Here is a 115,343-nt window from a genome sequence, read left to right on the forward strand (position 1 = left end):
CAACCTCTCTTTCGATAAACGGTTACCTCCTTAAGCGTAGTGGAAATTCTCTTCTCAAACAAGAGTATAAGAGGGAAGAAATGTGTAGACATTTCGAACAGGATTACGAAAAAAATTGAATTTAACTAAATTTTTGAATAATCAAGAATCTTAACAAGGGTTTTACATTGCTTATGTAGAATTAAAAGAGACACGGAACCGTAAAATCCTGGAGGTGTGAAAATGAATCAATCAACAGTCCAGCTTACTCAAAAAGAGTTAGAGGCTTTCCATACTGGACAGATGAAAGACGCATATCGTTATTTTGGTGCGCATACAATAGGAGATCAAACAAGTTTCACTTTATGGGTTCCACAAGTGACAAAAGTATCGGTAGCTTGTATAGAACCGGGCAGTTTAAGCGAAGAGATATTCCAAATGGAGCAGCATCCTCTTGATGAGACAATTTGGCAGGTGCAAGTTCCGCGAAAGCTTACTGGATACGCCTATGAGTACATCCTCGAAACACCAAACAGTGACATTTTACGGAAATCGGATCCTTATGCTCGATCGAGTGAGAAAAGACCAAAAACTAAATCGATTGTAGCAGGAGCTTCCAAACATACGTGGTCAAAAGCTGTGTTAAACCAAAAGAAAATCCAAAACAAAAATCATTTTGAAAAACCAATGGCTATTTATGAATTGCATATCGGAACATGGAAGCGCAATGCCCAAGGAGATTTTTTGAGTTATCGTGAATTGGCAACTAAACTGATTCCTTACGTTCTGGAGATGGGTTTTACTCATATCGAAATTTTGCCGATAACAGAACACCCACTAGATGAATCCTGGGGTTATCAAACCACAGGGTATTTTGCTCCAACTAGTCGCTATGGGACCAGCGATGATTTGAAATACTTTATCGCACAATGTGCGGAAAATAAAATCGGTTTAATATTAGATTGGATTCCAGGGCATTTTTGTGTCGATGAACATGCTTTAGCACGATTTAATGGGAATTATTTATACGAAAGCGAGTTAGAGGAACGACGTATGAATCCCGATTGGGGCACTTTAAATTTTGACGTGACAAAAGGAGAAGTCGTTAGCTTTCTGTTATCGAGTAGTCATTATTGGCTAGAAGAATTTAAATTTGATGGCTTCCGGATGGATGCGCTGATTTGTTTATTATTCGTTCCGAACATAGAAGAAAGACAACCCAATCAGCAAGGAACTGATTTTCTGCAAAAATTAACGAATAACTTAAAGGAATTTCATCCCCATGTGTTATTAATTGCTGAAGATGCCTGGAACTATCCGAAAGTGACACACGATGTTGCAGATGGAGGAATCGGGTTTCATTATAAGTGGAATTTTGGATGGATGCGGGACACGCTGGACTATATGGAAGTACAGCCTTCAAAGCGCTCTGAAGTACACGGTAAAATGAACTTTTCTCTCATGTATCAATATGAAGAACGATACCTTCTAGCACTTTCACATGACGAAGTAGTGAATGGTGAAGCTTCTTTATTAAATAAGCTTCCTGGCACACTCGACGACCGATTTTCACAACTGAGGTTACTGCTAGGTTTCTGGATCGCTCATCCAGGTAAAAAACTGCTGTTTATGGGGCAGGAATTTGGTCATTTCGAAGAATGGGAATTTAAACCTGAGTTGGATTGGGCATCATTAGAAACCGAGAATCATAAAAAAATGGCGAATTTCACAAAAGAGTTATTGGGTTTTTATAAAACAGAAAAGGCCTTTTTTGAATTAGACGATCATCCGGACGGCTTTTCATGGATCGATGCAGATAATCATCAGCAAAGCGTGGCTGCATTTATCCGAAGAGGGCATATGGAAGAGGACGAATGCATCGTCGTTTGCAATTTTTCAGAGCGTAATTATGAAAATTTTAAGTTAGGGGTTCCAAAACTTACAGATTATGAAAAGATCTTCACCACAAGTAATGAAAATAGAAAAGTTGTCGTTAAGGCGTTAGCCGATTCAAGCGACGATTTACCTTATTCTATTCAAATGGATTTGCCTGCATTTACGATGAATATATGGAAAAAAAGAATGGGAGTGAAGAAAAATGAATAATAAAGTAGTTGCTATGCTTTTAGCGGGCGGACAAGGAAGTCGATTAAAATCATTAACACATACAATAGCTAAACCGGCACTTCCATTTGGTGGGAAATATCGAATTATTGATTTTCCTTTATCCAATTGCACCAATTCAGGAATTAATACGGTTGGCGTTCTGACACAATATCAGCCACATGTTCTGCATGCCTATATTGGACTTGGTACACCGTGGGATTTGGATCGTCGTAATGGAGGAGTAACCATGTTGCCGCCTTATGCCGAAATTGATGGCAACAAATGGTATGCAGGTACCGCAAGCGCAATTTATCAAAACATCACTTTTCTTCAGTCGTGCGATCCAGAATACGTATTAATTTTATCGGGAGATCATATTTACAAAATGGATTATGAAGTATTAGTGGATTATCACAAAGAACATGAGGCAGATGTAACTATTTCTGTGCTAGAAGTGCCATGGGAAGAAGCAAGTCGATTCGGAGTCATTAATGTTGATGACAAGATGACAGTGCTGGAATTCGACGAGAAACCAGAAAATCCAAAAAGCAACTTGGCTTCCATGGGAGTTTACGTGTTTACCTGGAAAAAACTAAAAGAATATTTGGAAGCTGATAATGTGAATGAAGAATCATCTCATGACTTTGGTAAAGACATTCTTCCGTCCATGATGGAAAAAGGTGAAAAAATGATTGCCTATCCATTTAAAGGATATTGGAAAGATGTGGGAACTGTTGATAGCTTTTGGGAAGCGAATATGGATTTGCTTGACTTAAATTCCGGCTTAAATTTACATGATTCCGGCTGGCGTATTTATTCTTCGAATCCTCAACTTCCGCCGCAAGTTATCAATAAAACAGGAAACGTTCAGTCTTCTATGGTAAACGAAGGTTGTGTGATCTCAGGAGAAGTCACAAAATCAATTATATTCCAAAAAGTTGTAATAGGTGAAGGAGCTTCCATCTCGGAAAGTGTCATCATGAGCGGAGTAATTATAAACAAAGGTGCCAAACTTCATAAAGTAATTGTGCCACCCGAATTTGAAGTGCCAGAAGGATTTGAGATCTTCGATCAGCAGGACGAAGTGGTTCTCTTAACAGATGAAGAAATAGAAAAATGGAAGGAGCGTGGCAAACGATGAATTTACTTGCAGTAGTAGATGCTTCTATAAAAAAAGAAGGGTTGCAAGATATAACAATGCAACGAACTGTTTCGTCTGTTCCTTTTGCTGGACGTTATCGGTTAATCGATTTTGTATTATCAAATTTAGTTAATTCAGATGTTAATACGGTTGGTGTCTTCCCATCCTACCCGCTTGCTTCTTTATTAGATCATATTGGTGTAGGTAAGAGCTGGGATTTAGACAGAAGAAAGAATGGATTATATTTTCTTCCGGTTACACAGCGAGATGGAGGAATATCGAGTGTAGGAGCATTTGCTGGATTAGAAGAACATCTACAATTTTTTACAAAAAGCAATCAACCCTACGTGGTAGTCACGAATAGCTTTGTTGTTACCCAATTAGACTTTAAAGACATGCTGGAAAAGCATATCGAGTCCGGAGCAGACTTCACAGAAGCTGTTAGCAAAGGTGTGCAATTAAAAACTTATATTTTGGCTAAAGATTTGTTGGTCGAATTACTTCAAACCTATTTAGAGAAACAAGTGGTAAGCGTTGAAGACGTTGTTAACTTAAAGAAAAGCCCATATACATTTAATGAGTATGAATACGAAGGTTACTATGCGGTTATCGATTCTATTCAAGGCTACTTAGAGGCTTCATTGGATTTATTAAATGAAGAAAAAAGAGAGCAATTGTTTCTCGAAGGTCGACCAATTTTCACGAAAGTGAAAGATGAGCCGCCAACACGCTATGTCAGTGGTTCACATGTCGAGCGTGCATTAATTGCGAACGGTAGCACAATTGTGGGGACAGTAAAGGATAGTCTCATTAGTCGAGGAGTTTATATAAAAAAAGGTGCACGTTTAGAAAGTTGTATCATCATGCAAAAAAGTACGATTGAAGAAAATTGCGATTTATCCTATGTTATTGCTGACAAAGATGTATACATTGGCGAAGGGGTAGTATTACATGGAACTTCTGAGCGACCGATTGTTTTACGCAAAGGGGCGAGTGTTACGAAGGAGGATTTATGATGAAGATTGTAATGGCAGCAGCAGAATGTGCACCTTTTGCAAAAGCTGGAGGGTTAGCTGATGTATTAGGAGCATTACCGAAAGAACTCAGCAGATTAGGCCATGAAATTACGGTTATTATACCTAAATATAGTTTGATAGCTGATCAATATACGTCAGAATTTGTTCAAAAAGAGTCTATTGAGATGCCTTTTAAAGGACAACAAAAAACATTTCGAGTTTTTGAATATGCACAAACTGGTGTCAACTATCTCTTTATGGAATATGATGATTATTTTAAACGAGATCAAATTTATGGCCAGTCGGATGATGCGGAACGGTATGCCTTTTTTAACAGAGCGGTACTTGAAATCGTTCAGCAGCGAAAACTACAACCAGATGTAATACATGTTCATGATTGGCATGCGGCGGCTACCTTATTTTTATTGAAAGAAGATTCACGATATGAATCTATTAAAGCAACTAAAACTGTTTTAACCATTCATAATCTGCAATTCCAAGGAAAGTATTCGAAAAAAACATTTCTCGAAAACTTTGAAATGGATGAACGTTATTACGACGAAGGTCTTGTGGAGTGGAAGGGCAATTTTAATTCATTAAAGACAGGTATTTTTTATGCGGATAAAGTTACGACTGTGAGCCCTACGTACCGAGATGAAATCTTAACCGATTTTTATGGTGAGAAATTGAATAGCTTTTTACAAGAAAAAGAACAAGATCTGATTGGGATTTTAAATGGAATCGATTTAGAAGTTTATAATCCTGCTTCAGATTTATCCATTGCACGGGAATTTGACGTGATGAGCATGGAAGGAAAGCAAGTGAACAAACGTGAAATTCAGTTGAAAGCGGGGCTGCCAGAGCGAGGGGATGTCCCGTTATTGACGATGATTTCAAGATTGTCAGGACAAAAAGGTATTGATATTTTACAGGAAATGCTTCCAGACTTACTATCAAATGAAGACGTTCAATTCGTTTTATTAGGATCTGGAGAAGAACAGTATGAAATGTTTTTCAAAGAACTAGACATTGATTTTCCAGGGCAAGTTTCAATTAATATAGGCTTTGATGAAGGATTTGCACATTTATTGTACGCGGGAGCGGATATCTTTCTAATGCCTTCTCATTTTGAACCGTGTGGGCTCAGTCAACTAATTTCGATGCGATATGGAACGGTTCCTGTAGCCAATAAAACAGGGGGATTAAAAGATACAGTCATAGAATACGATGAAAATCAGAAGTCTGGAAATGGATTTTTAAGTGATTTTTCCAAAGACAAGTCATTTGATAGTGCTTTACAGCGATGCCTGACTTTTTACCAACAGTCTGATCACTGGGAAGCAATCAAGAAAAACGGCATGACAGGTGATTATTCGTGGTCACGTTCTGCGGCAGAATACGCTGAACTTTATGAACGGCTAATTTAAAGGGGCGTGCCAAATATGTTTTCTTCCAAAGAAGAGTTCAAGAAAAGTTTTACGAATCGCATAGAATCTAAAGGACCAGAAAAAAGTCTGGAACTTGCTCATGAAACTTTATGGGAAATGACAAGCGAGTGGGTTCAAGAAAGTTGGAAACGTACCAACCAATTATATGAAGAAAATCAAGACAAACAACTGTATTATATTTCGATTGAATTTTTAATTGGGCGAGTGCTGGGGCAAAACCTTATGAACTTGAACTTTTACAATTTGGTCAAAGAAGGACTTGATGAACTAGGACTCGAGCTTTCTGAAATAGAAGAATTTGAAATCGAACCAGGTTTGGGAAATGGTGGATTGGGAAGATTAGCGGCCTGTTTTATGGATTCTCTTGCCTCCTTGGAATTACCTGGGCATGGCTATGGTTTACGTTATAGAGGCGGTTTATTTACCCAACATTTTGTAGAAGGTAATCAGACAGAACAACCTACAAAATGGATTAAGGATAAGAATAATATCGATACGCGTAGAGAGGATCTGGCAGTGAACATTCCTTATTATGGAGAAGTTCAAATAGTCATGGGTCTTGATGGAATGCGCACAAAAGTAGAAAATCCTGAATGGGTCAAAGCTGTACCGTATGATATACCAATTGTCGGAGCAAATGGTGGTACGGTAAATACACTTCGGTTATGGCAAGCAGAAGTTTCAGATCGTCCACTCCCTACTCATAGAGATTATGCAGTTTATGAACGTGAGACGGCCAATATTACCGATCGGCTTTATCCTGACGATTCTCTAGAGACGGGGAAAATCCTGCGTTTAAAACAGCAGTATTTACTTTGTAGTGCTTCTCTTCAAAATATTATAAGCAATCATAAAAACTCTTTAGATCAATTGCCGGCCAATATTGCGATTCAAATAAATGATACGCATCCAGCTTTAGCTGTTCCAGAATTAATGCGTATCTTAATTGATGATTTTGCTTTAGATTGGGAAAAAGCATGGGACATTACAACGCGCACTATTTCTTATACAAATCATACAATTTTGGAAGAGGCGATGGAAAAATGGGACGGTCATTTAATTCAATCGTTATTGCCAAGAATTTATTTAATCATTGAAGAAATTGATCGCCGTTTTAACGAAAGCTTAGAGAATCAAGGGAAAGACGATGAAACTCTTCGGAAATTGTCTATCATCGAAAATGGAGTTATTAAGATGGCGGTATTGGCGGTAGTGGGAAGTTATAAAGTAAACGGTGTAGCCAAATTGCATACAGAAATTTTGAAAAAACGTGAAATGAAGGAATTGAACGAGCAGTTTCCAAACAAATTTCACAACAAAACGAACGGAATTACGCACCGAAGATGGTTGATTAAAGCTAATCAAGAGTTGTCCGGGTTGATCACAGAGACAATTGGTTCGAAGTGGGTTAAAGAGCCTGAGCGCTTGAGTGAACTGCATTATTACTCTCAAAATCAAACGTTTCTTCAAGATTTCCAAGCTATTAAAAACTTGAAAAAAGAGCAGTTAATTCATCATCTTCAGCGAGATCAAAATATTATTGTCGATCCATCTTCAATTTTTGATATTCACATTAAACGATTCCACGGCTATAAACGACAATTGATGAACATTTTGCATATTCAAATGCTATACGACCGAATTAAACAAGATTCTACTTATCGACCATATCCACGAACTTTCTTTTTTGGAGGTAAAGCCGCGCCAAGTTATCACTTTGCAAAACAAGTGATTAAAATGATCAATACAGTAGCGAAAAAAGTGAATAATGATCCTTTAGTGAGACAGCATCTGCACATTGTATTTGTTGAAAATTACAATGTCACACAAGCGGAATATTTAATACCTGCGGCTGACGTGAGTGAACAAATTTCAACTGCTTCCAAAGAGGCTTCAGGTACTGGAAATATGAAATTTATGATGAATGGTGCACTGACAATTGGTACATTTGATGGAGCAAATGTTGAGATATTTGAACAAGTTGGCCAAGAAAATGCATTTGTCTTCGGAATGCGTGCAGAACAGGTGATGGAATATGAGAAAAATCAATCTTATAATCCAAAAGAAATCATTGAATCGGATTTGGAAATTGGAAAGTTAATGGAAGAACTGATTAAAGGAGATTGGACAGAAGGAAAAGCGAATGCTGACTTTATTGTGGGACAGTTGGTACATGATCGAGATCCTTATTTTGTGTTAAAAGATCTTCCGAGTTATACACGAGCACATGAGCAAATTTTAGATGCTTACGCAAATCCGGTTAAGTGGGCAGAAATGGGCGTTAAAAACATTGCTGCTTCCGGTATTTTCTCTAGTGACCGGACCATCCAGCAATATTCAGACGATGTTTGGCATTTAACGAAAGTTCCTAGTTTGTATTAGAAGCTGAAAGGGTGGCAATATGGCAGATTACGAATTTGATAATACCGATTTAACAAACTATAAAGCGGGTGGCGTGTTAGTCGGCAAAGTGGCAATTGTCACTGGTGCTAGTAGTGGTATCGGTCAAGCTGTAGCAATTGCGTATGCTAAGGAAGGTGCGAGAGTGATTATTGGGTATCTTGGAGATGACGAAGGTGCCCAAAAAACCATTGATTTGATCGAGGGTTATGGTGGCGAGGCAAAAGCGTTAAGTGGTGATTTAGGTAAATCAGAGAATTGTGACGCACTCGTTCAATTCACGTTAGCTGAATTCGGCCAAGTAGATATCGTCGTTAATAACGCCGGGTACCAATATCCGCAAACCTCACCACTCGATATTACAGACGAGCAGCTTTTAAAAACATTTGAGATCAAGGCATTCGCCATGTTTTATTTAACGCGAGCGGCACTTCCTCATTTGAAAAAAGGATCTCGAATTATTAATACGGCATCCATTAATGCTTATCGTGGGCATTCAGATTTGATTGATTACTCCGGAGCGAATGGTGCGATGGTAGCGATGACTCGCTCGTTGGCACGTCGATTAGTACGAGAGGAAATTGCGGTGAACGGCATTGCGCCGGGCCCAATTTGGACACCACTCATTACTAAAACTTTTGGAGATTTAAATCCAAATGTAGGAGATGACTTTGGTGAAGATGTACCAGCAGGGCGTCCTGGTCAACCATACGAACTCGTAAAAGCATATGTATTTTTAGCAGATCCGCAAAATTCATATATGACGGGACAATTTCTGCATATGAACGGTGGAGACTATATGTCTACTTGATAAAAGCAGTCCAAGAAAACATCTTGGTCTGCTTTTTCATATATTCTTCTATATGGTAAAATTCACTGAAGAACGGGAGTGAGTTTTTGAAAAAGAGTGTATGGATCTTACTACTACTAATTTTTAGTTTTGGATTACTTACAGCTTGTACAAAAGTGATTGATCAATCAAAAGAAGATGGCAAAGATAATCCAACAAACCAAGAAAAGAAAGAGCAGCCGATTGCTGCAGAAGATGATAAACAGCTAATGCGTGTGCATTATATCGATGTGGGTCAAGGCGATGCTACCTTATTGGAAGTCGAGGAGTTTTCACTATTAATTGATGCAGGAAATTGGAAATCAACCGAAGTTGTCGATTATTTAAAGCAACAAGAGATAAAGAAGATCGATATTGTTGTCGGGACTCACCCAGACGCCGATCATATTGGACAACTGGCTCAGGTAATTGGAGAGTTTGATGTTGGCGAGGTATGGATGTCTGGTAATCTGAGCAGTTCTGCTACTTTTACAAATGCATTGCAGGCAATCGATGCGAGTGGGACAGAATATATAGAACCTAGAACAGGGGAAGTTTTTGATGTTGGTTCTCTTCAAATTGAAGTGCTCCATCCAAGTGAAATCACCGGGTCACCTAATGAAGAATCAATATCTTTGAAAATGACATATGGGGATATCGGGTTTATTTTTACGGGAGATGCAGGGGTGAAAGAAGAGCAAGAAATGATCGACACAGGTATCGATCTCAATGCGGAAATATTGCATTTAGGCCATCACGGCTCTAATACATCCACAAGCTTGGCATTTTTAAAGGCTGTGACGCCTGAAGTTGCGATTTATAGTGCGGGAGCTGATAATTCATACGGGCATCCGCATGCTGAAGTGATTGCAGTTGTAGAAAATGAAGGAGCAGAAGTGTTCGGAACAGACGTAAATGGAACGATTATAGTAGAGACTGACGGGAAAACCTACAAGGTTGAGACGCAACAAGAAGGTGTACCTACTGAAGGACAGAATCGGTGCATTGATATAAACATTGCATCTTCAGCAGAATTACAGGAGATTTCAGGGATAGGCGAAACGTATGCAAAGGCGATTATAAACAAGCGTCCATTTGAAAATATTGAACAATTAATCGGTATTAAAGGAATTGGCCAAGGAACGCTGGATGCTATTCAAGAACAAGGCCTAGCTTGTATAGGAGGGTAATGGGATGAAAGGGATTTTGGACCGAATTGAAGATGACCTATACGCAGTCATTTTAGTAGAAGAAGAAGGACTTGAATTAATCTTACCCGCTAATCGACTGCCAGCCGGAAGCACAATCAATTCCTGGTTTAATATAGATGCAGAAGATGGACAGTTAGCCGTCACCTTAGATTATGAAACATCCTTTATAAAAACAAAGCAGGCTGAAGAAATAATGGCAAGACTGAGGAAACAGAAAAAAGGCAGTCGCTTTAAACGGGAGTAGAAAAAGTCGAGATTCTCTTAGGAGGATCTCGACTTTTTGCTTTTTAGTTTAAATCTAGTCTTTTTCAACTAACTCTAAATGGTAATCAGCTACTTGATTAGGTTTGTACAAATCTGTAATCGATGTTGAATAATCAGAAATAGATGCGTTAAATTTTGCCTCTAAAGTCGGTATACGGATACAGAAATTCATTTTATACAAGAGTGTGGCGATATGGTGATACTCTTCACTCGTTACTTTAAAGTCGAAGGAGACTTTCCGTTTTTGTTGATGAGGGCAGCTTTGGTCATTTGTCTCTTCTTTAAAATTAGAAGCGTGTATTTCGGTATCGTCAATCCATAATGTTGTTTTCGTCACTTATTTTACCTCTACTTTTCTTTTCACCGTATCATAAAAAAAACGTCAAAGCAGTAGAACAGGCTTTGACGGCTAGAGAATTTTTTAATTAGTTAGTTAAGGTTCTTTTTATGTGGTTTTCGTATGTCCGCAACGATTAAAGCTCCGACAAGAAATAGTCCGAGATAACCAATGGTCGGATAAAACAAACTGACGAGGTTTTTAAATCCAACAAAACTTAATACATAGGCAACAAGCACAACAGCAGTAATGAAAACTCGAGATTTGGTTGTGCCCATGACCACAAAGCGTGCCGAGAATGAAAAGAGCATGCTAACTGCAGTATTGTAAATCATTCCAAAAAGAATAAAGGACATAAAGATACCAAGAATAGGTGAGAGGTTATCGGCAATTAGAAGTAATGGCATTGCTGAGCTACCGACGCTGTCCACTTGTGAGAAAATCGCCAAATGACTCAAAATAATGAGGCCGCCTAGAATGAGACCACCAATGAGCCCGCCGCGTGCAGCGACTTTTTCATCTTTTTCAGTTCCACCCATAACAATCGCCATCGAAGCCCCAACGGCAATATTAAACGACACATAATTGATAGCCGATAGGAACCAATTTGACAAAGCTGAATCTTGTTCGTTAGCGGTTGAAGCTAGTGAAGCGAATGTAGCATCCATCGTGAAAAGACTGTAAGCAGCTAAACCGATCACTGCGATGATTAAAAATGGTGTGATGCTTCCAATAATGGCGATTACTTTTTTTACGTTTAACATAATCGTCAAAGCAACTAAAACCGCCATGACTGTACTGCCAAGCGGAGCGGGTAAATTGAATTGCTGAGAGAAGATTGATCCTGCTCCGGCAATCATCACAACACCTACGCCAAATAAAGTTAAAATAATAATGTAGTCGACGATCGAGCCAATTATTTTTCCACTAATTCCAAAAACAGCTTCTTTATGTGAAGTGGTTTTCATTCGACTACCAAGCCGAGTTAAACTCATTCCTAGATATGCAAATAAAGCGGTTGCAAGAATAGCGGCAATAGTTCCCATGTAGCCGAAGCTTGTAAAGTATTGGAGAATTTCTTGACCAGAAGCAAATCCTGCTCCAACAATGATACCAACAAAGGCACTTCCCATTTTCAAACTTTTCATGATGTTCCTCCTAGGTGATGGGTGGGGCATAGATGAGTTTTTTTAGTATAAAATTCTTATTTAAATATAGCAAAAAAAGGAAAGTAGTACAATTGATAAGGGAGTGAGGTTGCAAGTGTTTTAAGAAATTTATGTATTAAAGTAGATTAAATAAAGATATAAAAATAATAAAATATAGAAGAGAATACAAAAAAACATCGCCAGTAAGACTGGCGATGTTTTAGCAAATAATTAGTTTAACTCTTTATTTGCGATAATAACTAATTTACCTTTATCGAGCTCTTCTTCATAATCTGCTGCTTCTTGTGTAGTTAAACCAGCTGCGGCCATTTTAGCACGCAATTCGTCACCACGTGAAATGGTCATGTTTTTCATGCTGTCTAGGAAGCCTTGTTCTTTCATGCCAACTTCTTCTGTGTCCAATGCTTTTGTGATGTCTTTGCCACGTTTTTTATCGTGTGCAAAAATGTAAATATCATCGTGCGTGTAGCCTTGTGTTTCTAATTTCTCGATTTCTGATTTTGCTTGAAGTACGTTTTCGACTGTCATTTTTAAAGTCAATTTTATCCCTCCAAATTAATTTCTTATTACTATACATACCACAGTGGTTTAAAGCTTAAACAAAGAAACGACCAATAATCAGTTATACTAAAGAAAAGTAGAATGGGGAGTGGTTTTTTTGAAGATTATTCCGATTGGTGTTTGGGGAGGTTACCCCAATAAAAATGAGGCAACTTCATCGTTTTTAATCGAACAAGATGGCTTTCGTTGTTTAGTAGATTGTGGCAGTGGTGTATTAGGTGCTGTTCAAAATTACACGGAATTACGTGAGTTGGATGCAGTAATCATCAGTCATTATCATCCGGATCATGTTGCAGATATCGGTGTATTGCAACATGCAGCCATGGTTGGAATGCAGTTAAAAGAGTGGGATACCCCACTATACATCTATGCTCATGACAAAGATTTAGAAGAGTTTAATAAACTTTCTTATAAAGGTGTTACAAAAGGTCGTGTCATAAAAGCATCGGACACACTTGAACTTGGCCCGTGGCAAGTTACGTTTTGTGAAACAATTCACCCTGTCTATTGTTTAGCTATGAGGTTTACTGCGAACGATCGGACAGTTGTATTTACTGCAGATACCGCTTGGAAAGAGGAGTTGGTCGACTTTTCACGAGGAGCAGATCTTTTGGTCGCAGAATCGAACCTTTACGAAAAATATATTGGTATTATTGGGGGACACATGAGTGGTAGCCAAGCGGGTAAACTTGCTGAACAAGCTGGTGCCAAGCAATTATTGCTTACTCATCTTCCTCAATACGGTGAACTAAATGATATTTTAGAGGCTGCGAAATCTAGTTACAGCGGCAATGTCGAGTTTGCGAAAATTGGCAAAACCTATTCTATTTGATGGGGAAAGTTAAGCAGATAGTTTGTATATCACATGGGTTCCTTCTATTCTTTAAGTACACGTAAAGAAATTAAAATGTTGTTACTATCTAATTATTTTAAAAGCTAATTCTTTTATGATCGGTCTGGAGAAAAAAGACTGGAGGAGAATAAGATGAAAATAGGGATAATTGGGGCAACAGGCAAAGCAGGAAATTTGATCTTAAAAGAAGCGCTAAGAAGGCGTCATGAAATAACGGCAATCATTAGAGATTCACAAAAAGCAGAAAACTTAAATGTACCGATTGTAGAAAAAGATGTTTTTAGTATAACGGCCGAAGACTTAGCTCCATTTGATGTTGTCGTTAATGCATTTGGGGTACCACCTGAAAAAGCGAAACAGCACGTTGAGGCGGGAAGAATTCTGATCGATGCACTTAAAAACACCCCAAATACTCGCTTGATCGTAGTCGGTGGTGCCGGAAGTTTGTTTGTAGATGAAGCAAGAACGACTCGTTTAGCAGAAACACCTGAATTTCCTGAAGCATTCAAATCAATTGCAAATAGCCAATCACAAAACTTAGCGGATTTGGAAAAAGCAGAAGGAATCCGGTGGACATTTTTAAGCCCAGCGGCATTTTTCGATCCGAAAGGTCATCGTACAGGACATTATCAAAAAGGTGACGATGGCTTTATCGTCAATAGTAAAGGGAAGAGTTATATTAGCTATGCCGATTATGCTATTGCAGTTGTCGACGAAATTGAAAGTGGGGAACATCAAAACAGACGGTTCACCGTTGTGTCCGAAAATCATCTATAATTTCGAAGAGCCGATTTCTAAGGGAATTGGCTTTTCTATTCATGAGCTTATCTACGTTGGACAGCATTTGCCATAAAATGTTCACGTTCCTTAAGTAAACAGCGATTTGTATCATGTATAATAAGATGAAACTTGAGGTTTAAAGGTGGGAATTAACACAATGGATTTTTTATATTTTCCTGAAGACAAATCGGAGTACATCCCTGGGATTATTTCTGTCGTAATTATATTCATATTATCCGTGCTGATCGTACGGTTATTAGTTAAAGCTTCGCGTAAGCAAGTCAAAAGTTTGGAAGATCAAGGTTATCCTGTTGTTTATAAAGATGGTTTTGATGATGGAAAGTCAGAAGAAGAAATTTTTGAGCCTCAAAAAGCAGCAGATAACGCAAACGAAAAGAAAATACGTGAGAAAAAAGAGACCTGACAGCCGTCAGGTCTTTTTTTGGTTCTTTCACTAGGTGTATACTAGAATCACTTAAAGAAAACTGAGAGATGGAGGCACTGGTTATGAAAAATATTTTCGGAGGAGTACAATGGGCGGTTTTTCTAATTGCTTCTTCCATCGCAGCACCCATCGCAATAGCCAGTATTTTCGGCATGGATACGACAGATACGGCTCTTTTCTTACAGCGCACGATGTTTGTTTTAGGAATTGCTTGTTTAGTGCAAGCCTTTATCGGACACCGTATGCCGATTAATGAAGGACCCGCGGGTTTATGGTGGGGAATATTTATTGTTTATGCGGGGTTAGTCGGCATTATGTATGCCACTATGGAAGAATCTCTTCAAGCCTTGCAGAGTGGGTTATTGTACAGTGGAGTTTTATTTATCATTTTTGCCTATACAGGTCTCGTCGATAAGCTGAAAGTTTTATTTACCCCAACCATTACATTTGTTTATCTCTTATTATTAGTACTTCAAATCAGTGAGTCGATTATTGCGGGTTTATTGGGCGTTGTTTCAGAAGGCGACCCAGTGGATGGAACGGTTTTACTCGGTAGCATTATCGTTATCATATTAACATTCTTTTTCATGAATCATAAAATGCCATGGATTAGTCGTTATTCGGTGTTGTTTGCGATTGCTACGGGGTGGTTCATTTTCTGGATTCTTGGTAAATTACCAGAAACTGCAGAGAGCACTGGTAAGTTAATATCCTTGCCAGAGATGCTCGTTTTTGGACCGTTAGTTTGGGATAGTGGCATGTTTGTAACGGCTTTATTTTTAACAATTTTATTGCTTGCGAACATGATGGCGTCGATTCGCGTGATGGAGAGTATGCTAAAGAATTCCTTTTCGATTCATGTGCCTGATCGAGTAAAGCAAGCATCGGCAGCTTCTGGTATTAATCATATTGTTGCTGGGTTATTTTCATCTATTGGACCTGTACCAATCTCAGGGGCGGCAGGATTTGTTAGTGCGACTAGAACACCTTCAATTAGACCGTTCATTTTGGGAGGCTTCATTGTAGTACTAATTAGTTTTTTCCCAACACTCATGGCAATACTTGCTTCTCTTCCAGCTCCAGTAGCTTATGCAGTTATCTTTGCGATATTTACGAAAATGGTTGAGATGGCTTTTGTTGAATTGGAAAATGAAAAAAATAGGCTACATTCTTATAAAGTGGCAGCTTTCGGATTGATGAGTGGAGTGGGTATTATGTTTGTATCTCCAGAGAGCATGGCGAATTTACCTTCAGTTATCGCAGCTACTTTATCAAATGGATTGATTACCGGAACTCTTATTGCCATTTTTATAGAACAGTTATTGTTATGGAAAAAAACAGCATAAAAGAGGCTGGACGCGAGTAGTAATTGCGTCCAGCCTTTATATTTTTTAGCGCGAGCGACTGTCGGGACTACACAGCCGCTTGTGCTTTTCTAATTGTCTAGCTTCAGCGCCCAGCTCTTTGGGTCATAAGCCATCTTGGCTGTGCGACAAAGAACGTCGCTTCGCCAATCTGTCTTATGCCCGGCAGAGCTACACGGGCGCTTACGCTTTTCTATTCCGCTTCGATTTCTTCTGTTAGTTTGACCAATTCGTCGATTAGTTCGCCGATATAGGCGATGGTGTCGCGGAGTGGTTGTTCGGTCGTGACGTCCACGCCGGCCATTTTTGCAAGTTCGACCGGGTCTTTAGTGCCTCCTGCTTTCAGAACTTCAAGCCATTCATCCACAGCAGGTTGACCTTCTTTTAAAATGCGTTTAGATACTTGAGTAGAGATGGTTAAACCAGCACTATAAGTGTACGGATATAAGCCCATGTAATAATGCGGTTGGCGCATCCAAGTCAGCTCGGCACCATCATTTATTTCTACAGTATCTCCCCAGAAGTCTTCTAAAACGCCGCGTTTGATCGAATTCAATATTCCTGCATTGACGCTTTGTCCGGCATCAATGCGCTCATAGACTTTACGCTGATATGCTGCTTCAAGCAAGTGAGTGACAAAGTTATGGTAATAAGTTCTGGCAACAATTGATGAGATTACCCAACGTTTAAATTTCGGATCCTCCGAGTTTTTTAATAAGTGGTTGGCCACTAGCATTTCATTCATTGTCGAGGGTGCTTCGATAAAGTATAGTGACGGTCTTCCATTAAAGATGTTTTGTTCTTGATGCGCATGATAAAAATGTCCGGCGTGGCCAAGTTCGTGAGCTAGAACAAAAACCTCATTCATACGACCTGTCCAAGAAATTAAAATATATGGGTGATTACCGTAAGGACTTGAACAAAAAGCGCCTGTTGATTTTCCTTTGTTTTGTGCAAAATCAATCCACCGTTCAGCATAAGAACGATCGATCATTTTGAGATAATCGGGTCCCATAATCGAAAGAGCCTCATCAATATACTGTTTGGATTCAGCAACGGTAATTTCGGGTTCATAGCTTGGATCTAAGGAAATTTTCAAATCAGCAAAGGTCATGCGGTCTAAACCGTGAGCCTTCTGTAATAATTTTGCGTATTTTCTCATATGCGGAGCTAGTTCAGTTGTAATCAAATCAATCTGACGATCGTAAAGAGAACGGTCGACTTCTTGATTAAATAAAAGATAGTCAAAAATACTGTCATAACCCCGCAAGTCAGCAGTCGTTTTTTCCGTCTGCAGTTGCATATCATAAGTTTTGGCAGTAGTTTGTTGATACTCTTTTAATTTCTTAGAAAAAGTATCAAAGGCTGCACGTCTGAGTTCTGTATTTGTTTCTGCTTCCCAGTCACCTTCAAAAGAGCCATAGCTTAAAGGATACTTTTGACCGTTTACTTCAAAGTCTTCAAAATCGATATCACCCATTTTTGTTGTATTGTAAAGTCCATAAGGTGCGCTAAAAGTAGAAGAATAAGCGGCTAAGCTTTTCTCAGCTTCTGGATGCAATTGATAAGGTTTTTTACGCAATAGTTTTTTTAAGAACACACGAAATTCGGGTGTTTCTTCCATAGCTTGCTCGAGTATTTCGGTTGGCAAGGCGAGAAGTTCACTCGTGATAAAAGACAATTGACTGCCGACTTTGGCAGCAGTAGATCCGAATTTACTCGCTTGTAATTGGGCTTCATCATTAGTTTGATCTGTACTAGCTGTTAAATTTGCGTGAGTACTCAATAAAACCATTTTTTCCATAAAAGTCATATACGCTGTTAAAACTAAAATGATTGTTTCTGTATCAACAATTGTGCCTTGGAAGTTTTTGTTTAAAGCTTCTGCTTGTTGTTCTAAGTCTTGTAATTGTTGATCGAAATTAGGTGAACTGCTAATTAAACTAGATAAATCCCATGTTTCTTCTATAGGAACAGCTGAGCGTGCAGGTAAACTTTTAACCAACTAAATCTCTCCTCTATGTATTACGGATTTCGAACTAATTATTAGTATAATAGGCAATTGAAGAAATGTAAAAATAATAGTTGTGAATATAAAAAAAATTTAAAAAATAGGTTTAACTTTATTATTAGATTGGGTACTATATAAATACAAGGCGGAATTACCGTTGAAAGACACGACTGGATTCGATTCAGAATCGCCTTTTAACGAGAAACTGCACAGCCTTGGCGGGAAATTTGCTTTACTGACGATATTCACTCTTGTCAGGAACCATAGTTAATCAGGTTTCTATCCGGAAAGTGTTTCAAACAGTAAGTTGTAAGTTTTTTGTGGAAGTGCAATTGAAAGCCTGACTGCAGAACCAAAAAATTCACTGAGAAGTATATGTGAACCTAATTGCCTTATTGGCAAATGACAGTCAGTGTAACTAAACTGCAATGACGAGAGTTTCGTATTCGTCAGAGATTTTCAGTTTGTAGAAAGAATTTAATAAGATTTTCCGCGTGCAAAAGATCTCTCAGGATTTTCGAGAGATGGAAAAAGGAAGAGGCATGATCTGATGAAAAGGATCATGCTTTTTCCTTTGGATTTTGAACTATCAGATTTTTTAGTGTAATCTGTTGTATATAGTAATTTTTAGTATGTTAAAAAGGGGAATCAGTTATGGGAGAACATTCAGTAGTCGCGATACAAGACGAGTATGCAGAAGATTTTGCGTGGTGTTATGGTTGCGGTCGACTCAATAAAGAAGGACATCAATTTCGGACAGTCTGGAATGGTGAAGAAACGGTAACTTTGTATGAGCCGAAAAAAGAACACACCGCTATTCCAGGATTTGTTTATGGTGGCTTGATTGCCTCTTTAGTAGATTGTCATGGAACAGGCTCAGCTTCTTTGGCACTTCACCGAAAAAACGGCTTTGAGCCAGGTAATGGCGTAGCGCCGCCGCGGTTTGTTACCGCTTCTTTGCATGTTGATTATTTAAAACCAACTCCTCAAGGCATTACGTTAAAGGCAGTTGGGAAAATAGAAGAAATTCATCCTAAGAAATTTAAAGTAAAAACAGAAGTTTACGCGGGAGATACACTTTGTGCAACAGGAGAAGTAACGGCTGTCGTTATGCCAGCTTCCTTTGCTAAATAACTTGGAAAAGCCATAGAAGGAGTGCTTGATGATGGTAGAGAATAAAAATGAAGAAGAACAAATTGGACACACAGAAGCAACAGAAGTAGTTGAACCTGAAATTGAACCGGTTGAAGAAGAGTCAAATGTCGATGAGATGTACAGCAATATAGCATCTAATCGATATGAAAACTTACGTACAAGCCACATTGAACAAAGAGCAAAAGAGTTGAGAAAACGAACAAAATAAAAGATCAAGTGTGTTTACACTAGACCTTTACATTTTTTCAATTTCTTCTGACACCACAAAAGCCAAATCGTCATTACCGAAAAGCTGCAGAACATCCAATAAGGTGTGGTGGTCAATATCTAATTCCTCAGCATCTGCTTGCTCAATTGCATCAGTCAAAGTGGGATTTTGAAATTGGCCAGGGTATGCACGCTGATAAAGTTCGGCTGGATCTAGGTTGTAATTTATACACCATTGAACGAAAAGTTGTACCATAATTTGTTCATCTTGCTGGTATTTTTTGATAATATATTCATCTCGATTATCGTTGTTCATGTAGAGCACCTCCACTGTAAAAGTTTGATGATAAATAGCATACCAAACAATTCGAGTGCCTGCATGGACTTCTATCGACTTTTCCTCTAGAATAAAACCATGGCAATGATAGTATCGGAGGGTTAATGATGAAATTACTTCAAGTAAGAAAAGGACAATTTGTTTATTACCAAAACGAGTTACACAAGGTGTACTCTGTAAAACCACTGGCTAAAAAGTCAGTATTAATGTTCCGTGTTAAAGATATGGAGCAAGTAGACTGTAAAGCTGAAGAAATTACACTTTACAAACCGAAACACATGGATTCCTTCTTATTTTTCGGATCTAAGTATACGCTACTTGAGAACGAACCAGCTGAAGAAGGCGGTTATATCCTAATCACGAAACCAGACCCGGATTATATGGATCATTATTCGTTGAACGAATTTGAAAAAGTAGAATCGGTTGAAGGTAAAAATGTAATCACAACGCGTCAAAATACAGTGAAATCAAAAGAATTTCTTGTTATGTCTCCTAATGAAGTAGCAGGAAGCAATGATATTATTTATCTTGATAAATCTAAAGTTTCGACTGAACAGTTAGAAAAAGATGCTCAACTAGAAGAAGTATTGCGTGAAAAGAGTGCAATTCGTCCTTCTATCGGAGATGTTTACTTGAACTTGGACAACACAGGAACTGCGATGGTAGTAGCAATTGTTGAAGAAGAAGTAGTTCTAGGGACTGGAGATCGACTTACTTTCCATCAATTGTACAAAGCAGATAACTGGAGTTATTTATATAACATCAACGATGGTGAATTTAGACAATAATTAGCAAAAGGCGGCCTTTAGGGGACGCCTTTTTTTAGATTAAATTTTAAAATAGAGATGTTTAATTTCGAGAATGGGGTATGGAAGAGCATAAGAGGTGAAGAAAATGGATGAATTAGCAAAAAAGACGATTAATCAAATTGAAAAGGTATTTGACGTACCAGCTGGTTTTCGGCGAGCTCATGCTAGAGGGAAAAGTTATCTAGCTCACTTTACTGCGACAGGATTTGCTGACCATTTTACCAAAGCTGCTCACTTTCAAGGTGGCGAAACGAAAGCGTATGTACGTTTTTCACATTTTTCACCAGATCCGAAATGGACCGATGCAATGTCTCCTGTAAAAGGAATGGCTGTTCAATTTCTATTGCCAAGCGGAGAAGTGACGAATATTGTAGGAGTAACCTCACCGATTTTCTTTGCCAAAACACCTGAAATTTTTAGTGAAATGCTGGGTGTTGTGAAATCTTTTAAAAAAGGTAAGCCTAGCTTAAAAGAATTGGGTGGTTTATTAGCAGATTATCCAGAAAGTGGAGCGATGATTAATAACATCCGAAAAATGCAGGCTCCTTCTAGTTTTGCTACGGGTCAATACCATGCAATTCATGCTTTTTATTTTATTAATGAGAAAGGTCAGCGGCAGCCTATTAAATACCTCTGGGAACCAGAGGAAGAAGTAGAGACCTTATCACCGCTTGATGTGGTTTCCTTGTCTACAGGTTCCTTTGAAAAGGAAATAGAAGAACGTGTCGCAAAAGGACCTGTGAAATTCCGTTTGGATGTTCTATTAGGACAACCAGAAGATCCCACCGATGATCCGACAAAAGAATGGCCCCAAGATCGAGAGAAAATAACTTTAGGAACTTTAACAATCACGGAAGCTACAGAAGAAGCAGAAGATATAGTCTTTGATCCAACTCTTGTAACAGATGGAATTGAATGTTCAGAAGATCGGATTTTGAATTTCCGTCATCATGCGTATCAAATTTCTCATCAACGTAGAATTTCAGAAAGATAAAAAGCACAGCCTATTGAAACAGGCTGTGCTTTTTTCATTTTTTGTTTTTCATTAATTCTAACTCGGCGTTAAGTGCCTTAAAGAGGGCAATTACTATCAATATAATGACGAAAGAGAATGGTAGAGCCGCAATGATGATCGTGTTTTGAACCGCTGATAATCCACCTACCGACAAAAGAATAGCTGCAATTGTCGACTGTGCAATTCCCCAAAGAATCTTGATTTGATTGCTTGGCAACAACGAACCGCGCGTCGATTGCATGCCTAATACGAAAGTAGCGGAATCCGCCGATGTAATAAAGAATGTAGTCACGAGTAGAATTGCGACCAGTGACAAGAAGAATCCGAAAGGCAACTCATTGAACATCGCAAACAAAGTTTGTTCTGTTGGGAAAGCCGTCAAATCAACTCCAGTTTTCTGCAGGTTGATCGCAGTGGTTCCGAAAGTCGCAAACCAAATAGAGCCGAAAAGCGTTGGGGCAATTACGACGCCTGCAAGGAATTCGCGAATCGTGCGTCCTTTAGAGACGCGTGCAATAAACATACTGACAAACGGAGCCCAAGAAATCCACCATGCCCAATAAAAGATTGTCCAACCGTCTAACCAGCTACGGTATTCCGTATCCAATGGTGCAGATTTGAAACTTGTGCTAATTAAGTTCTGGATATACTCTCCAAAAGTTTCGGTAAACATGTTCAAGATGAGAAGCGTGGGACCTAGTATTAATACCAATATTAAGAGCGTAACCGCTACAATCATGTTGACATTGGATAAGTATTTAATGCCTTTGTTGAGTCCAGACCATGCAGAAATAATGAACAAAACTGTTACAGCGCCAATGATGATCATCTGAACCCAGTTTTCCTGAGGTGCACCGAACAAATAGGCAATGCCGCCGTTAATTTGAGCTGCGCCAAAACCAAGTGATGTAGCTACGCCAAATACTGTCGCAAATACAGCGAGCACATCGATGAAAGTCCCTAAAGGTCCATTCATTTTATCACCAAAAATCGGTTTTAAAGTTGATGATATTAATGCGGGTTGACCTTTTCTAAATTGGAAAAAGGCTAACGACAAAGCAACCATTCCGTACATGGTCCAAATGTGAATACCCCAGTGATAATAGGTGCGTTGCAAAGACTCTTTAAATGCTTCATCTGTCCCTGGGTCAGCTGTTGGGGGGCTAACAAAATGTGACAGTGGTTCGGAAGCGCCGTAAAAGACGAGTCCTATACCCATCCCCGCAGAGAAAAGCATCGATATCCAACTAAATGTAGAAAACTCCGGGCGATCCGAGTCTTTTCCGAGTCGGATTTTTCCGTATGGGCTAACCATGATGATACCAACAAAAATCATTAAGAAAGCCATGATCAGTAAATAATACCAGCCAAACGATGTATTAATATAGTTGCGAATCGTTCCTGTAGTAGTTTCAAAGAGTTCAGGTGCAATGACACCGAAACTAACTGTTAAAATAATCAGTGCAAATGTGATGTAAAAGACTTTCGAAGCTTTTTTCATAAATCCTCCTGTAATAATGTTTTTAACATAGTTATTAAGGTTACCTAAAAGCCCTCCTGTAGTCAACTAGAGGAAAGGCTACATATCCCATTCGTTCATTTGTTCTTCTTCTGTTACCACACGCAAGTCGTCTCCTGTAATGGTTAAGACTTGGTATTCATTTTTTTCTGCATAACGCTCGGCTTCTTTTTTAATAAATTTTGGCGAACCATCAGTTTCTTCATCATAAAGAATTAAGATGCCGTCAGAGTTACGTAAAAAGAATTTATTTTTCTCGATAAATTGCCAAGGTGCTTCGTAAGGTTTGCTCGTTAAGCTTCGATGAAAATCGGCATTTTCGATGATCATCCGATAATTTTCCTGCTTTGTTTCATTCCACCTTTTTTCCTGTTCAAGAAAAGGCGTCAGCACCGCATATTTCAATTGAGGAAATTCTACTTTCATATCAAGAACCACTTCTGCAGCCCAAGTTTCAACACCTAACTGCCCGCTTAAAATAACCCACTCCAAGCCTTCATCGAGCAAAGTGCGAAATCGGTTTTTTAACGCTTTTTTAATAAAGCGAATACCTGGATTTTTTTCATCGAATATACCGAGTTCATGCTGTTTATAACCGGTAACTACCAGTCGTTTCAACAATTGATCAACCCCTTTCAACTCGCACAGTATTAGTTTACAGGAATGAGGAGAGCTTTTACACTCGTTAAAGTTAACGGAATAATTAATTTTATCTAATCAAACGTGATAAGATATGGGGAATCAAACGAACGATTGAAATTTAAGGGAGTAGATAAAGTGGTTGGTTTAAACGATGTAAAAAAAGCGCATGAAAAAATTAAGAGCAGTATTCACGTGACACCCATAATGACTTCTTCACAATTAAATAAGCAATGTGAAATGGAAGTGTTTTTAAAAGCAGAGCATCTACAGAAAACAGGATCATTTAAAATAAGGGGAGCAACAAATGCTGTAATGCAGGCAGTTGCAGAAGGTGCGCGCTTTATCACAGCTGCTTCGTCTGGAAATCATGGACAGGCTGTTGCTTATATTGCGAGTCAATTAGGTGTGCCGGCAGTAATTGTAGTACCAGAGGATGCGAACCGTGCCAAACTAGACGCCATTAAGGATTATGGGGCAGAAGTTGAATATTGTGGACTGACATCTGCCGAACGGATTCCAAGAGCTAAGCTACGCGCCAAAGAAAGAAACGGCGTCTATATTCCACCATATGATCATCAAGCTGTAATCGCTGGACAAGGGACGATTGCGTTAGAAATTTTAGAGCAGCTACCAACTATTGATGTTATCGTTGCACCGGTCGGTGGGGGTGGATTGATAAGTGGAATTTTGTGCGCGGTAAAAAATTTAAAACCGGAAGTTCGCGTTATAGGTGTAGAGCCAGAAAGTGCAAATGATACTTATTTATCGCTTCAAAATGGTGAAATCACAGCAATTTCAGCAACATCGACCCTTGCAGATGGACTGCGCACCACACAACCAGGAAATTTGACGTTCCCCATTATAAAAGAGCATTTAGATGAATTGGTCTTAGTTACGGAAGACGAAATAAAAGAAGCGTTTAAGTTTCTGTTAGAACGCACAAAACAGTTAGTAGAACCATCAGGTGCGACAGCACTAGCAGCTGTAATGAGTGGTAAAGCTGGTAAGAAAAACGAGCGAGTTGCTGTTGTTTTATCTGGTGGAAATGTTGATCTCGATCAAATTTCGAAACTTTTGAAAACCTAGGTACGAAACGTTTCATAAAAACAAAGGATATTAAGGGAGTTGAGAAGCAAGTAGTTCTATTACTTTAATAATAGAGCTACTTGTTTTTTGTTTGCTTGTTGCAATAAAAATTTGAAAGGGCTAACATTGAGTTTAATTATTCTGAATATATCGACTAGTTTGCGTGAAAAGTTTTATCTATAAGGAGGGCGAAAAATGACCGTTATGAATTTATTTAACTTAGATGGAAAGACAGCAATTATTACAGGGGGAGGTAGAGGACTTGGCGCAATGATGGCTGAGGCTTTTGCAGAGGCAGGAGCCAATATTGTTGTTTGTTCACGTAAAGTCGAAGCTTGCCAAGAAACGGCAAATAAAATTGAGAAAATGGGCGTAAAAGCACTAGCGTTAGCTTGTGATGTGACAAGTGAAAGCGATGTAGAAAGTGTGATTCAAAAAACGCTCGAAAAGTTTGGGTCGATTGATATTTTAGTAAATAATTCTGGTGCAACTTGGGGTGCGCCTGTTATTGATATGCCGTTAGATGCATGGAAAAAAGTAATGGATGTCAATGTCACAGGCACGTTCTTAATGAGTCGCGCAGTTGGAAAAACCATGATTGAACAAAACAGCGGGAAAATCATTAACATTGCATCGGTTGCCGGATTGGGTGGGATCGACCCAACGTTAATGGACACCATCGGCTACAATACCAGCAAAGGTGCAGTTATCACTTTTACAAAAGACTTAGCTGCAAAATGGGGACAGTACAATATTAATGTAAATGCGATTGCTCCAGGATTTTTTCCGACAAAAATGTCTAAAGCAATAATGGATAGAGGAAAGGAAAGTTTGCTAGCTAAAACGCCTTTAAATCGATTTGGGACAGAAGAAGATTTAAAAGGAACTGCTTTATTCTTAGCCTCAAAGGCATCAGATTACATAACAGGAGATGTTGTTATTGTGGATGGTGGCATGCATGTTCTATAGTTCCCTAAGAAAATAAATGGGGACGAACATGCGATAAAAGTAAAAAAGAACCGTGAATTATTCCGGAAAAATTTGGAGGAAATGATAAGAGAAGGAATCGCTCAAAAGGAGTTTCAAGATGGACTTAAAACTGAAATAGTTGCTTTTACTATTTTAGGTGTAATGAATTGGAGTTATCAGTGGTTCAACCCTTCAGGTTAATCATGAAGAGTAACGAAAAACTAGAAAAGTATTTCTTAGGAGGAGTATTGATGAAGGTTATAAAATTCGAGGAGTTTGGTGGACCAGATGTTTTACAGCTTGTGGAAGTTGAAAAGCCTGATTTTGGGGACACAGAAGTTATTGTTGAAGTAAAAGCGATTGGCATTAATTATGCAGATACAGCGAGGCGTGAAGGGAAATATGTTGTACAAACCGAACTGCCTTATATTCCGGGGTCCGAAGTGGCAGGAGTAATTGTCGCGAGTGGGAAAAATGTAGAGAACTTCAAAGCAGGGGACCGTGTTGTTGCTTTAATCGGTTCTGCAGGATATGCAGAATTTGCTGCGGTCGATGAAAGTGTTTTGACCAAAATTCCAGAAGGTGTTGACTTTGATCAAGCTGTTGCACTGCCACTCCAAGGTTTGAGTGCGTATCATATATTAAAAACGATGGGGCGTATTCAAAAAGGAGAGACAGTGCTGATTCATGCAGCTGCAGGGGGAGTTGGCGCGATTGCCGTACAGTTGGCTAGGATTTTTGGGGCCGAAACAATTATTGCAACTGCTAGTACGGAAGAGAAGTTGTTTCATGCACAGAAAATGGGTGCAACTCATTTAGTTAACTACACAGAAGAAGGCTGGACCGACAAAGTTAAAAATATTACTGGTGGTAGAGGGGTAGATTTGGCACTGGAAATGGTTGGTGGGGAAGTATTCAATAAAACATTAAAATGTTTGGCACCTTTTGGTAGGGTTGTTGTTTTTGGTGCTGCTAGCGGGGAACAGTCTTCTTTTAGTCCAGGGCAGTTAATGCGAAAAAATCAGTCTGTGATTGGATTTTTCCTGCCACAAATTATGCGTTATCCCGAATTGATTCAACAAAGCTTTGATGAGTTACTTGCCTATATGAAGAGTGGCGAATTGGTGTTAACGATTGGTGGAGTTTATCCATTAGCAGAAGCTGCAAAAGCACATTATTCATTGCAGGGAAGAAAAACCATTGGGAAATTGGTATTGAGACCATGACTTAGAATTTATCAGGTGAAAATGAGGTCATAATGAAAGATTTATAAAAGGAGTGAAACAATGAAAATTTTAGTTGTGGGTGCAGGAGCAATTGGTGGATATTTCGGAGGGAGATTACTCGAAAAAGGAGAAGACGTTACTTTTTTAGTAAGAGAAAAAAGAAAAGAAAAACTACAGCAAACTGGTTTGAAAATTAGGAGTAAAAATGGTGATCTTCAATTGACACCCAAGTTATTAACTAAAGACGATGAAAGCAAGCCGTTTGATGTCGTATTGATCTCAACGAAATCGTATCAACTTGAAAATGCGATACAAGATATCCAACCGTTTGTTAACGCAAAAACAATGATTTTGCCTTTACTGAATGGCATTTCTCATTTAGAACCGTTAGTCGAAGCATTTGGAGAAGAACGAGTGATTGGTGGATTGTGCTTTGTAGAAACGACATTGGCAGAAGATGGTGTAATCGTTCAGACTAGTCCAGTCCATCAACTGGTTTACGGTGAGCGGACGGGAGAGAAAACACAGCGCATTGAAACCTTAGAAAAATGCTTTAGTGGAACAAAAGCAGAGTTTGTTAAGAGCGATAACATCAATCAAGACATGTGGCATAAATATTTGTTTATTACCGTAATGTCGGGTATTACTTCGATGATGGAGACGCCTATAGGGCCGATTAGAGATCTTGAATCAGGTCAGCGTACCATTCAAGCATTTCTAGACGAGCTAGTCGCTGTCATGGAGAAAATAGATGCCCCCATCCAACAAGGAATTGCTGAAGTTCAATTAAAACGAATTAATAGCATGTCCACAGAGATGAAGTCATCTATGCAACGAGATATTGAAAAAAGACAGCCTACTGAGTTTGAGCATTTACAAGGGTATTTACTTGCTCAAGCTAAAAAAATGTCTGTTCCAGTTCCGATTTTAGAAACGATTTATACGAAATTAAAATTGTATGAACAGAAACAAGTGATGGATTAATAGTTGGAAACTAGGTAGTAGAGAATAAATTCTCAAGCCAGTAAAAACATTCAATTGATTTAATTCTTAGGAAGTAAAAAGAAATATTTGTCAGAACATTTACATTCTTTTGACAGTCATCTATGATGGACATACAAATGCTTTTTGGGTGTTTGCTAAAGATGAGAAAAAGGGGTTGGAAGAATGAATGCGATTGCATTAGCTGCTATTGGTATTTTTATTTTTATACTAGGTTACCGCTTTTATTCCAAATTTATAGCAGAAAAGATTTTTAAGCTTGATCCAAACTACGTTACTCCTGCGCACCGCTTTAAAGATGGTGTTGATTTTGTGCCTACCAATAAGTTTGTCTTATGGGGGCATCATTTTACGTCAGTTGCAGGGGCAGCCCCTATTTTAGGTCCAGCCATTGCGGTTTATTGGGGCTGGTTGCCAGCAGTACTATGGGTTGTACTCGGAACTGTGTTTGCTGCAGGAGTCCACGATTTCGGAACATTGGTTTTATCTGTTCGAAACAAAGGACAATCAGTTGGAACGCTTGCTCATCGATTAATCGGTCAACGAGGAAAAGTTTTGTTCTTGTTTATCATTTTGATCTTAGTGCTAATGGTCAATGCAGTATTTGCTTGGGTTATTGCTAAACTGTTTATCTCTTACCCAGCCAGTGTTGTTCCAGTATTTATTCAGATTCCTTTAGCTGTTTGGATTGGTCATGCTGTTTATAAGAAGAATAAGAAAATGCTTATTCCTTCTATATTTGCTTTAGCAATTATGTACATAACCGCTATTGTCGCCAGCCAAGTGAGTTTTCTTCAAATTGACCTTGTTCAATACATGGGTGGAGAAAATGGCACTGGAATATTCGGTCTCGATCCGATTTCCACAGCGTTCTTTATTTGGATTATCATTTTGATGATCTATGTTTATATCGCTTCTACGTTACCGGTTTGGAAATTACTTCAGCCACGCGACTTTATCAACTCGCATCAGTTAATTGTAGGACTTGGTATTCTTTATCTTGGGTTATTGTTTACTAATCCTAAAATCACAGCACCTATGACGAATCCAGATGCCGATATTTCTTGGTTCCCATTACTGTTCATTACAATTGCTTGTGGTGCGATTTCTGGATTCCACGGACTTGTTTCATCTGGAACCACTTCAAAGCAACTAGATAAAGAAACTGACGCTCGTTTTGTCGGATACTTAGGGGCAGTTGGAGAAGGGGTTTTGGCATTAATTTCGATTATTGCCGTTATTACGTTATTCCCTGACCGTGAGTCGTTCTTTGCAACTTACAGCAGCTTCCAAGCTTCTAATGGAGCGGGGTTAGGTGCCTTTATCGAAGGTGCTACAGGTTTAGCGCAAGGTTTATCGATTCCTGCAGAGGTGGCTTCAACAATTGTTTCGATTATTGTTGTGTCATTTGCAGCGACAACTTTAGATACTTCAGTTCGATTAATGCGCTATATCATTTCGGAACTTGGTGTCGAATACAAAATTCCGTCTCTCGAGAAAAAACATGTAGCTACAACACTTGCGGTTGGAGCAAGTGCTGCACTTGTATTACTTCCTGAAGGACCGAACGGTTTTGGTTCAGGTGGATACTTGTTATGGCCATTGTTCGGAACAGCCAATCAGTTGCTGGCCGGTATCAGTTTATTGCTGATTTCCATATGGTTGAAGAAACTTGGTCGAAATTACATGATCACCATTATTCCAATGATTTTCCTCATGTTTATGACGCTTTGGGCAATGTTCCAGCAAGTGTTCTTGCAGTGGGCATGGTATGCAAAACAGCCAAGCATGTTGTTGTTCATATTTGGCGCTATTATCTTTGTCTTTACACTATGGATTATCTTAACTGCAGTTCAAGCATTGTTGAAGAAAACAGATCCTGGATTTTCGGAAGATGAATAAAATATAAAGTGGGTAAGGGGTCATGATTTTATATGACCCCTTCCATTTAGTTTAGAAAGAGGTGTTGATATGTTGGTATTCGATAAATTAAAACAATTGATTGCTTTTTATGAGGCTGTCCTAGAATTGCCACATCGCACTGAAATTGCACGTGAATTACGAGATGAAGACGATCTATTTTTACTCATGCTTTATTCGGAAATGTTGGGGATTCCAAATCCTGTGTATTACTACACATTGGAATTGTATCCGTATATGATTGAAGAATTTCACGATTGGCATTTGCGTATGGGCATGGATAAATCACCTTTAACCGGTATACGTTGCTGTTAGTTTTGTTAGGAATGAGGAGAAAATATGGATGTATTAACTAAAAGTATTATTTTTGTAGGAGGAAAAGGGGGTGTTGGGAAATCGACATCAGCTGCAGCAATTGCTTGGAAATCTGCTAAAGAAGGATATAAAACTTTGTTGATTTCTACAGACCCTGCCCATAATGTGGGAGATATTTTTAACGAACACATTGGTGGCAAAACAAAAGAGATTGCGAATAATTTATATGCACTTGAAATTGATCCGGAAATTGAAACGGATAATTATATTAAAACGGTAAAATCCAATATTAAAGGAACTGTTCATTCAAGCATGATGGAAGAAGTAAATCGACAACTGGATACGGCAAAAGCTTCTCCTGGTGCAGACGAAGCGGCGTTATTCGATAAGCTAATTCACATTATTTTAGAAGAGCGTCAGAACTTTGATAAGTTAGTGTTCGACACTGCTCCGACAGGCCATACAATTCGTTTGTTAACATTGCCTGAACTCATGGGTGTTTGGATTGAGGGATTGCTTGAGAAACGGCGCAAAACCAATGAAAATTACTCGCAACTATTAAATGATGGTGAACCAAGAGAAGATCCCATTTACGATGTGTTGAGAGAGCGGCAAGAGCGTTTTTCAAAAGCGCGAGATCTTTTACTAAATGAAAAAGAAACTGGATTTATCTTTGTGCTAAATCCAGAACGTTTGCCTATTTTAGAAACAAAAAAAGCATTGGATTTATTGAACAAATATCAACTACACGTAAAAACGCTCATTATTAATAAGGTGTTACCAGAAGAAGCAGACGGCGAATTTTTAATGGAACGAAAAAAGCATGAAAAGAAATATGTGCATCAAATAGAAGAAACATTCTCGGAACAAAAGCTGGTATACGTACCGCTTTTTTCACAGGATATTATTAGTAAAGAACAACTGGAGTTATTCAGTGAGTACTTCAAGGAAGGATGAGTTAAATGAAAGCATTTGTAATAGAATCCGGCGAGTGGAAACTAACAGATATTGAAGAACCAAAGCCAAAGTCAGGAGAAGTGGTAGTGTCTTTAAAAACGGCGGGCATAAACCGCAGAGACTTAGGTTTAATCAACCGTTATGGAGATAATCCAGAAGCCCTTATTATTGGGTCAGACGGAGCGGGTGTAGTAGAGGAAGTTGGAGAAGGTGTAGTCGACTTTGCTTATGGAGACGAAGTGATTATTAATCCTGCGTTGCGCTGGTATAAAAACAGTGAGGCACCGCCTGCAGAATTTGATATTTTGGGGTTGCCTGATCATGGGACTTTTGCAGAAAAAATTGCGATCTCAGCTGAACAATTAGAGAAAAAACCTGTCCATTTGAGCTGGGAAGAAGCGGGGAGTTTAGCTTTGCCTGCATTAACGGGATATCGAGCTTTGTTTACTAAAGGACAATTGAAAAAAGGAGAAACTTTGTTTATCCCAGGTGCAGGAAGCGGTGTGGCAACATTCTTAATTCAATTTGCTAAAAACTGTGGAGCTCGTGTAATTGTCACTTCACGTAGTGAAGAAAAGCGTCAATATGCTTTGAGAATAGGGGCTGATGTGGCCATCCCAACAGACAGTGAATGGGTAGAAGAACTAGAAGGCGAAACGATTGATCTTGTGATCGATAGTGTAGGAGAAGCTACTTTTAATCGCTCGCTGGATGTTTTGAAAAAAGGTGGGCGGATTGTTGTTTTTGGAGCAACTACAGACGACATTGTTGATTTTAATCTTCGGAAATTTTTCTACGGACAATATCAATTGTTTGGTTCTACCATGGGAAGTCGAGAAGAGTTACGTGCGATGTTGAAATATATGGAGTCTCATAATATGCGTCCTGTCGTTGACAAGGCTTTTTCATTAGATGAAGCAAAAGACGCATTCAACCATTTAGCATCAGGCAATCAATTTGGTAAAGTTGTTTTGCGCATCAGTGAATAAAAATGAAACTTCTCAGACAGTCATCCGTATATATAGGACAAGAAAGAATTGACTGGAGGTTTATAGGATGGAAAACACAGGTTTGAAAGTACTTGTACATGCCAGTGCGTTTTTTGCACCATTTCTTGTCCCTGTTATTGTGTTTCTAATTTCAGAAGACAAAGAACTTAAAAAGCTGTCAATTCAAGCATTATTGTTCCAATTAGTAATAGGAGCATTAATCTTCGTTTCCAGCTGGCTCGTCTTTCTCCTAATTGGGATTCCGATGTTAATCGTCTTTGGATTGATGGGCGTCATCGTACCAATCATGGGAATTATTAAAGCTCTCAACAATGAGTATTTTGACTATCCAATAGTCGGAAGCTGGTACCAATAAAAAAAGCCCCTCGGGGCTTTTTTTATTGTTCAAGAATATAAGACAAGGCTTTGATGGCTTGGTCGCAAGTTTCTACAGTTGCACTGGCTTTTCGAGATAACTCTTTTAATGGATGATGTAATTTTTCAGGGCGGATGAGTATAACCGGCTTGCCTGAAGCAATTGCTGTACTAGCATCCATTGCCGTATTCCATTGCTTGTACTGCTCACCAAATAGCGCGATCACCAAATCGGCCTTGTGCATCAAAACGCCAGTACGCAAATTATTAAAACTAGAAGCTGCATGATCTTTAGCGACCGCATCGGGTTGTTCACCCAAAATGTCTTCTCCAATATTATCCGAACGTTCGTGAATTTCCATCGGACCCACAAAATCGATTGGCAAATCTAAAGCAACCGACTTTTTCTTAATTTCCTCGCGCCACGCACTATGAATTTCTCCAGCAAGATAAACAGTTAATCTCATCATGTCACCCTCCAAAAGATATTTCTTCAAGTGTATCATAATGATAAGGTGATGCTTATATGATCTGGCGCTCTCTATGAATAACGGGCATCACAGAAAGCACATTATCCATTTTAAACGTGCGTTTCTTATGACGAAGAAAGCAATAGGCTTGAAATGAGTCTCCAGTCATCGATAAAATTTTAACACGACGTTTGCTGATGCTGCCATCTTTAGCGATGTACATCATATCGATTAGCTGTTGGTAACTAAAAGCCTTTTGAATTTGTGCTTTCATGATTAACCCTCCCTATAATAAGAACATTTGTTCTTATTATAAAACAAAAGACCGATTAAAACAAGCAGTCTATCTCGTGTATAATAGAACGAACATATATTCTTTTGCAACAAAGGAAAGGGGTAATTAAATGAAGTTTTTTCATACAGCCGACTGGCATTTAGGGAAATTAGTGCAAGGCATATACATGACAGAAGATCAGCAATATGTACTAGAACAATTTATTAATGCAATTAAAGAGGAAAAACCAGACGCCATCATTATTGCTGGTGATCTCTATGACCGTGCAGTTCCTCCAACAGAGGCAGTCAACTTACTCGATGAAGTATTGGCAGAAATCGTTTTAGAATTGAATACGCCCGTCGTGGCAGTAGTAGGAAATCACGATAGTCCTGGGAGGTTGAATTTTGGTAGTCGTCTAATGAAAGGCAATGGGATCTATATCGCAGGACATGTTCATAAAGACCATCAAGCGGTTGTCTTAAATGATCAGTTTGGTGAAGTTCATTTTCATTTAATTCCTTATGCAGATCCTTCAATGATTCGTTATGAATTTGAAGATGATACGATTCGTACACATAACGACGCGATGAAAGCTATTACAGAAAATATTAAGTCCGCATATAACCCTCAAGCGCGGCACGTGTTTGTGGGTCATGCATTTGTGACGCCTCATGGTGAGCAAGAAGAAAATACCAGCGACTCAGAACGACCATTATCAATTGGTGGAGCGGAGCATGTAGATGCTCATCATTTCAACGGCTTTCATTACACAGCGCTTGGTCATTTACATAAAGCTCACTATGTATTGAATGAAACTATTCGCTATTCGGGATCTCCTTTAAAATATTCAATATCAGAAGAACATCATAAAAAAGGCTTTCATATTGTTGAACTAGACGCAGAAGGCGAAGTTACTGTGGAAAAGCGTTTATTGTCACCCATGCGTGATATGCGAACAATCGAAGGAACGATAGAGGAAATATTACGCCATGAAATTAGCGAGGATTATGTCTTCGTTACTTTACTAGACGAGGCACCGGTGCTATTTCCTATGGAAAAAGTGCGTTCCGTTTATCCGAACGCCATGCATGTTGGACGTAAAAACTTCTCAGGGAGCATGTTGCAACAAGAGACGGGATCTCGCAGGAAAATGGATTCCTTATCTTTGTTCCATGCTTTTTATGAAGAAGTAAAAGGGGAAAAGGCGACAGAAGAAACGGTCGACATTTTTAAAGATGTGCTTGAAGAATTTCTCCGTGAGGAACCAACTGTAAAAGTAGAGGTGAAGTCATGAGACCATTAAAACTAAAAATGACTGCATTCGGTCCATATAAAAATACTGAAGAAATTGATTTTACTAATTTGCAAGGAAATCAGCTATTTGTTATTTCGGGGAGTACAGGTTCAGGTAAAACGACAATTTTTGACGGGATTTGTTTTGCTTTGTATGGTTCTGCAAGTGGTTCTGACCGAAGTGAGGCACGCATATTGAGAAGTGATTTTGCAGATGACGCAACGCATACAGCTGTAGAAATGGAATTTGAAATTCACGGAAAAAAATACCGCGTATTGCGCCAAATGAGTCATGTTAAAAAAGGCAATAAAAGCCCGACTGGAGAGCGCTTTGAATTTTTCGAGTTAACAGAAGAAGGTGAAAAGCCGGCAGTCGAACGCCAAATTGTTTCGGAAATTAATCGGCGCATCGAGGAAATTGTGGGATTAACTCAAAATCAGTTTAGTCAAATTGTCATGTTGCCACAAGGTGAGTTCCGGAAACTTTTAACGTCGGAAACAGACAATAAAGAAGAGATTCTTCGGAAAATATTCAAAACAGAACCGTATAAATTGATCAGTGAGCGCTTAAAGCAAAAGAAAGATGAGGCAGAAAAAATAGTTGACCGCGAGCATAACAAATTGACTATTCATCTTCAGCAGATTAGCTCTGCATTGCCAGAACGCCAATCGGAACTTTTTGAAGTGTTGAGCCGCGAACATAAAAATATCAATCAAGTGCTAGAGGGCTTACAAAAAGAAACAGCTTATTACAGAGAAAAAATCAGTCTAGATGAGCAAAAATACGTAAAGGCTTATCAACTTCATGCTGATAAGACGACAGCTTATCATGAAGCGAAAAAATGGAACGACCGTTTTGAAGAACTCTATGCGAAAAACGCTCAATTACAACAGCTTGTGCAACGTCAGTCGGAATATGAAGAAAAAGAAGCCGTTTTACAATCGGCGGAGAAAGCCAGTTATATTGCTGGAATGGAAAGCTTATTTTATGAACTGCAAAAAGATGAAATCAGCAAAAAGAAGTTGCTTGAAGATGCACAAAATCAGCAAGAACAAGCAGAACAAAAGAAACGTTCAACAGAACAGACATTTTATACTCAACAAGAGTTACAAAGTGAGCGTGATAAATTAGGCGAGCAGCTTGTATATTTGCAAAAATTATTGCCAGCTATAGAAGAGTTAACGATAAAAAAACAACAACTTGTACAGCTCGAAGAAACCGCAAAACAGTCGGAGAACAGCTTAAAGCAAGCAGAAAAAGAATTTAACGAACAAAAAAGTGAGAAACAACAATTAGATGAAAAAGTCATGGAAATAGAAAAAATTCTAGATTCATCTGATAATATACAACAAGAGTTAACAGTCGTAACTGAAAAATCGCGTGTAATAAATGACTATATTTTATTGAAAGAGCGAAACAGCCAACTGCAAATCGTGCAACAAGGCAAAAAGGAGAAATTTGAAGAAACCGCAGCTTCTTATCGCCAACTAGAAGCGCAGTGGTTTGCAAACCAAGCGCATGTTCTTGCCGGTCAATTGCATGACGGAGAAGCATGTCCTGTTTGTGGAAGTATCGAACATCCTGGAGTGAATTTAAAGGATGCAGAGAAAGTCGTAACGAAAGAGCAAGTAGACGTGGCAAAATCTAGCTTTGATCAAGTAGATGGAGAATACCGCAATGCGTCAGCGAAGCTAATTGCTATAGAAGAGCAGTTGGAAAACAAAGCGGGTGAATTAACTGGACTAAAATTAGACATTAACCAAATAGAAGAAATTTCAAACGCTATAGTAGAATCCAAACATCTATTAACTGAAAAAGTAAAACAACAGCAGGCTCATAAAATCGAGTTACGAAAATGGAAAGAACAATTGACTAGTTGTTCTCAGAAGATTGAACAACTAGAACAAAAGAAACAGAGCTTGGCTAAAGAAGTGCAAGGTCATAGTTCATCTTTTCAAGCAGCTACAGCCGTTTTTGAAAATGAATTGGCCGCAGTTCCAGAAGAACTTCGTGAGCTGTCTGTCTTGAAGCAACAATTACAACAAACAACATTACAAAAACAACAGTATGAGCAACAGTGGAAAGTGGCTCAAGAACAATTCCAAAACTCGAAAGAACAGTTGGCTAGTGCGGAAGTATCTGTCGGTCATGCTACAAATACAGTAATAGAAGTAGTGCAAAAGAGAGAAAAAGCTCAGCAACAATTTGTACAGGCTCTGGAAAAATCGGCATTTAGATCTGAACAAGCTTATCAGCAAGCAAAAATGACAGAAGCAGCAGTTACAGCGTTGAAAAAAGATATTGAAGAGTTTAATCAACGCCGCCATACGTTAAAGCAGCAAGTAAGTGAATTGAAAGAATTGCTAGCGGATCAAGAGTTAAAGGATTTAAGTCAAGTAGAAATCGAGTTGTCTGAACTGAAAACAGATTACGAAAATGCTTTCGCAGAACAGAATCGTTCACGAAATTTCGAGAAGATAGGTAATGAATTAATCGACAGCATTCAAAGTGTCATTGAAAAAGCACTTGAAGCAGAGAAAAATCTCAATCGAATTGCAGATTTGCATAATATGATTCGTGGACAAAATGGGTTAAAAATTTCGTTTGAACGCTATTTACAAATCGAGTATTTGGAACAAATCATCTTATCTGCCAATGAACGGTTGAAAAACTTATCGAATGGTCAATTTTATTTGATTCGCAGCGACCGACAAGAAGCACGCGGTAAACAAAGCGGTCTTGGATTAGATGTCTATGATGCGTATACCGGACAAACTCGAGATGTTAAAACAATGTCAGGGGGAGAAAAATTTAATGCTTCGCTTTGCTTAGCGCTTGGTATGGCTGATGTTATTCAAAGCTTTCAAGGAAATGTCTCGATTGATACGATGTTTATTGACGAAGGGTTCGGATCGCTCGATGAAGAATCACTTAATAAGTCGATTGAAACCTTGATCGATTTGCAAAAATCCGGACGTATGATCGGGGTTATTTCACATGTGAAAGAACTAAAAGCAGCGATTCCTGCCATATTGCAAGTTGAAAAATCAAAAGAAGGTTATAGTCGGACTAAGTTTCTTATTAAGTAAAACAAGACAGCAAGAGCTTGTGTGTTTGAATTGCTTAGAAAAAGTGAATAATAAGAGTAAGAGATAAGTTACTAAAGACGCCGATTGCAGAGTGCATTACGGGGAAAATAACGAAAACCAAAGGGGTTTAAAAGATGAAAGATTTTAGTTTTAAATCGCGAATTATCTACTTTGGCGCAATTGCTATCATCAGCCTGGCTTTCTTAGCATTACAGCTTACTTCTGTAATACAAGGATCTAACGGGGCGGGCTCTATTACTCTTGTAATTCTATGGTCGATAATGGCATTGTTTGGTATAGCAGGTATTGGGTACGCATATAAAGTTCGCAACCGTCAGAAAAACTGACGGTTTTTTTATTTGCGGTTAAGACGAAATAGTTTAAAAGTTTAGGAAATGAAAGACCCGATAGAATATATGATAAAGTTAGAATAGAGTGAAAAAACAGGGGGGTTATAAGATGGGGAAACAATTAACGCCACAAGAAGTAGTCAAGTTAATCGATAAAAATGCGGATCTGATTATCCCGATTGCCAACGGAGAACCAATCCGATTACTAGATATATTAGAAGAAAATGCTGAGCAACTGGATGGAGTAAAAATACATCAAATGTTGGCATTACGGTCACGATCATACATTCAAGGTGAATTCGAGCAACTAAAACATGTATCGTATTTTCTTAGTGGTGCTACGCGCAAAGTATATCAGCAAGCAAAAATGGACTTGATTCCAAACAACTTCCATGAAGTACCTCGTATGCTTCAAAAAACAACGAAAATGTCGATGATTTTGACAGTCGCATCACCAATGGATGAACATGGTTATTTCACTTTAGGAACTCAAGCTGATTATATTGCTGAATTTATAGGGGAAGTGCCGTTTATTTTAGAAGTAAACAAAAATATGCCGCGCACATTTGGTCGCAATCAAATTCATGTTAGCCAAATTGCAGGCTATGTAGAGCATCATGTAGCTCTTTCAGAAGAGATAATTCCGGAAGTTAGCGATAAGGATTTATTAATCGCCTCTAACATTATTCAAGACATTCAAGACGGAGATACGTTGCAAATTGGTATCGGTTCTGTACCTAACGCTGTTATCAGTATGTTGAAAGATCATCGTCATTTAGGAATTCACACAGAAATGTTGCCAGATGGCGTTGCAGGTTTAGTGGCTGCAGGTGCAGTAGATGGCACACGCAAGTTTACGAACCCAGGAAAAATTGTTGCTACTTTCGCTTTTGGATCTAAAAATTTGTATAATTTTATAGATAACAATCCTGCTGTTGAGTTCTTGCCAGTTAGTGTTGTAAACGATCCGCGAGAAATTGCGAAAGAAAAAAATATTGTTTCGATTAATTCAACAACAGAAGTTGATTTGTTTGGACAATGTGCTTCAGAAACTGTTGGTGGAAAGTATTATTCCTCAAGTGGTGGACAAGTAGACTTTGCGCGCGGTGTTCGATTTGCTGAAAATGGTAAAGGTTATATTTGCATGCCGTCAACTGCTAAAGACGATACATTGTCACGAATAAAGCTCCATCTTACTCCAGGATCGATCGTGACCACTGGTAAAAATGATGTGGACAATATTGTCACAGAGTACGGCGTGGCCCGCTTACATGGCGTATCGATTTCAGAACGTGCTAAACGTCTAGCGGCAATAGCACATCCAAAATTCCGTGAAGAATTATTGTTTGATGCTAAAAAACAGGGATTGTTAACTTAATATAAAAAAAAGCCGTTTTCTTTTGAAAACGGCTTTTTTTTATTCGGCATCCGAAACAAACTTCTTTACAAGTCCATTAAATGGGAATATACTTACTTAAGTAAATAATATTTAAGGATGAGGCTAATGAAAAAATTATTGTTTCATGAAATTCACCAAAAATCGCGCTTATCAATCAAAGAAGTTAATGACGCCTTAAAAGAATTCGAATTATATAGTTCACAATGGGCTATTCTTTTTTGTTTAAAACAATTTGGTTCAATGACACAGAAAGAAATTTGGCAGTATTTGAATGTTGAAGCACCAACTGTTACGAGGACAGTTGCTCGTCTGGAGGAAAAGGGATGGTTATTCCGGGAAGAAGGACATGACAAACGAGAAAGAATTGTTCACTTATCCCCATTTGCTGATGAAAACTTACCGGAGATTGAAAGGCGGATTCAGCAGGTAGAGGAAGAGTTGCTATCAAACCTTTCGGATGAAGAGCAAAGCCAGTTAGTTTCGTTGCTGAAGAAAATTGGACAATAATTTTAAGGAAGAAGATGTAGTGAATGACTGAAAAAAGACCAATCTGGACAAAGAGCTTTGTTAATATTTCAATCAGTACATTTTTTGTTTTTGTTGTTTTTTATGCATTATTAACATATATGCCTCTTTATGTTTTGAATGAATTAAACGGTACAGCTACAGAAGCAGGGTTGGTAATATCCGTATTCTTGCTGTCTGCGATTATTATGCGTTTCTTATCAGGGATGATTTTAGAGAAATTCGGGAAAAAAAAGATGTTGCTAATTTCAGTTTTTCTATTTGCTATTAGTACCATATTTTATCTATTTATCGGAAGTTTCACAGCACTCTTATGGTTGCGGTTTTTCCATGGGATTTGGTTTAGCTTGCTAACAACTGTAGCAGGAGCGATTGCTGCAGATATTATTCCACCAGAGCGTCGGGGTGAAGGTTTAGGTTATTACGGAATTGCGATGAATTTAGCAGTAGTTGTAGGTCCTTTTATCGTCTTAACCTTGCAACAATACGTGTCAGCACATATTATCTTTATTGTACTTGCGGTTATTATCATTATCGGATTTTTATGTGCATTGGCTGTTAAGGTGAATGAAGAATCCTATGTTAAGCAACCAAAACATAAATTATCGATCAACGACTTTTTAGAGAAAAAAACGATGCCAATTGCAACGGTTGGTTTCTTAATCGCATTTGCGTATGCGAGTGTCATTGCCTTTATTTCTGTTTATGCGGAATCGCTAGGGCTCATACAAACCGCTAGTTTCTTCTTTCTTGTGTATGCGGTAGCGATGCTGGTTGTTCGACCAATTACCGGGAGGCTTTTTGATACTGTGGGACCTAAAGTCGTCATTATTCCTTCGATTATTATTTTTGGTGTGGGATTGATTACATTAAGCTTTACCGAAGTTCCGTGGATGTTATTATTGTCAGGGGCGTTAATCGGTCTTGGTTACGGGACCTTATTGCCTAGCTTTCAAAGTCTCGCTATACAGGCAGCTGACAAGCATCGTAGCGGTTATGCTACAGGAACGTTCTTTGCCTTTTACGATAGTGGGATTGCCATTGGATCTGTCTTACTTGGATTGATCGCAGGAATCGCTGGCTACTCAAACCTCTATTTAATGCTAGGTGTTTTCGTGATTCTTGTTGTGTTTTACTATATGTGGATTGCATCAAAACAAGAGCCACAAGCTCATTAAAAAAAGTAGTGCACAATAAATTTGTGCACTACTTTTTTAATGGACGGTCAAAATAACCGAGCCAAGTTCGCTATAACTTGCTTCATAAATACCTTTTTCTAATGGTTTTGGCAAAATAAATGTGCCAGAAGAAATGGCCATTCCTTTTTTAATTGATAATTCATGGGTGGCTAGTTCTTCAACCAACCATTTGACTGCGTTAATTGGATGATCTAATACTTCGGAGGAATCATTAGAAGCGATTTCTATCCCGTTTAATGTTAAAGTGCCGGGTAATTTATCTAACTGATCATAAGTAATATGATCTTTTGGTGTTCCAATCACAATTTTCCCCGCTACTGCACTGTCAGCAATAACTTGTCCTAAACTAATTTTAGGGAACCAGTCCTCAAATCGAGAATCGGGTATTTCAATACCGGGTGCTACCAATGTCTTCTCTAAAAGTTGCTGGACATCGTCAGTGATAGATAGCTCTTCTTTCGCGATGAAAATCAATTCTATTTCAATTAAAGGTGATGACATCGAGTCTAACTGGATTTCTCCGTCTGATATAGAACTCGTTGTGAGAGCTCCGTATAAAGGAGTTTCTGATTCGAATAGATTTTGTGTTTCTTTACTCGTCAAACTTATTTTATAGCCTTCTAATTGTTCTTGACCATCTTGTTTTTTGTTTGTAGTGACTCCATGTTGAATCATGTACGCTTGGGATTTTTTTAATGTAGCGGGAATTGCTTCTTTTGCTATAGGTTGTCGCTTTTTATAAGCCTCGTACAAAGTCATTGTCATTTCTTTTAGTTGAGAGTTAAAGTGTGTCATAGGTTAGCCTCCTTCATAAGCTATAACCTATAACATAACATTTTATCAGTTTATTTTGAATGTTTTGGGTGTTTTTCAATTTTATAGTACATAAAAGTAAACAGATAAGAAGTGACATAGACTACCGAAGAGAATGAAGAGATGGAAAATTTCGTGAAACCCTAAGTATTTAGAAGATAGGAAGTTTGGTTTGATTCCATAAATAATACCGCCAACTGTATAAGAAACACCACCAGCAACAAGTAAAAGCAAACCTGTTAAAGAAAGACTGTCTGCTAAAGGAACAACTGCAAAAATGATAATCCAGCCCATCGCGATATAAATCGCAGTAGACAGCCATCTTGGTGAATGAAACCAAACCATTTTAAAGAAAATGCCGCTGAGACCTAGAATAGTGACAAGTGTAAACAAGGTCCAACCGAGTGTTCCCCCGAGCGCAATAAGACAAAAAGGGGCATAAGATCCTGCGATTAAAGCGAAAATCATGGAGTGATCGAGTTTTCGTAAAAAGGCAATAATATAAGGTTGAGAAAGGGCGGAATGGTAAATGGTTGAAGCGCTATATAAAAAGATTAAGCTAATACCAAAAATAGAAACAGCTGCTACGTGTAAGGCAGGTTGTCCGGCATAGGCCGTCTTGATGACCATTGCTAATAAGGCGGCTAAAGACAATAAGGCACCTACTAAATGTGACAAAGCGTTAAATGGTTCTCGGATGTATGTGTTCATATAAAAAGCTCCTCACTTCATGTAGTTATCGAAACTACTTATAAAGATACTCGCATTATGTTTTGGAGTCAAGTTTGGAGAAAAAATGATAATGATGTAAAATAGCGAGTATGAAATACCTCAGGGAGTGTGCGGATATATGGAGAATGCAAATAAACTTATCGATGAAATGGCTTTTCACAATCAAGTTTTACCAGAAGACATTCCGAAAATTGATTTGTATATTGATCAAGTGATTCAGTTGTTTGAATCTAGTTTCGCTGAAACAAAGCGACAGCCAGATGAAAAAATTCTTACGAAAACAATGATTAATAATTACGCAAAAGGCAAGTTGTTTTATCCGATTCAGAATAAAAAGTATAGTCGTGATCACATTATGCTAATCAGTTTGATTTATCAGATGAAAAGCACGTTATCAATCAATGATGTGAAGCGGGTATTAGAAGGTATAAATGAAAGAGCAGAGCAAAAAGAGATTGATCTTGAACAATTCTATCAACACTATCTAAACCTTCAGCAAAATAATATAGAACTTTTTAGAACCGGCTTAACGCAACAAGCAGAAGATGCTGCCGCAAAAATCGCAGATGTTGAGGAATCTGAAGAATTGGAGCGAGTTTTGTTAATTGCATCACTAGTGCATACGAGCAATCTTTACCGGAGAGCCGCAGAGAAACTGGTTGATGAAATGGTGGAAGGGAGCAACTCGTAATGGGGAAAATTTTAATTGATGCAGATGGTTGTCCCGTTGTGTCACAAACAATTGAGTTGGCGAAAGTTTATCAATTGCCGGTGGTTTTAATTTGTGACACTTCTCATGAAATGCATCGAGAGGGTGCAGAGACTATAACGGTATCCAAAGGGGCTGATGCTGTAGATTTCGTTCTTGTAAACCGAGTAAAAAAAGGCGATATAGTGGTCACACAAGACTATGGACTTGCAGCAATGGTACTTGCCAAACGCGGAGTTCCAATCGATCAAAACGGTCGCGTATATTCGGATGAGAACATTGAACAATTGCTTCATGGGCGTCATGTTGCGAAAAAGATTCGCCAAGGCGGGGGTAGGATGAAGGGACCGAAAAAACGACAACCTGAAGATAATGAAAAATTCCAAGCGGCTTTAACTCAATTATTGATACAAGCGAAAGAAAAAGAAGAAATGCCTGGCACATAAAGTCGCCAGGCATTTCTTTTGTTGTTTTAGCGTTTAAATGGTCCAGCGATCATTAATAATCGCGACTAAAATCCACTGTCCGCTAGTGTTTTTCTCGAATACCATACTCAGGCTTTGCCAATCCATTCCATCGTACTGTTCGGTACCTGGATAATGGTATTCAACAATCATCGCTTCGGGATAGAGTTGGTGGATAAACTCATGAGCGGTTGGTTGAGTCGTTCTTCCATACCGATCTTTGTCGGTATAAGTGGCATTCATCAAGTATTGATCATAGTACTCGGCAGGCGTTAAGTTGATTTCAAAACCGCTACCGTCTTCGTATCCCCATAAATAATCATTGGGGTTAGTCATGAAGTTTGGAAGTTGTGCTTTAGTAAAAGTAACACCGCCGTTATCGAGACATCCTCCACTGTACGGACAGAAGGTCAATCCGTCTGCAGAACTTGTATAAGTGGCTACATCAGCAAAGTCCTTTGCTTTTAGCTCCGCTAAAATTTTGTTGGCTGTAGAAAGCAGTTTCTGCTTTTCTGGGATAAACACAGGATCAACGGCGCGAGCCAAAAATGCAGCAAATTGGGCACGAGTTACTGGTGTGTCAGGTCGGAACGTGTTATCTGGATAACCACGTGCAACGCCATAATGAGCGAGTCTAGACACAGCATCAAATGCAAAATGCTTTTTCTTCATATCCTTGAACATATTGTCTGGTGCTGTTGGGAAATAGAAAGCTCTGTCTAGCATAGCGGCAGTCTGACCACGAGTAACCGTCCAATCAGGACGGAAATACTTATTCGGGAAACCAAAAATGATTTCCTTTTCAGCAGCCGAAGCAATGTAACCGGAAAACGGATGACTTGAAGGAACATCTTTAAAGCCGGTAGAGCGAGCTGTGTCGTCTAAATAAATAGCTCGTCCGATCATTGCAATAGCATGGGCACGAGTGACAGGATCATTTGGTCTGAAGGTACCATCAGGATAACCATTAATGATGCCCTCTTCATAAAGGTAGGCAATTTCAAATGCAAATGGGTGGTCGGCATTCACATCATCAAACAAAACGATCGCGTTGGCGGGAGTTAAAAACGAACTGAACATCAGGATGGCAGCTGCAATTAAGGACAAAAAAGTTTTCATATTTATCCCTCCCTATTTGATCTTATTTTACCACAATAAAAGGCATTATGTAACAAATATTTGTTTTAAAAATAATAAAATATTATCTGTTATATGTGTATACGATTGATGATAAAGCTATTTTCTAATAGGCTTCCGAATAAAAAACAAGCCTAGCTAAGCCAGTTTAAAAGGCTCAAAAAGGGTATATAAGAAGGTGTAAGATTATATTTTGGAGGGGTTAGTTAATATGAAAAAATCAACATTGAACACATTAATTGGGAGTGCGCTTGCTGCGGCTTCTGGTATTTTTGTATACCGAGCTTACCAAGAAAAAAATACCGTTCGTGTGGAACCGGATATAGATATGTACAATAGTACTGAAATCGATAATCGTGAAAGTGTCAATGCGTTAGAGGATTCTGCTGAACAAGGCTTATCTCAATTGGATTCTATATACCGCGATGATTGGCAAGCCAATGGATTTCCGCAAACTCATAAAGAAATGCGTGAGCTTGAAGAAAATAAATAAAAGGTAATCGAAGCGAAAGCAAGAGCTCTTTTTGCTTTCGCTTTTACATGCCGAAATTCAAGGCGAAAATAAGGAGGGGAAAAAATATGTGGATTAGAAAGCCGTTTTTTGAATATACAACAGCCATACTGCTGGTTGCCGTTACTTTATTTTTCTTAGGAAAAATTGATTTTGTTTTTGAACCCTTACAGATCATAGTTGCTACGATTTTTGCTCCAGTTTTATTAGGAGGACTTTTTTATTATTTATTGCGACCGTTTGTAAACTTATTGGCACGTTTCGTACCCAAAATTGCAGGAATTGGAATTATTTTTACAATTATAGCGTTAACAGCGATAACTTTACTATACTTTTTTGGACCTGTTATTACGAAACAAGTGGACAGTCTAGCAAACTTGGCTCCGGAAACAGTTGAAGAAGTGACAAAAGAATCGGATCACTTTTTAGCGAACTTTCAATTCGGTGGAGTTACTGGTTCAGAAATTCGTATATGGACTTTAGATTATTTAGAAAATCTTTCAGAAGGTTTACTAACTAATGTCATGGACATTTTAACAACGCTTATGAATATTGTAATTGTGTTAATTGTCGTGCCCTTTGTTTTATTCTTTTTATTGAAGGATGATGACAAGTTTATCCCCCATTTAATAAAATATTTACCAGAAGAGCATAAACTTGAAGGTAAAAAAATATTGAATGATGTTGATCAAACTTTATCTTCTTTTATTCTTGGGCAAGCTTTTGTAGCCGGGGTTGTAGGAACGTTAATGTACATCGGATATCTTATCATTGGGTTAGACTATGCCTTAAGTTTAGCGATTTTTGCGATGTTCTTAATCATTGTGCCGTTTCTAGGTCCACTTATTGGGATTATCCCCGCCCTATTTGTGGCATTGGCAAGTGGAGATATGTGGATGGCAACGAAAGTTATCCTTGTGTTGCTAGTGGTTCAACAACTTGAGGGGAATTTAGTCACACCAAATATTATGGGGAATCGTTTAAACATCCATCCGTTAACAATTATTTTACTGTTAATGATTGCGGGCGCACTTTATGGATTTGTAGGAATTTTAATTGCAATTCCAACTTATGCGGTCTTGAAAACATTAGTTCATAATTTTCGGTTGTTTAATCGATTACGGAAAAAAAGAGAAGTTGCTAGTAAAAAAGTACTTTAACAAGCTCTTTTTTCTGAAAAAGCACCAGTTAATTTTTTTGAAAGGTTCTGAAATTGAGAAAATTATGATATATTAATATTTAGTAAGGAAATGAAAGAAAACAAGGGGGAACTAAAATGAAAAAATGGAGTCTTTTAGCACTACTTATGGCAATGATGATGGTGATTGCTGCTTGTGGATCCGACGATAAAGAAGATGCAACAAATGGGGACGGCGAAAGTGAAGGGAAAACGTACAAGGTAGGAATTGATACAACGTATCCACCTTTCGAGTTTGAAGTAGACGGAGAATATACAGGAATCGATATTGATTTGATCAACGCAATCGCTGAAAATCAGGGCTTTGAAATTGATTTCAGCCCAATGGATTTTGGTGGCATTATTCCAGCTTTGCAAGCAGATCAATTGGATGTCGCGATTGCGGGTATGAGTATTACAGATGAGCGTAAAGCAGTGGTTGATTTCTCTGATCCATACTTTGATGCAGGTTTGTCTCTTGTTGTCGCAGAAGGTAATAGTGAAATTATGTCTTTAGACGACTTAGAAGGCAAAACAGTAGCGGTTAAAAGTGGAACAACGGGTGCTCAATTTGCTCGTGATAACGAAGCAGAATATGGTTACACAGTAGCACAATTTGAAGATAGCCCATCTATGTTCCAAGAAGTTTCAAACGGTAATGCAGCAGTATTGCTAGAAGATTACCCGGTTATTGCATATGCAATTGCTGAAAGTGGACTTGCTTTAGAAACAGTAGGAGACCGTTTAACTGGAGATCAGTACGGAATTGCTGTACTAAAAGGTGAAAACGCAGAAGTTCTTGAGCAAATCAACGCAGGTCTTAAAGAATTGCGTGACAGTGGTCAGTACGATGAAATTTTAGCGAAGTATATTGCAGAATAAAAAATAAATGTAGCGCGCATAAGCGCGCTGCATTTTTTTATTCAAAGGGGATGTAAACATGGATACAATTGTTAATGCCTTTCCCTACTTAATGGAAGGTTTGAAAGTAACTATCTATATATTTGCGATTGCCATCGTACTTGGATTTCTAATCGGTTTAATTATAGCGCTATTTAGATTAGCGCCTTTAAAAATTTTAAATTGGATTGCGAAAATCTTTGTTGATGCGATTCGAGGAACACCGTTTATTGTTCAGTTATTCTTTATCTATTTTGGTTTGAACTCTTTAGCTTTTATTTCTTTGGATAATACAACTGCTGGAATTGTAACAGTGGCGATTAACGCAGGGGCTTACTTCTCAGAAATCATTCGTGCAGGTATTCAGTCGATTGATAAAGGACAGACAGAAGCAGCGCGTTCGCTAGGCTTGAATTCAACACAAAATATGCGCTATATCATATTGCCGCAAGCTTTTAGACGCATGTTACCAACGATTACGAACCAAGCAATTATTTCATTAAAAGATACATCTTTGTTGTCGGTCATTGGTGTGGCAGATTTGACGCAAGAAGGTCGTATTCAGGCCAGCGCCACATTTGATGCTTTCAATGTTTACTTAATCCTAGGAATTATATACTTCGTCGTTATTTACTTGCTCTCTATGCTGGCGAATTATGTAGAAAGGAAGTTTGTATTGCGATGACTATGATTCGAGTAGAAAACTTAAAAAAATCATTCGGCAAGCTGGAAGTTATAAAAGATATGAGTACCATTGTAGAAGAAAAAGAAGTTATTTGTGTCATAGGTCCATCTGGTTCAGGGAAAAGTACATTTTTGCGTTGCTTAAACCGTCTTGAAGAAATTACGGGAGGACATGTTTATATTGAAGGAACGGATATTACGGATCCGAAAATAGACATCAATCAAATTCGTCAAGATGTTGGAATGGTATTTCAGCAGTTTAACTTGTTTCCTCATAAATCGGTTTTGGAAAATATTGTATTAGCACCGATGAAAGTAAAAAAAGGCGATAGAAAAGCCGTGGAGAAAAAGGCTTACGAATTGCTGGACAAAGTTGGACTGCGTGAAAAAGCAAAAGCTTATCCAGGCGAACTTTCTGGTGGTCAAAAGCAACGTGTGGCGATTGCTCGCGCACTTGCAATGGATCCAAAAATCATGCTATTTGATGAACCAACTTCAGCGCTCGACCCAGAGATGGTAGGCGATGTGCTAGATGTTATGAAGCAATTAGCGCGTGAAGGTATGACTATGGTCGTTGTGACACATGAAATGGGATTCGCCGCTGAAATGGGCGACCGTGTGTTGTTTATTGACGGAGGTTATATAGTAGAAGAAAATGTGCCGAAAGAATTGTTTGGCAATCCGCAACATGAGCGGACAAAAGCGTTTTTGAGTAAAGTGTTGTAGAGAAATGCGCCTCTGGGCGTATTTTTTTTTGTGGATTTGGGTGCTTGGACAGTATTTTGGGTGATTTGGACAGTATTCCACTCGAACTCGACAGTATTTCATTCCATTCGGACAGTATTCATCACAAACTCGACAGTATTTCAAAAATATGGAATAAAATATCAAACAAAAAGCCGGACTGGATAAAAATCCAGTCCGGCTAAGTTCAGTCGTTTTTATTCTTCGTCAAAAACGTGAACTTTTGTCATTTTGTCGCCATTGCTCATTGCTTTAGCGATTTCCACTCCTGAAGTCACTTGTCCGAAAACAGTGTGAACGCCGTCAAGGTGCGGTTGTGGTGCGTGAACGATAAAGAATTGGCTTGAACCAGTGTCTTTACCTGCATGCGCCATTGAAAGGCTTCCTGCTTGATGCTTGTGCGGGTTGCCTGCAGTTTCACATTTGATTGTTTTGCCACTTCCGCCAGCACCAGTGCCAGTAGGATCGCCGCCTTGGCTTACGAAGCCAGGAATTACGCGGTGGAATGTTACGTCATTGTAAAAACCTGAGTTTGCAAGGTCCTCAAAGTTTGCAACAGTGTTTGGTGCTTCATTAGGGAAAAGTTCGAATTCGATGATTTCGCCGTTTTCCATGTGGATGTGTCCTTTTTTAGCCATGTTAAAACATCTCCTTTGTAATTAGGTTCATTTTCTAGTATATCGATTTTTGGTGTGGCTGTATAATCATTTGGCACATTACAATGCTTTTAATGATCCACCTTCTACAACGAGCGACTGTCCAGTTAAAAATGAGTTTGCTGAAGAAGCTAAAAAGACAATGATTTTTGCAAATTCTTCAGGCTCTCCGTAGCGTCCAGCAGGAATCTCCGATTTACTTTTTTCAATAATTTCTTCTATTGAAATGCCTTGTTTGTCAGCAGCAATCTGATCGAGTTCAGTAACGCGGTCTGTGGCAAAACGACCAGGACCGACTGTATTGACTAAAATATTATCCCCGGCAACTTCGCGTGCTAACGTTTTCGCAAATCCTACCATCCCTGCACGGAAAGTATTCGACAAAATCAATCCATCAATGACTTCTTTAACGGAAGAAGAGGAGACGTTAATGATCCGTCCAAATTGCTGTTTTTTCATATACGGAAGAACTGCACGAGACGCACGTATATAGCTCAGTAAGTTTTGTTCAAAAGCCTGGTACCAGTCAGCATCTTCGATCGCATCAAATCCTCCCGCTTTTGGTCCGCCTGTGTTGTTAATCAAAACATCAACACGTCCAAATTGATCGACCACAAATTGAAACAAATCAAAGATATCCTGTTCTTTCGAGCCATCGCAAACGTGTGAAAATACTTGTGGATTGCCAGAAGTTGTTTTAATTTCATCTGCAGCCGTATCTAGTGTCTGCTGATTTCGGCTTGAGAGTATGACGATAGCACCTTCTTTAGCAAACTCAAGTGCAGTCGCTTTGCCGAGTCCTTTACTAGAAGCCATCACAACCACTACTTTTTCTTTAATTCCTAAATCCACGTGTCTCACCCTTTCGTATGTATACAAGCTTTAGTTTAAAGATAAGAGACAGAGGATTCAAACTTTTCTTTTTTTAATTTCCGTCATAAGTCCAATGGCGTGAAATAGGGGTAAATATGATAGGATATAGTTACTGATTAGATTAGGAGTGTTATAAATGGAAGAACGCGAAGTTTTTGATATAACGATTATCGGCGGCGGGCCAACTGGCTTGTTTGCTTCCTTTTACGGCGGTATGCGCAAAATGAAAGTTAAAATCATCGACAGTTTGCCACAACTTGGTGGTCAACTGACTGAACTATATCCAGACAAATTTATTTACGATATTGGTGGATTCCCCAAAATATTAGCGAAAGATTTAGTGGACAACTTAGTTCAACAAGCAAAATACGGAGATCCTGAAATTTGTTTAGAAGAATCGGTAACAGCTGCTGAACGTCACGGAGATCATTTTGTGATTCAAACAGACAAAGGTCTTCATTACTCAAAAGCAATTTTGTTAACAGCGGGCGTAGGAGCATTCCAACCACGTAAATTGGCGGTTGAAGGGTGCGAAGCTTTTGAAGGAAAGTCACTTCATTACGGAGTAAAAGATTTAACGGTCTTCAGCGATAAAAAAGTTGTCGTTTTGGGTGGAGGAGATTCAGCCGTTGACTGGTCAATGATGCTTGAAAACGTGGCGTCGCATGTAACATTGAGCCATCGCAGAGAAAAAATGACTGCGCACGAAGCCAACATCGATGTTTTAATGGCATCAAAAGTAGAAGTCAAAAAACCTTTTGGTGTGAAAGAATTAGTTGGAGAAAATGGACAAGTTCGTGAGCTTGTTTTAATCGACAAAGAAGGAAACGAAGAACGTCTTGAAGTCGATCATGTAATTTGCAACTACGGCAACATCACATCTTTAGGCGCTATTAAAGAGTGGGGCCTTGAAATGGATAAAAACTCCGTCATCGTTAACTCTAAAATGGAAACAAGCATTCCGGGCATTTATGCTGCAGGAGATATTTCAACGTATGAAGGAAAAGTTAAGTTGATCGCAGTAGGTTTTGGTGAAGCGCCAACAGCGATTAACAATGCAAAATCTTACTTGGATCCAAAATCAAAAGTTCAACCGTTACACAGTACAAGCGTATTCAAATAATATTGAAAAGTCCGTTGCCAACAATAGGCAGCGGACTTTTTTGATGTTTTCTTGAACTTTAACTAAAGGATCTTGCACTGTTGCAATAATCAAAGCATTTTGAAGCCTTAATGATAGCAGAAGTCTATTCGTCTCTCGTTATCAGTTTTATTACATTTTGTAATAAAGAGAAATTCTGTGTCATCAAATTGTTATGTTCTATCTGTCGTTTTGACATGTTCTCGACATGTCGAGGTGTTATGATCATTCCTGTTAGTGAAAAGGAGGAAATTCAATTTATGAAAAAGCAAATCGTTACACTAACTGCTATTGCAGCATTAAGTGTAGGAGCAGCTACAACAGCTAGCGCTTCATCGTCATATACAGTTCAATCAGGTGATACTCTATGGGGAATTTCGCAAGATAATAATGTATCGGTAGAAAGCTTAAAAGGATGGAACGATCTATCATCAGATCTAATCTTCCCGAACCAAGCACTCGAAATCGATGGTAAAGCAACATCAACGACAACATCAGACAAATCAACATATACAGTAAAATCAGGTGACACATTATTTAAAATCGCAAGTGCTCACGGAATTTCAGTAGATAGCTTAATGAGCTGGAACGGAATTTCTAGCTCTATGATTTATCCAGGTGAAACATTTACTGTTAAAGGTGGAACAGCACAAAAAGCTGAAGCACCAGCACCAGCAAAATCAACTGCACCAACACCTGCACCAGCAAGTGCTCCTGCAGAAAAAGCACCAGCACAAGCTTCAACACAAGCTGGTAAAACGATGACAGTTTCAGCAACAGCGTATACTGCTTATTGTGCAGGGTGTTCTGGAACTACAGCGACAGGCATTGACCTTCGCGCAAATCCAAACCAAAAAGTAATTGCTGTTGATCCTTCTGTTATTCCATTAGGCTCTAAAGTTTGGGTTGAAGGATACGGAGAAGCAATCGCTGGCGATACTGGCGGCGCAATCAAAGGCAACAAAATTGATGTCTTTATCCCAACACAAAGCGAAGCTCTACAATGGGGACGCAAAAATATTACAATTAAAGTTTTAAACTAAAATAATACTGCTACAAAGCCGAGGTGTTCATTCCCTTGGCTCTTTTTTTTGGTCTTTTTTAATCGTTAAGTATTCAGAATAGGGTTTATACAAAGGGATGTTTTTTAATAAGAAGGTTGCATAAATGATTATTGAGGGAGTATAGTGAGTTTATATTCAGAATAATTAATTAAATAAGGAGGTTAGCAAAATGGCGGAAAAAAGTAAAAGTTTTTCACGACGTGACTTCTTAAAAACTTCAGGGATAGCAACAGGTGCTTTAATTGGTGGAGGAATTATTGGTGGCTTAATCGGTGCTAACACGAACAAGCAAGATACCACTACGACTGCTCCAGGTACTTCGGGTGGAAATTCAGGGTCTACTGGTGCAGTAAGAGGTTTGACGTTTTTTAATACAGCTGCAGAATTTGAAATCTTATCACAAGCTACAGAACGAATTTTCCCAGAAGATGACTTAGGACCAGGAGCTATTGGATTAGGAGTTCCTTATTTTATCGATGGACAATTAGCTGGTAGTTACGGAGAAAATTCAAAAGAATACATGCAAGGTCCTTTTTTCGAAGGAGAGCCTACACAAGGATACCAAAGTCGACTTAAGCGTAATGAGATATTTAGACAAGGTATTCAGGTTATGGAACAAGAAGCAAAAAATCGCTTTGATGCCAAGTTCGTTGATTTAAAAGGTGAACAAATGGATGAAATTTTAACGGCGTTGCAAGAAAATGAAATCAAAATGAGAGGTGTAGAATCTCAATTTTTCTTCCGTTTATTAAGACAAGCAACTTTAGAAGGAGCTTATGCGGATCCGATTTATGGAGGGAATGTCAACATGGAAGGTTGGAAAATGAAAGGCTTCCCTGGACATCAGTTAGCATATATTAAAGACATTGAAAGTGAAGACTTTATTAAAATTGAGCCTAAATCTGTAGGAATGAACCATTAAACGAAAAAGGAGGAATCACTATGGTGACAACTTTGGAAAGTGTGGACGTGGTAACGGTGGGTGTCGGATGGACAGGCGGTATTATTGCTGCGGAATGTGCAAAAGAAGGCCTTAAAGTAGTGGGGTTAGAACGTGGTCGCGAGCGTGGTACAGAAGATTTTAGTATGGTTCATGACGAATATCGCTATGCTGTTCGCTATGAATTGATGCAGGATTTATCTAAGGAAACCCTCACGTTTCGTAATAATCGAAAACAGCGCGCTTTGCCAATGCGTCAATTAGGCTCATTTTTGCTAGGTGAAGGTTTAGGTGGATCCGGTACGCATTGGAATGGGCAGACGTGGCGTTTTCTTCCGTATGATTTTGAAATTAAAACAATGACTGATAAAAAATATGGAGCGAATAAACTATCCGCTGATTACACCATACAAGATTGGGGCATTACATACGACGAATTAGAGCCTTATTTTGATCGTTTTGAAAAAACTGTAGGTCTTTCGGGAGAAGATAAAAATCCGTTTTGGGGAAAGCGTTCAAGTGATTTCCCAACACCCCCGATGAAAAAAACGCCAATGTTGCAACGTTTTGAAAAAGCTACATCAAGTTTAGGTTATACGCCGTTTATGATGCCTTCTGCCAATTTATCAGAGGCTTATGAGAATCCAGATGGTCAAAAAATCAATGCTTGTCAGTATTGCGGATTTTGTGAGCGTTTTGGCTGTGAGTATGGAGCAAAAACTTCACCGGAAATCACAGTAGTACCTGCAGCTAAAGCAACAGGGAATTACGAAGTTAAATTTAATGCGAACGTTGTGGAAGTGATGAAAGAAGGCGATAAAGTAACAGGAGTCAGATACTACGACACTGTGACTTTTGAAGAATTTATTCAACCTGCGAATGTTGTTGTACTAACAAGTTACATTATGAATAATGCGAAATTGTTGATGGTTTCCGATATCGGACAGCAGTACGACCCAGAAACAGGTCAAGGAACATTAGGTAAAAACTATGCATATCAAATTCTTCCTGGAGCTTCAGGGTTTTTCGATGAACAAATGAATACCTTTATGGGAGCCGGAGCTTTAGGTATGACGATTGATGATTTTAATGGCGATGCCTTTGATCATGGAGATCTCGATTTTATCCATGGTGCCAGCTTATCTTCGACGCAAACGGGTACTCGTCCAATTTTATCTAATCCAACTCCACCAGGCACTCCATCATGGGGAGCCGACTTTAAACGCGCTTCCATTGAAAACTATACAAGAATACAAGGGGTAGGTGGGCAAGGAGCTTCAATGCCACATAAAGAAAATTTCTTAACACTGGATAATACGTATAAAGATATTTATGGCATTCCTCTATTGCAGTTAAACTATAACTTTACAGATCAGGATCGAGCACTTCATCTTTATATTACTGAAAAAGCGAAAGAAATTTTAAATGAAATGGGTGCAAAAACGGTTGCCGCAGGCGGTGAACTGGGAGATTACGATATTGTACCTTATCAAACAACGCACAATACAGGCGGAACGATTATGGGTGCAGACCCAGAGACTAGCGTAGTCAATAATTTCTTGCAACATTGGGATGCTGAAAATCTATTCGTAGTAGGAGCAGGGAACTTTGCGCATAACGGTGGCTATAACCCAACAGGCACGGTTGGAGCACTTGCGTATCGTTGCGCAGAAGGTGTTATTCGCTATAGTCGTGAAGGCGGCTCACTTGTTTAATAAAGGAGGAGAAAAAAATGGGAGGATTAGCTTCTATAGGTGTACCAGGTTTAATCATTATTTTAGTGATTGTGTTGATCATATTCGGACCTAAAAAACTACCAGAAATTGGTGGGGCAGTCGGAAAAACTTTCTCTGAATTTAAACGTTCAACAAAAGGATTAATGGATGATGATGAGGAAGAAACGGTGAAAAAAGACACAGTTGAAGATAAAGACTTAAAAAAATCTGAGAAACTATGAAGGTGGTTAAATGGATCCGTACGGAGACAAAAAGCTAATAAGTCCGTTGCATAAAAAAGCGGCACAACCAGAAGAGCCTGCGGAAAAGGTTCCGGTGAAAAATCCGGAACCTCCTATTAATGAACCTGAAACACCGCTGCAAGTCGAAACATTGGTGGATCATTTAGGAGAATTACGAAAACAACTCATTAAAAGTGCTGTTGTTTTCTTGTTTTTCTTAGTAGTTGTCTTTTCAACTTTGAATTTTTGGTTCCCTTATATCGTGAAAGGAAACAATTTAGTCATTTTAGGTCCTCTTGAAGTGATTAAGTTTTATACTTCCATATCCGCAACATTAGCTTTAGGATTGTCCTTACCATTTCTAATTCATTTTATATGGAAATTTGTAAAGCCGGGCCTTGAAGAAAAAGAAGCCCGTTTTCTTGGCTTGTATTCACCTGTGATGTTTTTATTATTTATTTTAGGAATTGCTTTTGGATATTTTATTGTAAATCCGTTAAGCTTTCAATTCTTAATTGGTATGGGAATGGCGAACTTTGATGTTATGATTTCAGCAAATGAATACATTCATTTTCTTATCATGACAACTGTACCGCTCGGTCTATTATTTGAAATGCCCATTATCGCTTTGTTTTTATCTTCGATTGGCGTTTTAACTTCAGTTTCGATGAAAAAGGTTAGGAAATGGTCTTACCTTGTATTAGCAGTTGTTTCGGCATTAATTACTCCGCCGGATTTTTTGAGCCAATTGCTCGTATTGATTCCAATGGCAGGACTTTACGAAACGAGTATTTTCATCATCAAAAAAACCGAGCAACGTAAAGAGGCTATCGAAGATACGGTAGTGTAATAAAAGGGGACTGCAAATCGCAGCCCCTTTTATTTGGTGGAAAATTCAGATATTTATTGGCTATTAACCTATAACTGCTATACACTAAAAGAGCAGGTGATCGTCAGAAAATCCGTAAGTGGAAAGTGTATATCCATTATGAGGAGGATGCGACATGACAGTAGAAATCAAAGAAATTCAAGACTTGAAAAAGCTAGATGTTTCGAAACTGGTAGAAGAAAGTGAAGCCGAAGGGTATCGTTTTTTAAGAAGACTTGTAGATCAGTACGAAGATGGCAGCAATACATTTAATAAGCAATCCGAAGTTTTATACGGTGTATGGGATCAGGATCATTTGATAGCAATTGGCGGATTAAATCGTGATCCGTATTCGAGTAAAGATGGTGTAGGGAGACTTCGGAGGTTCTATATTTCTACTAATGCTCGTCGACAAGGCGTCGGCACAAAGTTATTACAAACAATTGTTGAAGATGCAAAAGGACATTTCCACGAACTTGTTGTCCGGACAGATTCTTCAGCAGCCGATGCTTTTTACAGAGCCAATGGCTTTTCGGGAGACCTTGGATTACCAGAAGCTACTCATGGCATCGTTTTAGAACAGGAACAACGTAAGAAGGCAGAGTAATACCTTTATGGAAACGGCTTGCAGTTGCAAGCCGTTTTTTTATGTATAGAAATATTTAGAGAAGCTCGTCCAGTTTGTTGGAATATGTGGTAACGTAAAAAGAGCTGATTAATTTGAAAGTATGATAGGGGCGATTTCATGGAAATGTCGAATTGGAAAGGCGCTGCAGGCGTCTGCATCAATGAAAAAAACGAAGTACTATTAGTGTTGCAAGGAGTTCCAGGAGAAGAAAAAAAGTGGACAGTACCGGCAGGCGGAATTGAAGGAGCAGAAACGGTTGAACAATGCTGTACGCGAGAATTTTTTGAAGAAACAGGATTGTCTGTTCGAGTTATAGAAAAGTTAAGCACGCGAGCAGGAGAATACGAAGATTCGAAAGTGTCTTTTGAAGTGGTTTATTTTAAAGTAGAAGTGACAGGTGGAGAAATTGTCCTTCATCGAGAAGATGAGTGGATTGCCGATGTTGCGTGGAAACCCATTGCTGAAATTCGTGAATTAGAAATGACTTATCCAGACGACGCTGAGCTTATTGAATCTTTAGCAGTTCAGTAATTTGATAATATTTCGTAAGGATTATAAATAAACAGAACGGGTAATTACGGTGTAATAGCAATCCGAGGAGGTGTTTTGGATGAAAAAAGACCGTGAGAATAAAGACGGAGAACAACTGATTCCAGAAGTTGAACCGAGACGCAATATGCCAGCTGAAAAGGGAATGGACCCCATGCCGGACAGAGATATAGAGTATAAAGAAAACTCGAATGAAAAATACAGTGACAATACGCAACAGGAAGAGTAGGCAAGCCAAGTATTGGCTTGCCTTTTGCATCTGGAAAGGAGATTGTTAAATGCCTCAATACACTTTCAAACATGCGGTCTGGCACGAAGAAGAAGGTGTTGGAAGTACGAGCTTCCGTAAATATCTTCCGGAAAACGACAAAATGCATAATTGGATTGATAAATCGATAAATCCAGCGGTCAATATTCTTCATACGCATACGGTTGACCGCGGCAAGGAATCTTTATGGGGATCATTAATATACAAACAAAGTGAAACTTCTAAAGGATCTCGTGAAGTGTTTCATTTCTATATATCTTCAAATGTTTTTGTCACTAGTAAAATTAATTTTGAACAAGATTCAGATTTAAATAAAGATGAAATTTTACGCCAGATGGAAAATGCCTCATCTTCTATCGAAATCATGATGATTATTCTTGGCGAAATGGTCGCATCCATTTTACATAAAATAGATCGTTTCGAAGAACGTCTACATGACTTATTATGGGCAATAAAAGAACACAACAACAAAAAGACTTTAGGTGAAATTGAAACCATTCGGCATGAGATTTTATTGTGGAAGCATCTAATTATGGGGTTTCAAGAAATTAAAATGGCCATCGAAGAAACATTTGGAAAAGACGTTATAGATCAAATAGAATATCGGAGAACCGCTACTCGAATTGAGCGTTGTGTAATGCTCGTTAATTCCTATGAAGATGAAGTGAATAATATGGTTGATATCGAAAACGTAGTAGCCAATTATCGAGGCAATGAAATCATGAAAACCTTAACGGTATTAACAACTTTATTTACCCCTGTCATGGCGTGGGGGGCTCTATGGGGAATGAACTTCGAGAATATGCCTGAGTTAAAATGGAAGTTCGGATATCTTGGGTCGGTGTTGATCATTTTAGGATCAACATTTATTCTGTATCTATACCTCAGGCAAAAAGGATGGATGGGGGATATTTTGCAGTCGATTGGAAAAAGTACAGGTAGGAAAAAATAAGACGAAAGCAGGGTCTAACCGATCCCTGCTTTCGTCTTATTTGGCTTTATCATTTTCTAGTTCTTGCAGTAGTTCGGTGTAAGGATGTAAATCCTGATCCCCGTGTTTTTCGATATAACCGGTGATTAATTCTTTCAAATCTCGTCGCTGCCGTTCTACTGCAACCAGTTTTTCCTTCATTGACTGTTGCTTCCATAGAACTGCATCTTGAACATCCTCCATTTTTTCAAGCATATCGATTTCAGCAAGCAACACTAAAGCTTCGGTTTTTTTAGCTTCGTACTTTTTTAAGGATCTTTCTACTTTTCGGGTATCGTTGTCAAAAGTCAATTTAGAGTACATAGACATTTTCTGATTCCCCTTTCCAGTCAATAGCTCTTACTTATCAGTACCCGGATCTCAACAAGCTTATCCCTCTTTTTGAAGAGTAAGTTTATATATAAAGAATATTCTGTCAAAAAATTGACGAAGTCTAATAGGAATTGTATGATAGAGAGACTAAATAAAGGAGGTGGGTAAGATGAATCAAACTGGTAAACGCATGACAGAATGTCAAGAATATCTCTACATTCTTCATGGCGTTACTTTCACTGGAGTAGCTGGACAGGAGGAGTCTGTCTTTTTTCAGCCAACAAAATCGAGTGAATATTACCAGTAAGAGACGTCTGCCTACAATCGGATTTTAACAAAGGCATGCCTCTTGGCGTGCCTTTTTGTGTGCATGTCTCTTCTTTAGAGAGGAAGAGAATGATGATTATTAGTCAGTTTCAACAAGTGATGTGCCATTTTGCAACGCAAAAAATATTTAATCATATAAAAGGGGAAGTTTCAGAAGGGCAACGCATTGGGCTCGTCGGAAGAAATGGAGAGGGAAAGTCCACGTTATTAAATGTACTTGCAGGAATACTGCAACCAACTGAGGGAGTTGTAACGTGGAAAAAAGGCAGCAACATTGGTTTGTTAGAGCAATCACCTGATGAGCAGCCAGAGCAAACGGTAGAACAATTATTGAGAACTGTCTTTTCAGAGTTAAATGCTTTGCAGCAGCAATTAGTGAAGATGGAAAAGCAGATGGAAACTGTCGATCCCAATGAAATGGAACGGCTTCTTCTTCGTTACGGAGCGATGCAAGATGATTTTATCCAACGCGGTGGTTATGAAATCGATATGAGAATAGATCAAGTGTTAAACGGGTTAAAGGTTAAGTCGTTGAAATTTGAACAATGGGGACACTTGAGCGGTGGAGAAAAAACGAAAATCGGGTTAGCGAAATTACTTTTACAAAAACCAGACTTGCTATTGCTAGACGAACCAACAAATCATTTAGATTTAGATGCGATTGAGTGGCTTGGCTCATTTATTAGCCACTACAAAGGGACGATTGTCCTCGTATCTCACGACCGCTATTTTTTAGATGAAACTGTTACGCATATTTGGGAATTGGACCAAGGTGAGTTGATTCAGTATGTTGGAAATTACTCGAACTATGTAAAAGAACGAGAAGCTCGATTATTAGTAGAGTTTCAGCAATATCAGGATCAACAAAAGAAAATTCAAAAGATGAAAGAAACCATTAAACGATTGAAAGAATGGGCCAATCGGGCAAATCCCCCAAATGCCGGCATGCACAGACAAGCGAAAAGTATGGAAAAAGCGTTGCACCGAATTGAAGTTCTCGACCAACCTGTGTTATCGAAAAAACAGATGGCCTTAAATTTGAAAATAGACGAACGTAGCGGCAAAGATGTTGTGCGTCTCGATGGGGTATGGAAAGAATTTGGAGAGCATATGCTGTTTCAAGACATTGCAATGCATATCCGTTACGGAGAACGAGTAGCGATTGTTGGTTCAAATGGGACAGGAAAAACAACATTGCTAAATATGATGGTTGGGAAAGAGTCAGTTGATGTCGGAGATGTAAAGTTAGGGAGTAATACATCAATCGGTTATTTATCTCAACACACATTAGAGATGGATAATGGTAGAACCGTCATAGAAGAATTTCGTGAAGCAATTGCTGTTTCGGAATACGATGCACGTCCAATGCTCGCTCAATTTTTGTTTTTTGGCAATATGGTATTTCAACCAGTACGGCAACTTAGTGGTGGAGAACGGATGAGGTTGCGGCTCGCACAGCTGATGCATCAGCATCATAACTTATTAATTTTAGATGAACCGACCAATCATTTAGATCTAGAAGCAAAAGAAGTGATGGAAGAGGCTTTGAGTGAGTTTCCGGGAACGATTATTGCGGTTTCACATGATCGTTATTTTTTAGATAAGCTATTCCCCGTTACGTACTGGCTTAAAAATGAAACAATCGAACGATTTCATGGAGGCTATTCGACCGCGAGAGAGAAAGTGGCAAGTTCTATCCAATAAAAAAGAGCTTATCCGCTTTTTCGGATAGGCTCTTTTGTCAATGGTCTAAAAATTTATTCGTTGTTTGTTTCAACAGAATCTACCCATACTTGTGACCAATTTTGAATTTCGTCCATAACAGGTTTTAACGATTGTCCTTTTTCAGTTAATGCATACTCAATCTTTATAGGAGTCTCGGGATAAACTGTGCGCGTAACTAATCCTTGTGTTTCTAAGTTTTTCAGTCGTTCAGATAATAGCCGTCCGCTGATGCCAATAATATCGGTTAGTTCACTAAAACGTTGGGGTCCCGAAAGTAGTTGATAAATAATCAGTCCTGTCCAGCGCTGACTGAGCAAGGAAATAGCTATCTCGAAACGAGGGCAAATGATGGAAGTGTCCATGCTCATCACTCCTTTTCTAACATAGTAGCACAGATTCTAACTATTTTAAAAGAATTTAGTTACTTGACGGAATTAAGTATTTAAAATATAGTTAGTTACATAAAGTAACTTGAAGAAAAGGGGCGTAAGAATAATGGGTTTTCACAAAAAACCAGTCACACATGTAGGTGAAATAGGATTGAAAGTAGTCGATATGAAGAAGATGAAAGAGTTTTACACGGAGGTCATAGGATTTGAAGTAATCTCGGAAGAGCAGCATTCAGTAGCATTGGGTGCTGGTGATAATGTATTAGTCAGACTCGAAGCAATTGAAGGGATTATGCCTAAACGAGGTCGTTATACAGGACTGTATCATCTCGCTATTTTATTACCAACTAGAGAATCATTAGGAAAAATTCTTGTGCATCTTCATAAGCAAGGGATTCAATTAGGCTCTGCAGATCACTTAGTTAGCGAAGCTTTATATTTATCTGACCCAGAAGGTAACGGTATTGAAATTTATCAGGATCGAAAACCTGACCAATGGAACTGGGAAAATGATCAAGTAGCTATGGCCGTAGATCCGATTGATGCTCAAGGATTAGTTGAAGAAGCCCAAAAATCTTTAGAGCCGTGGAAAGGTCTGCCTGCTGAAACCGTGATGGGACATATTCACTTACATGTATCGAACTTAAATGAAGCTAAAGACTTTTATGTAAATGGACTTGGGCTAGAAGTCGTTTCAAATTTGGGTGCTCAAGCATTATTTATAGCCGATCAAAAATACCATCATCACATCGGCATGAACGTCTGGAACGGTGAGGGTATTCCGGCGTTGCCTGAAAAAGAAGCAGGATTGCATTATTACACGTTAGTTATGGACAATGAAATTCGCAATAAAGTCGTTGGAAATCTTCGTTCATTGGGAATGAAAATGGTGGAAGAAGAAAGATATTTTGAAGTCAAAGACCCTTCAGGAAACGCCATTCGTCTATGTGTGTGATTATTAAATAACAAAAGCCGACTCAATTCATGAGACGGCTTTTGTTATTGTGGAGAAACACTTTCGCAACGATTGTCTGTTTCCATATAGGCCGTAGTAGTAAAAGCTGCTTGTTCTGGAATTTCAGTTAGTACTTGGTTTTCCAAAGGAATTTTTGGAATATTATTTTGACGTGTTTCGATATATGCGTGCATACTTTCTCGGCTGATTGCTTTTTCTAAAGGATTATTATAAAACGTTAAGAGGATCAAGCCACATGCCCCAGCAATTAAAGTGATACCTAATAGTGAAAGGAACCCCTTCATAGTAAATCCCGCCTTTATGTGTTTAGTTATTATAAGAACGATGTACCGTACAAAAAGTTCCTCGTTGCGACATATTGTTGTTTAAGAGATACTAGTGACAATCGTAATATCCAACAAACTAAAGGGGAGGATTGATTATGATATCGTTAGAAACAGAAATTTGTCAATTGTTTAAAATAAACTATCCGATTATTCAGGCGGGAATGGCGGGAGGTCCTACCACGGCTGAACTTGTAGCTGAAGTCAGTAATGCAGGCGGGCTTGGAACTCTAGGAGCAGCATACATGACACCGACTGCACTGCGGCAAGCGATAAAAGAAATTCAGTCGAAAACCCAAAAACCATTTGCTGTTAATATTTTTGCAGCCATCATACGGGACGATTTTAGTCGCGCTGAGGAGATGCAAAAAGTATTAAGTCCTTTCCGCTCGGAGCTAAACATTAGCAACCTTCAGTCCGCATATTCGTCCCCTAATTGGAGTGCAGAACAATTTGATATTTGCATTGAAGAAGGGGTAGCTGTTGTTAGTACGGCTTTTGGTTGTTTATCCGTCGAACAGATGACAGTAGCTAAGAAAAGAGGCGTCAAAATCATAACAATGGTTACGACAGTTGAAGAAGCCAAAAAGGCAGAGAGTTCTGGGGCAACTGCTGTGGTGGCTCAAGGAAGTGAAGCAGGAGGTCATCGTAGTACCTTTTCGCTCGACCAACATCCGTCAGGTGCCCAAATTGGCACGCTGTCCCTAGTTCCTCAAGTAGTCGATGCTATTGGGATTCCAGTTATTGCAGCGGGAGGTATTGTGGATGGTCGAGGGTTAATTGCTTCACTGGCACTCGGTGCACAAGGAGTTCAAATCGGTACTCGGTTTGTCAGCGCCAAAGAATCAGGGGCGCATGCCGTTTATAAAAAGGCGATATTTAAGAGTGACGAGGAAAGCACGGTTGTAACAAAAAGCTTTTCTGGAAGACCGGCAAGAGCCATTCAGAATCGCTTTATTCGTGAATTTGAAAAAAGCGGTGTCGAGCCATTGCCATTTCCTTCTCAAAACACCATCACCAAAGACATTCGTGCAGCGGCTTCGGAATCTGGAAATCCGGAATTCATGTCACTATGGGCGGGGCAGTCTACGCGTAGTTTGACAGAAGAAATGGCTGCAGCTGAGATTGTTCAGGCGATCGTAGAAGAGGCGAAATCAATTGTATGCTAACTTAATAACGAATAAAAACGGTTGGATCGAAGCTCGAGTTTCCTATGGGCACATGCTATACTATTAAAAGTGATTTTTAAAATGAGGAGATTAGACGAATGGAATGGAAGAATATATACCGTGGCATCTTGATGGGAATCAGTGACTTGATCCCGGGAGTAAGCGGAGGCACAATTGCGTTTATTTTAGGGATTTATGATCGTTTGTTAGAGGCTATTAGCGGATTTTTTAGCCGTAACTGGAAAAAGCAACTTGGATTTTTAGTACCTCTTGGGATAGGGATTGTCATCACCCTTTTATTGTTTAGCCGAGTGATTGAATATTTACTGGAACAACATTATGAAGCAACTCAGTTTTTCTTTATGGGCCTTATTATTGGTGTCATTCCGTACATTATGAAGCAGGCTGAAGTAAAGAAGAACTTCACTGCACGTCACATGATTATTCTCTTGGTTATTGGAGCGGCTTTGGCAGCTACAGCCTTTATTCCGACTGAGGAAAATTTGGCACCGATTACGACGCTTACTGTACCAGTTTTCTTTATGTTATTTTTCTCTGGGTGGCTAGCAAGTATGGCAATGTTATTACCAGGAATTAGCGGTTCATTCATACTATTGTTGTTAGGCGTTTATTCAACCGCTATCAACGCTTTATCGACTTTGAACATTCCGATTGTTTTCGCAATCGGTGCTGGGGTGATTGCTGGATTTATCGTCAGCAGTAAAGCAATTCAGTATTTGCTTCAACATTTTACTTACGTCACTTACGCAGCAATTATTGGACTGATCATCGGATCTCTGTTTGTGGTGTTCCCAGGGTTTTCTTCTGATTCCACTACGCTGATTACTAGTCTAGTCACATTTGGACTCGGACTTTCGTTTACATTATTGTTTAGTTCACCTAAAAAAACGACTATTACAGAAGAAGTTTAATGAAGAAGTAGTTTCTTGTTATCTTTAAAGTAGGAGTAGCGACTAAAACGATATTCTTTGCAGACTGAGGCACCATCATAAATGATGGTGCCTCTTTTTTATGGATAAATTATGTTATCGTATGCCCGTCAAAGCTACACGGGCGCTTACGCTTTTCTGATTGTCTAGCTCCAGCGCCCAGCTTCTAGGGTCATAAGTCACTCCGACTGTGCGGCAAAGACCGCCGCTTCGTCAGAGCACCTTATGCCCGTCAAAGCTACACGGGCGCTTACGCTTTTCTGGTATAAAGCCTTTTTGCTTTGTGGATGGTGGGTTTGCCTTTAAACTGAAGGTTAAGAGGTGATGCGTGTGCGAAAAATTTTCTGGTGGTTTGTTGTGTTGCTGGCCGTGTTTTTTGCGCGCCCGATTTGGGAAGAGCCTGTTAGTAAGTATGTCGATTTAGGTTTTTTGGATTCTGTTGACGAAGCAGTTGGTAATATCGCAGGAAATCCAGAGGTGACGCAAGTTATAGATGAAGCGAGAGATTTTACTTCGCGCGTCAGTGCACAACTGCAGTCGTTTATCGTTTCTAGTTCAGTTGAAGTGCCAGAAGCTGTGGCCAAACCAGAACTAGTTGAAACTGAATCTTTGTTTGCCATTCATAATGTAACATTAGGAATGAGTAAAGAAGATGCTCAAAAGAAAGTCGGGTTGCCACTACGTTTAATGCGGAACGAATATGGAACTGATTGGCATAGCTATCATCAAGATTTTCAGAATTATGTTTTATTGTCTTATGATCAAGACGGAATCGTAAATGGGATGTTTACGAACCAAGATTTGTTTTCGTCGAAGGAAGGGATTACGATGGATTCCACAAAATCCGAAGTCCGTTCCGCACTGGGCACTCCGCTAAAAAGCCTCCAAAAAGGAAATGTTCAATATATACTCGATACACGTGATGAATACGATGTATTTAAAACGGATAATACGTATACGACGATTTTTTATGATATCCATGAAGAAGATACCGTAACGGCCGTACAAGTAATACATGAAAAACTAGAAAAACAACGCCCTAAAATATATGCGGAGTCGGATGAAAAGTTAAAAGAAGGCTATGAATATTTGCTTTTCGAATTGACCAATTCAGCTCGTATTCAACGAGGTTTGTCGTTATTAAAATGGGATAGTGAGACTAGAACGACTGCTCGCAAGCACAGTGTAGATATGGCCGAAAATCAATATTTCAGTCATACGAATCTAGCTGGACAATCTCCTTTTGATCGGATGAAAGAAGACGGCATTACATTTTATGTAGCAGGAGAAAATTTGGCGTATGGGCAGTATAGTAGTGTCTTTGCTCATGAAGGCCTGATGAATTCTTTAGGTCATCGTGAAAATATTGTAAAGCCAGACTTCGGGTATCTAGGGGTAGGAACGGCATTTAATGCAGAAAACCAACCGTATTATACGGCCAATTTCTTTAATCGATAAAAAAGGCAAGCTGTCATTAACTGACGGCTTGCCTTTTAATTAATTTAATACGAGCCATGCTAATACAACAAGTGGACCGACGATAAAGCAATAAATCGCGAAATACTTTAGTTGTCCTTTTGCCATAATGTTCATAAACCATTTTAATGAGAAATAAGAAGCGACTAGAGAACCAAGAAATGCCATTACATATGGAATCGCCATCGTAGCTAAATTATCATCGTTAATGATGTCTGTAATGCTGAGAACTGCACCACCAAGGCTAACTGGGATAAATAATAAGAAAGAAAAGCGCAATGCGGTTTCCTGGTTGATGCCTCTTGCCATTGCAGCGACTATTGTAGCACCACTACGGCTAATACCAGGAATAAGTGCTATAGCTTGAGCTCCACCAATGATAATCGCGTCTTTCATTGTCATACTGCCATCTTTTCGTTGCCCACGCATATTGCGGATCCACCATAGACCAAAGCCTGTAACGATTAACGTCAATCCGACTGTCACGATAGTTGAAAGATTGTCATCAATCGCATCCTGGAACAACAAACCAATGACTGCCGCAGGGATCGTTGCAACAACAAGGTAAACGATAAACATGAAGTCTCTTTTCGTTTCTGCGTTTTTCACAGTAAAATACTTTAAACCGTTAATTACAAGGCGCTGAATATCATTGCGGTAAATGATTAAGACGGCAATTAACGAAGCACTGTTAACAAGCAATGCGAATGTCGATACGCTTCCTTCAATTTGTACGTCCAAAAAGTATTGCGCGATCAACAAGTGCCCACTTGAAGAAATCGGAATTGGTTCAGTAAGTCCTTGGAATAGTCCAAGAAGCAAAAATTTGATTGTTAGCCATAATTGATCCATTTATATAAATCCTCCATTGTTCGTTCATTTAGTTATTTGACTGCAAATTTCCTATTCGATAAATTCAAATCAACATAAAAAATATAATACCATAATTTCATGGTAAACTGTGTATATTAATGAAAAGAAAGGTAGTGACACGCTTGACGAACAAGCTTTGGTTTCAAGTAGGAATAGGAGTTATTCTAGCTTTAGTCATCATTAGATTGTTTATTGAAGTACAAGGGATTTTTGATCCTTTATTTATTATTGCAGGCACGATTTTTGTCCCATTATTACTAGGGGGTGTCTTGTTCTATTTAACAAGACCGGTTTTGAATTTTTTGGTGAAGAGAAAGTTTCCGAAATGGGCTGCAGTTCTTACAGTTCTATTATCAATCGTATTAGTATTTTATTTGTTATTCATCATGATTGGTCCAATTGTGACAGGACAAATCAATGCATTGGTAGATAATGCACCCGAAATCATACAAAGTGTAGAAGAATCGGCTCAATACGTATTCGATCAACGAGACCGTCTTCCGGATTCAATTGAAGAGCAGTTAAATGGCATGGCGGGTCAAATTGGTGACCGACTTGGTGACATCGGTGGCTGGGTTGTTTCCTTTATCGGTAGCTTCGTGTCTGGCGTAATTACGCTAGTATTAGTACCGTTTTTCCTTGTCTACTTATTGGTCGACCATAAAAAATTCGTTCCGTTTGTTTCTGGATTTTTCTCAGGGGAACGAAAAAGGTGGATTCGTAAAACCTTGCAGGACATCGATGACACCTTGCAAGCATATATCCAAGGGCAGCTATTTGTCAGCTTTTTAGTAGGAATTATGCTACTCATTGGTTACTTAATCATTGGATTGGACTATGCACTGCTATTGGCATTAATTGGTATGGCTACGAACGTTATCCCATTTTTAGGACCTTATATTGCAGTTATTCCAGCTATTCTTATAGCGCTTGTGCAAGACCCAATTATGGCTGTCTACGTAGGAATTATTATGTTAGTAGCACAACAAATTGAAAGTAATTTCATTACGCCAAACGTGATGGGGAAATCACTCGACGTTCACCCACTAACTGTCATTACGCTAATTCTAGCGGCAGGAAATATAGCAGGATTATGGGGGATTATTTTGGCGATTCCGGTTTACGCGGTAATCAAAACTATCGTTTCCAATATATACGCACGACGCAGTGAAATCCGTAACACAGCTACACGTGATATCGAATAACCGAAACCTGTGAACAGAGTTCACAGGTTTTTTTGTGGATTAAGCCAATAATCTTGACGCTCGATAGTATACCCCCTAAACTATAACTATTGGTTGAGGGGGTATACTATTTTGGATGGAAGAATAAAAGAGGCAGTAGATCTTTTTCAAGATGTATTGGTTTATGGAACCGAGCGGGTGATCAAGTCAGTAGATCATCCTTTGTGGAAAGAGTATTCACCTGAGCAAATTCAAATGTTGAAGTTGATTGGTACGGAAAAACAAATCACTTCAGCTAGATTAGCTGTGCTGCAAGCTGTACATAAAAGTGCAATTTCTAGTCGCATAAAAAAGTTACTACAAAAAGATGTAATACAAGTTGTTCAAACCTCAGATAAACGTGAGAAATTGCTAGAGCTTACGGATAAAGGACGGACGATTATTAGTGAACTAGATCAGGTGTTGTCAAATTATCTTGAAAAGCTCCTATCTGAAAATATTGCAGACGAGGAAATAGAACAATTTTTAACGATTTTCCGCAAGCTAAAAACAATTATAAAAATGGACGGAGTGTAACATATGCATACCATATTAAAATTCAAATGGCCGATTGCGATTGGTTTAATTGTAATAACAGTCGCCTTGTTCTTATTAGCGCCTAACTTAACAAAGCAAGCAGAACAAGCAGGATCATTTCAGTTATCGGATGAAGCATCTTCGCAAATTGCCTCGCAAATATTAAGCGATGCGGATGCTGCTGAGAAAACGATATCACTTGTTATACCTTTAGAAAGTAAACTCACAGATGAAACACGTCAAACACTTGAACAAATGGTGACGGATATTGAAGGATTAGGTGATCCAATTACGAGTGTATTGAATCCTGTTGAAAGTAAAGAACTAGAAGAACAATTAATATCAGAAGACCAGCAAACTGTTTTGGTGCCAATTACGGTTGATGGCACAGATGAAGAAGTGAATATGGTTGCAGATGAAATAAGAGAAACGATTATCCCTGAAGATATTACAGCGTATATCACAGGAGAAGCCATTATAAATAATGATGTAAACATTAGTGCGCAAGAAGGATTAAAGCGTACAGAAATCATTACAGTCGTATTGATTTTCGGTTTGTTGCTAGCGGTATTCCGTTCGTTTGTTACGCCATTTATCCCCCTTGTGGCAGTCGGAATCACTTATTTATTGAGCCAATCATTAGTAGCGTTTTTCATTGATTGGTTTGGATTCCCAGTTTCAAACTACACACAAATCTTCCTAGTAGCGATCTTATTTGGTATCGGAACAGATTATTGTATTTTGCTACTAAGCCGCTATAAAGAAGAATTAGCAGCTGGACATGATGTGGAAAAGTCAATCATCAACACGTATAAAACAGCGGGTAGAACGTTGCTAATTAGTGGAGCAGCTGTCTTTGTTGGATTTTTCGCAATCGGCTTTGCAGAGTTCCCAATTTTTAAATCGGCTGTTGCGGTCGCAGTTGGGATATTCGTCTTGCTGATCGTGCTGTATACAATCGTGCCATTCTTTATGGCGTTATTAAAAGAAAAACTATTCTGGCCAGCTAAAAAATCTGCTGCTCATAGAGACAGCAAATTATGGATTTGGATGAGTAAATTATCGATTAACCGTCCATTGCTCTCTATGCTTGTAGTGGCTTTAATTACGGTGCCATTGTTGTTTACGTATGATAACTCGTTATCTTTTAATACGGTAGATGAAATTGGTTCGGAGTATGAATCTGTAAAAGGATTAAACGCCATTGAAGAAGGCTTTGGCAAAGGCGATTCGTTACCAGTTCAAGTAATTGTGAAATCGGACGAAACTTTGACTAATCGAGAAACCGTTCCTTATTTTGAGTCTTTAAGTAGAGAAATTGAAAAAATTGAAGGTGTCGAAACGGTTCGATCGATTACACGACCGACTGGAGATGTGATTAACGAACTTTATGTAGATGAACAGCTCGGGCTATTAGCTGACGGGTTAGGCGATGCACGTGATGGTCTTGGTGAGGTGCAAGCGGGACTGACAGAAGTTCAAACTAACTTAACCGCTATTAGCGAACAAGCTGGCAATTCTGCAGGTTTAACGGAAGTAGCTGCAGGGCTTGGTCAAATCAATCAACAATTGGGACAAGTCTCGCAAGGACTTCAGCAAACAGGAAATATCCCTCAAACTGTAGGGGCATTAACACAAATCAGTGGAGGCTTGACTGAAATTCAACAAGGTTTAGCTGGGGCAGCTGGACAAACAGCTGAACTGAGTGCTGGTTTAGCGCAATTAGCGGAAGGTATTGGCGCGTCAAACCAAGGACTTGCCGAAATTGAATCTGGTTTAACGGAAGCTGTCGACATGATGCAAGAAATGAGCGACAGCGAGGCAGTACGCGATACGGGCTTGTATATTCCAGAAGGTACATTAGAAAGCGAAGATTTTGAACAAGTATTAGATCGTTATTCTTTTGCGGATGGGACAGGAATTACGATGGAAGTTATTTTAGCAGTAGATCCATATTCTCCCGAAGCAATTGACGTGACAACAAAAATAAAAGAAACAGTAGAGCGCGCTAAAGTAGGAACACCGTTTGAAAAAGCTGAAATTGCATTTAGTGGGATTTCAAGTATCAACAGTGATTTGGAAGAAGTATCTTCTAGTGACTTTACAACGACGGTCATCATTATGTTGATTAGTTTATTTGTCATCTTAGCGATTTTATTCCGTTCGCTAATTATGCCATTGTATATGATTGGCTCGTTATTGCTGACGTATTACACAGCGATATCGATTGCGGAATTAATCTTCGTGAACGGTCTTGGCTTTGATGGCATTAGTTGGGCAGTGCCGTTCTTTGGCTTTGTTATGCTAGTAGCGTTGGGTGTCGATTATTCGATTTTCTTATTGGATCGTTTCCGAGAAGAGTCTTTTAATGGCGTTACCGTTCGTGATGCAATGCGCACATCGATGGCGAAAATGGGGACAGTTATTATTACAGCTGCCATCATTCTAGCAGGTACTTTCGGTGCTATGATGCCATCAGGTGTCTTGAGTCTTGTGCAAATTGCGACCATCGTTATTACCGGCTTATTATTATACGGCTTGATTGTATTACCATTATTAATTCCGGCAATTTCCGTATCTTTTGACCGTGGTGTTTGGTGGCCATTTGGCAAAAAGAAATAAAACGGCATATAGAAAAAGAGCTGCCTTCGCGCAGCTTTTTTCTATGGATGTAGGATTCCTCCAGGCATGTTATACTGAGTGGTAATTAAAAATGTGAAACGGGTGTACTTAACTATTTCTACGAGCTTGTATGAATTGCTTGTAGTTTATGTCTTGGATTTTCCTAAGATTTTTGATGAGATAAACGAAACTACGAAAAGAGGTAATGAATTTGTTAACATTTGAACAAAAGCTAGAAATTATTGAGTCTTTTCCAGAATTAACGAGAAAAGATGTATCGATGAAACGTGTGAACTTTCATTTTGAAGAAAGCTTGTACGATAAGAAAATTGTTGTCTATCATTTGCATCCGACAGGTAACGGTTTTGTTTACGTAGGCAACTTGCCACAATATGAAGTAGATAAAAAAGGTTTTGTAAACGTTCGTGATTTTTCTGAAAAAGAATTGCGCAGTGTTCTTGCCGATTCATTGGATTATTTGTCATTAGAGCCGGAGCCTCCTTACGATAAAACGTGGACAAATCGCGAAAATGAAAAATTAGATTTGGTTTACGAAGAGCCGTTTTGGAATGTCTACACAGGTAAAAACTTAGAAGAAAGCTTCGGAACATTTGACGATGCTGAAAACTACTTAATTGACCAAGGGTTTAAAGAAAAGAAATAAGGAATAGTCGTTTGCTAAAAGGACTATTTTCTAAGTGCGAATAGCGACGACGACAAAAAGGAGCCTCAAGGCTTCTTTTTTGTGGTTAAAAGAGGAAAAAAAACTAGTTTTTCGGTATGCTTAGGGCAAGGAGTGAGGGACATGTTTAAAAAGGTGATCTTATATACCAATCAATTAGAAGACATGAAAGGCTTTTATGAGTACCAACTAGGCTTCCGAATTGTTGAAGAAGATGACACCAGTTTTACATTGTCGATGGGGGAATCCCAATTGGTCTTCCGGGAATCGGACAGAGCAGCGGTTTATCATTTTGCGCTGAACATACCCGGAAACCAATTTACCCTTGCTAAATCTTGGACCAGTGAGCGAGTGACATTAAATCGTCAAGAAGGCATGGATGAAGTCTTTTATGCTAATTTTGATGCGGATGCGTTTTATTTTCAGGATCCAGCAGGAAATGTAGTGGAATTTATTGCGCGTCGTAGCGTCGATCGTATGGCTAATTTTACTGTAGATTCTATACTTAATATTAGTGAAGTAAGTATTACCACAACATATGTTGAAGAAGTTGGCGAATTGATTGAGGATATGGATATCCCGGTCCGTGGTAGTAAAGGAATTGAAGCAAAGTCGTTGAATTTCCTTGGCAGTGGTCATGCTTTTATTCTTTTAGTAGAACCAAAGCGGATCTGGTATTTTTCTAAACAAAAAAGCGAAACCCATCCGTTATCAATCGAGTTAACGGATGGTCGCCAAATTAACATAACAGAAGAAGGAAGATTTCAGCAGGAAAAGTCAGCCAATCCAATACTAGACAAAATGGAGGAAATAGATTTCTCAGGAGTTGCTTATTTAGCGAAACAAGAACCGTGGGCTATGGCAAAGGGATTTGCTGATCAGGCTAACGAACGACCAAATACCGTGGATACAAGATTTGGTATTGCCTCGGGGAGTAAACTTTTTACAGCTCTAGTTATTTGTCAACTCGTAGAGGAAGAGAAAGTTAGTTTTGAAGATTTACTATCCGAGCTATTGCCGAAAACATTTCCTCATTTCAACGTTACCATCCATCAATTATTAACACATACTTCGGGTATTCCAGATTACTTTGATGAACAGACGATGGATGACTTCGAAGATTTATGGAGACACCGTCCAATGTATCGAATGGAAACGGCTTCAGACTTTATCCCGTTGTTTAAAGATCAGCCAATGACGTTTGAACCGGGTGAAAAATTTCATTATAATAATGCGGGCTATATTGCACTAGGACTGATTATTGAGGACATCACAGGAAAAGAGTTTGTGGACGCAGTAGAAGAACGTATTTTTGTACCTGCTCAGATGCAAAATTCCGGTTACTTCCGCTTAGATTTTCTACCGGGTCAGACTGCATTTGGTTATATCGAAGAAGAAGGACAGTGGCGTACAAACCAATACGCCATTCCAGTTCGTGGCGGAGCTGATGGCGGTGCTTATGTAACGGCAAAAGATATGGCGAATTTCTGGAATTGCTTAATGGATGGTACATTAATAACTGGAGATATGTTGAAGAAAATGCTCCACGTTCACGCTAGTGGGGAAAAGAGTGATTATGGTTATGGGCTCTGGATTCAAACGCTGACAAGTGGTGCTTTGAAATATCATATTATAGGCTATGACCCAGGTGTAAGTTTTTATTCGGCGTTTTATCCGGAAAAAGGCAATATACTAACTGTTTTATCAAATAAAAGCGGTAGAGCTTACGAACTTGCTACAGCGATTGAAGAATTGAAAATTGAAGAGGAGTGAAAGTATGACTGGAAAAAAACTAGTACTGGCGATTATTATCAGTACAGTTGGTTTTAGCGTTTTAATTTTTGCCGTCTTTCAACTATATTTTTGGTTAAATTAAGAAAAAGCTGCGATCGAGGAGGATATCCTTGATCGCAGCTTTTTAATTAAGAACAAAAAATGAGCTCTTCCGAAGAAGAGCTCATTGATAAGTTAGCTTTAGATTAAGCTTTTTGTACGTTAGTAGCTTGAAGACCGCGTTGGCCTTGCTCGATATCAAACGTTACTTCTTGACCTTCGTCAAGTGATTTAAAGCCTTCGCTTTGGATTGCAGAGAAATGTACGAATACATCGTCGCCGCCTTCGCGTTCGATGAAGCCAAATCCTTTTTCTGAGTTAAACCATTTTACTTTACCTTGTTCCATGTGTATTTCCTCCTCGTATGCGTGAGCATACATTGTATTACTATCCTTGCTCAAATCTTGCAGATGAACATCTGACACTTCGTAAAAAGTTATCCGAACAAAAATAATTCTTCCTTAGAATAACACGGGGTTACATATATTGCAAGGGAAAATGAAATATTCTTTTTGATATGGGTTAAATCAAACATGTATGATAATAAAAAAACAATAGAAAAAGTACTGAGGAGGACAGAGATATGAATAGAATAATTGTACTTGGTGTGTCTGCTGGTGTTGGTAAATCAAGCTTTGCAAGAAAGCTTTCAGATAAGACGATGATCCCAGTTTATCATTTGGATGCGTATTTTTGGAAGCCTGGTTGGGTGGAAAACAGTGAAGAAGAATTTAGTGCGGAGCAGCGAAAACTCGTAGCAAAAGAGCAATGGATTATTGAAGGAAACTACTCAAGTACTTACGGTATTCGGCAGCAAAGAGCGGATACCATTATTTACTTGGAACTGCCTTTAATCGTTTGTTTGTATCGTGTAGTTAAACGAAGAGTCATGTATCACGGAAAAACTCGTCCTGATTTAGGAGAAGGATGTCCGGAGAAATTAGACGCAGCGTTCTTAAAGTTTATTGTTACTACATACTCCGGAAGAAAAATAAAGATGAGAAAAAGAATTGATCAGTTTGAAAAAGAAAATCCCCATAATCAAGTTCTCCTATTGCGCAATCAAAAAGAAATAAATCAGTTTGCAAATGGCCTATCAGAAAAAATGGATTAAAACTTTTTTAATTAATGAGTGAATTTTAAAAACTTACAGACGTTCATAGGTGGAAGTGGTATTCTAAACTTACATAAACAGACGGAGGGGAATGAGCGATGAACTTGCTGTATGAAGGCACAATCACGAACCAAGTGCTTCATAAAAAGCTTCCTTTTTCTATGAAACGCTTGTATTTGGAAGATTTACCTATAATAGAACACGTTCAGTCGAAAGTAATGGCGTCTATTTCCGAAAAGACTTCGTTACAAGCTTTAACAACAGAAGAATTTTTATTTATTTTAAACGAACGAGGGCTTCTAGTAGGGGCTTTTGTTGAAGATGAATTGATTGGTTTTAGAGCATTATTAATCCCTGATATTGATGAAGAACATTTAGGGTGGGATATCGGACTTCCTGCAGAAGAGTTAGAGAAAGTCATTTATCAAGAAATCTCAGTGGTACTTCCTGAATATCGAGGAAATCGCCTTCAGCAGAAATTGGCCGAAGTAATCATGAAAGAATTGCCCAATCTTGAAGTGAAGTTTCGATATATTTGTTGTACTGTTGCACCGATGAATATTCCAAGTTTAAAAGACAAGTTTACTCAGTCTATGCACATTGCAGCTTTGAAGGAAAAGTATGAAGGTCTCAAGCGATATATACTAGTGAAGGACTTGGAAAAACCAGGTGTACACTATACCGGACATGTTACGGTGAAATTGGATGATTTGAAAAAACAAAAACAATTGCTTAGTGAAGGATATGTAGGAATTGGATTTCAACTCGTACATGGCTTTCACGAGCTTCAATTTGCAAAAACCATTCTGTAATAGGAATGGTTTTTTTATTGTATATCTATAATTCTGAAACTTCTTATAAAGTTTAGCGTACTACTAAGTAACATGGTAAGCATTTTACTAGAATGGGAGGTTTTGGAATGGGGCTATTTGGTATACCGATGGAACAACTCTATATGTATACATTGCTCGCAGCGGGAGCATTAACAGTTCTCTGCGTTTTCTTTGGAGAAGTTACAGAATTTAAAGGTATTTGGCCAATACTCAATCCGATAGTCATCCTGTCTTTTGTTACGTTTGGATCTGCGATCGGATTTTTATTGGAAACAGCGACAGAGTTTAACGAATGGTCAATTTTAGGGATAGCTTTATTGTCTGCTGTTTTATTAGATCTTTTACTTTATTTTTTAATTTTATTACCAGTGTCCTCCGCGGCAACCATACATACAGAAGAGTTACTATCTGGACAAGTGGCCAATGTTGTCATTCCGATTCCTGTTGATGGTTATGGAGAAGTTATGTTTGAAAGCTATTCAGGAGTGATTTCAAAGCCGGCAGCGGGCTATAACAATGAAGCAATTGCTAAAGATGAAAAAGTGATAATTGTCGAAGTGAGTGAAGGCACTGTATATGTGCAAGTTTATGCATCTTTAAATATGAGGAAAAAAGAAAAATGGGCAAATGGAATTTAAAATGAAAAGTAGAACGTTAGCAAGAATTGAAGATTTTGAAGATATATAAAGAAGCTGCACTCTTTTTTAGAGCGCAGCTTTTTTATATTCCGAATAATACAGAAAAACATGTCATTTCGGAAGATTAGGTTAAAAGTGTTTCCGCAATCATGGGTAAATGATAGAATAATGATACACGTTCCTGTGAAACCATAGGTATTTGACATAATTTTTCCCTAAGGAGCCTTTTAATGGATATACAACTCAGCAATATTCCCGCTTTTCCTATTACCGAGCAATTCGGACCTGAATATTCAACATTAAGTTCAATCGAGTACAACTCCACATTAGTTGTCCAGGATTGCGCATTCTTTTGTGTGCCCGGAGAAAATACCGATGGTCATTTTTATATCGGAGAGGCAATTGCTAACGGAGCGACAACGATTATTGGATCAGATAAATCTTTAGTAACTGAGTATGCAAAAAAGCATCCAGACCTTTCATTTGCAGTAGTACCAAATGTCCGGGCAGCACTGGCGTACCTATCCGATTTCTTTTACAACTCAGCCCAAAAAGAGTTGATCAAAGTAGGTGTTACAGGTACCAACGGAAAGACTACGACAGCAACCTACGTTTATAATTTATTTAATCTTCTTGGAATAAGCTGTGGATTTATTGGGACAACAGGAATTTTAAGAATGGATGGCAAGATTCCTTTCTATAAGAGTACACCTACGACTCCAATTTCATCCGACCTCCACAAAATATTTGCGAAATTTGTTGAGGAGGGAGACCGTGCAGTCGCTATGGAGGTTTCTTCTATCGCTTTAGATCAGATGCGAGTAGAAGGAATTCAATTTGATGTAGCGATTCACACGAATATTTCAGAAGAACATCTGGAGTACCACAAAATATTTGAGCATTATCTCCAGTCTAAGTTAATGTTGTTCAAACAGTCGAAAGCAGCGGTCGTCAATATAGATGATGAAGGTATGGCGAAAGAAATACTAGAAGTCATTAGCTATCCTCATTTAACATACAGCAATCGCTTAGATTCTGGTGCCGATTTAATTTGGACGGATTGTGAGTCATCTGATTCGGGATTGAAATTTAACCTCTACTACAAAGGAGAACAATGGCCGGTTCATGTACCTCTTTTTGGAGAGTACAATGCAGCTAATTTAACGGCGGCAATTGGTTCTGCTCTCCTAGCCGGTAAAGACTTGAACGCTATAATAGCTGTCTTGCCTAAAATGTCTCAAGTTGAGGGACGTTTTCAAGTAATTCAAGGTCCTGAGAACCGGAAAGTGATTTTGGATTATGCTCATACACCGGTTGCGTTGTCAGCGGTTCTACATGAAGTGAAGAAATTATCGCATAACCGATTGATTGCACTTATTGCAGGAATCGGTATACGGGATTTCTCCAAAATGCCAAAAATGGCGAAAGCAGCTGAAGGAAAAGCGGATGTTCTTGTCGTAACTGTGGACCATCCTGGTGATAATGAACCTTCTGTGGTTATTGATGCTGTTTTAGAAGGTTTTACCGTTCCATACATGCAGCAAGTATTAACTGCTACATCTAGACGCGAGGCAGTTTTAACAGCATTACGAGAAAGTGGACCAAACGACCTTGTGCTCTTGTCGAGCGGGTCGATCAATGGTGCACAAATCGTCAAAGGTGAATATATTCCTCATTCCGACGAAGCGATCATCGAAGAGTTTTTCAATAAATGGACGAGTGACTTTTAACCACAAAAGTCGCTTTTTAAGTAATGAATATGGTTATAATAGAAGAGAAGGTTACTTACATATCAGAATTGGAGTGAATGGAATGCAGTATCGTACAGAAAAAGATACGATCGGTGAAATTCAAGTTGAAGCAGATAAAATGTGGGGCGCTCAAACACAGCGTAGCTTGCAAAACTTTGAAATTGGTACAGAGCGTATGCCACATGAAGTTGTTATGGCTTTTGCCCAACTGAAAAAAGCGACGGCGAAAGCTAACCATAAGCTTGGAAAACTATCTGAAGCGAAGATGAAAGCTGTAGAACTTGCTGCAAATGAAGTAATTGATGGCAAATGGAACGATCATTTTCCGTTAGTTGTATGGCAAACAGGCAGCGGTACTCAGTCTAATATGAACATGAACGAAGTTCTAGCACGCCGTGGAAACGAAATCTTGGCAGAACAAAATTCTGACGAAAAACTTCATCCAAACGACGATGTGAATATGTCTCAAAGCTCTAACGATACGTACCCAACAGCGATGCATGTTGCAGGCGTTTTAGCCGTAACTGAAAAACTTGTGCCGGCTGTTCAAAAGTTAAAAGCAACATTAGATGAAAAAGCGAAAAAATTTGATGAAGTGATCAAAATTGGACGCACTCACTTGCAGGATGCGACACCGTTAACATTAGGCCAAGAAATTAGTGGCTGGAGACATATGCTTGAAAAGAGCGAAAGCATGATCAGTCAAAGTGTTGAATACATGCGCGAATTAGCAATCGGCGGTACGGCAGTAGGAACAGGTATCAATGCTGATCCAACTTTCGGCCCTTCAGTTGCTGAATTCATAAGCGAAGCAGTGGGAACTTCTTTCACTTCTGCAGAAAACAAATTCCATGCACTGACAAGCCATGATGAAATGGTTTACACGCATGGTGCGATTAAAGCTTTAGCAGCAGATGCGATGAAAATTGCCAACGACGTACGTTGGTTAGCTAGTGGACCTCGTAGCGGAATCGGTGAAATCACCATTCCAGCAAATGAACCAGGAAGCTCGATTATGCCAGGTAAAGTAAATCCAACGCAAAGCGAAGCATTGACGATGGTTGCGGCTCAAGTAATGGGTAATGATGCAACAATCGGCTTTTCTGCAAGCCAAGGAAACTTTGAATTGAACGTTTTCAAACCGGTTATTGCCTATAACTTCTTGCAATCTGTACGTCTTATGACAGATAGCTTAAATAGCTTTAACGATCATTGTGCAATTGGCATCGAGGCAAACCTTGATATTATCCAAAACCACGTAAGCAATTCATTGATGCTGGTTACAGCATTGAACCCGCATATTGGTTATGAAAATGCGGCGGCGATTGCGAAACAAGCTCATAAAGATGGTACAACCTTAAAAGAATCAGCTGTAAACAGCGGACATTTAACTGCTGATCAGTTTGATGAATGGGTGAAACCAGAAAACATGGTAGGCAAATAATAGACGAAAGCGGCCGGTATTTCCCGGTCGCTTTTTTATTTCAGAAAAAATTGATGCTAGCTCTAAACACCGAAAATCATTATGTGCTAAAGGGTTTTACATAAGTCATGGCGAACTAGTTACAGTAATAGCAAAATTAAAGAGGTGTATTATGCAAAAATCATTTGTGATGTCATGGAGTGGCGGGAAAGATTCAGCACTCGCTTATTACCGAGCGGTATTAGACGGGCATGTGCCGCTAGCGTTATTTACAATGTTCGAAGAAGACGGGACTAAATCACGGTCACATGGGTTGCCCATTAAAGTAATGGAAGCGCAAGCTGAACGTATGGGTTTGCCTTTAATAATTGGCAAAGCTAGTTGGTCGGGATACGAAAAGGAATTTATCGAACAGCTAAAAATCTTTAAAGCACAAGAAATCGAGATGGCTGTTTATGGCGATATCGATTTGCAGGATCATTTAGATTGGGTAGTGAAAGTTAGCGCTGAAGCAGAGATGGGTGTTCTTCATCCACTTTGGCAAGAACCACGCAAATCATTATTGAAAGAGTTAATTGAAGAAGGCTTCAAAGCTATTATTACGGTTGTGGATACAAGCCGACTAGATGAGCGATTTTTAGGGCGTGAGTTTACGCATGAGTTAATCGATGAACTAGAAGCGGCAGGTGTTGACGCATGTGGAGAAGAAGGCGAATTTCATACAATTATCGTTGATGGACCTATTTTTGTAGAACCTGTACCTATTCAATTTGGTGAAAAGATTCATGCTGGAAATTACGCGATATTGGAAGTAGAACTTCATTCAGAGGAGTGATTGTGGATGATTCGAATTATGGGGATGGAAGAAAAGCATATTCGGCAAATGTCTGTGTTGCTAGCAAAGCGGCACGAGCGAGAACGGAAAATTTTTAACTTTCTACCTGAAAGATTTGAAGAAATCGATGACACAGAAGAAGTATTGCGAAAATTATTAGAACGCCCTTACATTAATGGCATTGTAGCGGTTAGAGAAATTGATGTCATTGGCTATTTACTTTACGAATTCAAAGAAGACGCCAGACACGGGCGCTATGTATGGATGGACTATGAATCAATTGCCATCAGTGAACATGAACATCCACGGTTATTGAGACTGCTATATGCAAATGCAGGTGCGGAATGGATTAAGCACGGCTATTTCCAACATATGTTAATGGCACCTCTTGGCGATGAGAAAGTTATCGATCAATGGCTAGACCAATCGTTTGCGTTTGACCAAAAATATGGAATTTTATCATTAGATAATTTCGAACCTAAAAACGGCACCGTTCCGAAATTAGAATTTCGTAAAGGCAGTAAAGAAGATTCGCCACTCTTAAAGAAAATGGCCATGTGGAATAGCATACATCAATCTACAGCTCCTTCTTGGTTACCGATCACACGAGAAACGTTGGAAAATGTCAAAGAAAGTTATGAAGCTTTGGCAGAGGACCAAGCTGCTTATTTGTGGTTAGCTAACCAAGGCGATCGAATTGCTGGATTCCATGTGTATTTCCGGAAAGAAGAGCGTTTAAGTTTAGTGATTCCGGAAAAGTGTGTAGTACTTCCAGCGGCTTCGACAAATCCAGAACTTCGTGGAAGAGGCGTAGGGCGTGCATTGGCAAATCATTGTTTTGAAGAAATGAAAAGTCAGGGTTTTGACTATATTTATGCAGACTGGCGTACAGCGAATCAGTTGGCTTCTTATTTCTGGCCGCGTATGGGCTTTCAACCAATTATGGTCCGAATGATAAGGCAAATTGACCCGCGCATTGCTTGGGCACACGGAGAAGAGTAAAGAAAACAACTAAAATCGATAGCAAAAGCCGACGACTGCTCAAGACGGAGCAGTTGTCGGCTTTTTTAGTCGTTTACTTTAAAGTCAATTTGCGCAGTGATGTCGTAATCTATTTTAGAACCATCCAAATCCTGAGTGAAAAAATCTGCGTGTCCAGTCATTTTATAATAACCGAAAGGAAAGTTATTGTCTGAAATGCGCTGAACAAAATTAACGTAAGCTTGGTCGTCTTCTACGCTATAACTACCGATACCTATATAAGCTTCTTTTAGAGGTTCTCCTTTTGTTAAGATAGTAACGAGCAAAGGCTCATTCATAGTGTAGCTTACAGAGAAGTCTCTTGTTTCTTCGTAAATAAGGAAATAAAAAGGTGAAGCGGCATGGAAAATTTCAATACTGTCGGAATCGCCGGTATATTCCAATTCTGCATACACGTCTATACTTTCACCTTCTGTATATTGTTCTTTTTCTGTAACTAAACGGTAAGTAAAGTCATCTTGTATTGTTTCAGCTTGAGGAGTCGTTACCTGAAAATCAGCTAAATCACCCTGTGTTGTTGGAGAGACTCCGCAGGCAGATAGCAATAAAGTAAAGCCAATACTTCCTACAATTGCAAAAGGTTTCATAACGATACGACCTCCTTTACAAATCAGACGAAATAGGGCGCACATCCGTTACAAAAAGGACTACTTGATTTTATCTTCAGGGCGCCATCCTTGTTGCAAATCGCGAATCGACAAACCAAAAGTCATCTCGAGATGAGGATAATCTTTAAAGCGTTGCCAATCGCCTCCCCAGTCAAATCCAAGGCTTTTGCCAATCGCCGCAACTTCAAACCAGTCGCTTTTGCCGTTACCATTGTCATCTCGCTCTATATCCCAAACTACAGAACCATCATCTAGTCGCAGCGCGTAGTCAATAGCTAGGCCGTAGTTATGGTAAGACTCGCCAGCTGCTGCATAAGTGACGATAGCGCCAGGCATATTGCGTCCTTGATTGTGCAGGCCTTGCTGTTCTTCGGGTGAACGATAACCATCTGTAATTATTAGATCAATTCCGAGTTCAGCAGCTTTAGCTACAAGAAAATCGCGGTTTTCTTCTACAATAGGGTACAGTCCAGAAGGTGCCGGACGATTTTCTAACTCTTCACGGAACGCTAATTCAGTTTCTATCCATATAAATAAAAAAACGCCAATAGTCAGTAGAAACAAAATGGAAAAAGCAGTTTTCAATTTTTTCAAAATCATTCACCTCTATCGATTCCATTGTAGCAAAAATCACTAAAAGAGTATCGTGGTGGAGAATTTGGTACGATAGGATAAACAAGCAGAGAGGGGATAAAATGAATGGTAATCGAATTAATGAAAGCACACGCTTCTGTTCGTGATTATAAAGAAAAACAGTTAACGCGAGGAGAAGTCAGTGAACTAATAGAAGCAGCGCAACATGCAGCTTCCTCACATTTTGTTCAAGCGTATTCCATAGTTTGGGTAACAGACCCAGAAAAACGCAAAAAATTAGGGGAACTTTCGAAAAACGCAAAACAAATGGAAGGTGCAGGAGCGGTCTTCTTGTTATGTGCCGATTATAACCGGTTGCAGCACGCCGGGAAACTTCAGGGGCAAGACATCGTTTTTGATCAAGCAGAAAACTTACTAGTAGCTGTGACAGACGTCGGACTGTTAGCGCAAAACTTGGTACTCGCAGCAGAATCTAAAGGCTACGGCATTTGTTATATCGGCGGTGTCCGTAATGATATGGCAGCTATTAGTGAATTAGTTGGATTGCCTGAAGGCGTTTTTCCTGTCTACGGTTTAACGATCGGTGTTCCAAATGAAGCAAATGGAGTAAAGCCACGTTTACCGGTCGAAGCCATATTGCATGAAAATGAATACGATGAAGCTAAATATGAAACGATCTTACCTGAATATGACCAAACGATTCAATCCTATTATGAGAGCCGTGGCTCAAACCAAAAATCGGCTACATGGACACAGCAAATGGCTAGTTTCCTTAGCAAGCCGCATCGCAAAGACTTAAAAGATGTACTGGCGAAAAAAGGCTACCATTTTAAATAAGTTAGACTTAGAGCCGAAATAACAGGAGGGAAGTCAATGAAAATCGCACTATTTGGAGCAACTGGCCGCGTTGGAGGAGAAATCCTAAAACGGGCTTTAGCAGACGGTCATGAGGTAAAAGCATTGGTCCGTTCAGAAAAATTACAAGCACATCCGAACTTGGAAGTGATCATTGGCGATGTACGAAACGCAGAAGACATTGAAAGAACAATCACCGGAACGACAGCTGTTTTCAGTGCAATTGGCACTGACCGTACGACCACTTTGTCAGATGCTGCTCCTTTAATCGTCAACTCCATGAAAAAAAACGATGTTCAACGAATCATTTCCATTGGGACGGCGGGAATTTTAAATAGTCGGCTAAGTCCTGGACTCCTTCGCTATGAAGGCGGCGATTCAAAACGAAAAATGACATTTGCAGCTGAAGAGCATGAAGCAGTTTACCGCATGTTTGAAAAAACATCACTTTACTGGACGATTGTTTGTCCTACCTATTTGCCAGACGGTGAAGCACGTGGCAACTACCGGACAGAAAAAGATTTTCTGCCTATGGAAGGGAAAGAAATTACAGTAGGTGATACGGGAGCGTTTGCTTATCGACAATTAGAGTCACAAGAATTTCTACAAAGCCGCGTCGGATTGGCTTATTAATATGTCGAACGAGAAGGTGATTTGATGAAGAAGTGGCTGCTCTGGATTGGTATAAGTATTTTGGCGTTACTAGTAATCCTTGTCGCAGGTTTTATCATCTACGCCCAATTTGATTATGAACCGAGTGCTTTGTTGAACGAAGAGGTAGATTTAACTGAGATTGAAAAAGACGATGCAGGATTAATCTTCCAACCGGAATCGCCAAATGGGAAAGGAATCATCCTTTATCAAGGAGCTAAAGTTGAAAAAGAAGCATATGCCTATTTGGGTCAGTCGCTAAGTAAAAAAGGCTTTGTCGTATCGATTCCTCAGCTACCCTTGAATTTTGGGATTCTTGGTGCAGGAACTGCAGATGACGTGATTGACGAATATAAGGAAGTAGAAGAATGGTTTGTTGGAGGTCATTCCTTAGGAGGAGTCGCCGCTTCTTTTTATGCGGAAACGCCATCTCCAAAACTAAAAGGCTTGTATTTTTTAGGTTCCTATCCAGCCAGTGACTTTTCGCAAAGCGATTTAGCGATGTTATCAATCTACGGAGAATTAGATGGCTTGTCGCAAGTTGAAGATATCGAAGACAATAAGAAATTATTTGTTGAAGACAGTGTTTTTGTGGAAATAGTAGGAGGCAATCATGCGCAATTTGGTTTATACGGTGAACAAAAAGGCGATAATTCAGCTGAAATTACACCCCTGGAACAACAAGATCAAGTGATAGAAGCAATAACGACATGGATAAACAAAAACTGACTCGGAGATCCCGAGTCAGTTTTTTTTTAGCTTGTAGACAAAAGAGGTATTGAAATAGTCTTGATCCGATACATCTTTGCTTACATATACATTTTGAAAGTCTGAGAAATGTCTTTCTATTATAGACGCTAGCGCTGGCGCGTCCACGGGGTAGACGAAGCAAGAAGACAGGTGGTTTTCCTGGCTTCTTGCGGGAGTCATCCCCAAAGCGACCAGCGCGGTTTTATTTTCTCACACTATGCAATTGGACTTTGTCTAAAGCCTTTACTGACTCCGAGATTCTGAGTCAGTTTTTTTATAGTTTAAATATAAAGAACGCCAGAAAGATAGAGACAATGACGAATGTGTTCACGATGTAAGAAGAGCGTTTACTAACAGGCTGATCAAGTGATGGAAACCGTTCGACAACGCGCATGGCTCCGTAAATAAGAGCGGCTAAAATTAAGAGCGTCACGATCAAGTTCATGTCGTAGATGCGAACGTCAATAAAACGGATTAACACAACGGAAAAGGCTAGAATAATACCGTTAACTAAATTTTTTTGTTTCATAAGTACTCCTTTAATTCATTTTCTAAGAAAGGTTTCGCCGACAACAAAGAAGTAAATTGCTGATAGCGTTCAAATTGACCAGGGCCGGGTTTTTTACCCGTTTTATAAGCACGGATCAAAATGTTCTTAGGTGTATGTTCCATATCGATAAACTCCATTAATTGTGTTTCATAGCCAACAAGCGACAGTAGTTCCGCGCGAATCGAGTCAGTAGCAAGAGCGCTGAAACGTTCTTTGATCAGCCCGTGTTGAAGCATAATGCCAAGTTCAGGTGCATCGATTTGGCTATTCAATTCATGCTGACAACAAGGAACGCTGAGGATGACTTTTGCATCCCACTTTACAGCGCGTGATAGCGCCATATCAGTAGCTACGTCGCAAGCATGTAAAGTGACCACCATGTCTACTGTAGATTCATCATTGTAGTCGTTAATGTCGCCAACTAGAAACTCAAGTTGTTCATAGCGCAGATCTTGCGCAATCTGCTGACATTCCTCGATGACTTCTTTTTTTAAATCGAGTCCAGTAACGCGAAGGTTTAAGCCTTTTTCAATGCGTAAATAATGGTAAAGGGCAAAAGTTAAATATGATTTTCCAGAACCAAAATCAAGTATGCGAACAGTTCGATCTTGTGGTAAATAAGCAAGCGAATCGTCGATAAATTCAATAAAACGATTGATTTGACGGAATTTGTCGTATTTCTGCTTTTTAACTTTGCCATCTGGACTTTGAACACCTAGACGCACAAGGAATGGGTACGGAATCCCATCTTCTAATAAATACTGCTTTTTGCGATTATGTGAAAGTTCCACTTTTTGAGTGCCTGTTTGTTCAGTTTTCCAACTCACTTTGGATTTTTTGGATAACTGAATTTGAATTTTTTCTTCTGTGAATTGAAAAAGCGCTTGGCGAAAATCAATGAATAACGAGGCTAATTTCGTTACAGCTAATTCTATAGGCAAGTTTTCGTGTTTTAATACATGTTCATGTTGGTATTCAAATTGAATAAAATAATCCTTTTTTATTTCGACGGGCTTTAACTTAATTCGTTTGATGTCATTTGACTTTAACCGCGGTTGACTGATTGTAGCTGAAACAAGTTGCTTTTGTAAAAATCGTTCTGCTAGTTGTTCGTTCATTGTTTGTAAGTCCATGGGTTGATTCCTTCCGTTCTGTGTAATGGTTTTAGTTTAGCACGCAGTGTACATGAAGCGCGAGCTGTCTGTTTTTTTAAAAATCGACTGAGTCCCATTAATTTGGAATTTTGTGATAATATAAAGTGGATTGAAAACGTTTTCAAATAGGGGGATGTATTATGGAAATTTTACATAAGACAGTCGGTCAAATCGTAAAAGAACAAGCGGCAAAAAATCCAGACACCGAGGCATACGTTTATCCAGAGCACGAGATCCGAAAAACCTACAAAGAATTTGACGAGGAAACAGATCGCTTAGCAAAGGCTTTTATCGGCTTAGGGATTGAAAAAGGCGAACATATTGCCATTTGGTCAGATAATAAACGGGAATGGCTATTAAGTCAGTTTGCCACAGGTAAAATGGGTGGAGTATTGGTAACCGTTAATACGAGTTATCAATCGAGCGAACTTGAGTATCTGTTGAATCAGTCGGACGCGACTACATTAATATTAGGCGAAGAGTTTAAAGGTACGAGTTATATAGATATTTTGAATGCGGTTTGTCCAGAATTGGCGACCGCTGAAAAAGGAGCAATTAATAGTGCTAAGCTACCTCACTTTAAACGAGTAATTGTCATGAGTGATAACGATTATCCTGGAATTTACACGTGGCGAGAGTTTGAAGCTTTTGCTGAAAATGTTAGCGATACTGAGTTTGAGGAACGTTTTGCTTCGATGAACCCTGATGATGTCATCAACATTCAATATACATCCGGCACAACAGGATTTCCAAAAGGCGTCATGTTAACTCATTTGAATGTTGTCAATAATGGCAAACTAGTTGGCGATACGATGGCGTTAACGGAAAAAGATCGCTTGTGTATTCCGGTACCGTTTTTTCACTGTTTCGGATGTGTTCTTGGCACAATGGCTGCAGTCACACATGCCACGACAATGGTTATTGCCGAGCAATTTGAACCAAAGCGCATTTTGCAAATGGTACAGGATGAGAAATGTACAGCACTGCATGGAGTACCAACAATGTTCATCGCGGAGTTAAACCACCCCGAATTTTCTTCGTTTGATACGTCAACGTTGCGAACAGGGATTATGGCAGGGTCTTCTTGTCCAATTGAAGTGATGAAAAAAGTCATCAATGATATGGGTGCGTCTGAGATTACTATTGCTTACGGACAAACAGAATCATCTCCTGTTATTACTCAGACGCGAGCCGATGATGATATTGAAAAGCGAGTGTCAACAGTTGGTAAGCCACACACAGGTGTAGAAGTAAAAATTATTGACGCAGCAACTGGAAAAGAAGTAGAGCTAGGCTTGCCCGGAGAACTTTGTACAAGGGGATATCACGTAATGTCCGGCTATTATAAAAACGAAGATGCTACAAAAGAGGCAATCGATCCAGAAGGTTGGCTTCATACCGGGGACATCGCAGTTCAAGATAAAGAGGGCTATATCGACATCACAGGTCGGATAAAGGATATGGTAATCCGTGGAGGAGAAAATATTTATCCGCGTGAAATTGAGGAATTTCTTTATCAACATCCATCGATTCTAGATGTGCAGGTAATCGGTATACCCGATCCGAAATACGGAGAAGAACTAATGGCATGGATTATCTTAAAAGAAGAAGAGCAACTCAATGCAGAAGAGTTGAGAGCTTACTGCAAAGGAAAGATTTCCCGCCACAAAATTCCGCGCTATATTGAATTTACAAAAGAATACCCAATGACAGCGTCCGGAAAAATACAAAAATTTAAGCTGCGTGAATTATCCATCGAACAAAGTGAGAAAACTCGAGTTTAATAAACTAGCCAAAAAGGAAAGCGTATACTGTTACGCTTTCCTTTTTAATGTAATTAATATAAATCGGAAATATTTCAATGACAAATCTAAGGTTCTTTTGATACAATATATTCACTAGAGTAGGTAATAAAGCACGTATTAAAACGGCTAACCTCAAAGGGTGTTTATAATGATTGCTAAAGAAGAATTAGTTATTTTCGAATATGAATTGGCAAAGCTAATGGAAGAATACCAAAAATGCGTGGATCAGTCCTTAAAAAAGAAAATACAAGAAGATGTGAAGTGGTTGAAAACGTCCATTTTTTCAACAGGTACTTATGAACAAACAATAGAAAATTAACGATGTTAAATTCTGCGGCGTAGTATTGCTGCAGATTTTTTTGTGCGATGAAAAACTAAAATTGTGAACAGCGCTGTAACAAAGAAGCTTGGAAATCCTTTGAACGTGGGCAATCGACGGGGGTTTCACAAAAGGATGCTTTATAATAGAGGGAGATAAAGCGGAGGAGCGAATGGCATGAAGGATTTAAAGCAATTGGCATTTCAACGGAAAAACACAATGACATTTTTACTTGTGATGTCGATTTTAAAAGGTCTTGCCACAATTGGACAAGCCTTGTTTTTCGTGATGATCGCAGATCGTGTTTTTCTTCAAAATGCTAGTTTTGAAAGCTTAACGCCATTATTTGGAGGATTATTCATTTCGATTTTATTGAGAGCCGGATCAGGTTATGCGATAGGTAAAGCTGGAGTCAATTTGGCTGCCGACGTAAAAAGCGAATTGCGCAATACATTGATCCAATCATTTTCTAGAAATCCATTGCTCTCTGCCGCTAAAGGCCAATCAGGTCAAAAGGTCAGCCTGCTAATGGATTCTGTAGATGAAATAGATGGTTTCTTTAGTAAATACATTCCTCAAATGATTCAAACTTATATTATTCCTGTGATTTTGCTAGGTGTAATTTTCTCGCAAAACTGGACAAGCGGGGTCATTATTTTAATAACGGCGCCATTTATTCCGGTGTTCATGGCATTGGTCGGAAAAGGAACAAAGAAAAAAGCTGATGAGAAAATGGAACAACTCAATCGCTTTTCAGGTACGTTTCTAGATATTTTACAAGGACTTTCGACACTTAAATTATTTGGTCAAGCTGAAAAACAACAACAAGCTATTAAGAAAAGTAGTTTAAATTTCCGAGACTCAACGATGGAAGTATTGAAGTCTGCCTTTCTTTCTTCTTTGATGCTTGAATATATTTCTATGTTAAGCATCGGTATCGTCGCGCTAGAAATAGGGTTACGACTTGTTGTATTCGATAGTATTAGCTTTTTCACAGCGTTCTTCATCTTGATTTTAGTACCTGATTTCTTTAACTTACTAAAAGATTTCGGGAGTGCTTTTCATACGGCGCGAGGTAGTTTATCAGCCGCAAAACAAATAACGATGGAACTAGAAAAAACAAACGTTGATCTAGTGTGGGGAAAAGAAAAAATGGCACAAGAACCGCCTCACTTATCACTAGAGCAACTCTCTTTTCAATACGAAGAAGGATTTTTGTTAGCCGAACTAAATGTGGAAATTCCGCCTTATAGTCAGGTGGCAGTTATCGGAAAAAGTGGGTCAGGAAAAACAACGTTGATGCATCTAGTTGCTGGGCTTCTTCCACAAAGTGAAGGCCGCTTTTATGTGAATGGGATTCCTCGGGAGAATATTAGTGAAACATCTTGGTTTGATCAATTGAGTTACATTTCACAACACCCGTATCTTTTTGCTGGGACCATTCGAGAGAATATAAAAATGGGTGTTACAGGGGATGTTCGTGATGAAGATGTTTTAGTAGCGGCTAAAAAAGCAGGTATTGCGGAAATGGTAGCGTATCTTGAAAAAGGATTTGAAACGCTGATTGGTGAAGCGGGTCGTGGATTATCTGGTGGAGAAAAACAGCGAATTGCGCTTGCACGGGCTTTTTTAAAAAAACCGTCTCTAATCCTATTTGATGAGCCAACAACAGGATTAGACTTACAAACAGAGAAAATTCTGCAAGAGTCCCTTCATGAATTGCAAAAAACCTCGACCGTTATTACGGTTGCTCATCGACTGCATACGATTAAAGATGCTGACATTATCTTGTTTTTAGATGATGGCAAACTAGGTGCAACAGGAAGTCACGAAAAACTATTGGAAACTTATATGCCTTATGAAGAAATGCTTGCAGCACAGCAAGGAGGTGGCTTTCAATGAGTGAATTAAAACATATTTTGAAACTAACGCTTCTTGAAAAGAAAGATGTGTTGATCGCTATCTTTTTCGGCTTTTTAGCAGGTATTGCAAGTGTTGCGTTAATGGGATCAAGTGGTTATTTGATTTCAAAAGCAGCCTTAACTTCTCAAATGACCACGCTCGTAGTCATGGCAGCTTGTTTGAAGTTATTTGGTTTTGCATCGGCATTAAGTCGGTATGGAGAGCGGTTGTATTCTCACCGAGCAACTTTCACCATGTTGAGTCATCTACGAGTATCATTTTTTGAACGATTGACACCACTTGCGCCAGGAATATTCAGCAAGTACCGAAGCGGTGATTTATTATCGCGAATTGTCGGGGATGTCGAAAGTTTACAAAACTTTTTACTACGAGTATTTTATCCGCCAGTGGTACTCGGCATTGTCTTTTTAAGTGCTGTATTCTTTACTTCATTTTTCTCATTGGGCATTGCGATTGTCATTTTTATCGGCATGTTGTTAACGGTAATTGTTATTCCGGCATTATTTGCTAGTAGAAAACGTCGTGTAGATGGACAAGTTAGAGCGCAACGAGGAAATTTAGCAATTGAATCGACAGAGTTTCTTTACGGATTTCGCGATTTGAAAATTCATCAACAATTGGGTTCCAAAGAACAACAATTGAAAAGAGATGCAGCTCGATACAACGAAGGACAGCGACAAGAAGGATTAGAAGAAAACTTGGCCCAGTCCATTAATGCGTTTGTTGCTTTACTTGTTTCCTTTTTTGTTTTAGGTGTTGGTGCATATTTTGTTGCAGCTGGTGAACTCAATGGTTTGTATTTGGCTATGCTTGTGATGATTTCTATCGCTGCATTTGAAAACGTAGCTCCCATGGCTGCTTTTCCGACCTATTTTGAAGAAAGTCGAAAAGCAGCTGTTCGTTTAGAAGAAATTGTAGCTGAACCTGTTTTACAGCAAGGAACAGAAGAATTGCCGAGTGGACCGCTTGATATTAAGTTAGAAGAGGTATCTTTTCAGTACCCAGGCGAAAATAACTTAGCGGTCGATCGCGTATCTCTCTACTTAAAAGCAGGGACGAAAACAGCGATTGTTGGACCAAGTGGTTCAGGTAAGTCGACACTGATGCAATTATTGCTGAATGTCTTTCCACTCAGTCAGGGACAATTATCAATCGGGGGGAAACCTGTCGAGACACTCAAGCAAGAAGAGGTCTGGCAACAAATGAATATTGTTTTACAAGAAAATCATTTCTTTTATGGGACAATTCTTAGCAATTTATTGATTGCGAATCCCGTAGCAACCGACGAACAAATGATGGAAGTATTAGATAAAGTTCAACTAGGTATACTTTCCTTGAACATGACAGTAGAAGAAAAAGGCCAGAATTTATCTGGCGGTCAAAAACAGCGCCTAGCCATTGCGCGCGCCATGTTAAGAGGAAAGTCACTGTGGCTGCTGGATGAACCGGTGTCTTCTGTGGATAGTTTGACAGCACAAGCGATTTACCAGCATATGTTCCAACAAAACAAAGACGATTTGTTTGTTGTCATTAGCCACGATTTAGCTGGACTTGAAAAAATGGATCAAATTGTGGTGATGGAAAAAGGGCGTATTGTAGAAAGTGGTTCGTATGAAGAGTTGATGAAGAGAAAAGCATACTTCTACCAACTTAAAGAAATTGAAAATAGTGTATTTGCTTAGCTAAAAATCCCCAGTACGCAATTGCGTGCTGGGGATTTTTAGTAACCTGACTAATCTCTATTAACTTTTCTTCAAAAGTAGGTTTTCATCTTTTGTTCCATCTTCTAACTTCATTTGTTCAAGCTCAAGCCGCATTTTTTGTGTTTCAATGACAAAGTTGTCATGCTTTAGTTTTTCCAACTCCAACTCGCTTTCAATCATTTTACTTTTGAGCTTTGTTTGGCTCTGCAAATGTGCGGTGATAATACCTGCTAGTGGAATTGAAAAGACCATAATGACGGCGATCATACCGGTCATACGCCTCACTCCGTTCTGATTTTTCTGTTTATTTCTATTATACACGTATCGCTTGTAATTTTAAAAGAATAGATTTTCAGAAATACATGACAACTGTCATATAGAAATATAGACGTTTGTGTCTTATGCGCCTCTATGTTTCCGTATAAGATTAGGTTAATAAGTTATTCGGACCGAAAAAGTCCGTCTAAGGAGGAAGACAAGACATGAGCAGAGAAAAAACAGCACAATTACGCAAGTTTGTCGCCCCATTTGAAAAGGCAGATGTAAAATCAAGTGTTAGACAATTAGTAAATACAATACCACCTTTTATCTTGGCTTGGTTTTTAGCTTATCAAGCACTTGATGTTTCAATTTGGCTGACAATCGCATTATCGGTAGTAGCCGCAGCATTCGTGATCCGAACGTTCATCATTTTCCACGACTGTACGCATGGTTCATTTTTCAAAAATAAAAAAGCAAACGCTATTGTTGGTACAATTACAGGAATTATGACGCTTTTCGCTTATGAAAAGTGGAAACGTGAACACTCGATTCACCATGCATCAAGCGGGAACTTAGATAAGCGCGGAGTTGGCGATATCTGGGTTATGACAATCGAAGAATATGTAGAAGCTTCAAAATGGGAACGTTTCAAATACCGCATGTACCGTAATCCATTGGTGATGTTTGGATTTGGACCTTTGTTCCTTGTGTTGATCTCGAGCCGTTTTAATCGCAAAGATGCACGTAAAAAGGAACGCAATAACACATATTTGATCAATATTTCTTTAGTTGTTATTTACACGCTATTAATTTTAGCAATTGGTTGGCAGGCATTCGTAATCGTACAAGGTACGACGATGTTTGTAGCTGGAGCTTTAGGTATTTGGTTGTTCTACGTACAACACACATTTGAAGATTCATACTTTGAAGATGAAAATGAGTGGGATTATGTAAAAGCAGCAGTAGACGGAAGTTCGTATTACCAGCTTCCAAAAGTATTGCAATGGGTAACAGGAAACATTGGTTTCCACCACGTGCATCACTTGAGTCCACGTGTTCCAAATTACAATTTGGAAAAAGCACATGAATCGACACCACCTCTTCAACAAGCAACGACAATCAATCTTAAATCGAGTCTTAAATCGTTACGTTACAAATTATACGATGCACAGAATAAAACATTCGTTACATTTGGTGACATTAAGCACTTGCTAAGTAATTCTAAAGCTGTTCAGCAATAATAAAAGAAGAAAGGACCATTCTTAGCTGAATGGTTTTTTCTTTTGTGTATTATTTGCTATGATTGAATCATTAAGACAGAGGAGGACCTTATGCAAAGCTGGTATCAAATATTCCCTAAAAACCCATGGTTAAGTCTTTATGCCTGGGTCATTTTTTGTATTTTGCCGTTCTTTTTTATTTTTCGCTCTTCTTCGGTAACTGATTTTATTGTCGGGATTTTGCTATTATTAATGTTTTTTATTGCTTATCGGCTTTCTTTTAATTCGAAAACTGGTTTTGTGTATGTCTGGGTGAGTTTTGAAATGGCCGTAAATATCGGAATGATTTTCCTTTTTGGCTATGTGTATCTTTCGATTTTTGTTGCATTTTTTATTGGGAATTTACGTAATAAAATCGGCTTTTTCATTATATATGGTCTCCACATTGGATTAACAATCACAGCTGTCGTATTTGGCTTTTTTGATCATAGTGAGCTATACATTTCCCAATTGCCATTTATTGTACTGAGTATATTAGGTGTCATCCTTTTGCCATTCAATACATATAATCGCAATAAGCGAGAAAAACTAGAAGGGCAGCTAGAAGATGCCAATAAACGCATTTCTCAGCTAATTATCATTGAAGAACGTGAGCGAATTGCCCGTGACCTTCATGATACGTTGGGACAAAAATTATCGTTAATTGGCTTGAAAAGTGATTTAGCGGGAAAACTGATTACCCGCAATCCAGAATCTGCTTTAAACGAGATAAATGATGTGAGACAAACCGCTCGTACAGCTTTAAAGGAGGTACGCGAGCTTGTTTCAAACATGCGAGGAACCAAACTCGATGAAGAACTTTTGCGTGTACAACAGATTTTAAAAGCTGCTGAAATCGACTTTGTTTTTTACGGTTCAACACAATTAACGAATACGCCACTTTTAGTAGAAAATGTTTTAAGTATGTGTTTAAAAGAAGCTGTAACAAATGTAGTGAAACATAGTGGAGCATCACGTTGCAGTATCTTGATCAAACAAAACCCCGAAGAACTTCTTGTGCAAGTTCAAGATGACGGCAATGGATTCCCAGAAGGAAATACATCTCTGCAAGGGAATGGTTTGGTTGGAATGCGTGAACGTTTAGAATTTGTGAATGGATCGGTGGATATTAGCGTCATGGAAGGCACCACATTAAATATTCGGGTGCCAAACGTAATTCTCTATAGTACAAAGGAGGATATTAAATGATTCGAATCGTATTAGCTGAAGACCAGCGAATGATGCTTGGAGCTTTAGGATCATTACTTGATTTAGAAGAAGATATGGAAGTAGTAGGCAAGGCGGCTAACGGAGAAGAAGTAATCGAACTTGTTGAGAGTCTGCAGCCAGATATTTGCATTATGGATATTGAAATGCCACTGAAAAGTGGCTTAGATGCTGCGGAAATTTTGAAAGATCAGCCATGTAAGATTATTATTTTAACCACGTTCGCTCGCTCGGGTTATTTTGAACGTGCTAGAAAAGCAGGGGTCAGTGGCTATTTGTTGAAAGACAGTCCAAGTGAAGATTTGGCTACTTCAATTCGTACAATCATGTCGGGTCGACGGATTTATGCCCCAGAATTAGTGGATTTAGCATATGCTGACGAAAACCCTTTGACCGATCGAGAAAAGCAAGTAATGGAACTAATAGCCGAAGGGCGAAGTACGAAAGAGATTGCTAAGGAATTGTTTATTACGACGGGTACAGTAAGAAACTACATTTCAACGATTTTGGATAAGCTCGAGGTTGGAAATCGAATTGAAGCCATTTCTCGTTTTAAAGAAAAAGGTTGGTTTAAGTAAAATGTCGCTGTCGACTGACAGCGACATTTTTATTATTCTATTCATTCGTAAATCGTATCTAACAAAGAGTCGTCTTCGGTATATATATGAAGTTCACCGGGATTCTTATTGACATAACACTTTGCTTCTTTCATTAAAATTTCTTTCGTTTCTTCATTTCTAATTGTAGTTTCTTTGGCTTTTTCTAAGGAGATAGGAATGGCATGGCTTTCCCCATCACCAAGTAATACGATAGCAATTTCGATGGCTATATCTCGGACAATCAGATTCAGATTTTTGAACGAATCCGGGGGATTATTTTTACTCTATGGCATCGAAAAACCCCTCCTTCTCGCTTTATTTCTCACTTAAATTTAAGACAAAACCAAAATGGGGACTTTTCATATGTGTCAAGAATGTTACACTGTTAAGTAAGGAGGGGATAAAATGACAGATATAACCTATCAAATCATTGCTTTAACCGTTTATCTAGGTGCAATGCTTTATATTGGCTGGTATGCTTATCGCAAAACCGCCGACTTATCTGACTATATGCTTGGTGGAAGGGGACTTGGACCAGCAGTAGCCGCACTAAGTGCAGGAGCATCAGATATGTCCGGATGGCTCTTACTAGGTTTACCGGGTGCGATTTACCTTGGAGGATTAGTTGAGGTATGGATCGCAATCGGATTAACAATCGGTGCATTTTTAAACTGGTTCTTCGTGGCGCCACGTTTACGTATTTACTCGTATATTACTAGTGACTCGATTACGATTCCGAGTTTCTTAGAAAACCGCTTGAAAGACAAATCGCGGTTATTGAGAATTGTATCGGGTATTATCATCTTAATCTTTTTCACATTTTATGTTTCATCCGGTATGGTCGCTTCTGGATTGTTCTTCCAAAGCTCATTCGGAATGGATTATCACTTAGGATTGATTTTAGGCTCCGTTGTTGTCGTAGCCTATACCTTATTCGGTGGATTCCTAGCTGTTAGTTACACGGATTTTGTTCAAGGCGTGATGATGGTGCTAGCTTTGATCGCTGTACCAATTGTAGGGATTTTCGCTACAGGTGGATTTAGTGAAACGGCAGCAAGTATTCGCGAAGTCGATCCGAATATGTTGAGCTTAGTTTCAGGAGCTTCGACAATCGGCGTTATTTCTGCAGTCGCTTGGGGTCTTGGTTACTTTGGTCAACCTCATATCATCGTCCGTTTTATGGCGATTAAAACATTAAAAGAAGTTCGTATTGCTCGTCGTATCGGTATGAGCTGGATGATCTTCAGTCTTATTGGAGCAACTGCAACAGCGCTTGTTGGTATTGCTTATTTCCAGCAAAATCCTTCAGCAACTTTAGTAGATCCAGAATCAGTGTTTCTTGATTTGAGTCAAATTTTGTTCCATCCACTAGTTGCTGGATTTGTACTAGCGGCTGTTTTAGCAGCTGTTATGAGTACGATTTCTTCTCAGCTTTTAGTAAGTTCTTCGGCGCTTATTGAGGATTTATACAAAATTGCATTCAAAAAAGAAGCATCAGCAAAAGGTTATGTAACGCTTGGACGACTAGCTGTAGCATTGATTGCTGTTATTGGAGCGTACTTGGCTTGGGAACAAAACAACACGATCCTCGGATTAGTTGCATACGCATGGGCTGGATTTGGTGCTGCTTTTGGACCAATCATCCTGTTGTCGTTGTTCTGGCGAAAACTAACATCAAAAGGCGCATTGGCTGGTATGATTGTTGGTGCTGCAACGGTTATTCTCTGGGATTCAATGGGGACAGCAGCAGATGACCCTGGTGCAACTGAAATGACCAATTTCATGGGCAGTGTTTATGAAATTATTCCAGGCTTCTTCTTGTGTCTTCTTATTACATGGCTTGTGAGTCTTGTTACTTACAAACCAGATGCACAGATCGAAAAAGAATTTGATGAAACAGTTCGTTTAATCAACGAAGACAAATAAACCAGGTAATCAAAAAGGCGTGCAGTTCTTCTCGTGAGGAAGAACTGTACGCCTTTTTTATATTATTTAGTGCGTTGTTTCTTCATTTCTTGCTCCATACGTTTAAACCGTTGCAATTCAGATTCTCGAATTGGAGGGGATTCTGTACGAATGATTTTAGTGAAAGCCCAAAGCATCAACACAAGCAATACGGTAAACGGTAAGGCGGATATGAGTGATGCCGTTTGTAAAGCTTGCAATCCGCCTGCATACAGGAGAACTGCGGCAATCGCAGACATTAACACACCCCAAACAATCTTAAAGGCTGTTGGGGGATTTAAACTGCCGAAACTCGTCATCGATGCCAAAATGTAAGTTGCTGAGTCAGCTGAAGTCACTAAGAAAGTGAAAATTAATAATATAGCTAAAACCGACATGATTGTCGTTAATGGCAGAACGCCGAATGTTTGGAATAAAGCCGATGTTAAATCGTTATTAACTGCTTCCGCAATACCTGAAGACTGATTTAAATCATACCAAAGAGCTGTACCACCAAATACGGCAATCCAAAGACAAGCAATAGCAGGAGGGATGACTAGCACACCCATAACGAATTCGCGGATTGTGCGTCCTCTTGATACACGTGCTACAAATGCCCCGACAAATGGAGACCAAGCAATTGCCCATGCCCAATAGAAAATAGTCCATCCTTGCACCCACTGTCCATCTGAATAGGGCTCTAGGCGTAAACTATACGGTACAAAATTAGTAATATAATCGCCGAGTGCTAATGTGAAAGTTTCCATGATGAAAACAGTCGGTCCTGCAAAAAAGACGAAAACCATTAAAACCAATGCCAGTCCAAGATTTAAATTACTTAAGTAGGCAATCCCTTTTTTAAGTCCTGTAGAAGATGACAATGTATATGCGGCAAACATCACCGCGATAATACCTAGTTGAACTGGGAAGGCATTTTCAATGCCGAACACCGCATTGAGTCCGCCGTTCATTTGCAATACGCCTAATCCAAGAGAAGTAGCGATTCCCATTACAGTAGCAATGACAGCTAAAGAATCGATGGAGTTCTTAACTAAAGGTTTATTACCTAATACCGGCTCTAAAGCGGTAGAAACCAAACCAGGTTTCTTTTTGCGGAATTGTAAAAAGCCGATGACAAGTCCGACGATGGCGAATACTGACCATTGACTAACTCCCCAATGGAAAAATGAATACCCCATCGCAATTCTTGCTGCTTCTGGAGTTAATGCTTCGTTGCCTACGGGCGAAGTGAAGAAATGACTCATTGGCTCAGCTACTCCCCAAAATACCAGGCCAGCTCCAAAACCGGCAGAGAATAACATACCAATCCATGTAAAGAAAGGGAATTCGGGACGATCGCTATCAGAACCTAATCGAATGCGTCCGAACTTGGATAATGCAATCCCTACAAGGAAAAGTGTGATAACAAAGACGGCAAGCAAGTAAAACCAGCCGAAATTCAAGGTAGTAAAACTAAACAAACGCCCCGCCACCTCACCAAATTTCACCGGTGTAACTGCACCTAAAATAACAAGCAGTAGAATGACTGCAGCGGATACTATAAATACAGGATTTTTCAATAATTCTTTATTCATCGTAACCTCCTCAATATTTTTCTATACTTTAGCCTATCGAAAATAAGTGGGGAAAACCACCTTTTTAGTAATAAAACGTAATTTAAGGTAAAAAGTTTTTGAAATGAATTGATGATCTAAAAAGGTGTTTAAGAAATTTTAATCAATGTATTTTCGGGGGTGGGGGAAATAATATAGTTATATACCCATTCCCCGAGGAGTCCGTTTTAAACGCTTAAAGGATAGTAGAGGTAAGATGGCGAACGATATAACCAAGACGGAAATTTAGTGAGGTGCTTTATGGAATTAGATCACATTGTTCATTTTGTACAAAAAAATCCGAAAGAAACCGTAAGTCAGTGGCGAGCGCAAGGACTGCCTGCTTCACCTGGAGGTCAACATATCAATTGGGGAACACAAAATGTACTATTGTACTTAAAAAATTGTTATATTGAGTGGTTGTCAGTAGAGAGGCATGAAGTCGCAACGGATGTTGATCATCCTTTGACCCGCCTCCTAATGCACGATCAAGTAGGATTTGGGACAATCTGTTTAAGAACTAAAGCGATTGGGGAATTAAATCAGGATTTGCAAGAACGTGGAATTGAGACGACGGGTGTGTTAGATGCTGAACGCCGCACGGAAGAGGGCGAACTGATCAAGTGGAAAATGCTGTTTATTAAAGAGCCTATTTCAACGAAATTACCGACTCCATTCTTTATCGAATGGCAGGAATCGGATGAACAACGCTATCACAAACTGAGAGAAAAAGGTGTTGTGCAAGAAACGAACGAGGCGTTAACAATCGACCGTTGTGTGTTTGGTGTGTGGAACCCAACGGAAGCTGAAAGCGCTTGGCAAAAAATGTTAGGTGGCAGTCTGAAATTGGATAATTGTCGCATTGAATTCAGAAAAACAAACGCGGCACAAGAACGTCTAGAAGAAGTCCATTTTACAGATGGTACCCACAAGCTAGAATATGAACAAGGCCTTTATTGGTTGCCTTCTATACCGTTAGGTGAACGATAAACTATGGTAAAATAGATAGATTAGATGGGAATTTTCTTTTCCTGAAATAGGAGGACAAGATAAATGGATGAATTACAAGAAAAAGCAGTCATAGTGGGTGTCCAACTTCAAAAAGATCTTCATTTCGATTACGGAATGGAAGAATTGCGTAATTTAGCAGAAGCATGCAATGTAGAGGTTGTTGGAGAAGTTACGCAGAACTTGGAACGGATTAACCCTTCTCATTACGTTGGAAGCGGAAAAGTAGAAGAGATAAAAGCTTTCTACGAAGAATCCGATGCCAATTTAGTTATTTTCAATGATGAATTGTCTCCTTCGCAAATTCGTAATTTGGAAGAAGATTTAGAATGCAAAGTAATCGATCGAACCATGCTGATTTTAGATATTTTTTCACGACGTGCAAAAACGCGTGAAGCACAAGTGCAAGTAGAGTTAGCACAACTTCAATACATGTTGCCACGTTTGATCGGACTTAGAGCATCACTTGGCCGTCAAGGTGGTAGTAGTAGCGGCGGAGTTGCTAACCGTGGTGCTGGTGAGACTAAGCTAGAGCTAGATCGTCGTAAAATTGAAGATCAAATATCAAAACTTCATAAAGAACTTGAACATATTAAAGACCAGCGCATCACGCAACGCAAACAGCGTACTAAAAAAGGAATGCCGGTTGTATCGTTAGTCGGCTATACAAATGCTGGGAAATCGACAGTAATGAACGGCTTGTTAACAAAAACGGGACAAAATGAAGAAAAGCAAGTGTTTGAAAAAGACATGTTGTTCGCTACATTGGAGACATCTGTCCGTCAAATTCGCTTAGAAGACAATAAGAGCTTCTTGCTGACCGATACAGTAGGTTTTGTCAGCAAACTGCCCCACCATCTTGTAAAAGCATTCCGCTCGACGCTTGAAGAAGCTCGAAATGCTGATTTACTCCTTCATGTTGTGGATGTTTCCAATGAAGAGCATCGTTATATGATGGATGTAACAAACCTTACGCTACAGGCTGTTGGAGTAGAAAATGTTCCAACTCTTTATATTTTCAATAAATCGGATTTAGCGGGAGTAAACTATCCAGCGATGAGCGGCGACGGGTTATGGATCGCAGCAAAAGAAGGTGTTGGCCTCGACGAATTATTAGAAGTTATCAAAAAGCAAATTTTCGCGGACTACGTCACGTGTCGGATGATTGTGCCATTCAATCGCGGAGATATTGTTGCGTATCTGAACGAATATGCAAGCATACATGAAACCGAATACGAAGAAGAAGGCACTTTGCTGAAAGTAGAACTGAGTCGTGCAGATTATGACCGTTATGAGCAATTTGTCGTCGGAAGTTAGCAAGTAAAAAAGGCACATCTCAGCTTTGAGGTGTGCCTTTTTTATGTTCTTCTAGGAATCCAATAGGTTTTTATTGTTCAAACTGGATGCGGTGGAGATTAGCAAATACGCCGTCAGTTTCAAGAAGTTCACCATATCCACCTTGTTCGGCAATGCCTTCTTCAGTCACTACGACGACGCGGTCAGCGTCGCGGATAGTAGCAAGACGATGGGCGATGATTAATGTTGTGCGGTTTTCTGCTAATTCTGCTAAAGCTTCTTGAATAACGCGCTCTGTTTGTGTATCAAGGGCAGACGTCGCTTCATCCAGAATTAGGATAGGTGGATTTTTTAAAAACATCCGTGCAATCGCAAGTCGTTGTTTTTGGCCGCCGGACAATTTTAATCCGCGTTCGCCAATTTGTGTGTCATATCCTTGTGGTAGTTTCTGAACAAAATCTTCTAAGTGGGCCTTTTTTGCAGCTGCTAAAATTTCTTCGTCACTAGCGTGTCTTTTGCCGTAAGCAATATTTTCACGAATCGTTCCTGTAAATAAGAAGACATCTTGTTGAACAATGCCGATTTGTGATCGTAATGAATGCTTGGTCATATCCCGAATATCAATGCCATCAATCGAGATCGTACCTTTTTGGATATCGTAGAAGCGTGGAATCAACGAACAAATCGTCGTTTTCCCAGCGCCAGAAGGACCGACAAACGCGACGGTTTCGCCAGCTTGTAATTCTAAATCAATTCCGGATAATACTGTTTTGCTATCATCATAGCCAAAATAAACATTCTCGAAGTTAATATCTCCATCTAACTTCTCTACGGTTACAGCACCTTTTCGATCATTGATATCGGGTGCTAATTCAATCAAATCACGAAAGCGACTAAAGCCAGCCATCCCTTTTGGATACAGTTCAAGCAATGCACTAATTTTATCAATAGGCTTGATCAAGACGTTTAGAAACAGAACAAAGCTGACAAGTTCGCCGTACGATAATTGACCTTGAAAGTTAAGCCATGCTCCATAAACTAGGACGACTAAAGTTAAAAGGCGAGTCATCATATAAATGCTGGAATGTGTTGCAGCCATCACTTTATAAGCAACCATCTTGGCGAGACGAAAATGGTCGTTATCCGTTTTAAAACGTTCGATTTCAAATTCTTCATTTGTGAAAGATTGCACCACGCGTGCTCCTGAAACACTGTCCTCTACACGACTATTCACGTCCGCGATTTTTCCATACATATTGCTCCAAGCTTGGTTCATCTTAATATTGCAAAATGTAATCAACCAAACAAGAAACGGAATGACGATTAATGTGACAAGTGCTAGTTTCGGATTGATCCAAAACATAATACCGAAAGCTCCGAAGAACGTCATGATTGCAATAAAGAAATCTTCTGGTCCGTGATGAGCAAGTTCGCCTATATCAAATAAATCATTGGTGACACGGCTCATAATATGACCTGTTTTAATATTGTCGAAAAAGCGGAAAGATTGACGTTGGACATGAGTAAATAATTCTTCTCTCATATCCGTTTCAATATTGATCCCTAACTTATGTCCAAGATAGCTGACGATATACTGCAAAAATGTACTCAAAAGAAATATGAGGAGCAACAAAAAACTGACGGAAGTAATGGTACTCCAATTTCCGCTTGGCAGTAAATCGTCGATAAACCATTGAACAGCCACTGGAAATGCTAGTTCAAGAATAGCTACAAAGACAGCACTGGAAAAGTCGATGATAAATAGCCGTTTATGCGGCTTATAGTAGTTGAAAAATTGTTTTAATCTCAAAACGCTCACCTCATTGAAAAGTATAATCGAAGTTAATGAAATAAACGACTAGAATCGGGTAAACAAAGAATATGAAACTATTTTTGAGGTGGACCGTAAATATAGAGAAGCATTTCAAGGTTGACGTGGACTAACATCAAAAGGAGGATGGCTATTATGAAGAAGTGGCTCTTATTTATAAGTGCAGCAACTTTATCGGTTGGACTTGCAGCTTGCAGTGAAACAGCAAAACCGGCGTCCGGCGATGAGTCGGCAAAAGGGGAAGACAGTGACTTGACGGTGCAAGAATTATACGCAAAATCAGTAGAGGCATCTGAGTCGATTACGAGTCTACATGCTGATATCGTAACCGACCAAACCATGGAGATGCAGCCAGATGGCATGGTGATTAATATGAAAATGGATTCGGTGATGGATATGGTCATCGACCCGCTAGCATTCCATCAAACAGCAGAAACATCTATTGTGTCAGAGGATATTGATAATACCAATCCAATGAATATGGAAATGTATTTTACCGATCAAGGCATGTATATATATGAAAACACAATGGCAATGTGGTTGAAAATGCCGGATGAAGGTATTGAAGGTTTAAAAGAGCTAGCTGATCAACAAACTGCTGATCCTGCGCAGCAATTAGAAGAACTCGGTGAGTTTCAAAATGATTTTACTTTTGAGCAAACTGCGGATGACTATATTTTAACGCTGGATGCCTCTGGAGAGAAATTTCAAGAATTGATGAATCAGCAACTAGATAAAACTTTGGGTCAAATGGAAATCGAAGCTCAGAGGACCCTTGAAGACATGACTATCCATTCTGTAAACTACACAATTTATATCGATAAAGAAAGCTTCTTAACTAACAAAATGGATATGACAATGGACATGGACTTGAATATTGACGGAGAAATCATGAACATTAAATCAGATGTACAAGCTGAATACAGCAATTTCAATGAAGTTGAAGCCATTACTATTCCTGCAGAAGTACTAGAAGAAGCGCAAAACATGGCAGAGTGAACAGTAGTTATAATAAAGGTGAAAAGAGGGTTCCTGATCCAGCTGAGGAACCCTCTTTTTGTTCTGAGTCAAGAAAGTGTTTTTTGGGGCGAAGGTACTTCGCCAAGCTGATTCAATCGGTGTGCAAATGAATTATTGTGTCCCGCAGGTGCCCCGTGCAAAACATCTTGCATTGAATAAGCTTGTGACCCATGTTCTGAAAAATCCAGTCCAGCTTCTTCGTCTTCAGCAGTAACTCGGAGTGGAACGATATTGCTAATAACCACTAACACCAATCCAGTTGCTACAGAAGCCCATGCAATAACGGCAAGAACACCTACAGCTTGAATGCCGAGAATTTCAGCTCCGCCACCGTAAAGTAATCCACCAGTCGTATCAAATAATCCGATGGCAAGTGTTCCCCAAATACCGGCAATGCCGTGAACAGAAATAGCGCCGACTGGATCATCAATGCGAATTTTTGAATCGAGTAAACGAATTGCTTCTGTCATGATAACCCCGGCTAGTAAGCCGATAACAATCGCTCCAATAAATGACACGTTTGCAGCGCCTGCAGTAATCCCGACAAGACCGGCTAAAGCGCCGTTCATTGTTAAAGAAGCGTCAATACGACCATAGCGCAAGCGCGTATATCCCGCAGTAGCGATTATTCCGGCAGAAGCAGCTAATAATGTGTTGGCAATAACGGGTGGTACGAGTGTGGGATCAGCAGCTAATGTGCTACCGCCATTAAATCCAAACCAACCAAGCCATAGGATGAAAACGCCTAAAGCGCCGAGTGGCAAGCTATGTCCTGGAATAGTATTAACAGATTTCCCGCTATACTTGCCGAGGCGCGGCCCGATTTTCCAAGCTGCAATTAGTGCAGCGACAGCTCCTGTTAAATGAACAACTGTCGATCCAGCAAAGTCGATAAAGCCAATTTGTGCTAACCAACCTCCGCCCCATACCCAGTGGCCGACTATTGGATAAATAACTGCTGTCATAGCGATAGTTAGCAAGATGTAAGCTGATAAGTTCATTCGTTCTGCTACAGCGCCTGAAATAATGGTGGCACAAGTAGCAGCAAAAACAGCTTGAAAGACAAAAAATCCAATATCTTCAACACCTGATAATGCAAATCCTTGTGTGCCGATTAACCCAAAAGAAGAAGGTCCGAACATTAAGGCGTAGCCAACGATAAAGTAAAGAATTGAGCCTAGTGAAACGGTAATCATATTTTTCATTAAAATATTTAATGTGTTTTTAGAACGGGTAAAACCTGATTCCACCATCGCAAATCCTGCGTGCATAAAAAATACCAACATAGCCCCGAGCATCACCCATATCATATCTACTGAACTTTGAACTGCTTCCATCCAATCTCCTCCTTATCCAATCGCGACTGTGCCGCGTTCTTTTGTTCTAATTCTGATTGCTTCTTCAACAGGAAAAATAAAAATTTTACCATCCCCAACTTGACCAGTTGAAGCATATTCTAGCAAAGCTTGAATGATATCTTCGACTTTATGGTCATCTACTACCATCTCTAATTTCAGTTTTGGAGAAAATTCCATTGTGTAGGCGTTTCCTCGAAATAGACCAACTCGTCCTTCTTGCTTTCCGATTCCCGCAATTTCCGTTACACTCAAACCGTCTATTCCCTCAAGTGCTAGAGCTTGTCGAACGTCTGCGAAAACAGAAGGACGAATAATAGTTTCGATTTTTTTCATCTTTTCTCCTCCTGTATGTTAGGTTTGTTAACATAATAGTTTATATTTTCTGATAATGCAAGAGTTTTTTTTATTTAAATGTTAGGTTTCCTTACATTATTGAAGATTAGGAGTGGATTTATATGTATAAAATTCCAGAAGAATTAGCCGCACTCGGAAAACGACGAATCGATGGATATCCGGTAGAAGGTTTTGTGTGGGGGAGTGGTCCTGAAAATCCTGCAATTATGTTAGTTGGAGAGGCACCAGGAGAAAACGAATTAGAAACGGGAATTCCTTTTACAGGACGTGCAGGAAAAGAATTAATGGCTTCTTTGCAAAGTGTCGGTTTGGCGCGGGAAGATGTTTACATTACAAGTGCGGTTCGCAGTAGACCTTATAAATGGGGAACTAAAAAGAAACGCAATGGCGAAGAGGTCGTACGGAAATACAACCGAGCTCCGACGAAAAAAGAAATCATTGCTCATGCACCAATATTGGACACAGAGATTCGAGACATTCACCCACCACTAATTGTGACTTTAGGAAATGTGGGGTTACAAAGATTGATCGGGCCAAAAGCAAAAGTTACTGAACTTCATGGCGTATTGATCGAGACGCCGATTTTATACTGGGATGATGAAAACGACTGCTTTAAAGAAACAGATGAGATTTATCACATTTTTCCTACCTTTCATCCAGCTAGTGTCTTTTATAATCCTCCTGTCCGTGTATTAAAAGACGAGGATTGGCGTAGATTAAAAGAACTTTTAGGAAAAGTGGAATGAGTGTGGAATAAGGTGTTTAAAAAATATAAGAGTAAGAGTTTTCATGGTGTATTTTGGCGTATAATATTTATATTCACTAGAGTTAGAAAAGAGGTTTATTGATGGATAACACGGTTTTATTTGCGCTTGGATTGACACTTTTTGCTGGATTAGCTACGGGGATCGGCAGTTTGATTGCATTTTTTGCGTCACGTACAAATACGAAGTTTTTATCGGCTTCATTGGGCTTTTCAGCGGGAGTCATGATTTATGTTTCGATGATAGAAATTTTCTTTAAAGCAAAAGATGCTTTGACGAATGCGCAAGGAGAGGTTGTTGGTTATTGGCTTACTCTTGCGGGGTTTTTTGGTGGAATGGTTTTCATGGCGTTTGTTGATCGAATTCTTCCGAAATTAGGAAATCCGCACGAAGTTAAAATGGTAGAGGATATGGATGAAGGACCAACTAATGACGAATATGCTAGACTTCGAAAAATGGGTATTTTTACAGCATTAGCAATTGGTATTCATAATTTCCCTGAAGGTATTGCTACATTTATGTCAGCGATACAAGATCCGGCTCTTGGTATTGCGATCGCGATTGCAGTAGCGATCCATAATATCCCGGAAGGTATTGCTGTATCAGTTCCTATTTACTATGCAACAGGTAGTCGGTTAAAAGCATTGAAATATAGTTTTCTGTCAGGTATTTCAGAACCGGTCGGAGCGATTGCTGCTTGGTTATTCTTAATGCCTTTCTTAAGTGATACCTTATTTGGTGTTATTTTTGCGGGTGTTGCAGGGATCATGGTCTTTATCTCGCTTGATGAATTATTGCCTGCTGCAAAACGTTACGATGAAGCACATTTATCTATTTATGGATTAGTAGCTGGTATGGCTGTTATGGCTGTCAGCCTAGTGTTGATTGTCTAGTATTGAAACCGAATATTTCTTTTTAGTAAAGAGAAAAGAGGGTGTTTTTAATGGATGTTAAACACATTGAACAAACTTTTTCAGAGGTATCAAAAACAACAGGTTGGGCAGTAGATAAGCAAATTGCATTGGCTGTTACAAATATCTATTTGGCACGGGGAAAACAATTTGATGCAGGTGCACACGAAAAAGCGGTTGACATCATAAAGAAAAATGAGGGATGGACTTCGCCATTACGCTCTCACTTGCTTCATAGTGCAGCTGCTTTTATGGTATTAAAAGAAGAAAGTGTAGAAAGTTCGTTAAAGTTGGTTAATCAAAACCAACAAGCGCTCAACGATGCAGGATTTTGGAAAACATCATATACCTATTTAGCTGCACTATTGATGAAAAACCCTGAAGAAGCAGAACGTATAAGAGCTTTATACGAAGAAATGAAAAAGCATCATAAGTTTCTTACGTCGAATGAAGATATTCCTTATGCGGCGTTACTAAGTAGCAGAGAAGGTTCAATTGAAGAGCGAGCTGCCACGATGAATATGTATTATAAAGATTTACGAGAGCATGGCTTTTCCATGGGGAACGACCTTCAATGGTTATCCCAAATCATGACGTTTGAATCTCCCGATTACGATCCGGAAATCGTTGGAAAAGTATTGGCGATCCAACATTATTTCAAAGATGAAAAAATCAAAATCAAGTATGCGCAATATCCTACTCTTGGTTTTTTAGCGATAACTGGGATAGGTGGCAATGCGTTAAGTGAAATTGTATCCAACATCCGTGAGCTCGAAAGCAACAAAATTTTTCGCTGGTATAAAGATATGGCATTCTCAACGGCTGTACAGCAAACAATGGCTGACAATATGGGAGCTAGAGACATAGCAGAAATGGCATTCTCGACTTCATTAGAAGCATTGATGCAAGCTCAACAAGCTGCTATGATGATTAGTTTTAATGCTGCAATCATTGCAGCCACTAATAATTCGAGCAATTAATGTAAAATGTTTAGAGTTCTGATAAAGCATACCCACTTTAATTGTTTGAAAAAACAGATTTCATTTCGTGTCTTGTCATCACTTTTTCATCGGCGTATAGTGGTGTAAAGACAGTTATGTACATCTGTAAAGACAAGGGGAATGATGATGTCAACTTCAGTTGAAAAAAAATCAAGTACAATATCAAGAAATAAGTTGCTAGGAATTGCTGGGCTCGGGTGGCTTTTTGACGCGATGGATGTCGGCATCTTAGCGTTTGTAATAGCTGCATTAAATGTCGACTGGGGATTAACGACTAACCAAATGGGGTGGATCGGGAGTGTAAACTCTATTGGAATGGCAGTCGGCGCATTTGTATTCGGGATTTATGCAGATCGTGTAGGCAGAAAGAAAATATTCATCATTACACTTTTATTGTTTTCAATCGCAAGCGGTATTTCTGCTTTTGCTACAACACTAGCAGCATTTATGATCTTACGATTTTTTGTGGGAATGGGCTTAGGTGGAGAACTCCCGGTAGCTTCTACTTTAGTGGCGGAAAGTGTTCCAGCAAGAGAACGTGGTCGTGTAATTGTTTTATTAGAAAGTTTCTGGGCAGCAGGTTGGTTAGTGGCTGCGGTCATTTCGTACTTTATTATTCCGTCATTCGGATGGCGTGTAGCACTATTATTGACCGCTTTACCAGCATTTTATGCATTGTATTTGCGCATCAATTTACCGGATTCACCGCAGTTTACTGCCAAAAAAGATGTGATGCGATCGGTTTCTACAAATATTAAAGATGTATGGTCGAAAAAATACAGACGCCCTACGTTAATGTTGTGGATCGTTTGGTTTACCGTGGTTTTCTCATACTATGGAATGTTCTTGTGGTTGCCGAGTGTCATGGTGCTGAAAGGGTTCACGCTTATTAAAAGTTTTCAATATGTATTGATTATGACGCTTGCCCAGTTGCCGGGTTATTTTACAGCAGCTTGGTTGATCGAGCGTATTGGGCGGAAATTTGTTTTAGTTACTTATTTAATCGGAACAGCGGGAAGTGCTTTAGCTTTTGGTAATGCAGACACAATTACATTATTGATTGTCGCAGGTGCTTTCTTATCGTTCTTTAACTTAGGGGCTTGGGGTGCATTATATGCCTATTCTCCAGAACAGTATCCGACGATTATCCGTGGAACGGGAACGGGAATGGCTGCAGCGTTTGGTCGTGTCGGTGGGATTCTTGGACCGTTATTAGTTGGTTCGTTATTGACTGCTGGAATCGGCATTAATATAATTTTTGCGATCTTCTGTGCAGCAATCCTCATTGGAGCTATGGCTGTAGCATTTCTTGGGACGGAAACAAAACAAATGGAATTAGAATAACGTAAAAAACAACGTCCAGAGTGTGAACTCAAAAGGCGTTGTTTTTTTATCGGTACTAAAAAAGAGGAGATTTTCCATAATATAGCCAATACCTTTACGTAGAGATAAAACATGGTAGAAATGGACGTGGAGATATGGAATTGATCATTTACTCGGATTCAGCTGTTTTTTCGGAGCAAGTAGCGCCTTTGTTAAATCGAAACGAAGATAGTAATAGCTTGTTTTTAGGGATACTTGGACAGATTCAAGCTAACCAATATGACGATTATTTTTTAGCGCTGGCAGAAAATGATGAAGAAATTGTTGCAGCATGCTTAATGACACCCCCGCACGCATTGCAATTAGTAGTGTTTCAACAATTACCTGAAATTGAAAAAGAAATAGCGGTTCACTTGCGAAATCTTGGCGTCAAAGTTAGTGGAATCGTAGGTGAGCAAGAAACGACTCGTCTATTCGCTAGAGCGTGGACTCAGCAAACTGGAGAACGTGTAAAAACATTAATGGACCAAGGTCTGTACCGTATTGATGCAATCAATAGGGGCTTGAAAAAAAGTGCGGGCTCTTGGCGGGTTGCAAGTAATAAAGATGCAAAAATTTTAATAGAATGGTATAAATTGTTTGAAGAAGAAACAGGGCTAGGCCGGCAATCTACTCAAGAACAAGCTACGCAACGAATTGAAGAGTTTTTAGACAGGAAGGAAGTTTTTGTGTGGGAAGTGGACGGGTCGATTGTTTCTTGTATGAAAAAAGGTAGACCGTCAAAAAATGGAGTTACGGTTTCTTTTGTTTTTACACCCATGATTTTTAGAGCTAATGGATACGCGCGGACCTTAGTTGCTGAAGTCACAGAAGAATTGTTGTTAGAGTATGATTTTGTCATGCTTTATACAGATCTTGCCAACCCAACATCTAATAAAATATACAGAGAAATTGGTTACGAACAAATTACAAATCCGGTTCATCTTATATTTGAGCAAGAATAAATATCCTTAAGTCATTTTAAGGAGTAGCAAGGTGCTTTATAGGGTATAAAAAAGCTAGGCTGAAAGAAGCAGAAGGAGTGAAGTTTATGATTCGTTTTGAAAATGTCACAAAACGATTTCCGGATGGTACGGAAGCATTAAAAGACATTTCGCTGGTTTTACCAACCCACCAATTGACTGCTATCATCGGACCCAGCGGTTGTGGGAAAACGACTCTAATGAAAATGATTAACAAATTAGAAAAACCGACTGAAGGAAGTATCTATATTGACGAAAAACCTATCAATGGAATGGATGAAGTTCAGTTAAGGCGTTCAATTGGTTATGTTATTCAACGAATTGGGCTATTCCCCCATATGACTATTTCAGATAATGTGGCGTTAGTACCAAAATTGCTTGAATGGTCTAAAGAAAAAAAGGAAGAACGAGTACGTGAACTGCTTCAACTTGTTGGATTGGATCCTGAAGTTTATATGGAGCGTTACCCCCTCGAATTAAGTGGAGGGCAACAGCAACGTGTGGGCGTAGTCCGAGCGCTTGCTGGAGATCCTAACATTGTATTAATGGATGAACCCTTCTCAGCGCTTGACCCCATTAGCAGAGAACAACTGCAAGATGAACTTCGGAACCTGCAACAAACCATCAATAAAACCATTGTGTTTGTGACGCATGATATGGATGAAGCATTAAAAATTGCCGATACAATTATCGTAATGCGAGCTGGTAAAGTCGAGCAGGCTGGAACGCCTCAACAACTCATTGATAATCCGGCCAACGAATTTGTGCGGAACTTTATTGGAATAGAACGTATCAATCAAAAACGAACATTTGGTGAAAGAAAATTAGTTGAGTTCCTGAACTTGTTCACAACAAATTGGACGGGAGAGTTTGAAGAAATTTTGGCTGAAGCTACTTTTGAAAAAGCATTTGAAAGATTAGACAATAGTCCTCATGATTATTTAGCCATTATCGATAACGATAAAATTGTGGCATACGCAAATAACCGTGATTTATTAAAAGCAGCTCTTGTTAAAGAAACGGGGGTATTAGCATGAAGAATTTTTTTGACACACTCATTAGTCGTCAAGATATGATTGTTAGCGCTCTTATTGAACATATGTATTTGTCTTTTGTGGCAGTAGCTGTTGGTATAGCAATTGCATTGCCGCTAGGAATAGTGATAACCCGCTACCGTCGCTATGCTGAATCGATTATTGGAGTGACAGCTGTTTTCCAAACAATTCCGAGTCTCGCTTTATTCGGATTTTTAGTCCCTATACTAGGAATTGGTTCACCAACTGCATTAATTGCACTTATCATTTATGCTTTGCTACCAATTTTACGGAATACTTATGCAGGAATCGCAGGTGTGGATGGATCAACCATTGAAGCGGGACGTGGCATGGGCATGACTCGCACACAAATTCTTCGGCAAATCGAATTGCCGCTGGCGTTACCGTTTATTATGGCTGGCATACGTACAGCTACGGTATTAACTGTAGGTATCGCAACTCTAGCTACATTTGTTGGAGCAGGTGGTTTAGGTGATATTATTTACCGAGGATTGCAATCGTATAATAATTCGCTAGTATTGGCAGGGGCGCTTCCTGTTGCGCTGCTAGCTATCGGTTTTGACCAAATTTTAAAATGGATTGAAAAAAGAGCAACACCAAAAGGATTGAAAACTTAGGAGGAAATAAGATGAAAAAAACAACATTAGGAATTTTTTTGGCAGCAACAACGGTGATTGCAGGATGCGGGTCAGGTGGCGATGAGTTAGATCCACTAGTAATCGGTGGAAAACCGTGGACGGAGCAATACATTCTACCTTATATTCTTGGTGAGTATATTGAAGCTAACTCAGATTACACTGTAGAATACGAAGATGGATTAGGAGAAGTATCGATTTTGACACCTGCTTTGGAGAAGGGTGATATCGATATGTATGTTGAATACACGGGTACTGGGATGAAAGACGTGTTAAAAGAAGAATCAGTTCCTGGTCAAACTTCCGAAGAGGTACTAGAAATTGTTCGTACGGGTTATGAAGAAAAAATAGGAGCAACTTGGTTAGAGCCGCTTGGTTTTGAAAACGGATATACGCTCGCTTATTCAAAAGACAGTGGTTTTGATGCTGAAACTTATTCGGATTTGGCCGAAATTTCAAAATCAGAAGATATGAGTTTTGGAGCGCCGCATCCTTTTTACGAACGTAAAGGCGATGGCTTTGATGATTTAGTGACGACGTATCCATTTGAATTTGCTGCGACAGATAGTTTTGATCCAGCTATTATGTATGAAGCTGTTAAAAATGGAGATGTAGATGTTATTCCGGCATTTACTACAGATAGCCGCATTGGGTTGTTTGATTTAGCAACAACTAAAGATGATCTTTCGTTTTTCCCGAAATACGATGCAGCACCTGTTGTGCGACTGGAAACGCTTGAAGAGTATCCGGAACTTGAAGATGTATTAAATGGGTTAGCCGGACAAATCTCTGAAGAAGAAATGTTAGCTATGAATTCTCGTGTGGATGTAGATCAAGACGTAGCTAGTGATGTAGCTCGTGAATTCTTAATAGAAAAAGGATTAATCGAAGAATAAAGGTAAATTCCGTAGCTGTGGCTGCGGAATTTTTTTGTGGAAATTTTATCAAGTGGAAACAAAGAATTCTGATTTCTTTTTGTAGCCATTGGGAAAAGCTTATTGTACAATACAATAAATGAGTGAATAGTCATTCAATTCCGCGAAATGTAAACGTTATCAATAGATAAAGGATGGGATAGAGAAATGAGAGAAGTTGTTATTGTTGAAGGAGTGCGGTCACCGGTAGGAAGAAGAAAAGGTCAATTTGCCAATGAGCGTCCAGATGAACTAGCGGCTGTTGTATTAGAAGAACTAGTATCTCGTGCGGGAGTAGAGAAAAGCAGGATAGAAGATGTAATTTTAGGGTGTGTTTCACAAGCTGGTGAACAGGGAGGTAATATTGCGCGAACTGCAGCGTTGATTGCGGGATTCCCGGATTACGTACCAGGTGTCACGATTGACCGTCAATGCGGCTCGAGCCAGCAAGCAGTTCATTTTGGTGCACAAGCAATTTTAGCAGGAGATATGGATATCGTAATTGCGGGTGGCGTAGAAAGTATGACTCGCGTTCCGATGTTTTCAAATATGCAAGACGCAAAACCGAGTAAAAAACTAACAGATCAATACGAGATCATTAACCAAGGATTATCGGCAGAACGAATTGCGGAAAAATGGGGATTTACCCGAGAGCAACTTGACGCATTCTCAGTACAAAGTCATGAACGGGCGCAACATGCGATCAAAGAAGGGTATTACCAACGTGAAATTGTGCCGATCGATACACAAGGAGCAGACGGTGAAACTATACGCGTTTCTGAAGACGAAGGTCCACGTCCTGGAACTACGCAAGAAGTATTAGGTGGTTTGAGAACGGTATTCGATGAAAACGGTGTAATTACAGCAGGAAATGCGAGTCAAATGAGTGATGGTGCATCTGCTGTTTTATTAATGTCTGCTGACAAAGCTAAAGAACTTGGGTTAAAGCCTAAAGCACGAATCATCGCACGTTCAGTCGTCGGGTCAGATCCAACATTAATGTTGACAGGTCCTATTGCTGCAACAAAAAAAGTGCTTGAAAAAGCAGGTCTTACGATTGAAGAGATGGATCGTTACGAAGTGAATGAGGCATTTGCACCGGTACCGTTGGCGTGGTTACAGGATATTGGGGGAGACC

The 115,343-nt window shown here is 39.2% G+C and carries 118 protein-coding genes (1 of these 118 cut by a window edge); 90 read left to right on the forward strand and 28 right to left on the reverse strand.

Annotated features, from left to right (window positions below; genetic code table 11):
* Window positions 1-222 precede the first annotated feature (222 nt).
* From glgB to PLANO_RS01315, 8 genes are all read left to right on the forward strand, one after another.
* Window positions 223-2,085 (forward strand): 1,4-alpha-glucan branching protein GlgB, encoded by a 1,863-nt coding sequence (glgB, locus tag PLANO_RS01280; protein WP_038702257.1) that lies wholly within the window; start codon window positions 223-225, stop codon window positions 2,083-2,085.
* Window positions 2,078-3,226, forward strand: a complete 1,149-nt coding sequence (locus PLANO_RS01285) for a glucose-1-phosphate adenylyltransferase (RefSeq protein ID WP_038702259.1) — start codon at window positions 2,078-2,080, stop codon at window positions 3,224-3,226. The genes glgB and PLANO_RS01285 overlap by 8 nt, the downstream gene beginning before the upstream one ends.
* A complete protein-coding gene (locus PLANO_RS01290; RefSeq protein WP_038702261.1) occupies window positions 3,223-4,242 on the forward strand; it encodes a GlgC family sugar phosphate nucleotidyltransferase in 1,020 nt (339 codons plus the stop codon). Before PLANO_RS01285 ends, PLANO_RS01290 begins: the two co-directional genes overlap by 4 nt.
* Window positions 4,242-5,669 carry a glycogen synthase gene (locus PLANO_RS01295; protein WP_038702263.1) on the forward strand — a complete coding sequence of 476 codons (1,428 nt, stop codon included), beginning with the start codon at window positions 4,242-4,244 and terminating at the stop codon, window positions 5,667-5,669. The genes PLANO_RS01290 and PLANO_RS01295 overlap by 1 nt, the downstream gene beginning before the upstream one ends.
* A gap of 15 nt (window positions 5,670-5,684) precedes the next feature.
* Window positions 5,685-8,072: a glycogen/starch/alpha-glucan family phosphorylase gene (gene glgP, locus PLANO_RS01300; RefSeq protein ID WP_038702265.1), complete on the forward strand. Its 2,388-nt coding sequence runs from the start codon at window positions 5,685-5,687 to the stop codon at window positions 8,070-8,072.
* Window positions 8,073-8,091: 19 nt separating this feature from the next.
* Window positions 8,092-8,901 carry an SDR family oxidoreductase gene (locus tag PLANO_RS01305; RefSeq protein ID WP_038702267.1) on the forward strand — a complete coding sequence of 270 codons (810 nt, stop codon included), beginning with the start codon at window positions 8,092-8,094 and terminating at the stop codon, window positions 8,899-8,901.
* Between the two features lie 86 nt (window positions 8,902-8,987).
* Window positions 8,988-10,109 (forward strand): MBL fold metallo-hydrolase, encoded by a 1,122-nt coding sequence (locus tag PLANO_RS01310; RefSeq protein WP_038702269.1) that lies wholly within the window; start codon window positions 8,988-8,990, stop codon window positions 10,107-10,109.
* Between the two features lie 4 nt (window positions 10,110-10,113).
* Window positions 10,114-10,374 (forward strand): DUF3006 domain-containing protein, encoded by a 261-nt coding sequence (locus tag PLANO_RS01315; RefSeq protein WP_038702271.1) that lies wholly within the window; start codon window positions 10,114-10,116, stop codon window positions 10,372-10,374.
* A 54-nt stretch (window positions 10,375-10,428) separates the two neighbouring features.
* On the opposite strand, the gene PLANO_RS01320 is transcribed toward PLANO_RS01315, so the two are convergent.
* From PLANO_RS01320 to PLANO_RS01330, 3 genes are all read right to left on the reverse strand, one after another.
* Window positions 10,429-10,731, reverse strand: a complete 303-nt coding sequence (locus PLANO_RS01320) for a DUF3219 family protein (protein WP_038702273.1) — start codon at window positions 10,729-10,731, stop codon at window positions 10,429-10,431.
* A 92-nt stretch (window positions 10,732-10,823) separates the two neighbouring features.
* Window positions 10,824-11,879 carry a YkvI family membrane protein gene (locus PLANO_RS01325; protein WP_197053097.1) on the reverse strand — a complete coding sequence of 352 codons (1,056 nt, stop codon included), beginning with the start codon at window positions 11,877-11,879 and terminating at the stop codon, window positions 10,824-10,826.
* Window positions 11,880-12,110: 231 nt separating this feature from the next.
* Window positions 12,111-12,440, reverse strand: coding sequence for a YflT domain-containing protein (locus PLANO_RS01330; RefSeq protein ID WP_038702275.1), 330 nt, complete (start codon window positions 12,438-12,440; stop codon window positions 12,111-12,113).
* A gap of 118 nt (window positions 12,441-12,558) precedes the next feature.
* Between PLANO_RS01330 and PLANO_RS01335 the strand changes: the two genes are divergently transcribed.
* From PLANO_RS01335 to PLANO_RS01350, 4 genes are all read left to right on the forward strand, one after another.
* Complete coding sequence (locus tag PLANO_RS01335) at window positions 12,559-13,293, forward strand: MBL fold metallo-hydrolase (protein WP_038702277.1); 735 nt, start codon at window positions 12,559-12,561, stop codon at window positions 13,291-13,293.
* A 153-nt stretch (window positions 13,294-13,446) separates the two neighbouring features.
* Window positions 13,447-14,091, forward strand: a complete 645-nt coding sequence (locus tag PLANO_RS01340; protein WP_038702279.1) for an NAD(P)-dependent oxidoreductase — start codon at window positions 13,447-13,449, stop codon at window positions 14,089-14,091.
* A gap of 160 nt (window positions 14,092-14,251) precedes the next feature.
* A complete protein-coding gene (locus PLANO_RS01345) occupies window positions 14,252-14,518 on the forward strand; it encodes a hypothetical protein (RefSeq protein ID WP_038702281.1) in 267 nt (88 codons plus the stop codon).
* Window positions 14,519-14,601: 83 nt separating this feature from the next.
* Window positions 14,602-15,885 (forward strand): purine/pyrimidine permease, encoded by a 1,284-nt coding sequence (locus PLANO_RS01350; RefSeq protein WP_038702283.1) that lies wholly within the window; start codon window positions 14,602-14,604, stop codon window positions 15,883-15,885.
* 211 nt (window positions 15,886-16,096) lie between these two features.
* On the opposite strand, the gene pepF is transcribed toward PLANO_RS01350, so the two are convergent.
* On the reverse strand, window positions 16,097-17,908 hold the full coding sequence (pepF, locus tag PLANO_RS01355; RefSeq protein WP_038702285.1) for an oligoendopeptidase F: 1,812 nt from the start codon (window positions 17,906-17,908) through the stop codon (window positions 16,097-16,099).
* 660 nt (window positions 17,909-18,568) lie between these two features.
* Here pepF and PLANO_RS01360 point away from each other — a divergent pair.
* Both PLANO_RS01360 and PLANO_RS01365 read left to right on the forward strand, forming a co-directional pair.
* Window positions 18,569-19,048: a PaaI family thioesterase gene (locus PLANO_RS01360; protein ID WP_038702286.1), complete on the forward strand. Its 480-nt coding sequence runs from the start codon at window positions 18,569-18,571 to the stop codon at window positions 19,046-19,048.
* A gap of 31 nt (window positions 19,049-19,079) precedes the next feature.
* Entirely contained in the window at window positions 19,080-19,277 is a 198-nt protein-coding gene (locus PLANO_RS01365) for a hypothetical protein (protein WP_038702288.1), read from the forward strand.
* Window positions 19,278-19,304: 27 nt separating this feature from the next.
* Here PLANO_RS01365 and PLANO_RS01370 read toward each other — a convergent pair whose 3' ends face one another.
* Complete coding sequence (locus PLANO_RS01370) at window positions 19,305-19,592, reverse strand: hypothetical protein (RefSeq protein ID WP_038702290.1); 288 nt, start codon at window positions 19,590-19,592, stop codon at window positions 19,305-19,307.
* A gap of 128 nt (window positions 19,593-19,720) precedes the next feature.
* Between PLANO_RS01370 and PLANO_RS01375 the strand changes: the two genes are divergently transcribed.
* Window positions 19,721-20,401, forward strand: a complete 681-nt coding sequence (locus PLANO_RS01375) for a hypothetical protein (protein WP_038702292.1) — start codon at window positions 19,721-19,723, stop codon at window positions 20,399-20,401.
* 106 nt (window positions 20,402-20,507) lie between these two features.
* On the forward strand, window positions 20,508-21,416 hold the full coding sequence (locus tag PLANO_RS01380; RefSeq protein ID WP_038702294.1) for a catalase family peroxidase: 909 nt from the start codon (window positions 20,508-20,510) through the stop codon (window positions 21,414-21,416).
* Between the two features lie 34 nt (window positions 21,417-21,450).
* On the opposite strand, the gene PLANO_RS01385 is transcribed toward PLANO_RS01380, so the two are convergent.
* Both PLANO_RS01385 and PLANO_RS01390 read right to left on the reverse strand, forming a co-directional pair.
* The gene (locus PLANO_RS01385) at window positions 21,451-22,938 is read right to left on the reverse strand and encodes a glycine betaine uptake BCCT transporter (protein WP_038702296.1); all 1,488 of its coding nucleotides are present in this window, start codon (window positions 22,936-22,938) and stop codon (window positions 21,451-21,453) included.
* 78 nt (window positions 22,939-23,016) lie between these two features.
* Window positions 23,017-23,577, reverse strand: coding sequence for an SLOG family protein (locus tag PLANO_RS01390; RefSeq protein ID WP_038702298.1), 561 nt, complete (start codon window positions 23,575-23,577; stop codon window positions 23,017-23,019).
* A 156-nt stretch (window positions 23,578-23,733) separates the two neighbouring features.
* Between PLANO_RS01390 and PLANO_RS01395 the strand changes: the two genes are divergently transcribed.
* From PLANO_RS01395 to PLANO_RS01435, 10 genes are all read left to right on the forward strand, one after another.
* Window positions 23,734-24,684 carry a threonine ammonia-lyase gene (locus PLANO_RS01395; RefSeq protein WP_038702300.1) on the forward strand — a complete coding sequence of 317 codons (951 nt, stop codon included), beginning with the start codon at window positions 23,734-23,736 and terminating at the stop codon, window positions 24,682-24,684.
* 195 nt (window positions 24,685-24,879) lie between these two features.
* Window positions 24,880-25,653, forward strand: coding sequence for an SDR family oxidoreductase (locus tag PLANO_RS01400; protein ID WP_038702302.1), 774 nt, complete (start codon window positions 24,880-24,882; stop codon window positions 25,651-25,653).
* A gap of 33 nt (window positions 25,654-25,686) precedes the next feature.
* The gene (locus tag PLANO_RS16160; RefSeq protein WP_269429598.1) at window positions 25,687-25,854 is read left to right on the forward strand and encodes a TetR-type transcription factor C-terminal domain-containing protein; all 168 of its coding nucleotides are present in this window, start codon (window positions 25,687-25,689) and stop codon (window positions 25,852-25,854) included.
* 50 nt (window positions 25,855-25,904) lie between these two features.
* Window positions 25,905-26,879, forward strand: a complete 975-nt coding sequence (locus PLANO_RS01405) for a quinone oxidoreductase family protein (protein ID WP_038702304.1) — start codon at window positions 25,905-25,907, stop codon at window positions 26,877-26,879.
* A 60-nt stretch (window positions 26,880-26,939) separates the two neighbouring features.
* Window positions 26,940-27,863: a ketopantoate reductase family protein gene (locus tag PLANO_RS01410; protein ID WP_038702306.1), complete on the forward strand. Its 924-nt coding sequence runs from the start codon at window positions 26,940-26,942 to the stop codon at window positions 27,861-27,863.
* A 183-nt stretch (window positions 27,864-28,046) separates the two neighbouring features.
* Window positions 28,047-29,783, forward strand: coding sequence for a carbon starvation CstA family protein (locus tag PLANO_RS01415; RefSeq protein WP_038702308.1), 1,737 nt, complete (start codon window positions 28,047-28,049; stop codon window positions 29,781-29,783).
* Between the two features lie 69 nt (window positions 29,784-29,852).
* Window positions 29,853-30,116 carry a cory-CC-star protein gene (locus PLANO_RS01420; RefSeq protein ID WP_006829350.1) on the forward strand — a complete coding sequence of 88 codons (264 nt, stop codon included), beginning with the start codon at window positions 29,853-29,855 and terminating at the stop codon, window positions 30,114-30,116.
* A gap of 24 nt (window positions 30,117-30,140) precedes the next feature.
* Complete coding sequence (locus PLANO_RS01425) at window positions 30,141-31,073, forward strand: ArsA family ATPase (RefSeq protein WP_038702311.1); 933 nt, start codon at window positions 30,141-30,143, stop codon at window positions 31,071-31,073.
* Between the two features lie 5 nt (window positions 31,074-31,078).
* On the forward strand, window positions 31,079-32,062 hold the full coding sequence (locus PLANO_RS01430) for a zinc-binding dehydrogenase (RefSeq protein WP_038702313.1): 984 nt from the start codon (window positions 31,079-31,081) through the stop codon (window positions 32,060-32,062).
* 67 nt (window positions 32,063-32,129) lie between these two features.
* Window positions 32,130-32,438, forward strand: coding sequence for a DUF4870 domain-containing protein (locus PLANO_RS01435; RefSeq protein ID WP_038702315.1), 309 nt, complete (start codon window positions 32,130-32,132; stop codon window positions 32,436-32,438).
* A gap of 22 nt (window positions 32,439-32,460) precedes the next feature.
* Here PLANO_RS01435 and PLANO_RS01440 read toward each other — a convergent pair whose 3' ends face one another.
* Together PLANO_RS01440 and PLANO_RS01445 are read right to left on the reverse strand one after the other, a co-directional pair.
* Window positions 32,461-32,904 (reverse strand): YtoQ family protein, encoded by a 444-nt coding sequence (locus PLANO_RS01440; RefSeq protein ID WP_038702317.1) that lies wholly within the window; start codon window positions 32,902-32,904, stop codon window positions 32,461-32,463.
* 55 nt (window positions 32,905-32,959) lie between these two features.
* Window positions 32,960-33,181: a transcriptional regulator gene (locus tag PLANO_RS01445; protein ID WP_038702319.1), complete on the reverse strand. Its 222-nt coding sequence runs from the start codon at window positions 33,179-33,181 to the stop codon at window positions 32,960-32,962.
* A 130-nt stretch (window positions 33,182-33,311) separates the two neighbouring features.
* Between PLANO_RS01445 and PLANO_RS01450 the strand changes: the two genes are divergently transcribed.
* The 6 genes from PLANO_RS01450 (at window position 33,312) to PLANO_RS01475 (ending at window position 41,019) form a co-directional block, all read left to right on the forward strand.
* The gene (locus tag PLANO_RS01450; RefSeq protein ID WP_038702321.1) at window positions 33,312-34,478 is read left to right on the forward strand and encodes an exonuclease SbcCD subunit D; all 1,167 of its coding nucleotides are present in this window, start codon (window positions 33,312-33,314) and stop codon (window positions 34,476-34,478) included.
* Complete coding sequence (locus PLANO_RS01455) at window positions 34,475-37,567, forward strand: AAA family ATPase (protein ID WP_038702323.1); 3,093 nt, start codon at window positions 34,475-34,477, stop codon at window positions 37,565-37,567. The genes PLANO_RS01450 and PLANO_RS01455 overlap by 4 nt, the downstream gene beginning before the upstream one ends.
* Window positions 37,568-37,701: 134 nt before the next feature.
* Window positions 37,702-37,914, forward strand: coding sequence for a hypothetical protein (locus PLANO_RS01460; RefSeq protein WP_038702325.1), 213 nt, complete (start codon window positions 37,702-37,704; stop codon window positions 37,912-37,914).
* A gap of 112 nt (window positions 37,915-38,026) precedes the next feature.
* Window positions 38,027-39,295, forward strand: a complete 1,269-nt coding sequence (locus tag PLANO_RS01465; protein WP_038702327.1) for an acetyl-CoA hydrolase/transferase family protein — start codon at window positions 38,027-38,029, stop codon at window positions 39,293-39,295.
* Window positions 39,296-39,421: 126 nt separating this feature from the next.
* Complete coding sequence (locus PLANO_RS01470; protein ID WP_038702329.1) at window positions 39,422-39,823, forward strand: MarR family winged helix-turn-helix transcriptional regulator; 402 nt, start codon at window positions 39,422-39,424, stop codon at window positions 39,821-39,823.
* A 23-nt stretch (window positions 39,824-39,846) separates the two neighbouring features.
* Window positions 39,847-41,019, forward strand: a complete 1,173-nt coding sequence (locus tag PLANO_RS01475; protein WP_038702330.1) for an MFS transporter — start codon at window positions 39,847-39,849, stop codon at window positions 41,017-41,019.
* A gap of 36 nt (window positions 41,020-41,055) precedes the next feature.
* On the opposite strand, the gene PLANO_RS01480 is transcribed toward PLANO_RS01475, so the two are convergent.
* Entirely contained in the window at window positions 41,056-41,835 is a 780-nt protein-coding gene (locus PLANO_RS01480) for a 2-keto-4-pentenoate hydratase (RefSeq protein WP_038702332.1), read from the reverse strand.
* A gap of 81 nt (window positions 41,836-41,916) precedes the next feature.
* Window positions 41,917-42,564, reverse strand: a complete 648-nt coding sequence (trhA, locus tag PLANO_RS01485) for a PAQR family membrane homeostasis protein TrhA (protein ID WP_038702334.1) — start codon at window positions 42,562-42,564, stop codon at window positions 41,917-41,919.
* Between the two features lie 139 nt (window positions 42,565-42,703).
* Here trhA and PLANO_RS01490 point away from each other — a divergent pair, with 139 nt between their 5' ends.
* Both PLANO_RS01490 and PLANO_RS01495 read left to right on the forward strand, forming a co-directional pair.
* Window positions 42,704-43,276 (forward strand): DUF1836 domain-containing protein, encoded by a 573-nt coding sequence (locus tag PLANO_RS01490; protein ID WP_038702336.1) that lies wholly within the window; start codon window positions 42,704-42,706, stop codon window positions 43,274-43,276.
* Entirely contained in the window at window positions 43,276-43,740 is a 465-nt protein-coding gene (locus tag PLANO_RS01495) for a YaiI/YqxD family protein (RefSeq protein WP_038702338.1), read from the forward strand. Before PLANO_RS01490 ends, PLANO_RS01495 begins: the two co-directional genes overlap by 1 nt.
* Window positions 43,741-43,773: 33 nt before the next feature.
* Here the strand turns inward: PLANO_RS01495 and PLANO_RS01500 are convergent, their stop codons facing one another.
* Window positions 43,774-44,838, reverse strand: a complete 1,065-nt coding sequence (locus PLANO_RS01500; RefSeq protein WP_231554746.1) for an S-layer homology domain-containing protein — start codon at window positions 44,836-44,838, stop codon at window positions 43,774-43,776.
* A gap of 268 nt (window positions 44,839-45,106) precedes the next feature.
* Between PLANO_RS01500 and PLANO_RS01505 the strand changes: the two genes are divergently transcribed.
* From PLANO_RS01505 to PLANO_RS01525, 5 genes are all read left to right on the forward strand, one after another.
* Complete coding sequence (locus PLANO_RS01505) at window positions 45,107-45,388, forward strand: hypothetical protein (protein ID WP_038702342.1); 282 nt, start codon at window positions 45,107-45,109, stop codon at window positions 45,386-45,388.
* A gap of 86 nt (window positions 45,389-45,474) precedes the next feature.
* On the forward strand, window positions 45,475-46,566 hold the full coding sequence (locus PLANO_RS01510) for an AI-2E family transporter (RefSeq protein ID WP_038702343.1): 1,092 nt from the start codon (window positions 45,475-45,477) through the stop codon (window positions 46,564-46,566).
* 116 nt (window positions 46,567-46,682) lie between these two features.
* Window positions 46,683-47,465 (forward strand): transporter substrate-binding domain-containing protein, encoded by a 783-nt coding sequence (locus PLANO_RS01515; RefSeq protein WP_038702344.1) that lies wholly within the window; start codon window positions 46,683-46,685, stop codon window positions 47,463-47,465.
* A gap of 58 nt (window positions 47,466-47,523) precedes the next feature.
* On the forward strand, window positions 47,524-48,168 hold the full coding sequence (locus tag PLANO_RS01520; RefSeq protein ID WP_038702345.1) for an amino acid ABC transporter permease: 645 nt from the start codon (window positions 47,524-47,526) through the stop codon (window positions 48,166-48,168).
* Entirely contained in the window at window positions 48,165-48,893 is a 729-nt protein-coding gene (locus PLANO_RS01525; RefSeq protein ID WP_038702347.1) for an amino acid ABC transporter ATP-binding protein, read from the forward strand. Before PLANO_RS01520 ends, PLANO_RS01525 begins: the two co-directional genes overlap by 4 nt.
* Before the next feature lie 215 nt (window positions 48,894-49,108).
* On the opposite strand, the gene PLANO_RS01530 is transcribed toward PLANO_RS01525, so the two are convergent.
* Both PLANO_RS01530 and PLANO_RS01535 read right to left on the reverse strand, forming a co-directional pair.
* Window positions 49,109-49,549 (reverse strand): peptidylprolyl isomerase, encoded by a 441-nt coding sequence (locus tag PLANO_RS01530; RefSeq protein WP_038702349.1) that lies wholly within the window; start codon window positions 49,547-49,549, stop codon window positions 49,109-49,111.
* A gap of 78 nt (window positions 49,550-49,627) precedes the next feature.
* Window positions 49,628-50,419, reverse strand: a complete 792-nt coding sequence (locus PLANO_RS01535; RefSeq protein WP_038702351.1) for an SDR family oxidoreductase — start codon at window positions 50,417-50,419, stop codon at window positions 49,628-49,630.
* Window positions 50,420-50,576: 157 nt separating this feature from the next.
* Here PLANO_RS01535 and PLANO_RS01540 point away from each other — a divergent pair, with 157 nt between their 5' ends.
* The 10 genes from PLANO_RS01540 to PLANO_RS01580 all read left to right on the forward strand — a co-directional run bounded on the left by PLANO_RS01540 (window position 50,577) and on the right by PLANO_RS01580 (window position 58,807).
* Window positions 50,577-51,563, forward strand: coding sequence for an NAD(P)/FAD-dependent oxidoreductase (locus PLANO_RS01540; RefSeq protein WP_038702353.1), 987 nt, complete (start codon window positions 50,577-50,579; stop codon window positions 51,561-51,563).
* 278 nt (window positions 51,564-51,841) lie between these two features.
* Window positions 51,842-52,624, forward strand: coding sequence for a 3D domain-containing protein (locus PLANO_RS01545; RefSeq protein WP_038702355.1), 783 nt, complete (start codon window positions 51,842-51,844; stop codon window positions 52,622-52,624).
* Window positions 52,625-52,814: 190 nt separating this feature from the next.
* Window positions 52,815-53,567 (forward strand): gluconate 2-dehydrogenase subunit 3 family protein, encoded by a 753-nt coding sequence (locus PLANO_RS01550; protein ID WP_038702357.1) that lies wholly within the window; start codon window positions 52,815-52,817, stop codon window positions 53,565-53,567.
* Between the two features lie 20 nt (window positions 53,568-53,587).
* Window positions 53,588-55,300: a GMC family oxidoreductase gene (locus tag PLANO_RS01555; RefSeq protein WP_038702360.1), complete on the forward strand. Its 1,713-nt coding sequence runs from the start codon at window positions 53,588-53,590 to the stop codon at window positions 55,298-55,300.
* A 17-nt stretch (window positions 55,301-55,317) separates the two neighbouring features.
* Complete coding sequence (gene tatA / locus PLANO_RS01560) at window positions 55,318-55,542, forward strand: twin-arginine translocase TatA/TatE family subunit (protein ID WP_038702362.1); 225 nt, start codon at window positions 55,318-55,320, stop codon at window positions 55,540-55,542.
* Window positions 55,543-55,552: 10 nt separating this feature from the next.
* Window positions 55,553-56,392, forward strand: a complete 840-nt coding sequence (gene tatC, locus PLANO_RS01565) for a twin-arginine translocase subunit TatC (protein WP_038702364.1) — start codon at window positions 55,553-55,555, stop codon at window positions 56,390-56,392.
* 154 nt (window positions 56,393-56,546) lie between these two features.
* Window positions 56,547-57,017, forward strand: coding sequence for a GNAT family N-acetyltransferase (locus tag PLANO_RS01570; RefSeq protein WP_038702365.1), 471 nt, complete (start codon window positions 56,547-56,549; stop codon window positions 57,015-57,017).
* 138 nt (window positions 57,018-57,155) lie between these two features.
* Complete coding sequence (locus tag PLANO_RS01575; RefSeq protein ID WP_197053098.1) at window positions 57,156-57,569, forward strand: NUDIX hydrolase; 414 nt, start codon at window positions 57,156-57,158, stop codon at window positions 57,567-57,569.
* 79 nt (window positions 57,570-57,648) lie between these two features.
* Window positions 57,649-57,816 (forward strand): hypothetical protein, encoded by a 168-nt coding sequence (locus tag PLANO_RS16025; RefSeq protein ID WP_197053099.1) that lies wholly within the window; start codon window positions 57,649-57,651, stop codon window positions 57,814-57,816.
* A 49-nt stretch (window positions 57,817-57,865) separates the two neighbouring features.
* A complete protein-coding gene (locus PLANO_RS01580) occupies window positions 57,866-58,807 on the forward strand; it encodes a magnesium transporter CorA family protein (RefSeq protein ID WP_038702367.1) in 942 nt (313 codons plus the stop codon).
* A 36-nt stretch (window positions 58,808-58,843) separates the two neighbouring features.
* Here PLANO_RS01580 and PLANO_RS01585 read toward each other — a convergent pair whose 3' ends face one another.
* Window positions 58,844-59,155, reverse strand: a complete 312-nt coding sequence (locus tag PLANO_RS01585) for a hypothetical protein (RefSeq protein ID WP_038702369.1) — start codon at window positions 59,153-59,155, stop codon at window positions 58,844-58,846.
* Window positions 59,156-59,327: 172 nt separating this feature from the next.
* On the opposite strand from PLANO_RS01585, the gene PLANO_RS15930 reads away from it, so the two are divergent.
* Window positions 59,328-59,465 carry a hypothetical protein gene (locus PLANO_RS15930; RefSeq protein WP_156108875.1) on the forward strand — a complete coding sequence of 46 codons (138 nt, stop codon included), beginning with the start codon at window positions 59,328-59,330 and terminating at the stop codon, window positions 59,463-59,465.
* Window positions 59,466-59,557: 92 nt separating this feature from the next.
* Window positions 59,558-61,189 (forward strand): ribosomal protection-like ABC-F family protein, encoded by a 1,632-nt coding sequence (abc-f, locus tag PLANO_RS01590; protein WP_038705336.1) that lies wholly within the window; start codon window positions 59,558-59,560, stop codon window positions 61,187-61,189.
* A gap of 53 nt (window positions 61,190-61,242) precedes the next feature.
* Here the strand turns inward: abc-f and PLANO_RS01595 are convergent, their stop codons facing one another.
* Window positions 61,243-61,572 (reverse strand): winged helix-turn-helix transcriptional regulator, encoded by a 330-nt coding sequence (locus PLANO_RS01595; protein WP_038702370.1) that lies wholly within the window; start codon window positions 61,570-61,572, stop codon window positions 61,243-61,245.
* 133 nt (window positions 61,573-61,705) lie between these two features.
* On the opposite strand from PLANO_RS01595, the gene PLANO_RS01600 reads away from it, so the two are divergent.
* Complete coding sequence (locus PLANO_RS01600) at window positions 61,706-62,554, forward strand: VOC family protein (RefSeq protein WP_038702372.1); 849 nt, start codon at window positions 61,706-61,708, stop codon at window positions 62,552-62,554.
* 44 nt (window positions 62,555-62,598) lie between these two features.
* On the opposite strand, the gene PLANO_RS01605 is transcribed toward PLANO_RS01600, so the two are convergent.
* A complete protein-coding gene (locus tag PLANO_RS01605) occupies window positions 62,599-62,859 on the reverse strand; it encodes a hypothetical protein (RefSeq protein WP_038702374.1) in 261 nt (86 codons plus the stop codon).
* Between the two features lie 137 nt (window positions 62,860-62,996).
* Here PLANO_RS01605 and PLANO_RS01610 point away from each other — a divergent pair, with 137 nt between their 5' ends.
* The 3 genes from PLANO_RS01610 (at window position 62,997) to PLANO_RS01620 (ending at window position 66,475) form a co-directional block, all read left to right on the forward strand.
* Window positions 62,997-64,067, forward strand: a complete 1,071-nt coding sequence (locus PLANO_RS01610) for an NAD(P)H-dependent flavin oxidoreductase (protein ID WP_038702375.1) — start codon at window positions 62,997-62,999, stop codon at window positions 64,065-64,067.
* 98 nt (window positions 64,068-64,165) lie between these two features.
* Window positions 64,166-64,999: a DUF368 domain-containing protein gene (locus PLANO_RS01615; protein WP_038702377.1), complete on the forward strand. Its 834-nt coding sequence runs from the start codon at window positions 64,166-64,168 to the stop codon at window positions 64,997-64,999.
* A 342-nt stretch (window positions 65,000-65,341) separates the two neighbouring features.
* Window positions 65,342-66,475, forward strand: coding sequence for a CAP domain-containing protein (locus tag PLANO_RS01620; RefSeq protein WP_231554770.1), 1,134 nt, complete (start codon window positions 65,342-65,344; stop codon window positions 66,473-66,475).
* Between the two features lie 39 nt (window positions 66,476-66,514).
* On the opposite strand, the gene PLANO_RS01625 is transcribed toward PLANO_RS01620, so the two are convergent.
* Window positions 66,515-67,345, reverse strand: a complete 831-nt coding sequence (locus tag PLANO_RS01625; protein WP_038702381.1) for an undecaprenyl-diphosphate phosphatase — start codon at window positions 67,343-67,345, stop codon at window positions 66,515-66,517.
* Between the two features lie 143 nt (window positions 67,346-67,488).
* On the opposite strand from PLANO_RS01625, the gene PLANO_RS01630 reads away from it, so the two are divergent.
* The 5 genes from PLANO_RS01630 to PLANO_RS15765 all read left to right on the forward strand — a co-directional run bounded on the left by PLANO_RS01630 (window position 67,489) and on the right by PLANO_RS15765 (window position 74,203).
* Window positions 67,489-68,571 (forward strand): AI-2E family transporter, encoded by a 1,083-nt coding sequence (locus PLANO_RS01630; protein WP_038702383.1) that lies wholly within the window; start codon window positions 67,489-67,491, stop codon window positions 68,569-68,571.
* Between the two features lie 111 nt (window positions 68,572-68,682).
* Window positions 68,683-69,126: a MarR family winged helix-turn-helix transcriptional regulator gene (locus PLANO_RS01635; protein ID WP_038702385.1), complete on the forward strand. Its 444-nt coding sequence runs from the start codon at window positions 68,683-68,685 to the stop codon at window positions 69,124-69,126.
* A 3-nt stretch (window positions 69,127-69,129) separates the two neighbouring features.
* A complete protein-coding gene (locus PLANO_RS01640; RefSeq protein WP_038702387.1) occupies window positions 69,130-71,748 on the forward strand; it encodes an MMPL family transporter in 2,619 nt (872 codons plus the stop codon).
* A 211-nt stretch (window positions 71,749-71,959) separates the two neighbouring features.
* Window positions 71,960-72,412 (forward strand): hypothetical protein, encoded by a 453-nt coding sequence (locus tag PLANO_RS01645; RefSeq protein WP_038702389.1) that lies wholly within the window; start codon window positions 71,960-71,962, stop codon window positions 72,410-72,412.
* Between the two features lie 141 nt (window positions 72,413-72,553).
* Window positions 72,554-74,203: a serine hydrolase gene (locus tag PLANO_RS15765; protein ID WP_081976610.1), complete on the forward strand. Its 1,650-nt coding sequence runs from the start codon at window positions 72,554-72,556 to the stop codon at window positions 74,201-74,203.
* Window positions 74,204-74,409: 206 nt separating this feature from the next.
* Here PLANO_RS15765 and PLANO_RS01655 read toward each other — a convergent pair whose 3' ends face one another.
* Window positions 74,410-74,610 (reverse strand): cold-shock protein, encoded by a 201-nt coding sequence (locus tag PLANO_RS01655; protein WP_006830093.1) that lies wholly within the window; start codon window positions 74,608-74,610, stop codon window positions 74,410-74,412.
* A gap of 236 nt (window positions 74,611-74,846) precedes the next feature.
* Between PLANO_RS01655 and PLANO_RS01660 the strand changes: the two genes are divergently transcribed.
* The 7 genes from PLANO_RS01660 (at window position 74,847) to PLANO_RS01690 (ending at window position 81,859) form a co-directional block, all read left to right on the forward strand.
* A complete protein-coding gene (locus tag PLANO_RS01660) occupies window positions 74,847-75,377 on the forward strand; it encodes a P-loop NTPase family protein (protein ID WP_038702393.1) in 531 nt (176 codons plus the stop codon).
* Between the two features lie 98 nt (window positions 75,378-75,475).
* Window positions 75,476-76,189 carry a hypothetical protein gene (locus PLANO_RS01665; RefSeq protein WP_038702395.1) on the forward strand — a complete coding sequence of 238 codons (714 nt, stop codon included), beginning with the start codon at window positions 75,476-75,478 and terminating at the stop codon, window positions 76,187-76,189.
* 107 nt (window positions 76,190-76,296) lie between these two features.
* Window positions 76,297-76,848 carry an NfeD family membrane protein gene (locus PLANO_RS01670; RefSeq protein ID WP_038702397.1) on the forward strand — a complete coding sequence of 184 codons (552 nt, stop codon included), beginning with the start codon at window positions 76,297-76,299 and terminating at the stop codon, window positions 76,846-76,848.
* Between the two features lie 230 nt (window positions 76,849-77,078).
* Complete coding sequence (locus tag PLANO_RS01675) at window positions 77,079-78,578, forward strand: UDP-N-acetylmuramoyl-L-alanyl-D-glutamate--2,6-diaminopimelate ligase (protein WP_038702399.1); 1,500 nt, start codon at window positions 77,079-77,081, stop codon at window positions 78,576-78,578.
* Window positions 78,579-78,660: 82 nt separating this feature from the next.
* Complete coding sequence (gene fumC / locus PLANO_RS01680; RefSeq protein ID WP_038702401.1) at window positions 78,661-80,043, forward strand: class II fumarate hydratase; 1,383 nt, start codon at window positions 78,661-78,663, stop codon at window positions 80,041-80,043.
* Window positions 80,044-80,194: 151 nt separating this feature from the next.
* Window positions 80,195-80,857, forward strand: a complete 663-nt coding sequence (locus PLANO_RS01685; RefSeq protein WP_038702403.1) for a Dph6-related ATP pyrophosphatase — start codon at window positions 80,195-80,197, stop codon at window positions 80,855-80,857.
* Between the two features lie 6 nt (window positions 80,858-80,863).
* Window positions 80,864-81,859 (forward strand): GNAT family N-acetyltransferase, encoded by a 996-nt coding sequence (locus PLANO_RS01690; protein WP_038702405.1) that lies wholly within the window; start codon window positions 80,864-80,866, stop codon window positions 81,857-81,859.
* Between the two features lie 65 nt (window positions 81,860-81,924).
* Here the strand turns inward: PLANO_RS01690 and PLANO_RS01695 are convergent, their stop codons facing one another.
* A complete protein-coding gene (locus PLANO_RS01695) occupies window positions 81,925-82,485 on the reverse strand; it encodes a hypothetical protein (protein ID WP_038702407.1) in 561 nt (186 codons plus the stop codon).
* A gap of 60 nt (window positions 82,486-82,545) precedes the next feature.
* Window positions 82,546-83,100, reverse strand: coding sequence for a M15 family metallopeptidase (locus PLANO_RS01700; protein ID WP_038702409.1), 555 nt, complete (start codon window positions 83,098-83,100; stop codon window positions 82,546-82,548).
* A 105-nt stretch (window positions 83,101-83,205) separates the two neighbouring features.
* Between PLANO_RS01700 and PLANO_RS01705 the strand changes: the two genes are divergently transcribed.
* The 3 genes from PLANO_RS01705 to PLANO_RS01715 are packed head-to-tail and all read left to right on the forward strand — an operon-like array spanning window position 83,206 to window position 85,335.
* Window positions 83,206-83,937, forward strand: coding sequence for an NADPH-dependent oxidoreductase (locus PLANO_RS01705; RefSeq protein ID WP_038702411.1), 732 nt, complete (start codon window positions 83,206-83,208; stop codon window positions 83,935-83,937).
* A gap of 36 nt (window positions 83,938-83,973) precedes the next feature.
* The gene (locus tag PLANO_RS01710; protein WP_038702413.1) at window positions 83,974-84,588 is read left to right on the forward strand and encodes an NAD(P)-dependent oxidoreductase; all 615 of its coding nucleotides are present in this window, start codon (window positions 83,974-83,976) and stop codon (window positions 84,586-84,588) included.
* 24 nt (window positions 84,589-84,612) lie between these two features.
* Window positions 84,613-85,335, forward strand: coding sequence for an alpha/beta hydrolase (locus tag PLANO_RS01715; protein ID WP_038702415.1), 723 nt, complete (start codon window positions 84,613-84,615; stop codon window positions 85,333-85,335).
* Window positions 85,336-85,630: 295 nt separating this feature from the next.
* Here PLANO_RS01715 and PLANO_RS01720 read toward each other — a convergent pair whose 3' ends face one another.
* Together PLANO_RS01720 and PLANO_RS01725 are read right to left on the reverse strand one after the other, a co-directional pair.
* Complete coding sequence (locus PLANO_RS01720) at window positions 85,631-85,885, reverse strand: hypothetical protein (protein ID WP_038702417.1); 255 nt, start codon at window positions 85,883-85,885, stop codon at window positions 85,631-85,633.
* On the reverse strand, window positions 85,882-87,039 hold the full coding sequence (locus PLANO_RS01725) for a class I SAM-dependent methyltransferase (protein ID WP_038702419.1): 1,158 nt from the start codon (window positions 87,037-87,039) through the stop codon (window positions 85,882-85,884). Before PLANO_RS01725 ends, PLANO_RS01720 begins: the two co-directional genes overlap by 4 nt.
* Window positions 87,040-87,200: 161 nt before the next feature.
* Between PLANO_RS01725 and PLANO_RS01730 the strand changes: the two genes are divergently transcribed.
* The 4 genes from PLANO_RS01730 to cydC all read left to right on the forward strand — a co-directional run bounded on the left by PLANO_RS01730 (window position 87,201) and on the right by cydC (window position 92,789).
* On the forward strand, window positions 87,201-88,844 hold the full coding sequence (locus tag PLANO_RS01730; protein ID WP_038702421.1) for an AMP-binding protein: 1,644 nt from the start codon (window positions 87,201-87,203) through the stop codon (window positions 88,842-88,844).
* Between the two features lie 169 nt (window positions 88,845-89,013).
* Window positions 89,014-89,184, forward strand: coding sequence for an Mlp family lipoprotein (locus tag PLANO_RS15935; protein ID WP_156108876.1), 171 nt, complete (start codon window positions 89,014-89,016; stop codon window positions 89,182-89,184).
* A gap of 177 nt (window positions 89,185-89,361) precedes the next feature.
* Window positions 89,362-91,086, forward strand: coding sequence for a thiol reductant ABC exporter subunit CydD (gene cydD / locus PLANO_RS01735; RefSeq protein ID WP_038702423.1), 1,725 nt, complete (start codon window positions 89,362-89,364; stop codon window positions 91,084-91,086).
* Complete coding sequence (cydC, locus tag PLANO_RS01740; protein WP_038702425.1) at window positions 91,083-92,789, forward strand: thiol reductant ABC exporter subunit CydC; 1,707 nt, start codon at window positions 91,083-91,085, stop codon at window positions 92,787-92,789. The genes cydD and cydC overlap by 4 nt, the downstream gene beginning before the upstream one ends.
* Before the next feature lie 60 nt (window positions 92,790-92,849).
* Here cydC and PLANO_RS01745 read toward each other — a convergent pair whose 3' ends face one another.
* The gene (locus tag PLANO_RS01745) at window positions 92,850-93,086 is read right to left on the reverse strand and encodes a hypothetical protein (protein WP_038702427.1); all 237 of its coding nucleotides are present in this window, start codon (window positions 93,084-93,086) and stop codon (window positions 92,850-92,852) included.
* A 206-nt stretch (window positions 93,087-93,292) separates the two neighbouring features.
* Between PLANO_RS01745 and PLANO_RS01750 the strand changes: the two genes are divergently transcribed.
* The 4 genes from PLANO_RS01750 to putP all read left to right on the forward strand — a co-directional run bounded on the left by PLANO_RS01750 (window position 93,293) and on the right by putP (window position 98,082).
* Complete coding sequence (locus PLANO_RS01750; protein WP_038702429.1) at window positions 93,293-94,312, forward strand: Delta(5) desaturase DesA; 1,020 nt, start codon at window positions 93,293-93,295, stop codon at window positions 94,310-94,312.
* A 90-nt stretch (window positions 94,313-94,402) separates the two neighbouring features.
* Window positions 94,403-95,539, forward strand: a complete 1,137-nt coding sequence (locus PLANO_RS01755; protein ID WP_038702431.1) for a sensor histidine kinase — start codon at window positions 94,403-94,405, stop codon at window positions 95,537-95,539.
* Complete coding sequence (locus tag PLANO_RS01760) at window positions 95,536-96,135, forward strand: response regulator transcription factor (protein ID WP_038702433.1); 600 nt, start codon at window positions 95,536-95,538, stop codon at window positions 96,133-96,135. Before PLANO_RS01755 ends, PLANO_RS01760 begins: the two co-directional genes overlap by 4 nt.
* 426 nt (window positions 96,136-96,561) lie before the next feature.
* Window positions 96,562-98,082 carry a sodium/proline symporter PutP gene (putP, locus tag PLANO_RS01765; RefSeq protein WP_038702435.1) on the forward strand — a complete coding sequence of 507 codons (1,521 nt, stop codon included), beginning with the start codon at window positions 96,562-96,564 and terminating at the stop codon, window positions 98,080-98,082.
* A 62-nt stretch (window positions 98,083-98,144) separates the two neighbouring features.
* On the opposite strand, the gene PLANO_RS01770 is transcribed toward putP, so the two are convergent.
* Complete coding sequence (locus PLANO_RS01770; protein WP_038702437.1) at window positions 98,145-99,695, reverse strand: BCCT family transporter; 1,551 nt, start codon at window positions 99,693-99,695, stop codon at window positions 98,145-98,147.
* Between the two features lie 279 nt (window positions 99,696-99,974).
* On the opposite strand from PLANO_RS01770, the gene PLANO_RS01775 reads away from it, so the two are divergent.
* A complete protein-coding gene (locus PLANO_RS01775; RefSeq protein ID WP_038702441.1) occupies window positions 99,975-100,703 on the forward strand; it encodes a VOC family protein in 729 nt (242 codons plus the stop codon).
* Window positions 100,704-100,766: 63 nt separating this feature from the next.
* On the forward strand, window positions 100,767-102,038 hold the full coding sequence (hflX, locus tag PLANO_RS01780) for a GTPase HflX (protein ID WP_038702443.1): 1,272 nt from the start codon (window positions 100,767-100,769) through the stop codon (window positions 102,036-102,038).
* A 70-nt stretch (window positions 102,039-102,108) separates the two neighbouring features.
* Here hflX and PLANO_RS01785 read toward each other — a convergent pair whose 3' ends face one another.
* Window positions 102,109-103,827: an ABC transporter ATP-binding protein gene (locus tag PLANO_RS01785; protein ID WP_038702446.1), complete on the reverse strand. Its 1,719-nt coding sequence runs from the start codon at window positions 103,825-103,827 to the stop codon at window positions 102,109-102,111.
* 156 nt (window positions 103,828-103,983) lie between these two features.
* Here PLANO_RS01785 and PLANO_RS01790 point away from each other — a divergent pair, with 156 nt between their 5' ends.
* On the forward strand, window positions 103,984-104,847 hold the full coding sequence (locus PLANO_RS01790) for a DUF6612 family protein (protein ID WP_038702448.1): 864 nt from the start codon (window positions 103,984-103,986) through the stop codon (window positions 104,845-104,847).
* Between the two features lie 68 nt (window positions 104,848-104,915).
* Here the strand turns inward: PLANO_RS01790 and PLANO_RS01795 are convergent, their stop codons facing one another.
* Both PLANO_RS01795 and PLANO_RS01800 read right to left on the reverse strand, forming a co-directional pair.
* Window positions 104,916-106,205, reverse strand: coding sequence for an ammonium transporter (locus PLANO_RS01795; protein WP_038702450.1), 1,290 nt, complete (start codon window positions 106,203-106,205; stop codon window positions 104,916-104,918).
* Window positions 106,206-106,217: 12 nt separating this feature from the next.
* Window positions 106,218-106,559, reverse strand: a complete 342-nt coding sequence (locus PLANO_RS01800; RefSeq protein ID WP_038702452.1) for a P-II family nitrogen regulator — start codon at window positions 106,557-106,559, stop codon at window positions 106,218-106,220.
* A gap of 122 nt (window positions 106,560-106,681) precedes the next feature.
* On the opposite strand from PLANO_RS01800, the gene PLANO_RS01805 reads away from it, so the two are divergent.
* The 9 genes from PLANO_RS01805 to PLANO_RS01845 all read left to right on the forward strand — a co-directional run.
* On the forward strand, window positions 106,682-107,326 hold the full coding sequence (locus tag PLANO_RS01805; RefSeq protein ID WP_038702454.1) for a uracil-DNA glycosylase: 645 nt from the start codon (window positions 106,682-106,684) through the stop codon (window positions 107,324-107,326).
* 101 nt (window positions 107,327-107,427) lie between these two features.
* Complete coding sequence (zupT, locus tag PLANO_RS01810) at window positions 107,428-108,237, forward strand: zinc transporter ZupT (protein WP_038702456.1); 810 nt, start codon at window positions 107,428-107,430, stop codon at window positions 108,235-108,237.
* A gap of 50 nt (window positions 108,238-108,287) precedes the next feature.
* Window positions 108,288-109,235, forward strand: coding sequence for a DUF4003 family protein (locus tag PLANO_RS01815; RefSeq protein ID WP_038702458.1), 948 nt, complete (start codon window positions 108,288-108,290; stop codon window positions 109,233-109,235).
* A 147-nt stretch (window positions 109,236-109,382) separates the two neighbouring features.
* Window positions 109,383-110,600 carry an MFS transporter gene (locus PLANO_RS01820; protein ID WP_038702460.1) on the forward strand — a complete coding sequence of 406 codons (1,218 nt, stop codon included), beginning with the start codon at window positions 109,383-109,385 and terminating at the stop codon, window positions 110,598-110,600.
* 134 nt (window positions 110,601-110,734) lie between these two features.
* A complete protein-coding gene (locus tag PLANO_RS01825; RefSeq protein WP_038702462.1) occupies window positions 110,735-111,583 on the forward strand; it encodes a GNAT family N-acetyltransferase in 849 nt (282 codons plus the stop codon).
* Between the two features lie 86 nt (window positions 111,584-111,669).
* Complete coding sequence (locus PLANO_RS01830) at window positions 111,670-112,638, forward strand: ABC transporter ATP-binding protein (RefSeq protein ID WP_038702464.1); 969 nt, start codon at window positions 111,670-111,672, stop codon at window positions 112,636-112,638.
* On the forward strand, window positions 112,635-113,273 hold the full coding sequence (locus PLANO_RS01835; protein WP_038702466.1) for an ABC transporter permease: 639 nt from the start codon (window positions 112,635-112,637) through the stop codon (window positions 113,271-113,273). The genes PLANO_RS01830 and PLANO_RS01835 overlap by 4 nt, the downstream gene beginning before the upstream one ends.
* Before the next feature lie 11 nt (window positions 113,274-113,284).
* Window positions 113,285-114,187, forward strand: coding sequence for a glycine betaine ABC transporter substrate-binding protein (locus tag PLANO_RS01840; RefSeq protein WP_038702468.1), 903 nt, complete (start codon window positions 113,285-113,287; stop codon window positions 114,185-114,187).
* A gap of 186 nt (window positions 114,188-114,373) precedes the next feature.
* Window positions 114,374-115,343, forward strand: partial view of a thiolase family protein gene (locus PLANO_RS01845; RefSeq protein ID WP_038702470.1) — the 5' portion only. It continues 179 nt past the right edge of the window; the window shows 970 of its 1,149 coding nt (coding positions 1-970); the start codon lies at window positions 114,374-114,376; the stop codon falls past the right edge of the window.

It is taken from the genome of Planococcus sp. PAMC 21323 (assembly GCF_000785555.1).
In the GTDB taxonomy this organism is placed as follows: domain Bacteria; phylum Bacillota; class Bacilli; order Bacillales_A; family Planococcaceae; genus Planococcus.

Coding starts and splice junctions, on each gene's coding strand:
- PLANO_RS01775 (WP_038702441.1), top strand. CDS start 99,975: ATGGAATTAGATCACATTGTTCATTTTGTACAAAAAAATCCGAAAGAA.
- PLANO_RS01530 (WP_038702349.1), bottom strand. CDS start 49,549: ATGGCTAAAAAAGGACACATCCACATGGAAAACGGCGAAATCATCGAA.
- PLANO_RS01640 (WP_038702387.1), top strand. CDS start 69,130: ATGCATACCATATTAAAATTCAAATGGCCGATTGCGATTGGTTTAATT.
- PLANO_RS01290 (WP_038702261.1), top strand. CDS start 3,223: ATGAATTTACTTGCAGTAGTAGATGCTTCTATAAAAAAAGAAGGGTTG.
- PLANO_RS01795 (WP_038702450.1), bottom strand. CDS start 106,205: ATGGAAGCAGTTCAAAGTTCAGTAGATATGATATGGGTGATGCTCGGG.
- PLANO_RS01550 (WP_038702357.1), top strand. CDS start 52,815: ATGGCGGAAAAAAGTAAAAGTTTTTCACGACGTGACTTCTTAAAAACT.
- hflX (WP_038702443.1), top strand. CDS start 100,767: ATGGATGAATTACAAGAAAAAGCAGTCATAGTGGGTGTCCAACTTCAA.
- PLANO_RS01400 (WP_038702302.1), top strand. CDS start 24,880: ATGACCGTTATGAATTTATTTAACTTAGATGGAAAGACAGCAATTATT.
- PLANO_RS01295 (WP_038702263.1), top strand. CDS start 4,242: ATGAAGATTGTAATGGCAGCAGCAGAATGTGCACCTTTTGCAAAAGCT.
- PLANO_RS01315 (WP_038702271.1), top strand. CDS start 10,114: ATGAAAGGGATTTTGGACCGAATTGAAGATGACCTATACGCAGTCATT.
- PLANO_RS01660 (WP_038702393.1), top strand. CDS start 74,847: ATGAATAGAATAATTGTACTTGGTGTGTCTGCTGGTGTTGGTAAATCA.
- PLANO_RS01445 (WP_038702319.1), bottom strand. CDS start 33,181: ATGAAAGCACAAATTCAAAAGGCTTTTAGTTACCAACAGCTAATCGAT.
- PLANO_RS01305 (WP_038702267.1), top strand. CDS start 8,092: ATGGCAGATTACGAATTTGATAATACCGATTTAACAAACTATAAAGCG.
- PLANO_RS15765 (WP_081976610.1), top strand. CDS start 72,554: ATGTTTAAAAAGGTGATCTTATATACCAATCAATTAGAAGACATGAAA.
- PLANO_RS01615 (WP_038702377.1), top strand. CDS start 64,166: ATGGAATGGAAGAATATATACCGTGGCATCTTGATGGGAATCAGTGAC.
- PLANO_RS01750 (WP_038702429.1), top strand. CDS start 93,293: ATGAGCAGAGAAAAAACAGCACAATTACGCAAGTTTGTCGCCCCATTT.
- PLANO_RS01495 (WP_038702338.1), top strand. CDS start 43,276: ATGGGGAAAATTTTAATTGATGCAGATGGTTGTCCCGTTGTGTCACAA.
- PLANO_RS01675 (WP_038702399.1), top strand. CDS start 77,079: ATGGATATACAACTCAGCAATATTCCCGCTTTTCCTATTACCGAGCAA.
- PLANO_RS01620 (WP_231554770.1), top strand. CDS start 65,342: ATGCGTGTGCGAAAAATTTTCTGGTGGTTTGTTGTGTTGCTGGCCGTG.
- PLANO_RS01695 (WP_038702407.1), bottom strand. CDS start 82,485: ATGAAACCTTTTGCAATTGTAGGAAGTATTGGCTTTACTTTATTGCTA.
- PLANO_RS01835 (WP_038702466.1), top strand. CDS start 112,635: ATGAAGAATTTTTTTGACACACTCATTAGTCGTCAAGATATGATTGTT.
- PLANO_RS01575 (WP_197053098.1), top strand. CDS start 57,156: ATGGAAATGTCGAATTGGAAAGGCGCTGCAGGCGTCTGCATCAATGAA.
- PLANO_RS01325 (WP_197053097.1), bottom strand. CDS start 11,879: ATGAAAAGTTTGAAAATGGGAAGTGCCTTTGTTGGTATCATTGTTGGA.
- tatC (WP_038702364.1), top strand. CDS start 55,553: ATGGATCCGTACGGAGACAAAAAGCTAATAAGTCCGTTGCATAAAAAA.
- glgB (WP_038702257.1), top strand. CDS start 223: ATGAATCAATCAACAGTCCAGCTTACTCAAAAAGAGTTAGAGGCTTTC.
- PLANO_RS01825 (WP_038702462.1), top strand. CDS start 110,735: ATGGAATTGATCATTTACTCGGATTCAGCTGTTTTTTCGGAGCAAGTA.
- PLANO_RS01420 (WP_006829350.1), top strand. CDS start 29,853: ATGTTGGTATTCGATAAATTAAAACAATTGATTGCTTTTTATGAGGCT.
- PLANO_RS01455 (WP_038702323.1), top strand. CDS start 34,475: ATGAGACCATTAAAACTAAAAATGACTGCATTCGGTCCATATAAAAAT.
- PLANO_RS01500 (WP_231554746.1), bottom strand. CDS start 44,838: ATGTTCAGTTCGTTTTTAACTCCCGCCAACGCGATCGTTTTGTTTGAT.
- PLANO_RS01380 (WP_038702294.1), top strand. CDS start 20,508: ATGGATGAATTAGCAAAAAAGACGATTAATCAAATTGAAAAGGTATTT.
- PLANO_RS01360 (WP_038702286.1), top strand. CDS start 18,569: ATGGGAGAACATTCAGTAGTCGCGATACAAGACGAGTATGCAGAAGAT.
- PLANO_RS01285 (WP_038702259.1), top strand. CDS start 2,078: ATGAATAATAAAGTAGTTGCTATGCTTTTAGCGGGCGGACAAGGAAGT.
- PLANO_RS01605 (WP_038702374.1), bottom strand. CDS start 62,859: ATGAAGGGGTTCCTTTCACTATTAGGTATCACTTTAATTGCTGGGGCA.
- PLANO_RS16025 (WP_197053099.1), top strand. CDS start 57,649: ATGAAAAAAGACCGTGAGAATAAAGACGGAGAACAACTGATTCCAGAA.
- PLANO_RS01665 (WP_038702395.1), top strand. CDS start 75,476: ATGAACTTGCTGTATGAAGGCACAATCACGAACCAAGTGCTTCATAAA.
- PLANO_RS01465 (WP_038702327.1), top strand. CDS start 38,027: ATGGGGAAACAATTAACGCCACAAGAAGTAGTCAAGTTAATCGATAAA.
- PLANO_RS01385 (WP_038702296.1), bottom strand. CDS start 22,938: ATGAAAAAAGCTTCGAAAGTCTTTTACATCACATTTGCACTGATTATT.
- PLANO_RS01720 (WP_038702417.1), bottom strand. CDS start 85,885: ATGAAACAAAAAAATTTAGTTAACGGTATTATTCTAGCCTTTTCCGTT.
- PLANO_RS01685 (WP_038702403.1), top strand. CDS start 80,195: ATGCAAAAATCATTTGTGATGTCATGGAGTGGCGGGAAAGATTCAGCA.
- PLANO_RS01345 (WP_038702281.1), top strand. CDS start 14,252: ATGGATTTTTTATATTTTCCTGAAGACAAATCGGAGTACATCCCTGGG.
- PLANO_RS01715 (WP_038702415.1), top strand. CDS start 84,613: ATGAAGAAGTGGCTGCTCTGGATTGGTATAAGTATTTTGGCGTTACTA.
- PLANO_RS01730 (WP_038702421.1), top strand. CDS start 87,201: ATGGAAATTTTACATAAGACAGTCGGTCAAATCGTAAAAGAACAAGCG.
- PLANO_RS01525 (WP_038702347.1), top strand. CDS start 48,165: ATGACTATGATTCGAGTAGAAAACTTAAAAAAATCATTCGGCAAGCTG.
- cydC (WP_038702425.1), top strand. CDS start 91,083: ATGAGTGAATTAAAACATATTTTGAAACTAACGCTTCTTGAAAAGAAA.
- PLANO_RS01350 (WP_038702283.1), top strand. CDS start 14,602: ATGAAAAATATTTTCGGAGGAGTACAATGGGCGGTTTTTCTAATTGCT.
- PLANO_RS01510 (WP_038702343.1), top strand. CDS start 45,475: ATGTGGATTAGAAAGCCGTTTTTTGAATATACAACAGCCATACTGCTG.
- PLANO_RS15930 (WP_156108875.1), top strand. CDS start 59,328: ATGAATCAAACTGGTAAACGCATGACAGAATGTCAAGAATATCTCTAC.
- PLANO_RS01690 (WP_038702405.1), top strand. CDS start 80,864: ATGATTCGAATTATGGGGATGGAAGAAAAGCATATTCGGCAAATGTCT.
- PLANO_RS01820 (WP_038702460.1), top strand. CDS start 109,383: ATGTCAACTTCAGTTGAAAAAAAATCAAGTACAATATCAAGAAATAAG.
- PLANO_RS01710 (WP_038702413.1), top strand. CDS start 83,974: ATGAAAATCGCACTATTTGGAGCAACTGGCCGCGTTGGAGGAGAAATC.
- abc-f (WP_038705336.1), top strand. CDS start 59,558: ATGATTATTAGTCAGTTTCAACAAGTGATGTGCCATTTTGCAACGCAA.
- PLANO_RS01515 (WP_038702344.1), top strand. CDS start 46,683: ATGAAAAAATGGAGTCTTTTAGCACTACTTATGGCAATGATGATGGTG.
- PLANO_RS01840 (WP_038702468.1), top strand. CDS start 113,285: ATGAAAAAAACAACATTAGGAATTTTTTTGGCAGCAACAACGGTGATT.
- PLANO_RS01435 (WP_038702315.1), top strand. CDS start 32,130: ATGGAAAACACAGGTTTGAAAGTACTTGTACATGCCAGTGCGTTTTTT.
- glgP (WP_038702265.1), top strand. CDS start 5,685: ATGTTTTCTTCCAAAGAAGAGTTCAAGAAAAGTTTTACGAATCGCATA.
- PLANO_RS01595 (WP_038702370.1), bottom strand. CDS start 61,572: ATGGACACTTCCATCATTTGCCCTCGTTTCGAGATAGCTATTTCCTTG.
- PLANO_RS01760 (WP_038702433.1), top strand. CDS start 95,536: ATGATTCGAATCGTATTAGCTGAAGACCAGCGAATGATGCTTGGAGCT.
- PLANO_RS01425 (WP_038702311.1), top strand. CDS start 30,141: ATGGATGTATTAACTAAAAGTATTATTTTTGTAGGAGGAAAAGGGGGT.
- PLANO_RS01450 (WP_038702321.1), top strand. CDS start 33,312: ATGAAGTTTTTTCATACAGCCGACTGGCATTTAGGGAAATTAGTGCAA.
- PLANO_RS01540 (WP_038702353.1), top strand. CDS start 50,577: ATGGAAGAACGCGAAGTTTTTGATATAACGATTATCGGCGGCGGGCCA.
- PLANO_RS01520 (WP_038702345.1), top strand. CDS start 47,524: ATGGATACAATTGTTAATGCCTTTCCCTACTTAATGGAAGGTTTGAAA.
- PLANO_RS01790 (WP_038702448.1), top strand. CDS start 103,984: ATGAAGAAGTGGCTCTTATTTATAAGTGCAGCAACTTTATCGGTTGGA.
- PLANO_RS01800 (WP_038702452.1), bottom strand. CDS start 106,559: ATGAAAAAAATCGAAACTATTATTCGTCCTTCTGTTTTCGCAGACGTT.
- PLANO_RS01340 (WP_038702279.1), top strand. CDS start 13,447: ATGAAAATAGGGATAATTGGGGCAACAGGCAAAGCAGGAAATTTGATC.
- tatA (WP_038702362.1), top strand. CDS start 55,318: ATGGGAGGATTAGCTTCTATAGGTGTACCAGGTTTAATCATTATTTTA.
- putP (WP_038702435.1), top strand. CDS start 96,562: ATGACAGATATAACCTATCAAATCATTGCTTTAACCGTTTATCTAGGT.
- PLANO_RS01655 (WP_006830093.1), bottom strand. CDS start 74,610: ATGGAACAAGGTAAAGTAAAATGGTTTAACTCAGAAAAAGGATTTGGC.
- PLANO_RS01670 (WP_038702397.1), top strand. CDS start 76,297: ATGGGGCTATTTGGTATACCGATGGAACAACTCTATATGTATACATTG.
- PLANO_RS01470 (WP_038702329.1), top strand. CDS start 39,422: ATGAAAAAATTATTGTTTCATGAAATTCACCAAAAATCGCGCTTATCA.
- PLANO_RS01570 (WP_038702365.1), top strand. CDS start 56,547: ATGACAGTAGAAATCAAAGAAATTCAAGACTTGAAAAAGCTAGATGTT.
- PLANO_RS01505 (WP_038702342.1), top strand. CDS start 45,107: ATGAAAAAATCAACATTGAACACATTAATTGGGAGTGCGCTTGCTGCG.
- PLANO_RS01805 (WP_038702454.1), top strand. CDS start 106,682: ATGTATAAAATTCCAGAAGAATTAGCCGCACTCGGAAAACGACGAATC.
- PLANO_RS01580 (WP_038702367.1), top strand. CDS start 57,866: ATGCCTCAATACACTTTCAAACATGCGGTCTGGCACGAAGAAGAAGGT.
- PLANO_RS01625 (WP_038702381.1), bottom strand. CDS start 67,345: ATGGATCAATTATGGCTAACAATCAAATTTTTGCTTCTTGGACTATTC.
- PLANO_RS01585 (WP_038702369.1), bottom strand. CDS start 59,155: ATGTCTATGTACTCTAAATTGACTTTTGACAACGATACCCGAAAAGTA.
- PLANO_RS01375 (WP_038702292.1), top strand. CDS start 19,721: ATGAAATTACTTCAAGTAAGAAAAGGACAATTTGTTTATTACCAAAAC.
- PLANO_RS01475 (WP_038702330.1), top strand. CDS start 39,847: ATGACTGAAAAAAGACCAATCTGGACAAAGAGCTTTGTTAATATTTCA.
- zupT (WP_038702456.1), top strand. CDS start 107,428: ATGGATAACACGGTTTTATTTGCGCTTGGATTGACACTTTTTGCTGGA.
- PLANO_RS01430 (WP_038702313.1), top strand. CDS start 31,079: ATGAAAGCATTTGTAATAGAATCCGGCGAGTGGAAACTAACAGATATT.
- fumC (WP_038702401.1), top strand. CDS start 78,661: ATGCAGTATCGTACAGAAAAAGATACGATCGGTGAAATTCAAGTTGAA.
- PLANO_RS01410 (WP_038702306.1), top strand. CDS start 26,940: ATGAAAATTTTAGTTGTGGGTGCAGGAGCAATTGGTGGATATTTCGGA.
- PLANO_RS01415 (WP_038702308.1), top strand. CDS start 28,047: ATGAATGCGATTGCATTAGCTGCTATTGGTATTTTTATTTTTATACTA.
- PLANO_RS01490 (WP_038702336.1), top strand. CDS start 42,704: ATGGAGAATGCAAATAAACTTATCGATGAAATGGCTTTTCACAATCAA.
- PLANO_RS01830 (WP_038702464.1), top strand. CDS start 111,670: ATGATTCGTTTTGAAAATGTCACAAAACGATTTCCGGATGGTACGGAA.
- PLANO_RS01555 (WP_038702360.1), top strand. CDS start 53,588: ATGGTGACAACTTTGGAAAGTGTGGACGTGGTAACGGTGGGTGTCGGA.
- PLANO_RS01405 (WP_038702304.1), top strand. CDS start 25,905: ATGAAGGTTATAAAATTCGAGGAGTTTGGTGGACCAGATGTTTTACAG.
- PLANO_RS01370 (WP_038702290.1), bottom strand. CDS start 19,592: ATGAACAACGATAATCGAGATGAATATATTATCAAAAAATACCAGCAA.
- PLANO_RS01770 (WP_038702437.1), bottom strand. CDS start 99,695: ATGAATAAAGAATTATTGAAAAATCCTGTATTTATAGTATCCGCTGCA.
- cydD (WP_038702423.1), top strand. CDS start 89,362: ATGAAGGATTTAAAGCAATTGGCATTTCAACGGAAAAACACAATGACA.
- PLANO_RS01755 (WP_038702431.1), top strand. CDS start 94,403: ATGCAAAGCTGGTATCAAATATTCCCTAAAAACCCATGGTTAAGTCTT.
- PLANO_RS01610 (WP_038702375.1), top strand. CDS start 62,997: ATGATATCGTTAGAAACAGAAATTTGTCAATTGTTTAAAATAAACTAT.
- PLANO_RS01440 (WP_038702317.1), bottom strand. CDS start 32,904: ATGAGATTAACTGTTTATCTTGCTGGAGAAATTCATAGTGCGTGGCGC.
- PLANO_RS15935 (WP_156108876.1), top strand. CDS start 89,014: ATGATTGCTAAAGAAGAATTAGTTATTTTCGAATATGAATTGGCAAAG.
- PLANO_RS01725 (WP_038702419.1), bottom strand. CDS start 87,039: ATGGACTTACAAACAATGAACGAACAACTAGCAGAACGATTTTTACAA.
- PLANO_RS01545 (WP_038702355.1), top strand. CDS start 51,842: ATGAAAAAGCAAATCGTTACACTAACTGCTATTGCAGCATTAAGTGTA.
- PLANO_RS01480 (WP_038702332.1), bottom strand. CDS start 41,835: ATGACACACTTTAACTCTCAACTAAAAGAAATGACAATGACTTTGTAC.
- PLANO_RS01365 (WP_038702288.1), top strand. CDS start 19,080: ATGGTAGAGAATAAAAATGAAGAAGAACAAATTGGACACACAGAAGCA.
- PLANO_RS01745 (WP_038702427.1), bottom strand. CDS start 93,086: ATGACCGGTATGATCGCCGTCATTATGGTCTTTTCAATTCCACTAGCA.
- PLANO_RS01460 (WP_038702325.1), top strand. CDS start 37,702: ATGAAAGATTTTAGTTTTAAATCGCGAATTATCTACTTTGGCGCAATT.
- PLANO_RS01600 (WP_038702372.1), top strand. CDS start 61,706: ATGGGTTTTCACAAAAAACCAGTCACACATGTAGGTGAAATAGGATTG.
- trhA (WP_038702334.1), bottom strand. CDS start 42,564: ATGAACACATACATCCGAGAACCATTTAACGCTTTGTCACATTTAGTA.
- PLANO_RS01705 (WP_038702411.1), top strand. CDS start 83,206: ATGGTAATCGAATTAATGAAAGCACACGCTTCTGTTCGTGATTATAAA.
- PLANO_RS01815 (WP_038702458.1), top strand. CDS start 108,288: ATGGATGTTAAACACATTGAACAAACTTTTTCAGAGGTATCAAAAACA.